This window comes from Micromonospora xinjiangensis (assembly GCF_056150165.1).
The window spans coordinates 114631-228579 of the sequence record NZ_JAXCFO010000006.1 but is presented as its reverse complement, the minus strand read 5'-3'; the positions used below and the strand labels follow the sequence as shown (position 1 = coordinate 228579).

105 protein-coding genes and 1 riboswitch (2 of these 106 cut by a window edge) are annotated in these 113949 nt (G+C 75.1%); of the genes, 52 read left to right on the top strand and 53 right to left on the bottom strand.

Annotation, left to right across the window (positions count from 1 at the left end; genetic code table 11):
* The 3 genes in view from SM573_RS22555 to SM573_RS22545 are tightly spaced (each overlapping or abutting the next) and all read left to right on the top strand, a layout consistent with a single transcriptional unit that may run on beyond the window.
* Nucleotides 1–45, top strand: partial view of a glycosyltransferase family 2 protein gene (locus SM573_RS22555; protein ID WP_474610553.1) — the final stretch only. The gene continues 645 nt to the left of window position 1, outside the view; only the last 45 of its 690 coding nucleotides appear in the window; the start codon falls outside the window, past its left edge; the stop codon is at nucleotides 43–45.
* Nucleotides 42–722, top strand: coding sequence for a TIGR04282 family arsenosugar biosynthesis glycosyltransferase (locus SM573_RS22550; protein WP_474616986.1), 681 nt, complete (start codon nucleotides 42–44; stop codon nucleotides 720–722). The genes SM573_RS22555 and SM573_RS22550 overlap by 4 nt, the downstream gene beginning before the upstream one ends.
* Complete coding sequence (locus SM573_RS22545; RefSeq protein WP_474610551.1) at nucleotides 719–1378, top strand: class I SAM-dependent methyltransferase; 660 nt, start codon at nucleotides 719–721, stop codon at nucleotides 1376–1378. Before SM573_RS22550 ends, SM573_RS22545 begins: the two co-directional genes overlap by 4 nt.
* A 13-nt stretch (nucleotides 1379–1391) precedes the next feature.
* Here SM573_RS22545 and SM573_RS22540 read toward each other — a convergent pair whose 3' ends face one another.
* Both SM573_RS22540 and SM573_RS22535 read right to left on the bottom strand, forming a co-directional pair.
* Nucleotides 1392–2411, bottom strand: coding sequence for a sensor histidine kinase (locus SM573_RS22540; RefSeq protein WP_474616985.1), 1020 nt, complete (start codon nucleotides 2409–2411; stop codon nucleotides 1392–1394).
* The gene (locus tag SM573_RS22535) at nucleotides 2404–3096 is read right to left on the bottom strand and encodes a response regulator transcription factor (RefSeq protein WP_474610549.1); all 693 of its coding nucleotides are present in this window, start codon (nucleotides 3094–3096) and stop codon (nucleotides 2404–2406) included. The genes SM573_RS22540 and SM573_RS22535 overlap by 8 nt, the downstream gene beginning before the upstream one ends.
* Before the next feature lie 162 nt (nucleotides 3097–3258).
* On the opposite strand from SM573_RS22535, the gene SM573_RS22530 reads away from it, so the two are divergent.
* Nucleotides 3259–6261, top strand: coding sequence for an Hsp70 family protein (locus SM573_RS22530; RefSeq protein ID WP_474616984.1), 3003 nt, complete (start codon nucleotides 3259–3261; stop codon nucleotides 6259–6261).
* 42 nt (nucleotides 6262–6303) lie between these two features.
* Here the strand turns inward: SM573_RS22530 and SM573_RS22525 are convergent, their stop codons facing one another.
* From SM573_RS22525 to SM573_RS22510, 4 genes are read right to left on the bottom strand one after another with little or no spacing between them, the layout of a single operon-like run.
* Nucleotides 6304–8394: an alpha-galactosidase gene (locus SM573_RS22525; RefSeq protein WP_474616983.1), complete on the bottom strand. Its 2091-nt coding sequence runs from the start codon at nucleotides 8392–8394 to the stop codon at nucleotides 6304–6306.
* Complete coding sequence (locus SM573_RS22520) at nucleotides 8391–9215, bottom strand: carbohydrate ABC transporter permease (RefSeq protein WP_474610546.1); 825 nt, start codon at nucleotides 9213–9215, stop codon at nucleotides 8391–8393. Before SM573_RS22520 ends, SM573_RS22525 begins: the two co-directional genes overlap by 4 nt.
* Entirely contained in the window at nucleotides 9212–10147 is a 936-nt protein-coding gene (locus tag SM573_RS22515) for a carbohydrate ABC transporter permease (RefSeq protein WP_474610545.1), read from the bottom strand. Before SM573_RS22515 ends, SM573_RS22520 begins: the two co-directional genes overlap by 4 nt.
* A gap of 10 nt (nucleotides 10148–10157) precedes the next feature.
* Entirely contained in the window at nucleotides 10158–11453 is a 1296-nt protein-coding gene (locus SM573_RS22510; RefSeq protein WP_474616982.1) for an ABC transporter substrate-binding protein, read from the bottom strand.
* Nucleotides 11454–11599: 146 nt separating this feature from the next.
* Between SM573_RS22510 and SM573_RS22505 the strand changes: the two genes are divergently transcribed.
* From SM573_RS22505 to SM573_RS22465, 9 genes are all read left to right on the top strand, one after another.
* A complete protein-coding gene (locus tag SM573_RS22505; RefSeq protein WP_474610543.1) occupies nucleotides 11600–12358 on the top strand; it encodes an SDR family NAD(P)-dependent oxidoreductase in 759 nt (252 codons plus the stop codon).
* A 38-nt stretch (nucleotides 12359–12396) separates the two neighbouring features.
* Nucleotides 12397–13107: a FadR/GntR family transcriptional regulator gene (locus SM573_RS22500; RefSeq protein ID WP_474610542.1), complete on the top strand. Its 711-nt coding sequence runs from the start codon at nucleotides 12397–12399 to the stop codon at nucleotides 13105–13107.
* A 61-nt stretch (nucleotides 13108–13168) separates the two neighbouring features.
* Nucleotides 13169–14314, top strand: a complete 1146-nt coding sequence (gene dgoD, locus SM573_RS22495; RefSeq protein ID WP_474610541.1) for a galactonate dehydratase — start codon at nucleotides 13169–13171, stop codon at nucleotides 14312–14314.
* On the top strand, nucleotides 14308–15204 hold the full coding sequence (locus SM573_RS22490) for a hypothetical protein (protein WP_474616981.1): 897 nt from the start codon (nucleotides 14308–14310) through the stop codon (nucleotides 15202–15204). Before dgoD ends, SM573_RS22490 begins: the two co-directional genes overlap by 7 nt.
* Nucleotides 15201–15878 carry a bifunctional 4-hydroxy-2-oxoglutarate aldolase/2-dehydro-3-deoxy-phosphogluconate aldolase gene (locus SM573_RS22485; protein ID WP_474616980.1) on the top strand — a complete coding sequence of 226 codons (678 nt, stop codon included), beginning with the start codon at nucleotides 15201–15203 and terminating at the stop codon, nucleotides 15876–15878. Before SM573_RS22490 ends, SM573_RS22485 begins: the two co-directional genes overlap by 4 nt.
* A complete protein-coding gene (locus SM573_RS22480) occupies nucleotides 15869–16744 on the top strand; it encodes an SMP-30/gluconolactonase/LRE family protein (protein ID WP_474616979.1) in 876 nt (291 codons plus the stop codon). Before SM573_RS22485 ends, SM573_RS22480 begins: the two co-directional genes overlap by 10 nt.
* A gap of 89 nt (nucleotides 16745–16833) precedes the next feature.
* Nucleotides 16834–17406, top strand: coding sequence for a nucleosidase (locus tag SM573_RS22475; RefSeq protein ID WP_474610537.1), 573 nt, complete (start codon nucleotides 16834–16836; stop codon nucleotides 17404–17406).
* A 142-nt stretch (nucleotides 17407–17548) separates the two neighbouring features.
* A complete protein-coding gene (locus tag SM573_RS22470) occupies nucleotides 17549–18412 on the top strand; it encodes a metallophosphoesterase family protein (RefSeq protein ID WP_474616978.1) in 864 nt (287 codons plus the stop codon).
* An 89-nt stretch (nucleotides 18413–18501) separates the two neighbouring features.
* Nucleotides 18502–19368: a S1 family peptidase gene (locus SM573_RS22465; protein ID WP_474610535.1), complete on the top strand. Its 867-nt coding sequence runs from the start codon at nucleotides 18502–18504 to the stop codon at nucleotides 19366–19368.
* Nucleotides 19369–19395: 27 nt separating this feature from the next.
* Here the strand turns inward: SM573_RS22465 and SM573_RS22460 are convergent, their stop codons facing one another.
* The 5 genes from SM573_RS22460 to SM573_RS22440 all read right to left on the bottom strand — a co-directional run bounded on the left by SM573_RS22460 (nucleotide 19396) and on the right by SM573_RS22440 (nucleotide 25153).
* Nucleotides 19396–20016 (bottom strand): GNAT family N-acetyltransferase, encoded by a 621-nt coding sequence (locus SM573_RS22460; RefSeq protein WP_474616977.1) that lies wholly within the window; start codon nucleotides 20014–20016, stop codon nucleotides 19396–19398.
* On the bottom strand, nucleotides 20006–22156 hold the full coding sequence (locus SM573_RS22455; RefSeq protein WP_474616976.1) for a penicillin acylase family protein: 2151 nt from the start codon (nucleotides 22154–22156) through the stop codon (nucleotides 20006–20008). Before SM573_RS22455 ends, SM573_RS22460 begins: the two co-directional genes overlap by 11 nt.
* Nucleotides 22153–22941 (bottom strand): ABC transporter ATP-binding protein, encoded by a 789-nt coding sequence (locus SM573_RS22450; protein WP_474610967.1) that lies wholly within the window; start codon nucleotides 22939–22941, stop codon nucleotides 22153–22155. Before SM573_RS22450 ends, SM573_RS22455 begins: the two co-directional genes overlap by 4 nt.
* A gap of 86 nt (nucleotides 22942–23027) precedes the next feature.
* Complete coding sequence (locus tag SM573_RS22445) at nucleotides 23028–24056, bottom strand: FecCD family ABC transporter permease (RefSeq protein ID WP_474616975.1); 1029 nt, start codon at nucleotides 24054–24056, stop codon at nucleotides 23028–23030.
* Complete coding sequence (locus SM573_RS22440) at nucleotides 24053–25153, bottom strand: FecCD family ABC transporter permease (protein ID WP_474617105.1); 1101 nt, start codon at nucleotides 25151–25153, stop codon at nucleotides 24053–24055. Before SM573_RS22440 ends, SM573_RS22445 begins: the two co-directional genes overlap by 4 nt.
* A gap of 66 nt (nucleotides 25154–25219) precedes the next feature.
* On the opposite strand from SM573_RS22440, the gene SM573_RS22435 reads away from it, so the two are divergent.
* From SM573_RS22435 to SM573_RS22405, 7 genes are all read left to right on the top strand, one after another.
* Nucleotides 25220–26251, top strand: a complete 1032-nt coding sequence (locus SM573_RS22435; protein WP_474610531.1) for an ABC transporter substrate-binding protein — start codon at nucleotides 25220–25222, stop codon at nucleotides 26249–26251.
* Nucleotides 26251–27078 carry a siderophore-interacting protein gene (locus SM573_RS22430; RefSeq protein ID WP_474610530.1) on the top strand — a complete coding sequence of 276 codons (828 nt, stop codon included), beginning with the start codon at nucleotides 26251–26253 and terminating at the stop codon, nucleotides 27076–27078. The genes SM573_RS22435 and SM573_RS22430 overlap by 1 nt, the downstream gene beginning before the upstream one ends.
* 155 nt (nucleotides 27079–27233) lie before the next feature.
* Nucleotides 27234–28772, top strand: coding sequence for a pyridoxal phosphate-dependent decarboxylase family protein (locus SM573_RS22425; RefSeq protein ID WP_474610529.1), 1539 nt, complete (start codon nucleotides 27234–27236; stop codon nucleotides 28770–28772).
* Nucleotides 28773–28810: 38 nt separating this feature from the next.
* Nucleotides 28811–30103: a lysine N(6)-hydroxylase/L-ornithine N(5)-oxygenase family protein gene (locus tag SM573_RS22420; protein WP_474616974.1), complete on the top strand. Its 1293-nt coding sequence runs from the start codon at nucleotides 28811–28813 to the stop codon at nucleotides 30101–30103.
* A complete protein-coding gene (locus SM573_RS22415; RefSeq protein ID WP_474616973.1) occupies nucleotides 30100–30738 on the top strand; it encodes a GNAT family N-acetyltransferase in 639 nt (212 codons plus the stop codon). The genes SM573_RS22420 and SM573_RS22415 overlap by 4 nt, the downstream gene beginning before the upstream one ends.
* Complete coding sequence (locus SM573_RS22410) at nucleotides 30735–32552, top strand: IucA/IucC family protein (protein WP_474616972.1); 1818 nt, start codon at nucleotides 30735–30737, stop codon at nucleotides 32550–32552. The genes SM573_RS22415 and SM573_RS22410 overlap by 4 nt, the downstream gene beginning before the upstream one ends.
* 69 nt (nucleotides 32553–32621) lie before the next feature.
* Nucleotides 32622–33119 carry an anthrone oxygenase family protein gene (locus SM573_RS22405; protein WP_474610525.1) on the top strand — a complete coding sequence of 166 codons (498 nt, stop codon included), beginning with the start codon at nucleotides 32622–32624 and terminating at the stop codon, nucleotides 33117–33119.
* Between the two features lie 34 nt (nucleotides 33120–33153).
* Here the strand turns inward: SM573_RS22405 and SM573_RS22400 are convergent, their stop codons facing one another.
* Nucleotides 33154–34170, bottom strand: coding sequence for a fructosamine kinase family protein (locus SM573_RS22400; protein ID WP_474610524.1), 1017 nt, complete (start codon nucleotides 34168–34170; stop codon nucleotides 33154–33156).
* Between the two features lie 166 nt (nucleotides 34171–34336).
* On the opposite strand from SM573_RS22400, the gene SM573_RS22395 reads away from it, so the two are divergent.
* On the top strand, nucleotides 34337–34750 hold the full coding sequence (locus SM573_RS22395; RefSeq protein WP_474616971.1) for a type II toxin-antitoxin system Phd/YefM family antitoxin: 414 nt from the start codon (nucleotides 34337–34339) through the stop codon (nucleotides 34748–34750).
* Between the two features lie 39 nt (nucleotides 34751–34789).
* On the opposite strand, the gene SM573_RS22390 is transcribed toward SM573_RS22395, so the two are convergent.
* Nucleotides 34790–35515: an SDR family oxidoreductase gene (locus SM573_RS22390; protein WP_474616970.1), complete on the bottom strand. Its 726-nt coding sequence runs from the start codon at nucleotides 35513–35515 to the stop codon at nucleotides 34790–34792.
* Between the two features lie 103 nt (nucleotides 35516–35618).
* Here SM573_RS22390 and SM573_RS22385 point away from each other — a divergent pair, with 103 nt between their 5' ends.
* Nucleotides 35619–36014, top strand: coding sequence for a MerR family transcriptional regulator (locus SM573_RS22385; protein ID WP_474616969.1), 396 nt, complete (start codon nucleotides 35619–35621; stop codon nucleotides 36012–36014).
* Between the two features lie 9 nt (nucleotides 36015–36023).
* Here the strand turns inward: SM573_RS22385 and SM573_RS22380 are convergent, their stop codons facing one another.
* From SM573_RS22380 to SM573_RS22355, 6 genes are all read right to left on the bottom strand, one after another.
* Nucleotides 36024–37091, bottom strand: a complete 1068-nt coding sequence (locus tag SM573_RS22380; RefSeq protein WP_474616968.1) for an ABC transporter ATP-binding protein — start codon at nucleotides 37089–37091, stop codon at nucleotides 36024–36026.
* Entirely contained in the window at nucleotides 37088–37927 is an 840-nt protein-coding gene (locus tag SM573_RS22375) for an ABC transporter permease (RefSeq protein WP_474616967.1), read from the bottom strand. The genes SM573_RS22380 and SM573_RS22375 overlap by 4 nt, the downstream gene beginning before the upstream one ends.
* Complete coding sequence (gene modA / locus SM573_RS22370; RefSeq protein ID WP_474616966.1) at nucleotides 37924–38700, bottom strand: molybdate ABC transporter substrate-binding protein; 777 nt, start codon at nucleotides 38698–38700, stop codon at nucleotides 37924–37926. Before modA ends, SM573_RS22375 begins: the two co-directional genes overlap by 4 nt.
* The gene (locus tag SM573_RS22365) at nucleotides 38697–39122 is read right to left on the bottom strand and encodes a TOBE domain-containing protein (RefSeq protein WP_474610517.1); all 426 of its coding nucleotides are present in this window, start codon (nucleotides 39120–39122) and stop codon (nucleotides 38697–38699) included. Before SM573_RS22365 ends, modA begins: the two co-directional genes overlap by 4 nt.
* A 116-nt stretch (nucleotides 39123–39238) precedes the next feature.
* Nucleotides 39239–39730, bottom strand: coding sequence for an SsrA-binding protein SmpB (gene smpB, locus SM573_RS22360; protein WP_474610516.1), 492 nt, complete (start codon nucleotides 39728–39730; stop codon nucleotides 39239–39241).
* A 122-nt stretch (nucleotides 39731–39852) separates the two neighbouring features.
* Nucleotides 39853–40746 (bottom strand): LysR family transcriptional regulator, encoded by an 894-nt coding sequence (locus SM573_RS22355; protein ID WP_474616965.1) that lies wholly within the window; start codon nucleotides 40744–40746, stop codon nucleotides 39853–39855.
* 94 nt (nucleotides 40747–40840) lie between these two features.
* Here SM573_RS22355 and SM573_RS22350 point away from each other — a divergent pair, with 94 nt between their 5' ends.
* Together SM573_RS22350 and SM573_RS22345 are read left to right on the top strand one after the other, a co-directional pair.
* On the top strand, nucleotides 40841–41662 hold the full coding sequence (locus tag SM573_RS22350; protein WP_474616964.1) for an NAD(P)-dependent oxidoreductase: 822 nt from the start codon (nucleotides 40841–40843) through the stop codon (nucleotides 41660–41662).
* Nucleotides 41659–42078: a RidA family protein gene (locus tag SM573_RS22345; RefSeq protein ID WP_474616963.1), complete on the top strand. Its 420-nt coding sequence runs from the start codon at nucleotides 41659–41661 to the stop codon at nucleotides 42076–42078. The genes SM573_RS22350 and SM573_RS22345 overlap by 4 nt, the downstream gene beginning before the upstream one ends.
* A gap of 40 nt (nucleotides 42079–42118) precedes the next feature.
* On the opposite strand, the gene SM573_RS22340 is transcribed toward SM573_RS22345, so the two are convergent.
* The gene (locus SM573_RS22340) at nucleotides 42119–44350 is read right to left on the bottom strand and encodes a hypothetical protein (protein WP_474616962.1); all 2232 of its coding nucleotides are present in this window, start codon (nucleotides 44348–44350) and stop codon (nucleotides 42119–42121) included.
* Between the two features lie 228 nt (nucleotides 44351–44578).
* Here SM573_RS22340 and SM573_RS22335 point away from each other — a divergent pair, with 228 nt between their 5' ends.
* From SM573_RS22335 to SM573_RS22315, 5 genes are all read left to right on the top strand, one after another.
* Nucleotides 44579–46246 (top strand): NAD(P)/FAD-dependent oxidoreductase, encoded by a 1668-nt coding sequence (locus SM573_RS22335; RefSeq protein WP_474610511.1) that lies wholly within the window; start codon nucleotides 44579–44581, stop codon nucleotides 46244–46246.
* Complete coding sequence (locus SM573_RS22330) at nucleotides 46243–47700, top strand: ATP-binding protein (RefSeq protein ID WP_474610510.1); 1458 nt, start codon at nucleotides 46243–46245, stop codon at nucleotides 47698–47700. Before SM573_RS22335 ends, SM573_RS22330 begins: the two co-directional genes overlap by 4 nt.
* A 119-nt stretch (nucleotides 47701–47819) precedes the next feature.
* Nucleotides 47820–48869: an aldo/keto reductase gene (locus SM573_RS22325; protein WP_474610509.1), complete on the top strand. Its 1050-nt coding sequence runs from the start codon at nucleotides 47820–47822 to the stop codon at nucleotides 48867–48869.
* A 560-nt stretch (nucleotides 48870–49429) separates the two neighbouring features.
* Nucleotides 49430–49585: a hypothetical protein gene (locus tag SM573_RS22320; protein ID WP_474610508.1), complete on the top strand. Its 156-nt coding sequence runs from the start codon at nucleotides 49430–49432 to the stop codon at nucleotides 49583–49585.
* Entirely contained in the window at nucleotides 49585–50838 is a 1254-nt protein-coding gene (locus SM573_RS22315; protein ID WP_474610507.1) for a YeiH family protein, read from the top strand. The genes SM573_RS22320 and SM573_RS22315 overlap by 1 nt, the downstream gene beginning before the upstream one ends.
* Before the next feature lie 131 nt (nucleotides 50839–50969).
* Here SM573_RS22315 and SM573_RS22310 read toward each other — a convergent pair whose 3' ends face one another.
* From SM573_RS22310 to SM573_RS22285, 6 genes are all read right to left on the bottom strand, one after another.
* A complete protein-coding gene (locus SM573_RS22310; RefSeq protein WP_474616961.1) occupies nucleotides 50970–51482 on the bottom strand; it encodes an NUDIX domain-containing protein in 513 nt (170 codons plus the stop codon).
* 217 nt (nucleotides 51483–51699) lie between these two features.
* On the bottom strand, nucleotides 51700–52338 hold the full coding sequence (locus tag SM573_RS22305; RefSeq protein ID WP_474616960.1) for an SRPBCC family protein: 639 nt from the start codon (nucleotides 52336–52338) through the stop codon (nucleotides 51700–51702).
* Nucleotides 52335–52700, bottom strand: coding sequence for an ArsR/SmtB family transcription factor (locus SM573_RS22300; protein WP_474616959.1), 366 nt, complete (start codon nucleotides 52698–52700; stop codon nucleotides 52335–52337). The genes SM573_RS22305 and SM573_RS22300 overlap by 4 nt, the downstream gene beginning before the upstream one ends.
* A 39-nt stretch (nucleotides 52701–52739) precedes the next feature.
* The gene (locus SM573_RS22295; RefSeq protein WP_474610503.1) at nucleotides 52740–54824 is read right to left on the bottom strand and encodes a xanthine dehydrogenase family protein molybdopterin-binding subunit; all 2085 of its coding nucleotides are present in this window, start codon (nucleotides 54822–54824) and stop codon (nucleotides 52740–52742) included.
* Nucleotides 54821–55810 (bottom strand): FAD binding domain-containing protein, encoded by a 990-nt coding sequence (locus SM573_RS22290; RefSeq protein WP_474616958.1) that lies wholly within the window; start codon nucleotides 55808–55810, stop codon nucleotides 54821–54823. The genes SM573_RS22295 and SM573_RS22290 overlap by 4 nt, the downstream gene beginning before the upstream one ends.
* Nucleotides 55807–56358 (bottom strand): 2Fe-2S iron-sulfur cluster-binding protein, encoded by a 552-nt coding sequence (locus SM573_RS22285; RefSeq protein WP_474610501.1) that lies wholly within the window; start codon nucleotides 56356–56358, stop codon nucleotides 55807–55809. The genes SM573_RS22290 and SM573_RS22285 overlap by 4 nt, the downstream gene beginning before the upstream one ends.
* A gap of 68 nt (nucleotides 56359–56426) precedes the next feature.
* Here SM573_RS22285 and SM573_RS22280 point away from each other — a divergent pair, with 68 nt between their 5' ends.
* Nucleotides 56427–57074, top strand: coding sequence for a nucleotidyltransferase family protein (locus SM573_RS22280; protein WP_474610500.1), 648 nt, complete (start codon nucleotides 56427–56429; stop codon nucleotides 57072–57074).
* 107 nt (nucleotides 57075–57181) lie between these two features.
* Here the strand turns inward: SM573_RS22280 and SM573_RS22275 are convergent, their stop codons facing one another.
* The 6 genes from SM573_RS22275 to SM573_RS22250 form a co-directional block, all read right to left on the bottom strand.
* Nucleotides 57182–58414, bottom strand: coding sequence for a ricin-type beta-trefoil lectin domain protein (locus tag SM573_RS22275; RefSeq protein WP_474610499.1), 1233 nt, complete (start codon nucleotides 58412–58414; stop codon nucleotides 57182–57184).
* A 156-nt stretch (nucleotides 58415–58570) separates the two neighbouring features.
* Nucleotides 58571–59254, bottom strand: coding sequence for a TMEM175 family protein (locus SM573_RS22270; RefSeq protein ID WP_474616957.1), 684 nt, complete (start codon nucleotides 59252–59254; stop codon nucleotides 58571–58573).
* A gap of 115 nt (nucleotides 59255–59369) precedes the next feature.
* Nucleotides 59370–60746 carry a GH1 family beta-glucosidase gene (locus SM573_RS22265; protein WP_474610497.1) on the bottom strand — a complete coding sequence of 459 codons (1377 nt, stop codon included), beginning with the start codon at nucleotides 60744–60746 and terminating at the stop codon, nucleotides 59370–59372.
* A gap of 29 nt (nucleotides 60747–60775) precedes the next feature.
* Entirely contained in the window at nucleotides 60776–61615 is an 840-nt protein-coding gene (locus SM573_RS22260; RefSeq protein WP_474610496.1) for a carbohydrate ABC transporter permease, read from the bottom strand.
* Nucleotides 61608–62606 (bottom strand): carbohydrate ABC transporter permease, encoded by a 999-nt coding sequence (locus SM573_RS22255; protein WP_474610495.1) that lies wholly within the window; start codon nucleotides 62604–62606, stop codon nucleotides 61608–61610. Before SM573_RS22255 ends, SM573_RS22260 begins: the two co-directional genes overlap by 8 nt.
* Nucleotides 62607–62681: 75 nt before the next feature.
* Nucleotides 62682–63983, bottom strand: a complete 1302-nt coding sequence (locus tag SM573_RS22250; protein ID WP_474610494.1) for an ABC transporter substrate-binding protein — start codon at nucleotides 63981–63983, stop codon at nucleotides 62682–62684.
* A 239-nt stretch (nucleotides 63984–64222) separates the two neighbouring features.
* Here SM573_RS22250 and SM573_RS22245 point away from each other — a divergent pair, with 239 nt between their 5' ends.
* Entirely contained in the window at nucleotides 64223–65422 is a 1200-nt protein-coding gene (locus tag SM573_RS22245) for an ROK family transcriptional regulator (protein WP_474610493.1), read from the top strand.
* Between the two features lie 292 nt (nucleotides 65423–65714).
* Nucleotides 65715–68351, top strand: a complete 2637-nt coding sequence (locus SM573_RS22240) for a galactose-binding domain-containing protein (RefSeq protein ID WP_474616956.1) — start codon at nucleotides 65715–65717, stop codon at nucleotides 68349–68351.
* Nucleotides 68352–68406: 55 nt separating this feature from the next.
* On the opposite strand, the gene SM573_RS22235 is transcribed toward SM573_RS22240, so the two are convergent.
* Nucleotides 68407–69072, bottom strand: coding sequence for a peptidoglycan recognition protein family protein (locus SM573_RS22235; RefSeq protein WP_474616955.1), 666 nt, complete (start codon nucleotides 69070–69072; stop codon nucleotides 68407–68409).
* Between the two features lie 49 nt (nucleotides 69073–69121).
* Complete coding sequence (locus SM573_RS22230) at nucleotides 69122–69868, bottom strand: GH25 family lysozyme (RefSeq protein WP_474610490.1); 747 nt, start codon at nucleotides 69866–69868, stop codon at nucleotides 69122–69124.
* 304 nt (nucleotides 69869–70172) lie between these two features.
* On the opposite strand from SM573_RS22230, the gene SM573_RS22225 reads away from it, so the two are divergent.
* Complete coding sequence (locus tag SM573_RS22225; RefSeq protein ID WP_474610489.1) at nucleotides 70173–71306, top strand: carboxylate-amine ligase; 1134 nt, start codon at nucleotides 70173–70175, stop codon at nucleotides 71304–71306.
* 88 nt (nucleotides 71307–71394) lie between these two features.
* Here the strand turns inward: SM573_RS22225 and SM573_RS22220 are convergent, their stop codons facing one another.
* Both SM573_RS22220 and SM573_RS22215 read right to left on the bottom strand, forming a co-directional pair.
* Nucleotides 71395–73179: an N-acetylglutaminylglutamine amidotransferase gene (locus tag SM573_RS22220; RefSeq protein ID WP_474610488.1), complete on the bottom strand. Its 1785-nt coding sequence runs from the start codon at nucleotides 73177–73179 to the stop codon at nucleotides 71395–71397.
* Between the two features lie 119 nt (nucleotides 73180–73298).
* Complete coding sequence (locus tag SM573_RS22215) at nucleotides 73299–73721, bottom strand: MarR family winged helix-turn-helix transcriptional regulator (protein WP_474610487.1); 423 nt, start codon at nucleotides 73719–73721, stop codon at nucleotides 73299–73301.
* An 82-nt stretch (nucleotides 73722–73803) separates the two neighbouring features.
* Between SM573_RS22215 and SM573_RS22210 the strand changes: the two genes are divergently transcribed.
* The gene (locus tag SM573_RS22210; protein ID WP_474610486.1) at nucleotides 73804–75597 is read left to right on the top strand and encodes an ABC transporter ATP-binding protein; all 1794 of its coding nucleotides are present in this window, start codon (nucleotides 73804–73806) and stop codon (nucleotides 75595–75597) included.
* A 61-nt stretch (nucleotides 75598–75658) separates the two neighbouring features.
* Here SM573_RS22210 and SM573_RS22205 read toward each other — a convergent pair whose 3' ends face one another.
* Nucleotides 75659–76219: an NADPH-dependent FMN reductase gene (locus SM573_RS22205; RefSeq protein ID WP_474616954.1), complete on the bottom strand. Its 561-nt coding sequence runs from the start codon at nucleotides 76217–76219 to the stop codon at nucleotides 75659–75661.
* Nucleotides 76220–76357: 138 nt separating this feature from the next.
* On the opposite strand from SM573_RS22205, the gene SM573_RS22200 reads away from it, so the two are divergent.
* Nucleotides 76358–76843, top strand: coding sequence for a MarR family winged helix-turn-helix transcriptional regulator (locus SM573_RS22200; protein WP_474610484.1), 486 nt, complete (start codon nucleotides 76358–76360; stop codon nucleotides 76841–76843).
* 18 nt (nucleotides 76844–76861) lie between these two features.
* Here SM573_RS22200 and SM573_RS22195 read toward each other — a convergent pair whose 3' ends face one another.
* Nucleotides 76862–77656 (bottom strand): TetR family transcriptional regulator, encoded by a 795-nt coding sequence (locus SM573_RS22195; RefSeq protein ID WP_474616953.1) that lies wholly within the window; start codon nucleotides 77654–77656, stop codon nucleotides 76862–76864.
* A gap of 109 nt (nucleotides 77657–77765) precedes the next feature.
* On the opposite strand from SM573_RS22195, the gene SM573_RS22190 reads away from it, so the two are divergent.
* Nucleotides 77766–78698: an ABC transporter ATP-binding protein gene (locus SM573_RS22190; protein WP_474610482.1), complete on the top strand. Its 933-nt coding sequence runs from the start codon at nucleotides 77766–77768 to the stop codon at nucleotides 78696–78698.
* Entirely contained in the window at nucleotides 78695–80320 is a 1626-nt protein-coding gene (locus tag SM573_RS22185) for an ABC transporter permease (RefSeq protein WP_474616952.1), read from the top strand. The genes SM573_RS22190 and SM573_RS22185 overlap by 4 nt, the downstream gene beginning before the upstream one ends.
* Nucleotides 80321–80456: 136 nt before the next feature.
* On the opposite strand, the gene SM573_RS22180 is transcribed toward SM573_RS22185, so the two are convergent.
* The gene (locus SM573_RS22180; RefSeq protein ID WP_474616951.1) at nucleotides 80457–81404 is read right to left on the bottom strand and encodes an ArsR/SmtB family transcription factor; all 948 of its coding nucleotides are present in this window, start codon (nucleotides 81402–81404) and stop codon (nucleotides 80457–80459) included.
* 119 nt (nucleotides 81405–81523) lie between these two features.
* Between SM573_RS22180 and SM573_RS22175 the strand changes: the two genes are divergently transcribed.
* A complete protein-coding gene (locus tag SM573_RS22175) occupies nucleotides 81524–82018 on the top strand; it encodes a tetratricopeptide repeat protein (RefSeq protein WP_474610479.1) in 495 nt (164 codons plus the stop codon).
* A 25-nt stretch (nucleotides 82019–82043) separates the two neighbouring features.
* On the opposite strand, the gene SM573_RS22170 is transcribed toward SM573_RS22175, so the two are convergent.
* From SM573_RS22170 to SM573_RS22155, 4 genes are all read right to left on the bottom strand, one after another.
* Nucleotides 82044–82832, bottom strand: coding sequence for a DeoR/GlpR family DNA-binding transcription regulator (locus tag SM573_RS22170; RefSeq protein ID WP_474610965.1), 789 nt, complete (start codon nucleotides 82830–82832; stop codon nucleotides 82044–82046).
* A 179-nt stretch (nucleotides 82833–83011) separates the two neighbouring features.
* On the bottom strand, nucleotides 83012–83926 hold the full coding sequence (locus tag SM573_RS22165; RefSeq protein ID WP_474616950.1) for a class II fructose-bisphosphate aldolase: 915 nt from the start codon (nucleotides 83924–83926) through the stop codon (nucleotides 83012–83014).
* Nucleotides 83926–84861, bottom strand: coding sequence for a 1-phosphofructokinase family hexose kinase (locus SM573_RS22160; RefSeq protein ID WP_474610477.1), 936 nt, complete (start codon nucleotides 84859–84861; stop codon nucleotides 83926–83928). The genes SM573_RS22165 and SM573_RS22160 overlap by 1 nt, the downstream gene beginning before the upstream one ends.
* 13 nt (nucleotides 84862–84874) lie before the next feature.
* Nucleotides 84875–85753, bottom strand: a complete 879-nt coding sequence (locus SM573_RS22155; protein WP_474616949.1) for an SIS domain-containing protein — start codon at nucleotides 85751–85753, stop codon at nucleotides 84875–84877.
* Between the two features lie 226 nt (nucleotides 85754–85979).
* On the opposite strand from SM573_RS22155, the gene SM573_RS22150 reads away from it, so the two are divergent.
* A complete protein-coding gene (locus SM573_RS22150) occupies nucleotides 85980–87437 on the top strand; it encodes a Gfo/Idh/MocA family oxidoreductase (protein ID WP_474616948.1) in 1458 nt (485 codons plus the stop codon).
* Between the two features lie 317 nt (nucleotides 87438–87754).
* On the opposite strand, the gene SM573_RS22145 is transcribed toward SM573_RS22150, so the two are convergent.
* Nucleotides 87755–88741 (bottom strand): hypothetical protein, encoded by a 987-nt coding sequence (locus SM573_RS22145; protein WP_474616947.1) that lies wholly within the window; start codon nucleotides 88739–88741, stop codon nucleotides 87755–87757.
* 288 nt (nucleotides 88742–89029) lie between these two features.
* Between SM573_RS22145 and mptB the strand changes: the two genes are divergently transcribed.
* From mptB to SM573_RS22125, 4 genes are all read left to right on the top strand, one after another.
* Complete coding sequence (gene mptB / locus SM573_RS22140) at nucleotides 89030–90454, top strand: polyprenol phosphomannose-dependent alpha 1,6 mannosyltransferase MptB (RefSeq protein ID WP_474616946.1); 1425 nt, start codon at nucleotides 89030–89032, stop codon at nucleotides 90452–90454.
* Between the two features lie 143 nt (nucleotides 90455–90597).
* Nucleotides 90598–91749, top strand: coding sequence for a glycosyltransferase 87 family protein (locus tag SM573_RS22135; RefSeq protein WP_474617104.1), 1152 nt, complete (start codon nucleotides 90598–90600; stop codon nucleotides 91747–91749).
* Nucleotides 91750–91900: 151 nt separating this feature from the next.
* Nucleotides 91901–92350 (top strand): ribonuclease domain-containing protein, encoded by a 450-nt coding sequence (locus SM573_RS22130; protein WP_474616945.1) that lies wholly within the window; start codon nucleotides 91901–91903, stop codon nucleotides 92348–92350.
* 310 nt (nucleotides 92351–92660) lie between these two features.
* Nucleotides 92661–92936 carry a barstar family protein gene (locus tag SM573_RS22125; RefSeq protein WP_474616944.1) on the top strand — a complete coding sequence of 92 codons (276 nt, stop codon included), beginning with the start codon at nucleotides 92661–92663 and terminating at the stop codon, nucleotides 92934–92936.
* A 107-nt stretch (nucleotides 92937–93043) separates the two neighbouring features.
* Here the strand turns inward: SM573_RS22125 and SM573_RS22120 are convergent, their stop codons facing one another.
* Both SM573_RS22120 and SM573_RS22115 read right to left on the bottom strand, forming a co-directional pair.
* A complete protein-coding gene (locus tag SM573_RS22120; protein ID WP_474616943.1) occupies nucleotides 93044–93772 on the bottom strand; it encodes an HD domain-containing protein in 729 nt (242 codons plus the stop codon).
* A 278-nt stretch (nucleotides 93773–94050) separates the two neighbouring features.
* Complete coding sequence (locus SM573_RS22115; RefSeq protein ID WP_474616942.1) at nucleotides 94051–95004, bottom strand: AraC family transcriptional regulator; 954 nt, start codon at nucleotides 95002–95004, stop codon at nucleotides 94051–94053.
* Between the two features lie 52 nt (nucleotides 95005–95056).
* Between SM573_RS22115 and SM573_RS22110 the strand changes: the two genes are divergently transcribed.
* Complete coding sequence (locus SM573_RS22110) at nucleotides 95057–96181, top strand: FUSC family protein (protein WP_474616941.1); 1125 nt, start codon at nucleotides 95057–95059, stop codon at nucleotides 96179–96181.
* Between the two features lie 110 nt (nucleotides 96182–96291).
* Here SM573_RS22110 and SM573_RS22105 read toward each other — a convergent pair whose 3' ends face one another.
* Entirely contained in the window at nucleotides 96292–96996 is a 705-nt protein-coding gene (locus tag SM573_RS22105; protein ID WP_474616940.1) for an alpha/beta hydrolase, read from the bottom strand.
* Between the two features lie 80 nt (nucleotides 96997–97076).
* A complete protein-coding gene (locus tag SM573_RS22100; RefSeq protein WP_474610466.1) occupies nucleotides 97077–98066 on the bottom strand; it encodes a LacI family DNA-binding transcriptional regulator in 990 nt (329 codons plus the stop codon).
* A gap of 144 nt (nucleotides 98067–98210) precedes the next feature.
* On the opposite strand from SM573_RS22100, the gene SM573_RS22095 reads away from it, so the two are divergent.
* Both SM573_RS22095 and SM573_RS22090 read left to right on the top strand, forming a co-directional pair.
* The gene (locus SM573_RS22095) at nucleotides 98211–99464 is read left to right on the top strand and encodes an MFS transporter (protein WP_474616939.1); all 1254 of its coding nucleotides are present in this window, start codon (nucleotides 98211–98213) and stop codon (nucleotides 99462–99464) included.
* Between the two features lie 322 nt (nucleotides 99465–99786).
* Nucleotides 99787–100683, top strand: coding sequence for an aldo/keto reductase (locus SM573_RS22090; protein ID WP_474610464.1), 897 nt, complete (start codon nucleotides 99787–99789; stop codon nucleotides 100681–100683).
* Between the two features lie 177 nt (nucleotides 100684–100860).
* On the opposite strand, the gene SM573_RS22085 is transcribed toward SM573_RS22090, so the two are convergent.
* Nucleotides 100861–101565 carry a hypothetical protein gene (locus SM573_RS22085; RefSeq protein WP_474616938.1) on the bottom strand — a complete coding sequence of 235 codons (705 nt, stop codon included), beginning with the start codon at nucleotides 101563–101565 and terminating at the stop codon, nucleotides 100861–100863.
* A gap of 98 nt (nucleotides 101566–101663) precedes the next feature.
* Between SM573_RS22085 and SM573_RS22080 the strand changes: the two genes are divergently transcribed.
* Nucleotides 101664–101999, top strand: a complete 336-nt coding sequence (locus SM573_RS22080; RefSeq protein WP_474616937.1) for a hypothetical protein — start codon at nucleotides 101664–101666, stop codon at nucleotides 101997–101999.
* A gap of 35 nt (nucleotides 102000–102034) precedes the next feature.
* Here SM573_RS22080 and SM573_RS22075 read toward each other — a convergent pair whose 3' ends face one another.
* The gene (locus tag SM573_RS22075; protein ID WP_474610461.1) at nucleotides 102035–102742 is read right to left on the bottom strand and encodes an MBL fold metallo-hydrolase; all 708 of its coding nucleotides are present in this window, start codon (nucleotides 102740–102742) and stop codon (nucleotides 102035–102037) included.
* Between the two features lie 141 nt (nucleotides 102743–102883).
* Nucleotides 102884–103060: riboswitch (cobalamin riboswitch) on the top strand.
* Between the two features lie 318 nt (nucleotides 103061–103378).
* Here SM573_RS22075 and cobN point away from each other — a divergent pair.
* From cobN to SM573_RS22050, 5 genes are read left to right on the top strand one after another with little or no spacing between them, the layout of a single operon-like run.
* Complete coding sequence (gene cobN, locus SM573_RS22070) at nucleotides 103379–107059, top strand: cobaltochelatase subunit CobN (protein WP_474617103.1); 3681 nt, start codon at nucleotides 103379–103381, stop codon at nucleotides 107057–107059.
* Between the two features lie 29 nt (nucleotides 107060–107088).
* Nucleotides 107089–109272, top strand: coding sequence for a magnesium chelatase subunit D family protein (locus tag SM573_RS22065; RefSeq protein ID WP_474617102.1), 2184 nt, complete (start codon nucleotides 107089–107091; stop codon nucleotides 109270–109272).
* The gene (cobO, locus tag SM573_RS22060; RefSeq protein WP_474610459.1) at nucleotides 109272–109883 is read left to right on the top strand and encodes a cob(I)yrinic acid a,c-diamide adenosyltransferase; all 612 of its coding nucleotides are present in this window, start codon (nucleotides 109272–109274) and stop codon (nucleotides 109881–109883) included. Before SM573_RS22065 ends, cobO begins: the two co-directional genes overlap by 1 nt.
* On the top strand, nucleotides 109880–111271 hold the full coding sequence (locus SM573_RS22055) for a cobyrinate a,c-diamide synthase (RefSeq protein ID WP_474616936.1): 1392 nt from the start codon (nucleotides 109880–109882) through the stop codon (nucleotides 111269–111271). The genes cobO and SM573_RS22055 overlap by 4 nt, the downstream gene beginning before the upstream one ends.
* Nucleotides 111272–111314: 43 nt before the next feature.
* Nucleotides 111315–112484 (top strand): HoxN/HupN/NixA family nickel/cobalt transporter, encoded by a 1170-nt coding sequence (locus tag SM573_RS22050; protein WP_474616935.1) that lies wholly within the window; start codon nucleotides 111315–111317, stop codon nucleotides 112482–112484.
* Here the strand turns inward: SM573_RS22050 and crcB are convergent.
* The 3 genes from crcB to SM573_RS22035 form a co-directional block, all read right to left on the bottom strand.
* Nucleotides 112417–112779 carry a fluoride efflux transporter CrcB gene (gene crcB, locus SM573_RS22045; protein ID WP_474610456.1) on the bottom strand — a complete coding sequence of 121 codons (363 nt, stop codon included), beginning with the start codon at nucleotides 112777–112779 and terminating at the stop codon, nucleotides 112417–112419. The genes SM573_RS22050 and crcB overlap by 68 nt on opposite strands.
* Nucleotides 112776–113249 (bottom strand): fluoride efflux transporter FluC, encoded by a 474-nt coding sequence (locus SM573_RS22040; RefSeq protein ID WP_474610455.1) that lies wholly within the window; start codon nucleotides 113247–113249, stop codon nucleotides 112776–112778. The genes crcB and SM573_RS22040 overlap by 4 nt, the downstream gene beginning before the upstream one ends.
* 123 nt (nucleotides 113250–113372) lie before the next feature.
* Nucleotides 113373–113949: the 3' portion of a class I SAM-dependent methyltransferase gene (locus tag SM573_RS22035; RefSeq protein WP_474610454.1), read on the bottom strand. Its footprint extends 182 nt past the window's final position; the window shows 577 of its 759 coding nt (coding positions 183–759); its start codon lies off the right edge, out of view — the gene reads right to left on this strand; its stop codon occupies nucleotides 113373–113375.

Sequence of the window (113949 nt, the reverse complement as noted above, 5' to 3'; positions counted from 1 at the left end):
CGCGACTTCGCCGGGGTGCTGCGCTCCGTGGGCGGTGACCGGTGACCGTCCTGCTGGTGGCCGCGAAGGCGCCCGTGCCCGGTGCGGTGAAGACCCGGCTCTGCCCACCGGCGAGCCCCGTGCAGGCGGCCCGCATCGCCGCCGCCGCGTTGCGGGACACCATGGACGCCGTCCGGGCCACCCCCGGGGTGACCCCGGTGCTCGCCTGCGCCGGGCGGCTCACCGAGGCGGAGGACGCCGCCGGCCTCGTCACCGCACTGCACGGCTGGACCGTGCTGGCGCAGCGGGGCAGCGGGCTCGGCGACCGGCTCGCCACCGCGTACGCCGAGGTGGCCCACGCGTTCCAGGGGCGACCCGTGCTCCAGATCGGCATGGATACGCCCCAGCTGACCGCGACCGGGCTGGCGGCGGCGCTGCGGCGGCTGGAGACCGCGGACGCGGTGCTCGGCGCCGCCCTCGACGGCGGCTGGTGGGCGCTGGGGCTGCGGGATCCGGGCCACGCTCCGCTGCTGCGTACGGTGCCCATGTCCACGGCGCGGACCGGGTGGCTCACCTGGTCGGCCCTGGTCGAGCGGGGTCTGCGGGCCGCGCCGTTGCCGTTGCTGCGCGACGTCGACGAGTGGCCGGACGCGCTCGCGGTGGCCGCCGAGGCGCCGGCCGGACGGTTCGCCCGGCAGGTCGCCGCGGTCCGCCGCGCCCTGGTCTCCGGGAGCCGGGGGTGAACGCCGACGGCTTCGCCACGGCGCTGCGCGGCCGGGCGACCGGCGGGCACTGGCTGGTGCACGGCGACGGGGAGCGCCGACGGCTGCCGGTGGATCGCTGGCACGGCCCCGCCGAACCGGCGACGGCCGAGGTGGTCCTGCGCTGTGCCGGCCCGACGCTCGACCTCGGCTGCGGTCCGGGGCGGCTCACCGTGGCACTGGCCCGCGCCGGGGTCACGGCGGTCGGGGTCGACATCTGCGCGTACGCGGTCGCCGCCGCCCGCTCCCGGGGCGCCGTGGCGCTGCACCGCGACCTGTTCGCGCCGCTGCCCGGCGAGGGACGCTGGGCGCACGCGGTGCTGCTCGACGGCAACATCGGCATCGGGGGTGACCCGGTCGCCCTGCTGGCCCGCTGCCGGGCGCTGCTCGACCGGGCCGGCACGGTGCTGGTGGAGCTGGAGCCGCCGGGGCCGGGGCTCTGGCAGGGGCGGGCCCGGGTGGCCTCGCCGAGGCGGTCCGGCCGGCAGGCGCTCGGGCCGGAGTTCCGCTGGGCGCGGCTGGACGTCCGCGCGGTGCACGAGGTCGCCGCCCGCGCCGGCCTCGCCGTGCGTGAGGTGTTCCGATGCGGTGGTCGCTGGTTCGGCGAACTGGCACCGCCGGGCCGCCGACGCGCCTGAGGGGCGGGCCCGGTCAGCCGGTGGCGGCGGCCGGCAGCCGGACCACGAACCGGCACCCGCCGGCCACGTTCCGCACGTCCACCCGGCCGCCGTGCGCCTCCACGAGCCCGCGCACGATGGCGAGGCCCAGCCCGCCGGAGCCCTCCCCGTTGTGCGGCGTACGCGCCGGCTCGCCCCGGAACGCCACGTCGAACAGGCGTGGAAGGTCCTCCTCCGGGATGCCGCCGCAGGTGTCCGCCACGGCGAACCAGACGTCGCCGGAGTCCCGCCCGCCGTCGACCCGCACCGTCCCGTCGTCGGGGGTGTACCGCACGGCGTTGAGCACCAGGTTGCCGACCACGCGGGCCAGCTCGGGCTCGCTGGCGCGCACCGTCGGCCATCCCGACTCGGCGGCCACCAGACGGATCCGCCGGGCGGCGGCGAGCGGCGCGGCGCCGGCGAGAGCGTCGGAGACCACCTCCCCGAGCGGCACCGCGGTGAGCGAGAGCCGCAGCGCGCCCGCGTTGATGCGGGAGAGCTCGAACAGGTCGTCCACGAGCCGGGTCATCCGGTCGGTCTGCACCCGCATGCGCCGGTGGTACTCGGCGACCGTCGCCGGGTCGGCCACCACCCGGTCCTCCAGCGCCTCGGCCATCGCGCGCAGCCCGGCCAGCGGCGTCCGCAGGTCGTGGGACACCCACGCGACCAGGTCGCGCCGGCCCTTCTCGACGCGGCGCTCGCGCTCGCGTGCCTGGTCGGCCCAGACGGCGGCGACGGCGAGGCGCCGGCCGAAGTACCAGCCGACACCGAGACTCACCGCCGCCGCGGCGGCCACGGTGAGCAGCACGACCTGGAGGTCGTGCGCGGACAGGAACATCGCCCGGGCGACCACCACCACACCCGCGACCACCGCCGTGACCGTGACGGTGAGCAGCACACAGACGTGCACGGTGATCGACCGGTGGCGCAGCAGTCGCAGCGCGACCGCGCCGGCCAGCCCGACGCAGAGCGCGGCCGCCAGCGCCGCGCCGAAGATCAGCGCGAGGTCACGCATCGGCCGGCTCGTAGCGGTAGCCGACGCCCCACACGGTGACGATGCGCCGCGGCGAGGCCGGATTCTCCTCGATCTTCTCCCGCAACCGCCGTACGTGCACGGTCACCGTGGACTCGTCGCCGAACGTCCAGCCCCACACCTGGTCCAGCAGCTCGGCCCGGCGGAACGCCCGGGCCGGGTGGCGCAGGAAGTGGGCCAACAGGTCGAACTCGCGCAGCGTCAGCGCCAGCTCCCGGCCGTGCAGGCGGGCCACCCGCGGCCCGGTCGCCACCTCGAGACCGGCGTCCACGAGGACCTCCGGAACCGGGGGCGGGGGCTCGCCGGCGCGGCGCAGCACGGAGCCGACGCGCAGCACCAGCTCCCGCGGTGAGAACGGCTTGCCGAGGTAGTCGTCCGCGCCCAGTTGCAGGCCGAGCACCCGGTCGGCCTCGTCGCCGCGCGCGGTGAGCATGACGACGGGTACGCCGTCCGGCCGTTCCCGCAGCCGCCGGCACACCTGCAACCCGTCCAGGCCGGGCAGCATCAGATCCAGCACCACCAGGTGCGGCCGGCGTTCCCGCACCGCGTCGAGGGCCGCGAGCCCGTCACCCACGTGGTCGACCTCGTAGCCGGCGTGCTCCAGGTAGCGGCAGACCACGTCGCTGACCGTCCGGTCGTCGTCGACCACCAGGATCCGCTGCCCCACGCGCACCTCCCGCCGGCCAGCCTAGCGACGGCGGCCCGCCCGGCCGCCCCGGCCGGATGTTGCGGGTTCCTTACGTCCGGCGCGCTGACCAGTCGCTCAGGTCGGCGGTGGCGGCTGCGTACGATGCGGGGTCGGGCATCGTCGTGGCGGAGGTATCGGTAGATGGCAGGCCAGCACGAGGGCTTCGCGCTCGGTGTCGACCTCGGTACGTCCAACACGGTGGCCGTGCTGCGCTGGCCGGACGGGCGCACCCGACCGTTGCTCGTGGACGGTCAGCCGATCATGCCGTCCGGCGTGTACGCCGACGCCGACGGCGCGCTGCACGCGGGCCTCGACGCCCGGCGCCTGGCGCAGGCCGACCCCGCCCGGTACGAGCCCCACCCGAAGCGCCGCGTCGACGAGCCGACCGTACGCCTCGGCGACCGTGACCTCCTCCCCGCGGAGCTGCTCGGCGCGGTGCTGCACGCGGTGGGGAGCGCCGCCGTCTCGGCGGTCGGTTTCCTGCCCCCGGCGGTACTCACCTGCCCGGCGGCGTGGGACGACGCCCGGCGGCACGTGCTCGGCGACGCGCTGATGCGCGCCGGCTGGCCGCAGGCGGCCGAGCACACCCTCTCGGGCCCGACCCCGCCCGGCACGCGGCTGCTGCGCGAACCGGTGGCCGCCGCGCGCTACTACACGGAGGTGCTCCGCCGTCCGGTGCCGGTCGGCGGCGCGATCGCGGTCTTCGACTTCGGCGGGGGCACGTTGGACGTCGCCGTCGTCCGCAACGACGGTGCCGACCCGTGGGGCGACTCCGGGTTCACCGTCATCTCCTGCGGGGGCCTGCCCGACCTCGGCGGCCTGGACGTCGACGCGGCGCTGGTCGCCCGGGTCGGTGAGCTGGTCGCGGGGCGGTACGCGGCGCAGTGGGGGCGCCTGACCGCCCCCGCCGACACCATCCAGCGCCGCGACGCCATCCAGCTCTGGGAGGCCGTACGCGGCGCGAAGGAGCTGCTCTCCCGCGGGACGGTCGCGCCGGTCGCGGTGCCCGGGGTGGCCGAGCCGGTGCGGTTGACCCGCGAGGACGTCGACCGGGCGGCCCGGCCGCTGCTCGAGCGCGCCGTGGCCGCGGCCCGCGCGGTGATCGGGGAGGCCCAGCTCACCCCGGAGCAGCTCGCCGGGCTCTTCCTGGTCGGCGGGTCGTCGCGGATCCCGCTGGTGGCCCGGATGCTCCACGCCGACCTGGGGATCGCGCCGACCGTCCTGGAGCAGCCGGAGCTGCCGGTGGCCGAGGGCGCGCTCACCGACCTGCCGCTGCGCCGTGGCGCGTCGCCGTCCGGCTACGCCAACCCCGCCGTGCCGGTCGCCCCGGCGCCCGCCGCCACGCGGCCGGAGGACGCGGCCTCGCCGGCGCCCGCCGCTGCGGGGCCGGGGCACGCGGCCTCGCCGGCGGCCGCCGCCGCGCTGCCGGCCCCGTCCACGGTCCCGCACCCGCGACCCGGTGCCACGGCGGTGGACCCGGATCCCGGGGCCACCCTGCCGGCCCCGGCTGCCCGTCCGGGCGCCGCGCTGCCCGCGCCGACCCTCGCGGCCACGCTGCCGGCGGGTGCCGCGCCGACCCTCGCGGAGGCGCCCGGCTCCCCGGCCGCGCCGCCGTTCGCCGGCCCGTCGTCGCCGCCGCCGTTCGCGGGCCCGGTGTCGGCGCCGCCGTTCGCCGGCCCGTCGTCGCCGCCGCCGTTCGCGGGCCCGGTGTCGGCGCCGCCGTCCGGGCCCGCCGCGCCGCCGTCGGCGGGCGGCCCGGCCCGCGTGCCCGGGGCGGTCGGGAGTCGCCGGCAGCGGGCCTGGTGGGTCCTCCTCGGCGCCGTCGTCGCCCTCGCCGGGGTGACCACGGCCGCCGTGCTCTACCTGACCCGCGACCGCTACCCGGGCCTGCCCTTCGACGACCTGGCCGTGGTGGCCCGCCCGAAGGCCGGTGACGAGCGGCCCCCCGGCGTGTGGACCGCCGTGCTGGGCGACCGGGCCTACCTCGCGTACCGGCGGGCCGACCGGCAGCTCGAGGTGATCGCCGTCGACACCCGCAGCGGCGCCGAGCTGTGGCGCAGACAGACCGGGACCGCCGCCGACGACTGGGAGCGCCTGCTCGCGGTGCCCGGCGCCGTGGTGGCGTACGCCGACGCGCCCGGCACCAGCACTCCGCGCGAGATGGTGGTCCTGGACGACTCCGGGGACCGGCGCTGGACCCGGTCGATCCGGGGCGACGACGACGTCTACTTCACCGACCGGACGGCGGTGGTGGTCGACCGGACGGAGCAGCGGCTCGTCGGTCTCGACCTCGGCCAGGGCCGGGAGAAGTGGGACCTGCCCAACCCCACCGACAAGTACGGCGGCGCGCGCACCACGGTGTTGCCCGTCGGCACCGACGAGGCCGCGGGCGGGCCGGCGTACCTCGACGGCGCGCCGCGCGACCCGTGGCACGGCGAGGGCCGCCGCCTCGTGCAGGTGGGCGCGGACCGCTCGGTGCGACTGGTCGAGATGGACAGCGGTGCGGTCGTCGGCGCCCCGCGGGGCAACGTCGCCGACCTCGACGACCTGCTCGCGGCCCACGGGGACCGGCTCTACGTGGCGGCCGACGAGGGCGGCTACCAACTGCTCGCGTACGACCTGACCGCGCTGTCGAAGGAGCCGGTGGTGCTCTACCGCGCCCCCGACGACCGGCGGCGCCCCAAGGCCCTGGTGGCCTGCGGCGAGCACCGGGCGTGCCTGCTGGAGGTGCCCGACGGGGAGGCCGACCGCACCGAGGTCGTGGCGGCCGCCGAGGGCGAGGAGCCGAGGCGCTGGGCCGCGCCGGACGCGAGCGCGCTCGTGCCGCTCGACGAGCGGCTGCTGGTGCGTACGGGCGACTCGCCGTCGACGACCACCCTCTTCGACGCCGACGGCAAGGCCCTGCTGCGGGACCGTCCCGGCGTCGGCGTCCGGCTCGACGCCGGCAACCTGCTGGTCTTCGCGGAGGCCCCGAGCACCATCGAGGACGACCGCGGCCTGACCGGGGTGTGGGCCGCCACCGGCGAGGCGGACGAGCTCGGCCAGCTCACCGACGTGCGCAGCGCCAGCTGCTCGTGGAACACCCGGGTGATCGCCTGCGGCGCGGAGAAGGACTTCGTGATCTACCGCTTCGTCGAGGAGTGACCAGCCGCGGGGCGTTCGTGCCCCGCGGCTGGTCGGTGCCCGTCAGTCCCGGTCGAGGACGACCAGGTCCGCGTCGTGGGTGGCGGTCCACTGCACCGGCAGCCCGACGGCCGTGAGGTGGCTGCCCGAGTAGCGGCGCTCGCCGTGCCGGTAGCCGGCCTCGGCGTCGAGGCCGCGCAGCGGGAGCCGCACCGGGCGCGACGGCAGCAGGCCGGCGCCGTCGGAACGGCCGGTGTGCCAGGCCAGGACGACCACCCGCCGCCGGTCGGGGGAGGTGTACTGTACCGCGCAGCGGGCCTGGTCGGGCCCGCCGATCAGGTGCACCTCGCCGTGGGTGATGACCTCCCGGACCTCCTTGTAGCGGGCGATCCACCCGGCCGCCTCGGCGCGCTCCTGCGCGCTCCACCGGCGGATGTCGGCGCCGACGCCGAGCACGCCGGCCATGGCCAGCACGAACCGGAACGCCAGCGACCGCGGGCGCGGGTCGAACAGCCCCGGCGCGTCGGTCACCCACGAACTCAACAGGTGCGGCGCGTTGGCGTGCAGGAAACCGTGCTGGATGGCGAGCCGGTCCAGCGGGCCGGTGTTGTCGCTGGGCCAGAAGATGTCCGCCCGGGCCGCCATCGCGAGGTCGGTGCGGGCGCCGCCCCCGGCGCAGGACTCGACGAGCACGTGCGGGTGGTCGCGGCGCAGCCGCTCGTAGATCCGGTGCAGGTTGGTGACGTGCGCGCCGTCCAGGTCCAGCGGCCCGTCGGCGCCGGCCCGGCCGGGCTCGGTGCGCGGTCGGTTGAAGTCCCACTTCAGGTACGCGATGTCGTACCGGCGCAGCAGGCCGTCGAGGGTGGAGTGGACGAACTCCGCCACCTCGGGGCGGCCCACGTCGAGCAGGTACTGGTTGCGGATCGGGGTGAGTGGCCGCCCGTCGACCTGGTAGACCCAGTCGGGGTGCGCGGCGTAGAGCCGCGACCGCGGGTTGACGCACTCCGGCTCCACCCAGAGCCCGAACCGCAGCCCCAGCGCGCGGACGTCGGCGATGAACGCCTCGAACCCGTCGGGGAAGCTCGCCGGGTCGGGCGTCCAGTCGCCGAGGCCCGCGGTGTCGTCGTCGCGGCCCACGAACCAGCCGTCGTCGACCACGAACGTCTCCACCCCGAGGTCGGCGGCGATCCGGGCCAGGTCGAGCTGGCTCTTCGCGTCGACCGCGAAGTACGTCGCCTCCCACGAGTTGTAGAGCACCGGTCGGGGCGTCAGCCGGTCCCCGGCGAGCAGCCGCTGGTAGCGGTGCCAGACCCGGGCCAGCCCGCCCAGCCCGTCGGCGCTGTACGCGCCCACCACCTCGGGCAGCGTCAGCTCGCCGCCGGCCGGCAGCGCCAGCGGGCCGTCCGGCAGCCGGCGCCCGGCCCGCACGCGGGTCAGCCCGCCGGTGTCCCGCTCGGCGGTGATCTCCCACGAGCCGGTCCAGGCGACCGCCACGGCCCAGGCCGGGCCGTCCGGCTCGGCCCGGTCGCGGACCGTGAGCCACGGCACGTGCAGGTGCCCGGGCACGCCCTGGCTGCTGCCGATGGTGAACGCCCCGTGCCCCAGGTCGACGTGCGAGAGCTGGAACTCCTGCGCCCACTGGCCCCACTGGTGGCTGAGCAGCGCGCCGTGCGGTGTGGGCACGGAGAACCCGGCCGAGCCGGCGCGGGCCAGCCGCAGCGGCTCGCTCCCGGTGTTGGTGAGGGTCACCCAGCGGCGTACGACGTCCGTGCCGGCGGGCACGGCGTAGTGCTGCACGGCGCGCAGCCCGGTGACCGGGTCGGCGAACGTGACGGCGAGCGTGCCGGCGGTCGGGTCGTGCGCCGCCCCGGCGAAGGCGAACCCGACCCGGCGGTGCCCGGTGGTCGTCTCCACCACCAGGTCGGCGCCGGTGAAGGGGCGGTCGGCGTCGGTGGCGTACTCGACCGGGGCGGCGTCGCCCGCGGTGAGGAAGGGCACCGGCCCGTCGTACGCGACGGGGGAGGGGCCGTCACCGACACCGTGCGGCCCCCACGCGACCAGCTCCAGCCAGCGCCCGTGCGCCGGCACCGTCACCGTGTACTCGGTGCGCGCGCCGCGCAGCGTCCACCGGCGCGCGTCCTGGATGTCGCTCACTTGACCGCTCCGATCGCGAGTCCGCCGATGAAGTGCCGCTGGAAACGCAGGAAGACCGCCACGGTGGGCACCGCGGCGATCACCGTGCCGGCGGCGATGACGCTCCACGACGAGACGAACTGGCCCTGGAGCGCGAGCAGCGCCGGGGTGACCGGCATCCGGTCGTCGGTGCGCAGCACGGTGATCGCCCAGAGCAGGTCGTTGAAGATCCAGGTGAACGAGAGCGCGCCGAGCGCGGCGAGCGCCGGCCGGGTCAGCGGCAGCATCACCCGGGCGAAGATCTGGCCCGGGCCGGCGCCGTCGATGGTCGCCGCCTCCTGGATCTCGCCGGGCAGGTCCCGCATGAAGCCGTGCAGCACGAAGGTGTAGAAGCCGAGCCCGAACCCCACCTGCACGGCGATCAACGCCCAGAGCGTGTCGTACAGGCCGGTCAGCTCGCTGAACTTCTGCACGGGGATGAGCAGGATCTGCGGTGGCAGCAGGTTGCCGGCGAGCATCAGCAGCAGGATGGTGCGCCGCCCGGGGATCCGGTAACGGCTCAGCGCGTAGGCGGCGACCGCCGCGAGCCCCAGGCTCAGCAGCACCGACGGGATCGTCACGAGCATGCTGTTGACCAGCGCCCGCAGCTCGCCGCCGTCCGTCCACGCCTGCCGGTAGGTGTCGAGGGTGAACGAGCGCGGCAGGCTGCCCACGCCGTTGGCGGCGATGTCGTCGAAGGTGCGCGTCGACATGACGACCACCCAGATCACCGGGGCGAGCCAGAGCAGCGAGAGCAGGACCATTCCGGTGTGGAAGGTCCCGGTGCGGAGCTTGCGGATCACGCTTCCTCCCGGAACGCGCGGACGAGGTAGCCGAGGATGACGGCGAGCGCGAGCACGAAGATCACCACGGCGATGGCCGAGGCGTACCCGAGGCGCAGGCTCTGGAAGGCGGCCGAGTACATGTAGGTGCTGAGCAGCTCCGACGAGTGGTACGGCCCGCCGCGGGTGAGCGACCAGACGATGTCGAACGAGCGCAGCGAGTCGATCACGATGACCGACAGCACGACGGCGTTGACTCCCTTGAGCTGCGGGACGGTCACGTACCACAGCCGCTGCCAGGCGTTGGCCCCGTCCATCCGGGCGGCCTCGTGCAGCGCCGGGTCGATGGCCTTGAGGCCGGCCAGGAAGAGCACCATGACGTAGCCGATCTGCCGCCACAGGGCCGGCAGGATCACCGCGTAGAGCGCCGTCCGCGGGTCGGCGAGCCAGGGCCGGATCAGGTGCTCCAGCCCGACGGCGCGCAGGATGGTGTCGGCGACCCCGTCGGGCTGGTAGAAGACCCGCCAGACCAGTGCCGTCACCACGAGGGAGAACACCACGGGGGTGAAGAGCGCCGCCCGGTAGAAGCCGACGCCGCGCCGGTCGCGTTGCAGCAGCAGCGCCATGCCGAAGCCGCCCACGACGGAGAGACCGCCGAAGAGGACGAGCCAGATGACCGTGTTGACCAGGGCGCCCCGGAAGGTGGCGTCGCCGGCCAGCTCGACGTAGTTCTCGACGCCGATGAACTCGGGCGGCGTCTGGCCGTCCCACCGGGTGAGCGAGAACCAGAAGCCTTGCAGGGCCGGCCAGAACACCCAGATGCTCTCGACCGCGAAGGGCACCAGCACGAACGCCACCAGCAGCGGCGACAGTCCGGCCGACCGTCGCCGCCGCCGGGGTGTGCCGGGCACCGTGGACGTGGCCGCCCCGGGTGTCTCGGCGATGGTGGACACGTCTGTCACGTCAGCCCTTGAAGACCTTCTCGGCGGACGCCTGCCACTCGCGCAGGATCGCGTCGATCTGGTCGGGCTTGTCCATGAACTTGGTGAGCGCCGTGTCCGCCGTGGGCTGGAGCGCGTCGCTGGAGTCGCGGTTGAAGAACTGGGTCAGCTCCGCGGCGCTCTCCAGCATGGCCTTGCCCTTGCTCACCAGGGGCGAGTCGGCGGCCTTGGCCCTGGGATGGACCGGCAGCACGATGCCCGAGCTGGACTTGACGTACTCCTCCTGCGCCTCGACGGAGGCGAAGTACCGCAGCAGGTCCTTGGTGCCGGCCGGGTTGGCGGTCTTGGCGCTGGCGAAGAAGCCGTCGGTCGGCGCCTCCTCGGCGACGGGAACGGCCTCGTCGATGATCGGGAACCGGAAGAAGTCCAGGTCGCCCAGGGCGTCCTTCGGCGCCGCGTCGGCGAAGAACGTGCCGATCAGGAACATGCCGGTCTTGCCCGCGAGCAGTGCGGTGGTGGCCTCCTGGAAGGGGTAGGCCTTGCCCTTCGGGTCGAAGTACGGCAGCACCTCGCGCCAGCGGGTGAAGACCGCCTTGACCTTCGGGTCGTCGAAGCGCTGCCGGCCGGCGAGCAGCTCGCGGTGGAACGGGGCGCCGTTGATGCGGATGTTGAGGTAGTCGAACCAGGCCGAGGCGACCCACGGGGTGTCACCGAGGCCGATGCCGATGGGCGGGACGCCCTTGCCCTTGAGGGTCTCGCAGAGGGCCAGGAAGTCGGCCCAGGTCTTCGGCTCCTGCACGCCCCACTTGGCGAAGTTGCTCTTGCGGTAGAAGAAGCCCCACCAGTAGTTCGTCATCGGCACGAAGACCTGCTTGCCGCCGGCGTCGGTGGAGAGCGTCTTGAGTGACTGCGGGTACTCCCCGAGGCCCTGCCACACGTCGGAGACGTCGAGCAGCAGCCCCTTGCTGGCGTAGTCGTTGGCCACCGAGCCGGCGTACCAGGTGTAGAGGTCGGGCGGGTTCGCCGACGTGAGGTAGGTGGGCAGCTGGGTCCGGAAGGTCTCGGAGGCGATCGTGTTGACCGTCGCGGTGCCCTTGCCCTGCTTGTTGAAGTTCTCGACGAGCTTCTCGATCGCCGTCTTGGCCTGGGGCGACGACAGGTTGGACTGGACGGTCACGCTGCCGGAGCCGCCGCTCTTCGCGGGCCCGCTGGCGGAGCTGGCGCAGGCGCTCAGCAACGAACCGGCGCCGAGCGCGCCCAGGCCGGCGAGCCCGAGGTGGCCGAGGAATCGGCGGCGACCGGGATCGAAGTCGGTCACGGGAGGTCCCTTCCTCATCGACACGCTGCGCGTCAGGTCGCTCGGTGTCGGTCTCGTTAACGGTGTGACCAGAAGGTTGCATCCAGCCCGCTCCGACTGTCAAGATGTATTCGTAATTAATGGTTAAACGACGCGTGGGGTGGTCGATGGATCCGGTGGCACGCCGGTTGGACGGCAGGACAGCGCTGGTCACCGGCGCCTTCGGCGGGATCGGCGCGGCCACCGCCCGCCGCCTCGCCGCCGAGGGCGCCCGCGTCGCCCTGGTCGACGTCCGCGATCCCGCGCCGGTCGTCGAGGAGCTGACCGCCGCCGGCGCGCGGGCGCTCGCCGTGACGGCCGACGTCTCCGACGAGGCGGCCTGGGCCACCGCGGTCGAGGCCGTGCGGGCCGCGTTCGGCCCGGTGGACATTCTGGTCAGCAACGCGTACGCCGTCGAGGTCGCCCCCGCGCACCTGACCAGCCGGGCCTCCTGGGACCACCAGCTCGGGGTCAGCCTCACCGGCGCCTTCCTCGGTGTCCGGGCGTGCCTGGACGACCTGGTCGAGCGCTCCGGCGCGGTGGTGCTGGTGTCGTCGGTGCACGCCCTGGTGGGCCTGCCCGGCCGGCCGGCGTACGCGGCCGCCAAGGGGGCCCTGGTCGCGCTCGGCCGTCAGCTGGCCGTCGAGTACGGGCCGCGCGTGCGGGTCAACAGCGTCCTGCCCGGCCCGATCCTCACCGGCGCCTGGGACGGCATCGCGGCAGAGGACCGCCGGCGCAGCGTCGCGGAGACGGTGGCCAAGCGGTTCGGCACGCCGGAGGAGGTCGCCGCCGCGGTGGCGTTCCTCGCCTCGCCGGACGCCGCCTACATCACCGGCACGAGCCTGGTGGTGGACGGTGGCTGGACCGCGGTGAAAGCCTCGGCCTGAGAGATCGAGACCGACGAGCGAAGAAGGCGCGAAGAGCATTGGCACAGTACGCAGGCCGTGGCGTCCACGGACAGACCGTCGAGGTGATCGCCCGGCGCATCCTCACCGGGGAGATCCCCGAGGGCGCCACCCTGAACATCGCCGCGCTCCAGGAGGAGCTGGACGTCAGCCTCACCGCGCTGCGCGAGGCCCTCAAGGTCCTCACCGCCAAGGGCATCGTGGACGCCCGCCAGAAGCGGGGCACCTTCGTCCGGCCCCGCGCCGACTGGAACCTGCTCGACGGTGACGTGATCCGGTGGCAGTTCGCCGACGGGGCCCACCCGCTGCTCCTCGACCAGTTGCAGGAGGTGCGGGCCATCATCGAGCCGGCCGCCGCCCGGCTGGCCGCGACCCGCGCCAGCGCGGAGGACGTGGTCGCGCTCGACGCGGCCCTCGACGAGATGACCGGGGCGCACGGCGACCCGGTCGCCGCGGTGGCCGCCGACCTGGCGTTCCACCGGGCGCTGCTCGCCGCCACCCACAACGAGCTGCTGGTCCGGATGGAGGTGGTGATGAAGACGGGGCTCGCCGAGCGCGACCGGCTGGTGCACGGCACGGACGCCGACGACGACCCGGTCCCGAGCCACCGCGCCGTGGTCGACGCGATCCGGGCCGGCGACGAGGTCGCGGCCGAGGCGGCGATGCGGGAGCTGCTGGCCAAGGCCGTACGGGACGTGGAGAAGGTGCGCGGGCGGAAGGGCGACCGGTGAACGCGGTCGCGGACGAGAGGAACGCTGGGGTGGGCGCGGTCGCGAACGAAGGGGCGTTCCGGTGAAGATCGAACGGATCGAGACCTTCCTGGTCTCGCCCCGGTGGCTGTTCTGCCGCGTCGAGACCGACACGGGTCTGGTCGGGTGGGGTGAGCCGGTGGTGGAGGGCCGCGCCGAGGTGGTCCGCACCGCGGTCGAGGTGCTCTCCGAGTACCTCATCGGCGAGGACCCGCTGCGCGTCGAGCAGCACTGGCAGGTGCTCACGAAGGGCGGCTTCTACCGCGGCGGCCCCGTCCTGTCCAGCGCGGTGGCCGGGCTGGACCAGGCACTGTGGGACATCACGGGGCAGGCGTACGGGGTTCCGGTGCACGCCCTGCTCGGCGGGCCGGTCCGCGACCGGGTGCGGGTCTACTCGTGGATCGGCGGGGACGAGCCGGGCGAGGTCGCCGACGCCGCCGCCGCGCAGGCCGCGGCGGGTCTGACCGGTGTGAAGATGAACGCCTGCGGGCAGCTCTCCCCGATCCCGACCGCGGCAGAGGTCGACGCCGTGGTGCGGCGGGTCGCCGCCGCACGGGAGGTGCTCGGCGACGAGCGTGACATCGCCCTGGACTTCCACGGCCGCGCCGGGCTCGCCGCGGTGCGCCGGATCCTGCCCGAGCTGGCGCCGCTGCGGCCGTTCTTCGTCGAGGAGCCGCTGCTGCCGGACCAGGCTCACCACCTGCACGACGTGGTGACCTGCTCGCCGGTGCCGGTCGCCACGGGGGAGCGGCTCTACGGGCGCTCGGAGTTCCTCGCCCCGCTCCAGGCGGGGGTGTCGGTGGTGCAGCCCGACCTGTCGCACGCCGGCGGCATCTCCGAGGTGCGGCGGATCGCCGCGCTCGCCGAGACGTACGGCGCCCTGCTCGCCCCGCACTGCCCGCTCGGGCCGATCGCGCTCGCGGCCAGTCTCCAGGTGGCGTTCGCGACGCCGAACTTCCTCATCCAGGAGCAGAGCATCGGCATCCACTACAACGGCGGTTCGGAGCTGCTGGACTACCTGGTGGATCCGGAGCCGTTCCGCTTCGCCGACGGGCACATCGTCCGCTTCGACCGGCCCGGCCTCGGCATCACCATCGACGAGTCGGCCGTGCGCCGGGCCGCGGAGAGCCCGCACGCCTGGCGCAACCCGGTCTGGCGGCACGCCGACGGCTCCTTCGCCGAATGGTGAACGCGCCCGCGCCGCGCCCGCCCGGGCCGGGTCCCGCCGCGCCGAACATCCCACAGTGGCCGGTGCCGCTGCGCGTCGAGACCGACCCCGCCCTGGGCGGGCGCTGGACCAGCCTGCGCGGCGGTGACCGGGAGTGGCTCTGGCGGGGCTCGGCCCCGGGCCGGGACACCGTGTCGCCGGGCGCCGCCTTCGTGGACGCCGGTGGGCTGGAGGAGTGCCTGCCGACCGTCCGGGGCGACCCGGACCACGGCGACGCCTGGTCCCGGCCCTGGCGGCTGACGGCGGGCGGCGCGACCGTCGTCGACTGCCCGGACTTCACGCTCACTCGCCGGCTCGGCGAGCGCTCCGGCGTGATCGTCGTCGACTACCGGCTCGCCGCGGCCCCCGGCTACCGCTTCCTGTGGGCCGCGCACGCGCTGCTCGACCTGTCACCGCGGGCGCGCCTGGAGGCGCCCGCCGGCACGGCCACCCGGCTGCACCCCGAGGCCGCCGCGCTGCTGCCACCCGGCGCCTGGCCGGCGGGGCGCCCGTGGCTGACCGGTGCCTGGCCCGCCCCGGCCGGGCTGGCGCTGGAGGCCCTGGGGCCGGACGACGGCAGCGCCGTCGGCGCGGTGCTGGTGGACTGTCCGCGGATCCGGGTCGTGGACGGGCCGGACGTGCTGGCGTTCGAGCTGGAGTGCGACGGCCAGCCCCGCGGCGTCGGCCTCTGGCGCAACCTGCGGGGCTGGCCCGAGGACGCCCCGTACCGCAGCGTCGGCGTGGAACCGATGCTCGGCGCCGCCTTCGACCTCGCCGACGCCGGGCCGGACGACGCGGCCGTCGTCCCGGCCAGCGGGGAGGTCGCCTGGCGGCTGACCGTTTCCGCCCACCGACAGGGAAGTGCCCCATGAACCTGACCGACGCCCTGCGTACGCACCGCCTGCTCGCCATCGTCCGCGGCCCGGACCCGGCCGCGGCGCTGACCTCGGTGCTCACCCTGGCCGACAGCGGCGTGGCGCTGATCGAGGTGTCGCTGACCGGCGCGGACGCCCTCGGCACACTGCGCCGGGCCCGGGCCGCCCTCGGCCCGGAGTTCGCCCTCGGCGCCGGCACGGTGCTGACCGCGGCCGACGCGCGCGCCGCCGCCGACGCCGGCGCGACCTTCCTGGTGACGCCGGCCCTCGCCGAGAGCCTCGACGAGGCGCCCCGGCTCGGGCTGCCGGTGCTCGCGGGCGCGCTCACCCCGACCGAGGTGGTGCGCGCCCGGGCCGCGGGCGCCGCCGCCGTCAAGCTCTTCCCCGCCTCGGTCGGCGGTCCGGGCTACCTCGGCGCGCTGCGCGACCCGTTTCCGGACGTCCCGTTCGTGCCGGTGGGTGGGGTGGACGCCGAGAGCGCCCGCCACTACCTGTCCCGCGGCGCGGTCGCCGTGGGCGTCGGCTCACCGCTGCTCGGCGACGCCGTCCACGGGGGCGACCCGGAACGGTTGCGGGCCCGGGCAGCGGCCTTCCGCGCCGCGGTGACCGAGCCCCGTCGCGGTCCGGATGCCGGGCCGCGTCCGTCCGACGAGGAGGAACGATGGAGCTGACCGAGCCGACCGCGTGGAGCGCCGACCGGCTGGAGCTGGGCGAGGGCGCCCGTTGGGTGGACGACCGGCTGGTCCTCGTCGACCTGCTCGCCGGGCGGCTGCTGACCACCGGCGGTGACCGCCCCGCGCCGCTGACCGAGGTGCGCCGGCTCGACGTGCCGCTGGGCGCGGTCGCCCCGGTGGCCGGCCGGCCCGGGGAGTGGTTGGCCGCCGCCGGCACCGGCGTAACCCGGCTCGACGCGGACGGGGCGCGCCGGCCGGTCGCCGACCTGGAGGGCGGCCGCGCCGAGCCGGCCCGGATGAACGACGCCGTGGCCGACCCGCACGGCCGTTTCTGGGCCGGCAGCATGACGTACGCGGGGGTGCCCGGCGGCGGCTCCCTCTACCGGATGGACCCGGGTGCCGCCCCGGTCGCCGTGGTGACGGGCCTGACCATCGCCAACGGCCCGGCGTTCGACGGCGCCGGCACCACCATGTACCTCGCCGACACGCCGCGCGGGCACGTCGACCGGTTCACCGTGGACGTCGCCACCGGCGCACTCGGCGCCCGGGAGCCGTTCCTGCGCCTCGACCCGGCCGAGGGCGCACCGGACGGGATGACCGTGGACGCGGCCGAGCACCTCTGGGTGGCGCTCTGGGGCGGCTCGGCGGTGCGCCGCTACCGGCCGGACGGCACGCTGGAGCGGGAGATCCGGCTGCCGGCCCGGCAACCGACAAGCGTCTGCTTCGGCGGGCCCGGCCTGAACCGGCTCTTCGTGACCACCGCACGGTACGGGCTGACCGACCCGGGCCCGTTCGACGGCGCGCTGCTCGCGCTGGACGTGCCGGTCACCGGCCGCGCCGCCGCACCGGTCCCGGCCGGCTGACCGGCTCGCCGGGTGGCCGGCGCGTGAGCGGGCCGACAGCGCCCCGGTCCACCGGCCGCGCCGCCCCGGCCGGCTCGTACGATGCGCCGGTGATTCTTCGGGGCAAGATCCAGTCCGGCGTGCCGCTGCTCGTGTTGGCCGTCGAGGAGGAAGCCGCGCACCTCGGCACGGACCTGCCGGTGCTGCTCACCGGCATGGGCAAGGTCAACGCGGCGGCCGCGACGGCCGCCGCACTGGCCACCGGTGCGAAGCCGAGCCTCGTGCTGAACCTCGGCACGGCGGGGGCGCTGCGCCCGGGCTGGGAGGGCATCCACGAGATCGGCACCGTGCTCCAGCACGACCTCGACGCCGAGCTGCTGCGCAGCCTCACCGGCCGGGTCTGCGGCGCGCCGCTGACCCTGGGCGCGCAGACGGCGGTACTCGCGACCGGCGACACCTTCGTGGCCGACGAGGTCACCCGGGCGCGACTCGCCCAGCGGGCCGACCTGGTCGACATGGAGGGCTACGCGGTGGCCTGGGCGGCGACGCAGGCCGGGGTGCCGTGCCGGCTCGTCAAGCGGGTCAGCGACGAGGCCGGCGACGGCGCGGTCCGCACCTGGCAGGAGGCGGTCGACGACTGCGCCCGCGACCTCGCCGGCTGGGTGCGGCGCGAACTCGCCTGACCCGCCGCCGCGCCGTGCCCCGGCCCGTCCGGGCGGCTGGTTACCCTACTGCGGACCGTCGTCAGGCGGCGGAGCGGAGGTGCGGCGTGCGGACGGGTCGGTCCGGGTGTCACCGCGTCGGCGCGGCGGCGGGTCGGATCCGGTGAGCGCCGGCCGGCTGCTCGCGGTCAGCGACCTGCACGTCCGGTACGCGGAGAACCGCGCGGTCGTGGACGGGCTGCGCCCGGAATCCGACGACGACTGGCTGATCGTGGCCGGTGACGTGGCCGAGCACGTCGCCGACGTCCGCGCCACGCTCGCCCTGCTGCGCGAGCGGTTCGCCACCGTGGTGTGGGCGCCCGGCAACCACGAGCTGTGGACGCTGCGCGACGACCCGGTGCAGCTGCGCGGCGAGGCGCGGTACCGGGAGCTGGTGGCGACGTGCCGGGAGCTGGGCGTGCTCACCCCGGAGGACGAGTACGCCGTCTGGTCCGGCTCCGGCGGCCCGGTGGTCGTGGCCCCGCTGTTCCTGCTCTACGACTACTCGTTCCACGCCCCCGGCACCGCCACGAAGGCGGAGTCGCTCCGCCGGGCGTACGACGCCGGGGTGGTGTGCACCGACGAGATGCTGCTGCACCCGGACCCGTACCCCAGTCGGGACGCCTGGTGCGCCGCCCGGGTCGCCCGGAGCCGGCGGCGCCTGGCCGCGGTCGATCCCGCCCTGCCGACGGTGCTGGTCAACCACTTCCCGCTGGTCCGCGAGCCCACCCGGGTGCTGCGTCACCCCGAGTTCGCCCAGTGGTGCGGCACGACCCGCACCGCCGACTGGCACCTGCGGTTCCGCGCGGCGGCCGTGGTCTACGGCCACCTGCACATCCCGCGCACCACCTGGCACGACGGCGTCCGCTTCGAGGAGGTGTCGCTGGGCTACCCGAGGGAGTGGCGAGGCCGGGGCGCCCCGGCGCTGCCCCGGGTGGTGCTGCCCGCCCCGACCGGCCGTCCTGGTTCGACGGCCCCGCCGCGCTGAGAAGCCCTGCCGCGCCGGGGGTTGAATGCCGCCCGGCCGGGGCGGATGCTGGGATGACATCGACCACCACCGATCTGTCGGAGGTTCGGATGCGTCGTCTCCCGCTCGTCGTCCTCGTCCTGACCGCTCTGCTGCTCGGCACCCCGGCCGTCGCCCAGGCCCGGCCGGGCTCCGCCGCCGAGCCCCGGCCCGATCCCGCCGCCGCGGCGCGGGTGCTCACGCAGGTGCGTACCGCCGGCACCGCCTGGGGCCTCGACCCGGCCACCGGCCGGATGACCCTCACCGTCGACGACACCGTGCGCGGACGCGACCTCGCGGCGCTGCGCGACGTCGCGGCGCGGGCCGGCGCCGCGCTCCGGCGGGAGCCCGGGCAGCTGCGCACCCTGATCGCCGGCGGCGAGGCCATCTACGGCTCCGGCGCGCGCTGCTCGCTCGGCGCCAACGTCCGCAGCGGCACCACCTGGTACTTCGTCACCGCCGGGCACTGCACGAACGTCGCCGCCACCTGGTACGCGAACGCCGCCGGCACCACCGTCCTCGGCTCCCGCACCGGCAGCAGCTTCCCCGGCAACGACTACGGCGTGGTGCGCTACACCGGCACGATCGCCCACCCCAGCGCGGTCTACACCTACCCGGGTCTACTCCCGGTGCCCGGCACCGCCACCGCCACCATCGGCCTGGCGGTCTGCCGCAGCGGCTCCACCACCGGCGTGCGCTGCGGCACCGTCACCGGCCTGAACCAGACGGTCAACTACGCGACCGGTTCGGTGTCCGGGCTCATCCGCACGAACATCTGCGCCGAGCCCGGTGACAGCGGCGGCCCGCTCTACGTCGCCGCGACCGGCCGGATCGTCGGGATCCTCTCCGGTGGCAGCGGCAACTGCACCAGCGGCGGCACCACCTACTACCAGCCGATCGGCGAGATCCTGGCCGCGTACGGGCTCACCATCCCGTGACCGGGCGCCCGGCCGGCGGCCGCCCCGTCAGCGGGCGCCGGCCGGGTCCGGGCGCGCCGTGCCGCCGGTCGCGGGCCGGTCGAGGAAGAGCAGCCTCGCCCGCTTCTCCGGCAGGTCGACGAGCGGCCCGAGCCGGAAGCCGGTACGCAGCAGCCGGGCGATCGCCTTCTCGTTGCGGGCGTCCGGCTCGGCCACGAGCCGCCGCCGGCTCGGGTCGGCCCACGCGAAGTCGAACACCGCCGAGATCAGCCCGCCGGTGAACCCCGGCTCGGCCGCGTCCGGCGGACCGATCAGCAGGTGCACCCCGAAGTCGCCGGGCCGCACCTCGTAGCACTCGCCGACCGGGTCGGCGTCGGGCTGGTACGTCTGGAACAGCGCCACCGGCCGCCCGTCGCGGTGCACGAGGTACGCGTGGTGGGTGGTGAGCGAGTCCAGGTACGCGTAGATCTCGCGGACCCGTTCCCGGCTCGCGTCGCGCATCCCCCAGAACCGGGCCCGTTCCTGCGTCACCCAGCCGTGCAGCAGGTCGGCGTCTCCGTCCGGGTCGACGGGGCGGATCGTGACCTCGCCGAAGCCGGGGACGTCCCGGTGGTAGCGGTGCGGGCCCCGGACGCCGGGTGGCACGGTGGTGCCCTGGTCAGTGCTCATCTCGCTCCTCGGTGAGCTGGTCCCAGTCGGTGGTGACGGGTAGCAGGTCGCCGGCCAGCCAGGCGGCCGTCTGGTCGTGGTGGTGCGGGTCGCCGGGCACACCGGAGGCGCCGAACGGCACGACCCAGCGGCTCCGCGACCGGTCGCCGAGGTCCCACACGTAGCGGGCCGCCGGCCCGCGCAGGCAGTCGTGGGTGACGCCGGGAACGCTGGAGGTGGCGAGCACGCAGTCGTGGTCGCCGGCCAGCCCCGGCACGGGGTCGACGGCCGCCTCCGGCAGCGCCCGCCACGCCGTGAGCCGGTGCAGGTCGCCCCAGCGCGGCAGCTCACGCCGGGCGCCGCCGGTCGGCGCGCCGGGCCCGCCGTCGCCGGCCGCTGACCCGCCGGCCGCGCCGGTCGTCGCACCGGCCGGTGCCACGCCGACGGCGTACCGCTCGGCCACCTCCTCGACGGCGGCGCGCAGCAGCTCCTCCGGGTCGCCGTCGGGCAGCAGGCCGCTGCGCAGCAGCGCCTCCACGGCGAGGCCCACCCGCGGCGTCAACGCCAGCCACGGCTGGAACAGCGCCGGGTACGACGGCGGGTCGGCGAGCGCGGCCAGCGCCGGGTGGGCGGCGAGCCGCCGCACGAGCGCCGCCCGGACCAGGGCGAACGCGGCCGCGTCGCGGCTGTCCGCGGCCATCCCGCGGTCCCAGCCGCGCAGCCGCTCGCGCAGCGCGGCGGCGGCCGGGGACAGTGCCGTCACCGCGGCGAGCCGGGCCAGCAGCGGACCGGCCGCGGCGAGGTACGTGTCGGTGTGCACGACCGCCATCTCCTCGGCCGTCCAGTCGCTGCGGGCGTCGAGCAGCTCGCGGATCCGGTCGGCCCGGTGCGGCGGCGCGAACTCCACGCCCAGCGGGGCGGCCAGCCCCCGGGCGTTGGCCATCACCGCGAGGTCGCGTACGTCGGCGCGGGGCATCGGCGCGTACCAGCCCTGCCAGGCGTGCGCCGCGTCCCAGGCCGGCACGACCCGCAGCCGGTTCGCCGGGTGGCGCACCGGCACCGCGCCCGCGACCCGGTGCAGCAGCCCGCCACCGGTGTCGGCGGCCTGGAGCACGTTGACCGGCTCGACCCAGCGGTCGACCGCCCGGTCCACGTCGGCCACCGTCCGGGCGCGCAGCAGCGCCGGCAGCGCGGCGAAGCCCAACTCGGCCAGCACCCGGGGCGGGTGGCGCAGGCTGATCCCCGTCCCGTGCTCCGGGCCGCCGACGACCACCGGTCCCCGTGCGGTCTCGACGACCTCCACCTCGACCGGGTCGTCGCCGGCCACGTCGACGGTCTCCCGGTGCGCCGGCACCGGGGCCCACCCGTCCGGGCCGTACGCCTCGACGACGCCGTCGCGGCGGCGCAGCCGCTCGGCGTACAGGTCCTGGTAGTCGGCCAAAGCGTTGGTGATCGCCCAGGCCACCGCGCCGGTGTGCCCGAAGTGGGCGACGCCGGGCACGCCCGGCACGGCGAGGCCGACCACGTCGTACTCCGGGCAGGCCAGCCGGATCTGCTGGTAGACGCCCGGGTCCTCGATGTACCGGTGCGGGTCGCCGGCCAGCAGGGCCCCGCCACCCGCGGTGCGCTCGCCGGCCAGCAGCCAGCCGTTGCTGCCGGCGGTGGCCGGCGCGTCGGCCGCGAAGAGGGTCATCGCCGACTCGCCGAGGTGCCGGGCCACATGCTCGCGCCACAGCTTCGTCGGCAGGTTGGCGAAGAGGATGTGGTGGGACAGCCACACTGCCAGCGGCGTCCACGGCTCCCACCGGCCGGGCTCCAGCCCGACGGCGGCGAACTCGGGCGCCCGGGCGGCCCCGGCGGCCAGGCCGTCGTTCACCCCGTCGACGTAGCCGCGCACCCAGGCCGCGGTGGCCGGGTCGAGGGCGTCGTAGCAGCGGCGGGCCGTGTCCTCCAGCCGGGCCTGCCGGGCGAACCGGTCCCAGCCCACCGCGTCGGCGCCGAGGAAGGACGCGCTGCTGCCGCGGGCCCGGTGCCGCTCCACCTCCAGCTGCCAGGCCCGGTCGTACGCGGTCACCCGGCCCTGGGCGGCGACGAGGGCCGCCTCGTCGGCCGCCCGCAGGTGCGGGACACCCCACGGGTCGCGGTAGACGCGGGCGGTCACGCCGGTTCCGGGGCGAGCGGGGCGGCCCGCCGGCGGGCGGCCGGGACGACCAGCGGTGTGCCGGTCTCCGGGTCGTCCACCACGCGGCAGGGCAGCCCGAACACCTCCTCCACCCGCTCGGCGGTGACCACCTCGGCGGGCTTCCCGGCGGCGACCACCCGCCCGTCGCGCATCGCGACGAGATGGGTGGCGTACCGGGCCGCGTGGTTCAGGTCGTGCAGCACCGCCACCAGCGTCCGGCCCTGGTCCTCGTGCAGCCGGGCGCAGAGGTCGAGGATCTCGATCTGGTGGGCGATGTCCAGGTAGGTGGTCGGCTCGTCCAGCAGCAGCAACGGCGTCTGCTGCGCGAGCGCCATGGCGATCCACACCCGCTGCCGCTGACCGCCGGAGAGCTCGTCCACCGTCCGGTCGGCGAGGTCGGCGACCCCGGTGGCGGCCATCGACTCGTCGACCACCCGTTCGTCCTCACGGGACCACTGCCGCAGCAGGCCCTGGTGCGGGTACCGGCCGCGGGCCACCAGTTCGGCCACCGTGATGCCGTCCGGTGCGATGGAGGACTGGGGCAGCAGTCCGAGCGTCCGGGCGACCTGGCGGGCGGGCCGTCGGTGGATGTCCGCACCGTCGAGCAGCACCGATCCGGCGGTCGGCTTGAGCATCCGGGACAGCGCCCGCAGCAGCGTCGACTTGCCGCAGGCATTGGGACCGATGACCACCGTGAACGACTGGTCGGGGACCTCGACCGTGAGGTCCTCGGCGATGGTGCGCCGGTCGTACGCGAGGGTCATGCCGGTGCCGCTGAGCCGAGAGGTGCCGGCCTGCATCACGTGGTGCTCCGTTCTCGTCGGGGTGGTGCCGTGGTCGATTCCCGCGCTCACAGCCGGCCCGCCCGGCGTTCCATCGCCAGCAGCCACACGAGGTAGGCCCCGCCGATCGCGCCGGTGATCGCGCCGGCCGGGAGCTGGTGGTCGGCGAACGCCCGCTGCCCGAGCAGGTCGGCGCCCACCAGCAGGGCCGCCCCCACGCACATCGCGGGGAGCAGGTTCGGCCCGGGGGAGCGGGTGAGGCGGCGGGCCAGGTGCGGGGCGGTGAGCGCGACGAAGGACACCGGCCCGGCGGCCGCGGCCGCGAACGAGACGAGCAGCACCGCCGCGGCGAGCAGCGCCATCCGCAGCCGCCGCACCGGGACGCCGAGGGCGGCGGCGCTGTCGTCGCCCATCTCCAGCATCCGCAGCGCCGGCCCGCAGCCGAGCAGCACCAGGGGCGCGAGCACCGCGAGCACGATCAGCAGGGGCAGCGCCTCGGACCAGCCCCGCCCGTCGAGGCTGCCGGTGAGCCAGAGCACCGCCCGCGCCGCGTCCATGAGGGGCGCGCGGGTGAGCAGGTAGCCGTTCACCCCGGTGAGGATCGCGGTGATGCCGATCCCGACCAGGATCAGCCGGTAGCCGTGCACGTTGTTGCGCCAGGTGAGGGCGTAGACGAGGGCGCCGGTGGCGATGCCGCTGAGCACCGCCGCACCGGACAGGGCGAGGCTGCTGCCGCCGAGCACGACCACCACCAGGGCCCCGGTCGACGCGCCCTGGGTGAATCCGAGCATGTCGGGGCTGCCCAGCGGGTTGCGCACCAGCGACTGGAACACCGCCCCGGCCAGGGCCAGGGCCGCGCCCACCAGCAGCGCGGTGACCAGCCGGGGCAGCCGTAGCTCCTGGATGATGAACTCCTCGGCCGGGGTGCCGGTGCCCAGGAGCGTCCGCAGCACGGCGCCCGGGCTCATCGGGTAGTCGCCCCCGGCGATGGCCAGCACGCCCAGGCCGGCGGCGAGCAGGGCGGCGCCGGCGCCGACGGCGAGGGCACGGGGGCGGAACCGCAGCGAGAGCCCGCCCGGCGTACGCAGCACGGTCACGGACGGGCCACCTTCCGCCGCAGGACCAGCCACAGGAACAGCGGCCCGCCGAGCACCGCCGTCACCATGCCGACCTGGAGCTCGCCGGGGCGGCCGAGCACCCGGCCGAGCACGTCGGCGCCGAGCAGCAGCACGGGCGAGAGCACCGCGCAGTACGGCAGCAGCCAGCGCAGGTCCGGCCCGGTGAGGGCGCGGACCAGGTGCGGCACGAGCAGGCCCACGAAGACGATCGGACCGCACGCCGCGGTGGCCGCGCCGCAGAGCAGGGTGACCGCCAGGATGACGGCCGCCCGGATCAGCGTGGGCCGCGCGCCGAGTGCCCGGGCCGCGTCGTCGCCGAGGGCGAGCGCGTTGAGCGGGCGCGCGGTGGCCAGCGCCACGAGCAGGCCGGCCCCGATGAACGGCGCCACCCGACCGACCGTGGCCGAGTCGGCGGTCGCCAGCGAGCCGACGGTCCAGAACCGCAGCCGGTCCAGCGAGGCGGCGTCGAGGAGCATCGCCGCGCTGACGAACGAGAAGAGGGTCGCGTTCAGCGCCGCGCCGGCCAGCGCCAGCCGCGCCGGCGTGGCCCCGCGTCCACCGCCGACGGCGTAGACCAGCGCGGTGATCGTGGCCGCGCCGAGCATCGCGAACCAGACGTAGCCGTTCAGGGCGGTCACCCCGAGCAGGGCGGCGGTCGCCACGGCCGCGGAGGCGCCGGCGTTGATGCCGAGCAGGCCGGGGTCGGCCAGCGGGTTGCGGGTCAGGGCCTGCATCACCGCCCCGGCCACGCCGAGCGCCGCGCCGGCCAGCAGGCCGAGCAGCGTGCGCGGCAGCCGCATCTCGTGCACGACCGCGTACTCGGCGGAGTCGGCGCGCAGCAGGCCCGCCCAGACGTCCGACAGGGGGAGCTGCTTCGCGCCCACGGCGATGCTGAGCACGACGACGGCCGTGAGCAGCAGCACGGCGGCGGCCAGACCGGCGGCCCGCGCCCCGGTGCGACCGTGCCGACTCGGAGACGGCGGCGCCGCCGCGCCGACACGCGGCGCTGATGACTGAAGGACGGACAGTGTGGGCTCCGGTGGACGAGAAACGCCGAACGAGACTTGACAGCGAATTAGGTTAGGTTAACCTAACCGCGCTGTCCACGGTCACCCCCCGACCCTTGATGGAAAGACCACACCATGCTCGATTCTGTCTCCGCCCGTCGCGTCTCCCGGCGCGGTCTCCTCGCCGGTGGCGCCGCCACCCTCGCCCTCCTGATGGCCGGCTGCGGCGACGGTGACGACTCCGCCGCGCCGACCGCGACCGGCAGCGCAGGGCCGTGGGAGTTCACCGACGACCGCAACGAGAAGCTCAGCTCCCACAGCCGGCCGACGCGCGTCGTGGCCTTCACCGGCACCGCCGCAGCCCTGGTCGACTTCGGTCTCGACAAGCAGATCGTGGGCGTCTTCGGCGAGACGAAGCGGGCGGACGGCAGCGTCGACCCCCAGGCCGGTGACCTGAACGTGGAGAGCGTGGAGATCCTCGGCAACGTGTGGGGCGAGTTCAGCGTCGAGAAGTACGCGGCCCTGCGTCCCGAGCTGCTCGTGACCCACATGTACGACCCGGGTGCGCTCTGGTACGTGCCGGACGAGAGCAAGAGCAAGATCCTCCCGCTGGCGCCGAGTGTGGCGATCACCACGGCGCGGGTCCCCATGACCAAGCCGATCGAGCGCTACGCCCAGCTCGCCGAGTCCCTCGGCGCCGACCTGTCCGCGAAGAAGGTCACCGACGCCAAGGCCCGCTTCGAGGCGGCGGCCGAGTCGGTGCGCCAGGCCGTGAAGGCCAACCCGGGCATCAAGGTGATGGCGGCCTCCGGCAGCCCGGACATCTTCTACGTCTCCAACCCGAAGATCAGCACCGACCTCATGTACTTCGCCGAGCTCGGCGTGGACATCGTGGTGCCCACCAAGCTCGAGGCGGGCGACTACTTCGAGGCGCTCAGCTGGGAGAACGCCGGCAAGTTCCCGGCCGACCTGATCCTGCTCGACAACCGCAGCACCGCCCTGCAGCCCAAGGACCTCGCGGCCAAGCCCACCTGGGGTCAGCTGCCGGCCGTCAAGGCGAACCAGGTCGCCGCCTGGGACGCGGTGCCGCGCTTCTCGTACGCCGGCGCGGCGCCGCTGCTGGAGAACCTCGCCACCGCGATCCGTTCGGCGAAGAAGGTCAGCTGATGGGCACGGCCCTCGCCGTCCAGTACCGGTTCTACGCGGCGCGGGTCGTCGCCGCCCGGCGGCTGAGCGCCAGCCTCATCCGGGTCACGCTCGGTGGCGAGGAGCTGCGCGACTTCGCCGGCGGGGGCCGGGACCAGAGCGTCTCCCTCTTCCTGCCGCACCCCGGCCAACCGGCCCCGGTGCTGCCGGGCGCGGAGGTGGCGGACTGGTTCGGCGCGTACCGGGCGCTGGATCCCGCCGCCCGGGCGGTGATGCGCTCCTACACCATCCGGGCGCAGCGCCCGGAGTCCGCCGAGGTGGACATCGACTTCGTGAGCCACGGCGACACCGGGCCGGCCTCCCGCTGGGCGGGTCACGCCCGCCCCGGCGACCGGGTGGTGCTCCTCGGCCCCGCGATCCCCGACAACCGCAGCGTCTGCTTCCGGCCGCCGGACGACACCCGGCTGGTCCTCCTCGTCGCCGACGAGACCGCCCTGCCGGCCGTCGGCGGGATCCTCGACTGGCTGCCCGCCGGCACCCGGGTGCGGGCCTGGATCGAGGTGCCCGACTCCGGCGACATCCAGCCCCTGCCCACCGAGGCGCGGGCCGAGGTGAGCTGGATCGTCCGGGGCGCCACCCCACCGGGCAGCAGCCTGCTCGTCGACGCCGTCCGCGCCGCCCGGCTGCCGTCCGACACCCCGTACGCCTGGGTCGCCGGTGAGTCCTCGATGGTCCGCGGCGTGCGCCGGCACCTCGTCGGCGACCGCGGCCTCGACAAACGCCGCGTCACCTTCTCCGGCTACTGGCGCCGTGGCGTCTCCGAGGACACCTTCCGCGCCGAGCAGTGAGGAGGGCCCCAGCGCCGAGGCCACCTCACCCCGCGGCGACGCCGCCCCGGTGCGCCGTCCCACACCACCCCGCCGTCCCGCCGCCTGCCCCGGCGGTGGGTTTCGGCTGCCCCGACATCCGCTCCGTCCGTACCCCGAGTGTGGAGGATCTGCCCATGATCTCGCCGGCACACACCGCCGAGGCCGTCGCCGCCCCGCCCGGCGGGCCCGCCGCCCGGGCCCACCTGCTGAACGACCGGACGGTCGGGCGCTACCGCGCCGCGATCGCCGACGGCGTCGACCGGGTCGCCCGGCGCGTGTCCGGCGTGGACCGTCCCTTCACCGGGGTCACCCCGGCGGAGCTGGCCCCCCGGATCACCGGGGTCGACCTCGACCGGCCGCTCGGCGACGCCGGGTCCGCCCTCGACGAGCTGGAGGAGGTCTACCTGCGTGACGCCGTCTGGTTCCACCACCCCCGTTACCTGGCGCACCTGAACTGCCCAGTGGTGATCCCGGCGCTGCTCGGTGAGGCCGTGCTGACCGCCGTGAACTCCTCCCTGGACACCTGGGACCAGAGTGCCGGCGCGACCCTGATCGAACGCCGCCTGATCGAGTGGACGGCGCAGCGGATCGGCCTGGGCCCGGCCGCCGACGGGGTCTTCACCAGCGGCGGCAGCCAGTCCAACCTCCAGGCCCTGTTGCTGGCCCGGGAGGAGGCGTGCCAGGCCGCGGCGGGGCGGGAGAGCCGCGCCGAGCTGCTGCCCCGGCTGCGGGTGCTCACCTCGGCGGCCGGGCACTTCAGCGTGCAGAAGTCGGCGAAGCTGCTCGGCCTGGCCCCCGACGCGGTGGTGACGATCCCGACCGACGCCCAGCGGCGGATGATCCCGGCCGCCCTGCGGAGGGAGATCGACCGCTGCCGGCGCGACGGGCAGGTGGTGATGGCGGTGGTGGCCACGGCCGGCACCACGGACTTCGGCTCGATCGACCCGCTCGACGACATCGCCACGATCTGCGCGGTGGCCGGGGTGTGGCTGCACGTCGACGCCGCGTACGGCTGCGGCCTGCTGGTCTCCCGGACCCGCCGGCACCTGCTGGACGGCATCGAGCGCGCCGACTCGGTGACCGTCGACTACCACAAGTCGTTCTTCCAGCCGGTCAGCTCCAGCGCCGTCCTCGTGCGCGACCGGCGGGCGCTGCGGCACGCCACCTACCACGCCGACTACCTCAACCCGGCCCGCATGGTGGAGCAGCGCATCCCCAACCAGGTCGACAAGAGCCTCCAGACCACCCGCCGCTTCGACGCCCTCAAGCTCTGGCTCACCCTGCGGGTGATGGGGCCGGACGCGCTGGGCGCGCTCTTCGACGAGGTCGTGGAGCGGGCCGCCGGCGCCTGGGAGCTGATCAGCGAGGACCCGCGGTTCGAGGTGGTGACCCGCTCGCCGCTGAGCACCGTGGTGTTCCGCTACCTGCCCACCGGGCCGGGGCGGGGCTTCGCCGACGCGGCCAACCTGTACGCGCGCGAGGCGCTGGCCGCCTCCGGGGCCGCCCTGGTCGCCAGCACGACCGTCGACGGCCGCCACTTCCTCAAGTTCACCCTGCTCAACCCCGAGACCACGCTCGACGACGTCGGGCACGTGCTGCAGCTCATCGCCCGGTACGCGGGCCGGTACGTGCACGAGCGGACCACCGCCGACCTGGCCTGCCGGGTCGGCTGACCACCGACGGCTTGTCGAACCCGCCCGAGGAGGGCCGCATGTCCACGCACGACTTCATCGCCATCGGCCTCGGCCCGTACAACCTGGGCCTGGCCTGTCTCACCGCGCCGATCCAGGAGCTGGACGGGGTGTTCCTAGAGGCCCGACCGGGCGTCGACTGGCACCCCGGCATGCTCCTGTCCTCCGCCCGGCTGCAGACGCCGTTCATGGCGGACCTGGTCACCCTCGCCGACCCCACCTCGCCGTTCTCGTTCCTCAACTACCTGAAGGAGACCGGCCGGCTCTACCCGTTCTACATCCGGGAGAGCTTCTACCCGCTGCGCAGCGAGTTCAGCGCCTACTGCCGGTGGGCCGCGGCCAAGCTGCCGAACCTGCGCTTCAACCAGGAGGTGAGCCGGGTCGAGTACGACGCCGCCGACGAGCGGTACGTCGTGCGCGCCCGGGTGGGCGACGACGAGGTCACGTACCGGGCGCGGCACCTGGTGCTCGGCACCGGCACCCCGCCGTACGTGCCGGAGGCCTGCGCGGGGCTGGGCGACGACGTGGTGCACACCTCGCGCTACCTCGCACACCGGGACACGCTGCGCACCAGGCGCAGCATCACCGTGGTCGGCAGTGGGCAGAGCGCCGCGGAGATCTACCACGACCTGCTCGGTGACATCGGCACGTACGGCTACCAGCTGAACTGGGTCACCCGGTCGCCCCGGTTCTTCCCGCTGGAGTACACGAAGCTCACCCTGGAGATGACCTCACCGGACTACGTGGACTACTTCCACGCCCTGCCCGAGCAGACCCGCTACCGGCTGGAGGCCGAGCAGAAGGGCCTGTTCAAGGGCATCAGCGCCGACCTCGTCAACGACATCTTCGACCTGCTCTACGAGCGCAGCGCGTCCGGCCCCGTGAACACCCGGTTGCTCACCAACACCGAGCTGACCAGCGCCGCGCGCGACGACGCCAGCGGCACGTACACGCTCGGGCTGCGGCACGTGGAGCAGGAGCGCGACTTCACCCTGCGCACCGAGGCGCTGGTGTTGGCCACCGGCTACCGCTACCGCACCCCGGAGTTCCTGGAGCCGGTGCGCGACCGGATCCGCTGGGACGGGCGCGGCCGCTACGACGTGGCCCGCAACTACAGCATCGACCACACCGGGCGGGGGATCTTCCTCCAGAACGGCGGCACCCACACGCACAGCATCACCTCGCCCGACCTCGGCATGGGCGCGTACCGGAACTCCTGGATCATCCGCGAGCTGCTCGGCCGGGAGCACTACCCGATCGAGAAGAGCATCACGTTCCAGGAGTTCGGCGCCCCCGCCGGGGTGGCGTCGTGACCGGCCCCGGCCCGCGCCCGCCCGCGGCCGGCGGCCCGGCGTTCGGCCGGGTCGACCCGCGCCTGGGCGAGTTCACGCTGCGCCCGGTCGACCCCGAGACCGACGCGGCCCTGCTGCACGGCTGGGTGACCCACCCCAAGGCCGTGTTCTGGCTCATGCAGGACGCCGACGTGGCCCGGGTCGCGCGGGAGTACCGGGACATCGCCGAGCACCCGCACCACGACGCCTACCTCGGCTCCTGGCGTGGCCGCCCCGCCTTCCTGGCCGAACGCTACGACCCGGCGCACGTCGAACTGGTCGGCCTGTACGACGCCCGACCGGGCGACGTCGGCATGCACTTCCTCTGCGCGCCCACCGACACCCCCGTGCACGGCTTCACGCACGCCGTGATCACCACGGTGATGGCCTGGCTCTTCGCCGATCCCGCGACCCGGCGGGTGGTGGTCGAGCCGGACATCCGCAACACCGCCGTCCACGCGCTGAACGCGGCCGTCGGCTTCGAGGTCGTCGGCACCATCACCAAACCCGAGAAGGACGCCCTGTTGAGCATCTGCACCCGCGACCGCTTCCACGCCGCCACCGGCCTCGGCTCCGCCGCGCCGGCCGCCGCCACCCGGGACGGAGCCCCGGCGTGAGCACGTTCGACCCCGTCGCCCACCTCACCCCGGCGCACTGGGCGCGCGCCAACCGGCTGCTGGTGCGCAAGGCCCTCGCGGAGTTCGCCCACGAACGGCTCCTCACCCCGGAGCCCGCGGACGCCCCCGCCGACGCCGCGACCGGCGCGGGCCGGCGGTGGTACGCGGTGGGCAGCGACGACGGCACCGTGACGTACCGGTTCGCCGCCCGGGTGTACGCCCTCGAGCACTGGCAGATCGACGCCGAGAGCATCGGCCGGCAGCGCGACGGCGAGGAGTTGCCGCTGGACGCCGTCGACCTCGTCGTCGAGCTGCGCGGCGCGCTCGGCCTCTCCGACCAGGTCCTCCCCGTCTACCTGGAGGAGATCACCTCCACCCTGGCCGGTATCGCGTACAAGCTGGACCGGCCGCCGATGAGCGCCAAGGACCTCGCGGGCGCCGACTTCCAGACCATCGAGACCTCGATGACCGAGGGCCACCCCTGCTTCGTGGCGAACAACGGGCGGCTCGGCTTCGGCATCGACGAGTACCACCGGTACGCGCCGGAGGCGGCCCGACCCGTCCGGCTGGTCTGGCTCGCCGCGCACCGCGACCACGCGTCGTTCAGCCACGCCGCCGACCTCGACTACGACACCCTGGTCGCCGGCGAACTGGGCCCGGAGACGCTGGCCCGGTTCGCCGCCGTCATGGACGGGCTCGGCCTGGACCTGGCCGACTACCTGCTGATCCCGGTCCACCCGTGGCAGTGGCGGCACAAGCTGGCCGTCACGTTCGCGGGCGAGGTGGCCCAGCGCCGGCTCGTCTGCCTCGGCCCGGGCCCCGACGAGCACCTCGCCCAGCAGTCCATCCGCACCTTCTTCAACCTCACCGAGCCCGGCCGGCACTACGTCAAGACCGCGCTGTCGGTGCTCAACATGGGCTTCATGCGGGGCCTGTCCGCCGCGTACATGGCCGCCACGCCGGCCATCAACGACTGGCTCGCCGACCTGATGGCCGCCGACGAGGTGTTCACGGCCACCGGGATCACCGTCATCCGGGAGCGGGCCGCCGTCGGCTACCGGCACCGGCAGTACGAGGCGGCGACCGACCGCTACTCCCCGTACCGCAAGATGCTCGCCGCGCTCTGGCGCGAGAGCCCGGTGCCGGGCCTGGAGCCGGGCCAGCGGCTCTCCACGATGGCCGCGCTGCTGCACGTCGACCGCGACGGCGGCTCCCTCGCCGCCGCGCTGGTCGACCGCTCCGGCCTGGCCCCCGAGGCGTGGCTGCGCCGCTACCTGGACGCGTACCTCACCCCGCTGCTGCACGCCTTCTACGCCTACGACCTGGCCTTCATGCCGCACGGCGAGAACGTCATCCTCGTGCTCGACGAGCGGGACACCGTCCAGCGGGTGATCTTCAAGGACATCGCCGAGGAGATCGCCGTGATGAGCGCCGACCGGCCGCTGCCGCCGGAGGTCGAGCGGATCCGGGTCGACGTGCCCGAGGAGGAGAAGCTGCTGTCCATCTTCACCGACGTGGTGGACTGCTTCCTGCGGCACCTGGCGGCGATCCTGGTGGAGGCGGGCACGATCACCGAGGAGGCGTTCTGGCGTACGGTGGCCGCCTGCGCCGCCGACTACCTGGCCGGCGTACCGCACCTGGCCGAGCGGATCCGCCGCCACGACCTCTTCGCCCCGGAGTTCGCGCTCTCCTGCCTCAACCGCCTCCAGCTGCGCAACAACCAGCAGATGGTCGACCTGGCCGACCCGTCGGCGGCGTTGCAACTGGTGGGCACGCTCGCCAACCCGCTCGCCCCGTACGCCCCCGGACGGTGAGACGCGCGCGTATGTGAACGGGCCCCTGGCGCATGGCCACGGGGCCCGCTCGCGCGTTGACTGGCAGGCATGAACACCCTGCGCACCCTGAGCCTGCTCGCCGCGACAGTGACCACGGGGCTGATGGCCGGTCTCTTCGCCACGTTCGCCTACGCCGTCCTGCCGGGCCTCACCCGGGCCGACGACCGGACCCTGATCCTGGCCATGCAGCGGATCAACGAGTCCATCCTGAACGGCTGGTTCTTCCTCGGCTTCTTCGGCGCGCTGGTCTTCACCGGCGCGACGGCGGGGCTGCACCTGGCCGCCGGGTGGCGCGCGGCGCTGCCGTGGATCGGGGCGGCGCTGGTGCTGTACCTGCTCGTCCTGGTGGTCACCATGGCCGCCAACGTGCCGCTCAACGAGGCGCTGGCCCGGGCCGGCGACCCGGACCGGCTCGCCGACCCGGCCGCGGTGCGGGAGGCGTTCGCCCCGGCGTGGATCCGGTGGAACCTGCTGCGGGCGGTCGCCTCGACGGCCGCGTTCGGGCTGCTCACCTGGGCCCTCGTGGCGCACGGGACGGCGTCCTGAGCGCCGCCCGCGCCGGCCTCGCCGGAGACCGTCGTCAGTCCCGGGCGAGGTCGGTGAGTTCCCGCCGCAGCAGATCGACCAGGCCGGCGTGCCGTTGCGGATGGCTCTCGGGGGTCATGCCGCGGCTCGGCATCTCGACGACCATGAGCAGGTAGAGGTGCATCCGGTAGAGGCTGAGCCGGCGTCGCGCGGCGGCGTCGAGGTCGAACGGCTCCGCGGCGGCGCGGTAGCCGCGCAGCACCGGGTCGTCGGGCTCGTCCTCCACCCGCCGCAGCAGCAGCGGTGAGGTCAGGTCCATCAACGGGTCGCCGTAGAGGAAACGCTCCCCGTCGACCAAGCCGGTCAGTCGAAGCCGGCCGTCCGGGGCGGGCGCGGCGAGCACGTTGCCGTCCCATCCGTCGAAGTGCAGCAGCGCCGGCCGGCGTACCGCGGCCAGCGCCGTGACGTGCCGCCCCACCAGCGCGCGGATCCGCTCCGGCGGGGCCGGCAGGCGGACATCCCAGTCCGCCGCGTCGGCGAGCAACCCGTCCACCATCGCAGCGAACGCCTCAGGCCACGTCGCCCCGGACGGTCGGCGCCCGTCGTCGTATCCGAACCGGTCACCGGTCACCGCGTGCAGGGCGGCGAGCGCCACGCCGGTGTCGAAGCGCGCCGCAGAGTCGTCGACACCGCCGTCGGCCGCCAACTCCGCGAGCGACCGGCCGGGCAGCAGGTCGGTGACCAACCATTCGCCGTACGCCGGGTCGACGCCGTGGTGCAGCACCGACGGCACCGGCACCTGCGGAGCCCGGGCGGCCACCAGCCGGAGGTAGCGGGCCTCCGCCGCGCAGAGGCCCCACTCGTAGCGGAGCAGCCGCACCCCCTGCGGCGGGGCGAGCTTCAGCACCACCCGGCGGTCGTCGTCGAGGCGGATCCACCACACCGTGGCGAAGCCCCCGCCGCTCATCCGCCCGCTGTCGGCGACCGTCGCCGCCGGGCCGAACGAGGCGCGGGCCAGCGCGGCCACGTCGCCGGGGGAGAGTGGGCGTTGCGTCGGGCCGAGCGTGCTCACCGGGAGCCGCCCGGCCGGTGCTCCGTCGGGAAGCGCGGCACAGCGGTCACAGTAGACGCTCCCGGTCGCCCGCGCGGCCCCGCGACGGCGTGCCCGTCCCGCGTCCCGGGTGCCCGCCCCGGCCCGTGGTGACGGTTCTGTCGTACCCCGGCGTCACCATGCATCCATGGCTGTCTCCGCCCTGCCCCCGCACCCCGACCAGCCACGCACCCTGCCGCTGCGCGAGGTGCGCACCCGGCTCACCCAGCTCGTGTCGCTCGCCGAGCTGACCGACACCGTCACCGTCGTGACCCGCGACGGTGACCCGCGCCCGGTGGCGGCCATCGTGCCGGCCGGCGCCGCGCGCACCCTCGCCCAGGCCCGGGCCGACGCCGACCGGCTCGCCACGGTCACCGCGGGTTGGGCCCGCCGCCTCGACGAGCAGCGTCAGCAGAGCGGCCGCCGCCACGCGGCCGAGCTGCGCGCGGTCCGCGCCGCGCTGGCGCAGGCGTGGGCCGAGCTCGACCGCCGTGCCAGGCCGGGCGGCGACCCGGCACTGGCCCGGCTGCGGGCCGCCCACGCCGACCTGCTCACCGACTGATCGCCGGGCCGCCGGACGTCCAGCCGGGGGCGGCCGAGGTCAGGCCGCGTCGCCTCGGCCCCCGACCACCCGCGTGTAGAACGCGCTCGGGTCGTCGGCCAGCGAGGCCTTGATGTGCCGGGACCAGTCGTCGACGAGCACTTCGAGCTGGTTCGCCTCGATGCCGTCAAGGGCCCGCCGGACGACCTCGGCGGGGTCTTCCTTGGGGTAACCCTCGATGCCGGTGGACATGTCGGTGTCGGCGAGGCCCAGGTGCACACCGGTGACCAGCGTGCCCTGCTCCGCCAGCTCCAGTCGGGCCGAGTTGGTGAGGTTCCACGCCGCCGCCTTGGCCGCGCCGTAGGCCCAGCCCCCCTCGGTGGTGAACCACGAGAGCGCGGAGAGCACGTTGAGGATCGCGCCGCCGCCCCCGGCCCGCAGCGCCGGGGCGAACGCGCGGATCATGTGCAGGGTGCCGTAGAAGTGCGTGTCCAGCTCCAGCCGGATCTTGTCCAGGTCGCCGGTCACCAGCTTGGTGCCCGTCGACACGCCGGCGTTGTTGACCAGGAGGGTGACGTCGGAGGCGGCCCGCGCGGCGGCCGCGATCGACGCGGGGTCGGTGATGTCCAGGCGCAGCGTCTCCACGCCGGGGACGGTGACGAGTTCGGGCCGGCGCGCGGTCGCGTAGACCTTCTTCGCGCCACGGTCCAGCAGCTGTTGCGCGAAGTGACGCCCGAGGCCCCGGTTGGCTCCGGTGACGAGGGCGACGGAATCGGCGATCTTCATGGTTGCCTCCGTTGATCGGGTGGAACGTCCGACGCGAGCTACGCTAAAACCTGACGTTGACGTCAAGGGCAAGTGTGGTGAGCCACGTCATGGAGGAGCAGCCGTGCGCATCGGTGAACTCGCCGCCCGGACCGGCGTGAGCACGCGGGCGCTGCGGTACTACGAGCAGCAGAACCTGCTGACCTCGGAGCGCAGCGCGGGCGGCCAGCGGCACTATCCAGAGAGCGCGGTCGCCCGGGTCGAGTGGATCCAGCGGCTCTACGCGGCCGGTCTGCCGAGCCGGACGGTCGCCAGCCTGCTGCCGTGCGTCTTCACGCCCGAGTCGGTGACGCAGCCGGAGATCGTGGGGAGGATGGTGGCCGAGCGGGAGCGCATCGACGCGAAGATCGCCGATCTCGTGGCCACCCGCGACAAGCTCGACACCCTGATCGGCGCGGCCCGCGACTTCTTCACCGCGCGGACGGCGACCGAGGGGTCACCGGCCGCCGCGGCAGGGTGACCGCCAGGGTCAGGGGCTGACCGGGTAGGCGGCCGTCTCGGCCGCCTTCACCGCCGCCCAGACGGGCTGGCCGGGGGTGAGCCGCAGGTGGGCGGCGGCCGCCGGGGTGACGTCGGCGGCCACCGCGATCGGCCCGTCGAGACGTACCCGCAGGTAGTCGCCGTGTCGCTGGATGCCGCCCACGGTGGCCGGCCAGGTGTTGCGCGGGCTGCCGTCGGGGCGGCTGGGGTGCACCGCCACCGCGGCGGGCCGGAACGCCACGAACACCTCGCCGTCGACCCGGTCGGCGACGGTCAGGGTCAACCCGTCGGCGACCCGGACCCCGTCCCGGTCGGTGCGGCCCCGGTAGAGGTTCAGGCCGACGAGGCGGGCCACGTAGTCGGTGCGGGGCCGGGCGGTGACGCTGGCCCCGTCGCCCTCCTGCACGACCCGGCCACCCTCCACGATGACCAGCCGGTCGGCCAGCGCGAGCGCGTCCAGCGGGTCGTGGGTGACCAGCACGGTCGCGCCGGGGTGCTCGGCCAGGTGACGGTGCAGCTCGGCGCGGGTCTCCAGCCTCGTGCGGGCGTCCAGCGCGGCGAGCGGCTCGTCCAGCAGCAGCAGCGACGGCGCCACGGCGAGCGCGCGGGCCAGCGCCACGCGTTGCGCCTGCCCGCCCGAGAGCTGCCGGGGCCGGCGGTGCTCGTGCCCGGCCAGCCCGACCCGGTCCAGCCAGTGCCGGGCGGTGTCCCGCGCCGCCCGCCGGTCGAGCCCGTGCCGGCGCGGCCCGAAGGCCACGTTCTCCAGGGCGCTCAGGTGCGGGAAGAGGAGGTAGTCCTGGAAGACCACCCCGACGGGGCGCCGCTCCGTCGGCACCCAGGCACGCCGCGCCGGGCGGTCGACGTCCGTGCCGGCCAGGGTGACGTGCCCGGCGCTGAGCGGTTGCAGGCCGGCGAGGGCCCGCAGCGCCGTCGTCTTGCCGGCGCCGTTCGGCCCGAGCAGCGCGACCACCTCCCCGGCCGCGACCCGCAGTGGCACGTCGAGCCGGAACGTGCCCCGGTCGACGACGAGCCGGGCGTCGAGCAGCGGAGCGGTCACGGCGCCGTGATCCAGCGGTCGCGCAGGGCGGCGAGGATGGTGACCGAGACGGTGAGCAGCACGAGGCTGAGCACGATGGCGGCCTCCAGGTCGGTCTCCAGCGCGAGGTAGACGGCGAGCGGCATCGTCTGGGTACGCCCCGGATAGTTGCCGGCGAAGGTGATGGTCGCGCCGAACTCCCCGAGGGCCCGGGCCCAGCACAGCACCGCACCGGCGGCCAGCCCGGGCCCGACCATCGGGAGCGTGACGTGGGTGAAGGTCGTCCACCGGCCGGCGCCGAGGGTGGCGGCGGCCTCCTCGTAGCGGTGGTCGGCGGCCCGCAGCGCCCCCTCGACGGCGATCACCAGGAAGGGCATCGCCACGAACGCCTCGGCGAGCACCACGCCGGTGGTGGTGAACGGCAGGGTGATCCCGAACGTCGTGTCGAGCCACCCGCCGAGCAGGCCGCGCCGACCGAAGACCAGCAGCAGCGCCACGCCGCCGACGACCGGCGGAAGCACCAGCGGCACGGTGACCAGGGCCCGGACGACGCGCCGGCCGGGGAACTCGACCCGGGCGAGCAGCCAGGCGAGGGGCACCCCGAGCAGCAGGCAGAGCAGCGTCGCGAGGGTGGCCGTGAGCAGCGACAGCCGCAGCGCGGTGAGCACGCCCGGCTCGGTGAGCCGCTGCGGCAGCGTGGACCAGGGTGCGCGGGCCAGGAGCCCGCCGAGCGGCAGGACGAGGAAGAGCAGGCCCAGCCCGGCGGGGACCAGCAGCGGCAGCGGCACCCGGGCCCGCCGCGCGGGCGTACGCGCGGTGCTCGGGGCGGCGGGCGGTGCCTCGGTGGTCGCCGTCACGGTGTCTGGAAGCCGGCGTCGGCGAGCACGGCCCGACCCGCGTCGGAGCGGACGTACGTCACGAACGCCGCCGCCCGGTGGGGCGCGTCCTTGAGCACCGCGATCGGGTAGTCGTTCACGGCGCGCGCCGACTCGGGGAACTCGACGCCGGCCACCTCGTCGGCGGCGGCCCGCACGTCGGTGCGGTAGACCAGAGCGGCGTCGACCTCGCCGAGCCGCACCTTCGACAGCGCCCCCTTGACGTCCTGTTCGAGGGTGACCGGGGTCAGCGTCACCCCGGCCGCCGACAGCGCGTCGCGGGCGGCCGCGCCGCACGGCACCTGCTCGGCGCAGAGGGCGACCTTGGTGCCGGGCCGGGCGAGGTCGGCCAGGCCCCGGATGCCCGTCGGGTTGTCCCGGGTCACGGCGATGACCAGCTGGTTGCGGGCGAAGACGGTCGGCTCGCCGTCGACGTTGCCGGCCTCGACGACCGCCGTCATGTTCCGCGGCGCGGCCGAGGCGAACACGTCGGCGGGCGCGCCCTGGTTGATCTGGGTGGCCAGCGCCGAGCTGCCGCCGAAGTTGAACACGACCGTCGTGCCCGGGTGGGCGGCCTCGAAGTCCGCCCCGATCCGGGTGAACGACTCGGTCAGTGAGGCGGCGGCGAACACGGTCACCGTGCCGCCCGCCGCGCTCCCGCCGGAGTCGCCCCGGCCGCCCGCGCCGCAGCCGCTCAGCGCGACCGCCACGGCGAGCGCGGTCGCCGCCGTCGCGCGGATCCGTCCACCGCTCACGCGCCCGCCCTCCCGCGCGGCCCGGCCGCCGGCGCGGCCCGCTCCACCACGACGGTGGTCGACTTGATCACGGCCACCGCGACCGATCCGACCTGGAGATCCAGCTCGTCGGCGGCCTCCCGGCTCATCAGCGACACGATCCGGAACGGGCCGGCCTGGATGTCGACCTGCGCCATCACGGTGTCCCTCACGACGTTGACCACGATGCCGCGCAGCCGGTTGCGCGCCGAGGAGGTCTCGGCTCCCTCGGCCGGGTCCGTGCCCTGACCGCGGGCGAACGCCGCGAGGGCCACCCCGTCGACGATCCGGTGCCCGTGCTCGTCCCGGTCGGCCGGCAGCCGCCCCGCGTCGATCCACCGGCGGACGGTGTCGGCGCTGACGCCGAGCAGCTCGGCGGCCTCCCCGATCCGGAACGATCCCACCGGCCCACCCTACCGGCAGCATGTGCAAGGTCGGAAGCCCCGTTCGGCCCGCGAGTGCGGCGCGCTTTGCCGACTCGTCCTGGCAACTGCGGTTGCGGCGGTCGGCGCGGCGGCGGTCAGGGCCGGCGGGTGCGGCCCTTGAGGTGGCGACCCATCTCCCGGGCGATCTCCCGGTTGGCGTCCCGCTCGGCGAGCGCCTGACGCTTGTCGTACGACCGGCGGCCCCGCGCCAGCGCCAGCTCCACCTTGGCCCAGCCGTTCTCGAAGTACATCGACAACGGCACGAGGGTGATCCCGCCCTCCCGGGTCCGGGCCAGGATCCGTTCGATCTCCACCCGGTGCAGCAGCAGCTTGCGGGTGCGCCGGGGCTGGTGGTTCGTCCAGGTGCCGAAGCCGTACTCGGCGATGTGCAGCCCGTAGAGCATGATCTCGCCGTCGCGTTCCTGGGCGAACGCGTCGACGAGCGACACCCGCCCCTCCCGCAGCGACTTGACCTCGGTGCCGACCAGCACGATCCCCGCCTCGTACGTCTTGAGGACCGTGTAGTCGTGCCGCGCCTTCTTGTTCGAGGCGATCAGCCGGCGCTCGGGCTGCCTGGAGGCGTTCACCCGGCCGAGGATAACCGGCGCCCGGCCGCCCGCCCGCGCACGTGCCGCCGCCGGGCCCCGTCGCCGACCGCCGCCCGGCGGGGCCCGCACGAGCCGCCGGCCGGGGCCGGGTCGAGGCGCGGTCAGAGCTCGCCCGCCACCGCGTCGAGGACGGGGAGCAGCGCGGCCGTCGCCGGGGAGTGGTGCCGGTGGGCGACCGTGGCCGCGTAGACCCGCCGGGCCGGCGCGTCGTCGGGATGGACCCGGAGCAGGGTGAGATCGGCCGGTGCGGCCCGCACGGCCAGCGCGGGCACCAGCGCGACGCCGAGCCCGGCGGCCACGCACCCGAGCTTGCCGGTCCAGTCGGCGGCGACGATGTCGATGCGCGGCCGGAAACCCGCGGGCATGGTGGCCCGCATGAACGGGTCGCCCCCGTCGGCGGAGCCGGCGATGAAACAGTCCCCGGCAAGCTCGGCGAGGCGCACCGTGTCCCGGCCCGCCAGCGGGTGCCGCCGGGGCACCGCCACCAGCAGGCGTTCGTCGAGCAGGTGGTGCAGGGTGAACCGCTCGGCGTCCAGCGGCTGGTCGGGCGGGGCGCTCACCACGGCCAGGTCCGCGTCGCCGGCGAGCAGCCGCTCCAGCAGGGCCGGCGTGCGGCCCTCGACCAGCGAGAGCCCGACCTCCGGGTGCGCGGCGCGGAACGCGGCCAGCGCGCGGGGCACCAGCGCGGCCATCGCGGTGGGGAAGGCCCCGACCCGGAGCCGGCCGCCGCCGAGCCCCCGCAGCGCGTCCAGCTCCCGGCGCGCGGTGGTGAGCCGGTCGAGCACGGCCTCCACGTGCGGGAGCAGTCGCCGCCCCTCCTCGGTCAGCGTCACGCCCCGGGGGAGCCGGTCGAAGAGCACCACCCCGAACTCCGACTCCAGGGCGGCGACCTGCCGTGACACGGCCGACTGCGTGTAGCGCAGCTCCCGGGCCGCGGCGGTGATCGATCCGTGCCGGACCACCGTCCGCAACACGTCGAGCGCCTCGATCTGCACCCGGCGACCCTACCCGGTGCCATGCGTCGCACGCATGGCGTCCATGAGCAGGACTCGCTGGTGGCATGACCGGCGTCCGCCTACGGTTTCCGGCATGGTGAAGATCGCCGTACTCGGTACCGGACGGATGGGCACCCCCGTCACGCGCCGCCTGCTCGCCGCCGGCCATCCCGTGACGGTGTGGAACCGCACCCCCGCCCGCGCCCGACCACTGCGCGCGGCCGGAGCCGCGGTGGCGGACTCACCCGCCGACGCCGTCGCCGGGGCCGACGTGGCCGTCACCATGCTCGCCGACCCGGCCGCCGTCGACGCCGTGCTGTTCGGACCGGGCGGCGCCGGGGCGGCCCTCGCACCGGGCACCTGCCTCGTCGAGATGTCCACCATCGGGCCCTCCGCGATCCGGTCCGTCGCCGCCCGCCTGACACCGGAGGTGGGCCTCGTCGACGCCCCCGTCGCCGGGAGCGTCGCGGCCGCGGCCGCCGGCCGACTCCGGGTGTACGCCGGCGGCACGGCGGACGCCGTCGCCCGCGCCCGCCCCGTGCTGGAGGTGCTCGGCACGGTCCACCACGTGGGCGGCACCGGCAGCGGCGCGGCGGCCAAGCTGGTGCTCAACACGGCGTTGCTGATCGGCGTGGCCGGTGTCGCCGACGCGCTCGCCGTGGCCCGCGCCGTCGGGATCGACCGCGACACCGCCCTGGACCTGCTCGGTGGCGGCCCGCTCGCCGCCGCCGTCGCCCGGGCCACCACCGCCGACGCCGAGTTCCCGGTCGCGCTCGCGCAGAAGGACCTGGGACTCGTCCTCGCCGAACTCACCGGCGCGGACGCGTCACTGGTACGCGCCGCCCGGGCGGCGCTCGCCGCCGCCCCCGATCCGACCGCCGACATCGCCAGCCTCACCACCGGGGAGCGCCCGTGAAACTCACCCTCGACAACCCGCACACCGTCGCCGCGCCCTTCGGCGACCGGTTCGCCCATGTCGCCCGGATCGACCTGGCCGGCGGGGCGCTGCTGCTCCTCGCCGGCCAGGTCGGCGTCGACGACGACGGCCACGTGGTCGCGCCGGGCGACGTGGTCGCGCAGTCCGAACGGATCTTCGAGATCGTCGAGGGCGTCCTCGCGGCGCACGGCGCCGGTCTCGCGGACGTGCTGCACGTCCGCAGCTTCCTCACCGACCTGGACGACCTGCCCGGGTACGCGGCCGTGCGGCGCCGGCTCTTCACCGGCGCCCCGCCACCGGCCAGCACCACGGTCGAGGTGAGCCGGCTCTTCCTGCCCGGTGCGGTGATCGAGGTCGAGGTCACCGCTGTCGCGCCGGCCGCACCGGCGCACTGACCCCGCGGTCTGCCCGACCTCCGCCGACCGCGGGCGGAGGTCAGGCGCGTCCGGCGCGGAGCCGGCCGACGAGGTCCCGGATCGTGCTGGCGAAGCGCTCGTCGGTCTCACCGGGCCAGTGGCCGAGGATCGGCGGGGGCACGCTGTCGCTGGGCGGCGGCACCACGTCCTGCGGGTCGACCTGCCGCCGGTCCACCGCGGCGGCCGGGTCTCCCGGCGGCATCCGGTCGGTCGGCCGGTGGGGTGAGAAGATCCAGCCACCGATCTGGTCGGTGTCCCGCCAGATGTTGATCCACCGCCAGCCGACCCGCCGCCCGACCTTCCGCAGCGACTCCTCGTTGACGTACGCCGGGAAGAGCGACCCGTAGAGCCGGCGCAACGGCGATCCGTAGGTGAGCAGGGCGACCCGCTCGGTCACCGCGGGCGGCAGTTGCAGGACGGTCGCCGCGAGCAGCACGGACCCGTGGCTGTGCCCGGAGAGCAGCACCCCGTTGCCGCGCTCGACCAGGTAGGTGATCCGACGGGTCAGCTCCGGCACCGCCCGTTCGGAGTAGCACGGCGGGGCGAACGGATGGGCCGAGCGGGGCCAGAACGTGCCGAGGTCCCAGATCACGCCGACGTACCGGCGGAACTCGGTGGTCCGGTAGGCGAAGATCCCACCCACGAACAGGCCGAGGAGGATCGCCGCGATCACGTAGCTGCCCACGCCGAGCATGAAGTTCACGAGATCGCCGGGCACCCCGGTGTAGCCCTCGACGAGGGCCGCCGGATACCGACCCATGAGCCCCAGGACGCTCGTGGCCAGGGCGACCCCGATGAGGCAGGCGTAGACGACGGTGAGCGGCTCCAGCCGCTCGGTGAACCGGGCCCGGGCGATGGCCCGCTCCACCTCCCGCAGCCTCGACCTCGCCTCGGGTGGCGCGTTCGGGAAGTCGCGGGCCACGATCCCGGCGGCGACGCGGTAGCGCGTGCGGCCGGAGACGACGACGACGAACCCGCCGACGACCAGCGTGCCGACCACCGCCAGCACGAACCCGAAGATCGCCCACTTGTACGCCAGCGGCGGGCTCATCAGCAGCTGCGAGGCCGTCGGCTCGTTCCCGTTCAGCAGGTCCGCCGCCCGGTAGACGAGCTCGGAGGAGAACGCCACCGCCAGCCCGGTGGCGACGGCCGCGACCGCGGGTGCGCCGTACCCGCCCCGTGGCGTGTCGCGCGGCGCGCGCTGCCGGAGCACGATGAGCCCGATGGCGGCCAGCAGCAGCGTCTGGGCGAGGAACACCCAGGCGATCGTGGCGCCGTACCGGGGCAGGCCGATCCCCGCCGGCCACGGCGCCGGGTCGACCAGGACGACCGCCACGACGAGCGCGGTCAGCCCGACGGCCACGGTGCGCAGCCCCCGGACGAGCCGGTCCACCGGCGCGCCGGCCTCGGGCAGGTCGATGTGGGCGTGGGAGCAGACCAGCGCCACGCAGCTCAGCACGATCAGCCCGACGAGCACCGCCAGCACCAGCGCGGCGGGCGAGGCGCCGGATCCCGCCCGGGCGGCGAGCAGGCTCGCGCTCAACGTGGCGAACGCCACCGCCACGTGGATCGACCGCATCCTGCCGACCAGGGGCGCCGAGTCCCACTGCCCCACGGCGCTCAGGTCCTGCATGCCGGCGTCCCCCGGCGGCCGGGGGCGGGAGCTGGTGAACGGTCGGCCGGGGCGCGCGCCGAGCCACCAGAGCAGGCCGATGGCCGCCGCCGGGACCAGGCTGAGCACGGCGAGGCGCAGCCCGATCCGCTGCCCGCCCAGCCAGGAGAGCCAGTCCCGGCCACGGAAGCAGTGCGGGGCGGCCATGCACTGCCAGGCGACCAGGTCCAGCGCGACCCCGACGATGGAGAGCACGTAGAGCGCGGTGAGGGTGAGCCCGAGGACCCGGCACAGCGCCTTCATCACGGCGTGCGAGCCGGCCGTCCGCGGGCGCATCCAGACCGCCACGTTGCAGAGCATGAACGGCAGCAGGAAGACCAGCGACAGGGTGCGGACGGCCGTCCCGGAGGGCAGGTCGCTCCAGCGGTACGCCTCCACCGTCACCCCGCCCGGGCCGGCGCTGTCCGGGTAGCCGGGTCGGGGCCGGAAGAAGCCGCCGTTGTTGTCGCCGGCCACCTGGTACGCGTGCGGCCGGCCCAGCACCTGCTCGGGGCCCGCCCCGGAGACCCCGTGCACCCGTAGCTCCACGACCTCGCCGGAGCGCCCCGGCCCGGTCGACGACGCTGGCGTCTGCGACATCGGCCCCCCGGAGTGTCTGCGGCAGCCCGGCCGGGCACCGGCCCGGGGGCCGGCACCCGGCCCCGGTTACCCGTCCGGACGCGTACCAACCGTGGTGCCGCCGCCGCGGGCCGGGCCGGCGACGAGTGACCGCCCGGCGCCCCGAGGTGCGGGCCGGGTCGAGACCCGCGCGGCGACCTGCCGAGGTGTTCGGGACGGATGTGACCGGCGGCCCGGCGAGGTGGTTTCATGGGCGCCATGGCGAACCCGGTGATCCTGACCATCGACGACGACCCGGTGGTCTCCCGCGCGGTGGCCCGTGACCTTCGCCGCCGGTACGGCGAGCGGTACCGGGTGATCCGGGCCGGCTCCGGCCCGGAGGCGCTGGAGGCGCTGCGCGAGATCAAGTTGCGCGGTGAACAGGTGGCGCTGCTCCTGGCCGACCACCGGATGCCCGAGATGACCGGGATCGAGTTCCTCGAAGCCGCGATGGACCTCTTTCCCGCGGCCCGCCGGGTGCTGCTCACCGCGTACGCCGACACGGACGCGGCGATCGAGGCGATCAACGTGGTCGACCTCGACCACTACCTGCTCAAGCCCTGGCACCCGCCGGAGGAGAAGCTCTACCCGGTGATCGACGGGCTGCTGGAGGCGTGGGCGGCCACGCCCGAGGCCGCGCTCACCGAGATCCGCGTGGTCGGCCACCGGTGGTCCGCCCCCTCGTTCAAGGTCCGCGACTTCCTGGCCCGGAACCTGATCCCGTACCGCTGGCTGCTGACCGAGGACGCGGAGGGCGCCCGGCTGCTCGCCGCCGCGGGCGCCACCGAGGCGGACCTGCCGCTGGTCGTGACGGCCGAGGGCAAGACGCTCATCGCCCCGACGACCGCCGAGCTGGCCAGCGTCGTCGGGCTCACCGTGGAGCCCACCACCGACTTCTACGACGTGGTGGTGGTCGGCGGCGGCCCCGCGGGCCTCGGCTCGGCCGTGTACGCGGCCTCGGAGGGGTTGCGCACGGTGCTGGTGGAGCGCCGGGCCACGGGCGGCCAGGCCGGGCAGAGCAGCCGGATCGAGAACTACCTGGGCTTCCCCGACGGCGTCTCCGGCGCCCAGCTCACCGACCGGGCGCGGCGGCAGGCGCTGAAGTTCGGCGCCGAGCTGCTCAGCGCCCGCGAGGTGGTCGGCCTCGCCGAGGCGGGCGGGGCGCGGCTGCTGCGCTTCGGCGACGGCAGCGAGATCGCGGCGCACACGGTGGTGCTCGCCACCGGCGTCTCCTACCGGATGCTCGACGCGCCCGGCCTGCCCGACTTCACCGGTCGCGGGGTGTTCTACGGCTCGGTCGCCACCGAGGCGCCGAGCTGCGTCGACCAGGACGTCTACATCGTGGGCGGGGCGAACTCGGCCGGCCAGGCGGCGGTGTACTTCGCCGGGTACGCGTCGCGGGTGCACCTGCTGGTCCGCGGCCCCGACCTCACCGCCTCGATGTCGCGCTACCTCATCGACCAAATCGAGCGCAGCGACCGGATCACCGTGCATCCGCACACCGAGGTGGTCGGCGCGGCGGGTGGCGAGCACCTGGAACGGATCGACCTGTGTGACACGCGCACCGGGGAGCGGCGCACGGCGGAGACCTCCTGGCTGTTCGTGTTCATCGGCGCGGAGCCGCGTACGGACTGGCTCGACGGGGTGCTGGTGCGCGACCCACGGGGCTTCGTGGTGACCGGGCCCGACCTGGTGACCGGCGGGAGGCGGCCGCCCGGTTGGGCGCTGTCGCGGGATCCGTACCACCTGGAGACGAGCCTGCCGGGCGTCTTCGCCGCCGGTGACGTGCGCTCCCAGTCGGTGAAGCGGGTCGCCTCCGCCGTCGGCGAGGGGGCGATGGCCGTCTCACTCGTGCACCGCTACCTGGAGGCGCAGTGACCGGCCCGGAGGAGCGGCTGAGCCCGGAGCAGCTGCGCACCCTGTTCCTGTTCGAGGCGCTCGACGCCGACCAGCTCGCCTGGCTGGCCGAGAACGGCCGGGTCGAACAGCGGGCCGGCGGCACGGTCGTCTTCGGCGAGGGGGAGCCGGCGACGTGCTTCTTCGTCCTGCTCTCCGGCAGCGTGACGCTCAGCCGCCGGGTGCAGGGCGCCGAGCTGGAGATCAGCAGCACCTCGCAGCGCGGCGTGTACGGCGGGGCCACCCAGGCGTACCTGGAGAGCGAGACCGAGCAGGTGTACCGCAACACGATGCGGGCGGTCACCGACTCGGAGTTCTTCGTGCTGCCGGCGGAGTGCTTCGCGCAGGCCGTCCGCTCCTGGTTCCCGATGGCGATGCACCTGCTGGAGGGGCTGTTCATCGGCATGCGGGCCACCCAGACCGTGGTGGGCGAGCGGGAGCGGCTGCTGGCCCTCGGCTCGCTGTCCGCGGGGCTGACCCACGAGTTGAACAATCCGGCCGCGGCGGCGGTCCGGGCGACCTCGGTGCTGCGCGACCGGGTGGGCGGCATGCGCAGCAAGCTCGCCATGATCGCCGACGGCCGCCTCGACGGCAGCGCCCTGCACCGTCTGGTCGAGCTGCAGGAGGACGCCGTGGCCCGGGTGGCCACGGCGCCGAGGCTCAGCCCGATGGCCACCTCGGACGCCGAGGACGCGCTGACCGACTGGCTGGACGAGCGCGGCGTCAGGGGCGCCTGGGACCTGGCGCCGATCCTGGTCAGCGGCGGGGCCGACACCGAGTGGCTGGCCCGCGTGCAGGCGTCCGTGGGCCCGGCCGACCTGGAGACGGCCATCCGCTGGCTCACCTACACCATCGAGACCGAGCTGCTCATGCGCGAGATCGGCGAGGCGGTCACCCGCATCTCCGGCCTCGTCGGCGCGGCCAAACAGTACTCACAGCTGGACCGCGCGCCGTTCCAGGTGGTCGACGTGCACGACCTGCTCGACGCCACGCTGGTGATGTTCAAGGCGAAGATCCCCGCCGGGGTCAAGCTGGTCAGGGAGTACGACCGGAGCCTGCCGCAGGTGCCGGCGTACGCGGCGGAGCTGAACCAGGTCTGGACCAACCTCATCGACAACGCGCTCGGCGCCATGGGGGAGAAGGGGACGCTGACGGTCCGCACCGAACGAGCGGGCGACCTGCTCGCCGTGGAGGTCACCGACACCGGCCCCGGCATCCCGGCGGACGTGCGACCGCGCATCTTCGAGCCGTTCTTCACCACGAAACCGGTCGGCAGCGGCACCGGTCTCGGGCTCGACATCTCGTACCGGATCGTGGTCCACAAGCACCACGGCGACATCCGGGTGCAGAGCGAACCGGGCAACACCACGTTCCGGGTGCTGTTGCCGTTGACCGCCGAGCGTCCGCCCGCACCGGATCCGCTGCCCGCGCCCTGAGGCGCGCGGGGTCGCCGGCTTCCGGTCCACGACCGTTGACCTCCAGGGCACTCGAACTCCTAGCGTGGCGTACGCCCGGCGGGCCCTCCGCCGGGCGTACGACAGCAGGGAGCAGCCCCATGCGTTACCGCGTTCTCGGTGGCACCGGCATCGAGGTCAGCGTCCACGCCCTCGGCACCATGATGTTCGGCGCGGTCGGCAACCCCGACCACGACGACTGTGTCCGGATCATCCACTCCGCGCTCGACCGGGGAATCAATGTCGTGGACACGGCGGACATGTACTCCGCCGGCGAGTCCGAGGTCATCGTCGGCAAGGCGCTGCGCGGCCGCCGGGACGACGTGGTGCTCGCCACCAAGGTCCACTTCCCGATGGGGGAGGGGCGCAACCGTGGGGGCAACTCGCGGCGCTGGATCATGCGCGCGGTCCAGGACAGTCTCCGGCGGCTCGGCACCGACTGGATCGACCTGTACCAGGTCCACCGGCCGGACCACACCACGGACGTCGAGGAGACGCTCGGCGCCCTCACCGACCTGGTCCGGGCCGGCACCATCCGCGCGTTCGGCTGCTCGACGTTCCCGGCCGAGGAGATCGTGGAGGCACAGCACGTCTCGGAGCGGCGGGCGCTCGGCCGGTTCCGCACGGAGCAGCCGCCGTACTCGTTGCTCGCGCGGGGGATCGAGGCGGACGTCCTGCCGGTGTGCCAGCGGTACGGCATGGGCGTGCTCACCTGGAGCCCGCTCGCGTCGGGTTTCCTCTCCGGCCGCTACCGGCAGGGGCGCCCCGCCGACCTGGGCAGCGGCCGGGCCGCCCTCACCCCGGCCCGCTTCGACCCGGCGATTCCCGGCAACGCGGCCAAGTACCGGGCCGTCGAGGACCTGACCGCCGTGGCCGACCAGCTCGGCCGTACGCTGCCCGAGCTGGCCGTGGCCTTCCCCGCCGCGCACCCGGCGGTCACCTCCGTGATCATCGGACCGCGCACGATGGCGCAGCTCGACGGTCTGCTGGCCGGCGCCGAGCTGACCCTCGACGACGCCGTCCTGGACCGGATCGACGAGATCGTGCCGCCCGGCGGCAATCTGTACGCCCCGGACGGCGCCTGGCGTCGACCGGTGCTGACGGACGCGGCACGCCGTCGCCGCCCCGTCCCCGACCGGGCCGCGGCCTGACCACACTTTCCACCCCATCCCCGGCCCCCTCGGTCGAGTGATCAAGAGGTGCCCGTCAGGAGCCGGGGCCTGCCCGACGCACAGCTCTTGATCAGCTTTGCCGGGGGGTGGGGTGCGTAGCGCCGACGGTCGGGGCGGCTGTCCGGATGATGGACACAGTCTTGTTTTCCTACCGGCTAAATAGGAATATCGACGTGTGCGTACCAGTCTCCGGCTCGTCTCCCGCCGGGTCGTCGACCTGATGCGGGTCGCCTCGGGCCTCTGTACCGGCCCGCGCCGCCGACCGGCCTGACCTCCGCGGACGCCCACCACCGTCCACACGAGGCGGCCGGGCGCCTGGTATCCGCCCGTTTCACCCGCGCGACCACCACGCGGCACCGCGCCCCGACGCACCGTCGGGCCGCGGTGCCGCCGGAGCGGCCCGTCGCGCGGGGCCGCGTCACCCGGACGCGGTCCCGCCCGGCGTGACCGCCCTTCCTGGCGCGGGGGCGCACGCCGACGTCCGCCCTATCCCTCCGCGCCTTCCTGCTGCCCGTCACCGCCGCATCGAAGGATTCCCCGTGAGCATCGACGAACCATCCCCCGCGGCTCCGCCCGCACCGACGGCCCGCGAGAGCCGTTTCGCGCTCAACGAGGACTGGGCCGCCACCCTGCTCGGTCTCGCCCTGCTCGGCCTGGTCCTGCTGGGCGCTGTCCCCGCCGGGTTGGTGCCCTGATGACCACCGACGCCACCCGAGCCACGGACAGCACCGAGGTCGCCGCCCCCGCGGGCGCCGGCATCGCCCCTCGTACCGCCGACGACGTCGACGCGAACGCCGACGCCACCGCGGCCGTCGACGTCGCCACCGCGGCGGAGCCGGCGGGTCCGCCGCTCGTGCCGGCCGGGCCGCGGTCCGGGGCGTTCTGGGCCTGGACCGGCCTGGGCCTGCTCGTCGTCCTCGGCCTCGCCGCGCTGACCCGCTACCTGGAACAGAACGTGCCCGCGTTCGCCGAGGACACCGCGCTGGAGGACGTCGCCGCCGCCATCGAGTACCCCGTCTACGCCATCGTGCTCGGCCTGCTCGGCAATCTGGCGGTCACGCTGCTCGGGCTGCGCGACCGGATCGCCGCCGCGTTCCGCACCGAGTTCTTCATCAAGACGGGCCTCGTGCTGCTCGGGGCCTCGATCAACCTGGCGGTCATCGCCAGCGCCGCCGGCCCCGCGATCGCTCAGGCGATCCTGCTGATCAGCGGGGTGTTCCTCTTCACCTGGTGGCTGGCCGGCCGGTTCGGGCTCGACGACAAGCTCCGTGCGCTGCTCGCCTCCGCGGTCTCCATCTGCGGGGTCAGCGCGGCCATCGCGGCCGCCGGCGCCGTGCGCGCCCGCCGCGAACAACTGGCGTACGCGGCCAGCCTCGTCATCGTCTTCGCGCTGCCGTCCATCTTCGTCCTGCCCTGGCTGGCCGACCTGCTCGGGCTGTCACCGGCGGTCGCCGGCGCCTGGATCGGCGGCAACATCGACACCACGGCGGCGGTGACCGCGGCCGGGGCGCTCGCCGGCGAGGAGGCGCTCCAGATCGCCAGCGTCGTCAAGGTCACCCAGAACGCGCTGATGGGGGTGGTGGCGGTGGCCCTCACCGCGTACTTCGCCCTGCGGGTCGAGCGTCGGCCGGGGGCGAGCCGGCCGAGGCTCGGCGAGCTGTGGCAGCGGTTCCCGAAGTTCGTGCTCGGCTTCGTGGCCGCCTCGGTGATCGCCACCTGGTACCTCGACGCGGCCGGCGCGGACGGCAGGGCCACCATCGCGATCGTCAACGACCTGCGGGTGTGGTTCCTCATCCTGGCGTTCGTGAGCATCGGCCTGGAGGTCCGGGTGACCGCGCTGCGGGAGGCCGGCTGGCGACCCGTGGTCGTCTTCGCCAGCGCCACCGTGTTCAACCTGCTGCTCGCGCTGGGCCTGGCCGTGGTCCTCTTCCGCCAGGTGACCCCCTGAGCCTCCCCCTCCCCGCGCCCCCGCTCGACCCGGTGGTCAAGAGATGCGCGTCAGGAACGGCGGCCCGCCCGACGCGAAGCCCTTGGTCACCGGGGAGAGGCGGGGGCGGGGCGCGGGGAGGGGTGGGCGGGTCAGCGGGTGGTGGTGGCGAGGAAGTCGGCCAGCACCCGGGTGTGCGTGTCGAAGGCCAGCTCGACCGGCTCGGTCAGCACCAGCCACTCGGTCGCCTCCTCGGTCGGCGCCGACGGCGGCAGGTCCTCGGCGTGCACCTCGGGCAGCACGCCGAAGACCATCATGGTGCCGCCGGCCGGGGCGCTGTGCACCGCGAAGAGCCTGGCGTCCCGCGCCGTCGCGAGCAGCCCGGTCTCCTCGCGAAGCTCACGGACCAGGGCCTCGTCCCACTCCTCGCCGTATTCGATGAAACCGCCGGGAAGCGCGAGCAGCCCACGGGCCGGTTCGATGTCCCGCCGGACCACCACCACACCGAGCCCGGTGCCGGTGCGCACGGGCAGCACCGCGACCGCGACCGGCAGCGGGTTGCGCCAGACGGTCTGACCGCAGACCGGGCAGACCCGCGGCCAGCCGGCCGCCGGCGGGTAGGCGGTCCCGCAGAACGAACAGTGGGAGTACGGCGCACCGGTCATGGCGCAGAACGTTACCCGCGCGCCGCCCGGTGCGGCCGTCCGTGCCCGCCCGGGCGGCCGGTGCGGCGCTCGGGCCGGGCGCCCACCCGCCAAGGGCGTCCGGCCGCGCCGGCGGGCCGGGGGTCTGCCTGCCGGGGGAGTCTGGCCGGGCCGGGTCCTGCCTGCCCGGGGCGCACCGGCGCAGCCGGTGGTCCGGGTTGCCGCCGGGGGCGTCGGGTCAGGCCGGGGCGCCGGTGTAGAAGGACGTCACCCGCTCGGCGGCGGCGCGCGCGGCCTCGGGGTCCGTGCCCCCGGCCACGCTCGCCTCGTACCACCGCTCGCTGGCCAGCGCCATGAACCGCCGCCCCTCGTCCGAGGCCGACCAGGCGGCGGCGTCCTCCGGCCGCACCCCGCCCGGGCCGCCGCCGAGGTACGTGGCGAGACCGAGCAGGCCGAGGTCCCAGCCGATGCCGACGGCGCCCGGGCCGAACTGCGCCCACATGTCGTCGTCGACGTGCGCGACGTGCTCCAGCTCGAAGCGGGTGCGATCGCCGCCGACCGGGCTGAGCCGGACCTCGATCCAGCTCACCATGCCGTTCATCTCCCAGGTGGCGGCGAAGCTGTGCGGCGGGTCGCAGCGCTCGACGGTGCCGCCCGCGTTCCCCTCCAACTGGTAGCGGCCGCCGAGCCGCAGGTCGCCGGAGACGGGCAGGAACCAGCGCGGGATGCGCTCCGCGTTCGTGCAGGCGTCCCAGACGTCCTCGACCGTGGCGTCGTACGTCTGGCTGATCGTCATCACGCGGGCTTCGCCGGCCTCCAGCGTCCGGGTGCCCAACTCGCGCCGGACGGCGCTGATCTGCTCGGTCGCGTCGATCATCGTTCTCTCCTGTCGTCGTCGGCGGCCTGCTCGCGCAGCCGCCGTTCGCGCTTGCCGCGCGCCAACTCGGTGGCGAGCGCGTGCAGCGGTGGGGTCCAGAACCGGCGGAAGGTGTCGAGCCACCGGTCCACGTCGCGCAGCGGCTCGGGGGCGACGGCGTAGAGCCGCCGCGTGCCGGCCGGCCGGACGGTGGCGAAGCCGCTGTCCCGCAGCACCTTCAGGTGTTGCGAGACGGCCGGCTGGGAGATGCCGAACTCACGCCGGATGACCTCGCCGATCGCACCGGCGGTCGTCTCGCCCTCGGCGAGCAGTTCGAGGATCCGGCGCCGCACCGGGTCGCCCAACACATCGAAGGCGTGCACCCGGCATTTATATCAGCGATACCTTAAATAAGTAAAGGCTTACATTCCGGCGAGCTTGTCCAGGCGGATCGGCAGGTCCCGCACCCGTACGCCGGTGGCGTGCCGGACGGCGTTGGCGATCGCGGCCGCGGTGCCCACGATCCCGATCTCGCCGAGCCCCTTCACCCCGGCCGGGTTGAGGTCGGGATCCTCCTCGGGGAGCCAGTACGCCTCGATCCGCTCGACATCCGCGCAGGCCGCGATGTGGTACGTGGCCAGGTCGTGGTTGACCCAGTCGCCGTACCGCTCGTCGAGCAGGCCCTCCTCGTGCAGCGCCATCGACAGGCCCATGGTCATGCCCCCGATGAACTGGCTGCGCGCGGTCGTCGGGTTGACCACCCGGCCGACCGCGAACACGCCGAGCAGGCGGCTCACCCGCACCTCGCCGGTGTCCACGTCCACACGTACCTCGGCGAACTGCGCGCCGTAGGCGTAACGGGCCATCGGGCGCTGCGCGCGGACCTCGTCCGCGGTGTCCGCCTCGACGGTCAGCCCCTCGGCGGGCAGTTCGCCCGAGTGGTGCGCGAGCCGGTCGCGCAAGCCCTGGCAGGCGCGGATCACCCCCCAACTCCACGAGGAGGTGCCCATCGAGCCGCCCGCGCCGTAGGCCCGGGGCAGGTCGCTGTCGCCGATCTCGATGCGGACCCGCTCCGGTGGCACGTCGAGCGCGTCCGCCGCGATCTGCCAGAGCGCCGTGCGCGCGCCCGTGCCGATGTCGACGGCGTTGATCCGCACCAGGAACTCGCCGTCGGGGCGGGCGGTGGCCGTGGCGCGGGTGGCCCGCGCCCGGGCCGGGTAGCTGGAGCCGGCGACACCCGTGCCGATCAGCCACCGCCCCTCGCGCCGGCTACGCGGGCGCGGGTCGCGGTCGGACCACCCGAAGCGGCGGGCCCCCTCGGTGAGGCAGCCGACGAGGTTGCGGCTGCTGAACGGGTGCCCCTGCTCGGGGTCGACCGCCGGCTCGTTGCGCAGCCGCAGCTCGACCGGGTCGATCCCGCACGCCGCCGCCAGCTCGTCCATCGCCGACTCCAGGGCGTACGCCCCGGGGCACTCACCCGGTGCCCGCATCCAGAACGGGGTCGGCACGTCGAGCCGGACCAGCCGGTGTGTGGTGCGCCGGTGCGGCGCGGCGTACATGCTGCGGGTGTAGACGCCGACCTGCTCGGCGAACTCGGCGACCGTCGACGTCTGGGTGATCGAGTCGTGGCAGACGGCGGCGATCCGGCCGTCCGCGTCGGCGCCCAGCCGGATCCGCTGGATCGTCGGCGTCCGGTAGCCGATCGGGCCGAAGAGCTGCTGGCGGGTCAGGGCCAGCCGCACAGGCCGGCCGACGTGCCGGGCGGCCAGCGCGGCGAGCACCACGGCGGCCTTCGCGTACCCTTTGCTGCCGAACCCGCCGCCCACGTGCCGGCTGATCACGCGGACCGATTCGCGGGGTATCCCGAACAGCTCGGACAGGGCGGCCTGCACCGGCGTCGACCCCTGGTTCGAGTCGTGCACGAGCAGCCGCCCGTCCTGCCACTGTGCGGTCGTGGCGTGCGGCTCCATCGGGTTGTTGTGGTATGCCGGCGTCCGGTAGGTGGCGTCCACCCGCACCTCGGCGGCCTCGTACGCGGCGTCGAAGTTCCCCTCGGCGGTGTCCGTCGGGTAGTTGGGGTTGATCTTCTCGGGCCGGTACAGGCCGGGATGGTCGGCGGTGAGCACGGTGCTGTGCGGCTCGGTGTCGTAGTCGATCCGGACCAGCCGCGCCCCCTCCCGTGCCGCCTCGATCGACTCCGCCACCACCACGGCGACGAGTTCGCCCCGGTAGTGCACGGTCGGTTCCTGGAGCAGGTAGAGCGGTGCCTCCACGTCCGGCGCGAGCCGGGGAGCGTTGCCGTGGTGGACCACCGCGAGCACCCCCGGCACCGCGAGCGCCGGCTCCGGGTCGATCCGGGTGATCCGGCCGCGCACCGCCGCCGCGGGCACCGCCCAGCCGTACGTCACGTCGTCCAGCGGGTACTCGACCGCGTACCGGGCGGTGCCGGTCACCTTCTCCCGGCCCTCCAGCCGGGGATGGGCCCGGCCCACCGCACCCGCGCTCACGCCTGCACCCCCGCGAGCTCGCCGAGCGTGCGGACGGTGATGGCGCGGATCAGCGGCACCTTGAAGCCGTTGTGGCGCAACGGGCGCGCGGCCGCCAACTCGACATCGGCCGCCCGCGCGACCGTCTCCGCGGTGAACGGGCGCCCGCGCAGCTCCGCCTCCGCGCGGCGGGCCCGCCAGGGCCGGTGCGCCACCGCGCCGTAGGCCAGCCGCACGTCACGGACCACACCGCCGTCCAGGTCCAGCACGGCCGCCACCGAGCCGACCGCGAACGCGAACGAGGCCCGGTCCCGCACCTTGAGGTACGCCGAGCGCCGCGCCGCGGGCAGCGGCGGGATCCGTACGGCGGTGATCAGCGCGCCGCGGGGAAGTGTGGTCTCCCGCTCCGGGTGCTCGCCCGGCGACCGGTACAGCTCGTCCAGGGGTACGTCCCGCGTCCCACCCGGCTCGGCCACCTCGACGACGGCGTCGAGCGCGGCGAGCGCCACCGCCAGGTCCGACGGGTGGGTGGCCACGCACTGCTCGGACCAGTCCAGGACGGCCAGGTCGCGGTTCTGCCCGTGACGGGCCGCGCAGCCGGTGCCGGGCTCCCGTTTGTTGCACGCCTTGCCCGTGTCCTGGAAGTAGACGCACCGGGTGCGTTGCAGCAGGTTGCCGGCGGTGGTGGCCATGTTGCGCACCTGGCCGGAGGCGGCGGCGAGCAGCGCGCGGGCGAGCACCGGATAGTCCCGCCGCACGGCCGGGTGGGCGGCGAGCTCGCTGTTGCGCACCGTGGCGCCGATCCGCAGGCCCCCGTCGGCCGGGGTCTCGATCCCGCCCAGGGGCAGCCGGGTGACGTCGACCAGCAGGTCGGGCCGCTGCACGCCGAGCTTCATGAGGTCGACGAGGTTGGTCCCGCCGGCCAGGTAGGCGGACTCCGGGTCGGCGCTCAGCAGCGCCACGGCCTCGCCGACGTCGCTCGGGCGGCGGTAGCGGAACTGTCTCATCGCCCGGCCGCCGTCTCGCGGATCGCGTCGACGATGTGCGGGTACGCCGCACACCGGCACAGGTTGCCGCTCATCCGTTCGCGGATCTCCGCGTCGGTCAGCCGTACCGGCGCGGTGAGGTCGTCGGTGACCGCGCTCGGCCACCCCTCGGCCACCTCGCCGAGCACGCCCTGCGCCGAGCAGATCTGCCCGGGTGTGCAGTAGCCGCACTGGAAGGCGTCGTGCGCGATGAAGGCCTCCTGCAAGGGGGACAGCCCGTCCGGCCCGGCCAGCCCCTCGACGGTGACGACCGAGCAGTCGTCCAGGGTGACCGCGAAGATCAGGCAGCTCTTCACCCGCCGGCCCTCGAGCAGCACCGTGCAGGAGCCGCACTGGCCGTGGTCGCAGCCCTTCTTCGCGCCGATGAGGCCCAGGTGTTCGCGCAACGCGTCGAGCAGCGTCGTGCGGTTGTCGAGGGTGAGTTCGCGGCGGTCGCCGTTGACGGTGACGGCGACCCGGGACGACCACTCGTCGCCGGCCGCCCTCGCGCTCCCGGGCCCGTTCTGCACGGCCTCATAGTAGCTTTAGTCGGGCGATCAGGAGTAAATCCGACAATACGTTCACGATGGAGGGTGGCGTGGGGGAGGGGAGCGTGGCGGGGCTCCTGCTCGCCGCCGGCGCCGGCCGGCGCTTCGGCCGCCCGAAGGCGCTCGTCGAGTACGACGGCGAACCGCTGGTACGCCGCGCGGTGCGGCTGCTGCGCGCCGGCGGCTGCGCCCCGGTGCACGTCGTGGTCGGCGCGGGCGCCGACGAGTTGCCGCCGCTGCCGGGGGCCGTCCTGGTGCCGAACCCCGACTGGGCCCGCGGGATGGGGCTCTCGCTGCGCCTCGGGCTGGCGTCACTGCCCGCGTACGTGACCGCCGCCGTGGTCGTCCTCGTGGACCAGCCGCTGCTCACCCCGGCGGCGGTACGCCGCGTCCGGGCCGCCCACGCCCGTGGTGCGACCGTCGCCACGGCCACGTACGCCGGGCACCCCGGCCACCCCGTCCTCCTGGGACGGGCCACGTGGCCGCTGCTGGAGCGGTACGCCACCGGCGACCGGGGCGCCCGGGACCTGCTGCGTGACCGGCCCGACCTGGTCGTCCGGGTGCCCTGCGACACCGTCGGCGAGCCCCTGGACGTGGACACCCCGACCGACCTCTCCCGCGCCGCCCCTTCCCGCCGACCCCCCACCCCCGTCGATCACGCAGTTGTGGCAGGTGACGAAAGCCCCGAACCACCCTGAGATTTGGCACCACAACTGCATGATCGACCGCGACGGCGCGAGCGCGCGAGCGCGGGGGTGGTGGGGCCGCCGCTGCGGCGGGGCGGCGGCCCCGGCTCTGGTGCGGGTCAGCGGCGCCACTTCTGGTTGGGGCCGCCCGTGCACTCCCAGATCTGCAACCGGGTGCCGTCGGCGGAGCTGACCCCGGTCGCGTCGAGGCACTTGTTCGCCTGCGGGTTCACGATGTCCCCGGCCGCGCTGAGGACCCAGCGTTGGGCCCCGGTGCCGTTGCAGTCCCAGATCTGCACCGGCGTGCCGTTCGCCGTGCCGGCCCCCGCGACGTCCAGGCACTTGCCCAGCGCCCGCACGGAGCCGTCGGCGGCCCAGGTCCACCGCTGCGCGGCGGTGCCGTTGCACGTCCAGAGCTGCACCGGCGTGCCGTTGGCGCTGTTGGCGCCGGCCACGTCCACGCACTTGTTGCCGTAGCCGACGATCGGCGCGCCGCCACCACCACCGCCGCCGGTGTCCCACGCCTGCACCCGGACGTAGTCGACGACCATCTGCTGCGGGAAGACGGTGCTCCCGTCGGGCGAGCCCGGCCAGTTCCCGCCGACCGCCACGTTCATGATCATGAAGAAGGGGTGGTCGAAGACCCACCGGTTGCCGCGCAGGTCGGCCGGGGTCTTGCGGGAGTACTGGACCCCGTCGAGGTACCAGGTGACCGAGTCTGGCGCCCAGTCGACGGTGTACGTGTGGAAGGCGTCGGCGAGCGCCTGCCCACCCGGCAGCGACGTCTGCCCGGTGACGGCGTTGCCGCCGGAGTAGCCGGGACCGTGCAGGGTGCCGTGCACGGTGGACGGCTCGCGACCGACGTTCTCCATGATGTCGATCTCGCCGCGGTCGGGCCAGTTGTTGCTGCTCGTGCCGAGCATCCAGAAGGCGGGCCAGAGGCCCTGGCCCCGGGGGATCTTCATGCGGGCCTCGAAGCGGCCGTACGCCTGCGTGAACTTCCCGGCGGTCAGCAGTCGGGCCGAGGTGTACTGGCAGCTGCCGTACCAGCAGTTGTAGTTGGCCGGGTTCTCCCGGCGGGCGGTGATCACGAGGTTGCCGTTGCCGTCGAGCGCGGCGTTGCGGGTGCTGTTCGTGTAGTACTGCAGCTCGTTGTTGCCCCAGCCGCCCCCACCGATGTCGTAGGTCCACTTGTTCTGGTCCGGCGGGGTGCCGGCGGGGCCGTTGAAGTCGTCGGACCAGGTCACCGCGCCGGGCGCGGCCGTGGCGGGTGCGGTGGGGGTGACGGTGAGCGCGGCGCTGAGCCCTACGGCGGCGAGCGCGAGTGCCGTGGCGGCACGGAGTCTGCGCACGGGAAGCCTCCCTGCGGTCTCGGAGGTCCGGCCCCGCGTCCCGCCCGAGCGTCGATGCGGACGGAACTGTAAGGAAACCGGGGAAATAGATTGTTAACAATCTATTGCGGGCCCTCCGCGCTGTCAAGAAAGCGCTCTCTCAGGCGGCGGCGGTGGTCAGCGCCGGGGGAGCAGCCGCCCGAGAGGCCCGGCCCGCAGCCCCTCGCTGGTGACCGCGTGATAGACGATCATGACGATGATGCCGACCAGCCCCACCACCGGATGGACGAACCAGCCGAGCACCCCGCTCAACCCGTAGAGCACCAGACCGGTCACCGGCCGGAGCCGCTGGGCCCGGGCGTGCGCCGGATCGACCCCGCGGGCGAGCAGCGCGGGGTGGTGGTGCAGGTACGCGAAGAACGCCAGCCACGGCGCGGACATCAGGGCAGCCGCCAGCGCGTACAGCGCGACCGCCACCCGTTGGTCCGCGACGTCGCCCTGGGTGAACGCAGAGGCGAGCACCGCGGTCGGGAACGGGATGATCACGGCGCCGAAGAGGATGGCGAGGTTGATCCAGCTCAGCGGGAGCGTCGTCCCGCGAACGAGCCGCAGCAGCGCGTGGTGGTTGAGCCAGATCACCCCGATGTAGCCGAAGGACACCGCGAACGCGAGGTACGAGGCGCCCTCGTGACGCAGGCCCGCCAGCAGGTCGCCCGCGTGGTACTCCGGGACGCGCAGCTCCAGCACGAGCAGCGTGATGACGATGGCGAAGACCCCGTCGCTGAAGGCCTTCATCCGGTCGGTCTCCGACATCCGGACCCGGCCCTCGGTCGGCACGGACTCCTCCTCCGCTGCGGCCATTGCCGCAGGCTATCCGCCCAGGGGGAGGGGCGGTGGCGGTTCGCCCGGACGTGACCGGGCGGGTGCGGTGGCGGGCCCTGCCGCCGCCGTCGCGGCGCCGGCAGGGCCCGCCGGCTCAGGCCACCGCGGTGGTGGCCCCGGCCGAGCCGGCCAGTCGCTGGTGGGCGCGGATCAGCTCCGCGTAGCGGTGCCCGCTGGCCTTCATCGTCCGTCGCTGGGTGGCGTAGTCCACGTGGACCAGGCCGAAACGCTTGTCGTAGCCGTACGCCCACTCGAAGTTGTCCAGCAGGGACCAGACGAAGTAGCCCGCGAGCGGGACGCCCCGGCTCACCGCCGAGGCGCACGCCGCCAGGTGCTGCTCCAGGTGGTCGGTGCGCTCCTTGTCCTCCACCGTGCCCTCGGCGGTCACCTCGTCCGGCCACGCCGAGCCGCTCTCGGTGACGATGATCCGGCCCGGCCGGTACTCCTCGCTCACCGCGACCAGCAGCTGCTCCAGGCCGGTGGGGTACATCTCCCAGCCCATCGCCGTCTCGACGGCACCGGGCACCGGGACCTGCCGGGCGTACGGCGGCGGCCCGTCCGGGTCGTCCACCACGAGCTGCCGGAAGTAGTAGTTCACCCCGAGGAAGTCGGTGGGAGTGGCGATCACCGCCAGGTCGTCGCCGCGTACCGGCGGCTCGACCCCGTAGGTGGCGACCATGTCGGCGGGGTAGCCGCGCCCGTGCACCGGGTCGAGCCACCAGCGGTTGACGTGCCCGTCCATCCGCCGGGCCGCCGCGACGTCCTCCGGCCGGTCGCTCGCCGCCTCGATCGGGCTGAGGTTGAGCACCAGCCCGACCGACGCCGGCCGCGCGGCGTTGGCCCGGACGGCCTGGGTGGCGAGCCCGTGCCCGAGCAGCGTGTGGTGCGACGTGCGCACGGCCCGGGTGAGGTCCCGCTCACCGGGGGCCATCCGCCCCTCCAGGTGCCCGATCCAGGAGACGCAGAGCGGCTCGTTGACCGTGTTCCAGTCGGCCACGCGGTCGCCGAGGCGGGCGGCGACGACGGCCGCGTAGTCGGCGAACGCCTCGGCGGTGGCGCGCTCCGGCCAGCCGCCCCGGTCCTGGAGGGCCTGCGGCAGGTCCCAGTGGTAGAGCGTGACGAACGGCCGGATCCCCTCGGCGAGCAGCCGGTCGACGAGCCGGTCGTAGAAGTCCAGCCCCGCGGCGTTGACCCGTCCGACACCGTCGGGCAGCACCCGCGGCCAGGCCACCGAGAAGCGGTACGCGTCGACGCCCAGCCGGCGCAGCAGGGCCACGTCCTCCGGCCAGCGGTGGTAGTGGTCGCACGCCACCGCCCCGGTGTCGCCGTTGTCGACGTTCCCGGGCACCGCCGAGAAGGTGTCCCAGATGGACGGGGAGCGGCCGTCGACGTCGACGGCCCCCTCGATCTGGTAGGCGGCGGTGGCGACACCCCAGAGGAAGTCGGGTGGCAGGTTGGACAGGTCCGGCACGGGTCGGTTCTCCTCCGCGGTGTGGTGACTCACTTGACCGCGCCGGCGGTGAGGCCGGCGACGAAGTAGCGCTGCAGCGCCAGGAACCCGGCGACGACGGGCACGCTCACCACGAGGGAGGCGGCCATCACCTGGTTCCAGTAGACGTTGAACTGGGTGGAGTAGCCCTGGAGCCCGACGGCCAGGGTGCGGCTGCCCTCGTCGGTCATCACCGAGGCGAAGAGCACCTCGCCCCAGGCGGTCATGAAGGCGTACACGGTGACCGCCACCACGCCCGGGATCGCCGCCGGCAGGATCACCCGGAACAGGGTGCGCAGCGGGCCGGCGCCGTCGACCTGGGCCGCCTCGTCCAGCCCCCGCGGGATCGAGTCGAAGTAGCCGACCAGCATCCAGATCGAGAACGGCAGCGAGAAGGTCAGGTAGGTGATCACCAGTCCGGTGCGGCTGGCGTACAGCTCGATCCCGGTGGCGTTGCCCAGGTTGACGTAGATGAGGAAGAGCGGCAGCAGGAACAGGATGCCGGGGAACATCTGGGTGGACAGCACGGTCACCGAGAAGAGGCCCCGGCCCCGGAAGCGGTACCGGCTCACCGCGAACGCGGCGAAGATGGCCACGGTCACCGAGCAGACGGCGGCGATGCTCGACACCACGAGGCTGTTCACCAGGTACCGGGCCAGCGGCACGGTGCTCCACATGTCGACGAACGGTTGCAGCGTCGGCCGGCTGGGCCACCAGGTGAAGCCGTTCTGCACGTCCTGCAACGGCTTGGCCGCCGAGGTGACCATCACGTAGAGCGGGATGACGACGAAGAGGGTGAGCAGGGTCAGGACGATCCACCGGCCCCAGCGCTCACCGGCGGTCTCACGCATGGTCCCTCCGGCGGTTGGTGATCAGCAGGTAGCCGGCCGAGACGACCAGCAGGAAGAGCAGCAACGCCACCGACATCGCCGAACCGGACCCGAAGTCCCAGGTCTTGAACGAGCTGCGGTAGATGTGGATGGAGATCAGGTCGGCCTGCTCCGGGGCCGAGCCGCCGAAGAGCACGTACGGCGTGTTGAAGTCGTTGAACGTCCACAGGAACAGGACCAGCAGCAGCACCAGGTTCACGGGCCGCAGCAGCGGCAGGGTGACCGAGCGCAGCCGCCGCCAGAACCCGGCGCCGTCGATCGCCGAGGCCTCGTACAGCTCGTCGGGGACGTTCTGCAGGCCGGCCATCAGGCAGAGGAACGCGAACGGCCAGTTCCGCCAGACGGAGACGACCAGCAGCGACCAGAAGCTGTTGTCGCCGATCAGCCAGAACGGCCGGTCGTCGAGCAGCCCGAGCTGGTCGACCAGGACGTGGTTGACCAGGCCGGTGTCCCGCTGGAGCAGGAAGCTCCAGGTGATGACGGCGGTGTAGACGGGCAGCGCGTACGGGGTGAGGAAGAGCGCCCGCAGGATCGCCCGCCCGCGGAACGGCCGTTGCAGCACGACCGCGCCGGCCATCCCGAGCAGCCAGGCCAGCCCCACCGAGAGCAGCGTGTAGGCGAGCGTGACCCAGAACGAGTGCAGCAGCTCCCGGCCGGCGGCGCTGTCGAAGTCCAGCGTGGCCTTGTAGTTCTCCAGCCCGACGAAGGGCGCGGTGGACCAGTCCCGGATGTGGAACTGGGTCAGTTCGAGCAGGCTCATCCAGACCCCGACGACCATCGGGATCACGTGGATGCCCAGCTCCAGCACGATGGCCGGGCCGAGCAGCAGGTAGGGCAGGAGGGAACGCCGGGGGCGGCGTGCCCGTCGCGCGGGGTCCGGCGCCGGTGTCCCGGCCCGGGGTGCGCGCCGGTGGGGGCGGGCCGGGCCCGGCGCGGTGGTGCTGGTTGCCATCAGGGTCCTCTCGCCAGAGGGCGGTCGGGGCAGGGTCGGTGGGGCGCCCTGCCACGACCGCCGTCGACGCCGGGGTCAGCGCATCTTCTGCTGCGCGTCGCTCAGCTTCTTCTTCACCGACTCCTCGGTGACCGGGCGGCCGCTGGCCGCGTCGGCGAACAGTTCCTTGATGGCGGTGCCGACCAGGGTCTCGAAGGTGCTCTCGTCGGGCACCTGCGGCAGCGGGGCCGCGGTGGTGGCGAGGGTGTCCTGGATGACCTTCTGCTCCGGGGCGCTGAACGCCGGGTCGGTGCCGACGGTCTTCACCGCGGGCAGCGAGCCGTACGTCTTGTTGAGGATGGTCTGCTCCTCGTCGCTGGTCATGAACTTGACGAAGCTCAGCGCGCCGTCCCGGTTCTTGGTGTGCTTGAAGATCGCCATGTTGATGCCGGCGACCATGCTGTTGACCTTCTTGCCGCCGGCGGGCGGGCTGGCCAGGAACGGCACGGGGGCGATCCCGTACGCGTCGGCCGCCATGTTCTGGGTCTTCAGGTTCGAGCCGGCGGCCTGCCAGAGCAGCATCGCGGCCTTGCCGTTGGCGAAGTCGGAGACCGACTGGTTCTGCGCGTACTCGGCGTTGCTCGGGTTGGTGATCTTGTCGGTCGCCATGAAGTCGACGTAGCGCTTGACGGCCGAGACGTTCTGCGGGGTGTCGAAGGTGGGCTTGCCGGACGAGTCGAACCACTCGCCGCCGTACTGCTGGCTGAACGTGAAGGCGTGGTGGGCGTTCTCGGAGGGGTTGGCCCCCTCGATGGCGAGCCCCCACTTCCCCCCGGTGCTGAGCTTCTTGCCGTACTCGGCGAGCTGCTCCCAGGTGGTCGGCGGGGCGGTGATGCCGGCGTCGGCGAACGCCTTCTTGTTGTAGTACAGCGCGTACGCCAGGCTGTAGAGCGGCACGGCGGCCGGCGGCTTGCCGGGTGCGCCGGCCGCGGCCAGCGCGGCCGGGACGAAGCGGTCCTTGCCGCCGACGGCCTGCAGCGTGGCGTCGTCGAACTCGACGAGGGCGCCCGTCGCCTGCAGGGACGCCGACCAGGTGTTGCCGATGTTGACCACGTCCGGGCCCTGCCCCGAGGTGGCGGCGGCGAGGAGCCGGTTGAGCAGGTCCGACCAGGGCACAACCTCGACGTTGACCTTGATGCCGGTCTGCTTCTCGAACTTGTCCAGCTCGGGCTGGAGGATCGTCTTGTCGGCCTCCAGGCTGGCGCCCTGGTTGCTGGCCCAGTAGGTGAGGGTCTTGCCGGAACCGCCGGCGTCGTCGCCGGAGCCGCCGCAGGCGGTCAGCGACGTTGCCGCCAGGACGGCGGCGGCGAGTATCCCGAGGTGTCGTCTCGTCGACACGATCAGCCCTTCCGGTGCAGTGGTGGGGGGCCCGCCGGTTGCCGTCTTCGACAGGTTCGGGGGCGACGGGCGGCCGGGCGGTGCGGACAGGGTTCCGGGCACGTCGACGGGTGCGACGACGTGTCCCGGGGGTTACATCACGGCTTAAATTATGTCGTCATTAAAGTGGTTGGTCAGTGGGCCGTCAAGCACGGGGGCCGTACAGTGCGTCCGGACGACCGACGGGATCGAGGTGACGAGTGGAGCTCGCGAGAGCCACCAACCGGAGCGTGCGGCTGCGCAACCGGGGGGCCCTGCTGACGAAGCTCTTCCTCGACGGGCCGCTGACCCGGCAGGACCTGGTGCGCAGCACCGGGCTGAGCCAACCGGCCGTGAGCAACGTGGTCAGCGACCTCATCGAGGAGGGCCTGGTCGCCGAGGCCGGCGCCGCCGAGTCCGACGGTGGCCGGCCCAGCATGATGCTGCGCATCGCGCCCCGCTACGCCTTCCTCGTCGGGGTGGACGTCGGCGAGACCCGGGTCCGGGTCGAGCTCTTCGATTTCGCGATGACCCTGCTGGCCAGCGCCGAGTACCCGCTCGACCCGTCCCGCACCGAACCCGGCGAGGTGGCCGGTCACGTCCTGGCGGGCATCGACGCGGTCACCGGCGCGGCCCGTGTCTCCCCCGCCGACGTGCTCGGCGTCGGGATCGGGGTCTCCGGCGTGGTCACCCAGGGCGAGCACGCCGTGGTGCACGCGCAGGCCCTCGGCTGGGACCGCGTGCCGCTGGAGCGGCTGATCGCCGCCGGCACCGACCTGCCGCTGCACATCGACAACGGCGCGAAGACCCTCGGCCAGGCCGAGATGTGGTTCGGTGCCGGCCGCGGCGCCCGGCACGCCGTCTTCGCCCTGGTCGGGTCCGGTGTCGGCGCGGCCGTGGTGACCGGCGGGGTCACCTACCGCGGCGCGTCCAGCAGCGCGGGGGAGTGGGGGCACACGACCCTGGTGTACGGCGGGCGGCAGTGCCGCTGCGGTGCCCGCGGCTGCCTCGAGGCGTACGTGGGCGCGGAGGCGGTCATCGACCGCTACCGGGAGGCGCGACGTGGCCGTGCGGTACCGGGCGAGGACGAGGAGTCCCAGCTCAACGCGCTGATCGAGGCGGCCGCCAGCTCCGCCACGGCCCGCCGGGTGCTCGACGAGACGGCCGCCTACCTCGGCGCCGGAGTGGCCAACCTGATCAACCTGTTCAACCCCGAGCGGGTCGTGCTCGGCGGCTGGGCGGCCATGGCCCTCGGCGACCTGTTGCCCGCCGTACGCGAGGCCGCCGGTCGGCAGGCGCTGCGTCAGCCGTACGAGCAGGCCTCGATCGAGCTGTGCCGGCTCGGGGTGGACGCCGTCGCCCTCGGCGCCGCCACCCTGCCCATCGCCCGCTTCCTCGGCGACGGCGGCGTCCGCCCCTGACCCGCCCGTCCCGCCCCACCGGTCTCCGGCCCCGTGCTCCCGGCGCGATCCTCCTGATCACCGGGAGAGGCCGGAGGCGGACGGAGGCGAGATCGTCCTTATCGGACCTTCGGGATAAATAACAGTGTTATAGATCGATGTCTTGACGCCTTCGCAACGCCGCCGTAACACTCCATTGAGAGCGCTCTCCGTTCCACGGCGTCGCCCCGGCCGCACATCCCCGGCAACCGTGGACGAGCCCGAACCCCCCGTCGCCCCGGCCCTTCGCGGCCTCCTACTGACAGGCGAAGTCATGACATCTCAGGCATTATCCGTACCCCTGCCACCGCCGCGCCGCCGCGCCGCGCGCCTGCTCGTCGGGCTCGCCGTGGCCCTGGTCGCGGCGCTCACCCCGGCCGTCGGACCCCCGCCGGCGCAGGCGGCGCCGACCCTGCTGTCCCAGGGCCGGCCGGCCACCGCCTCGTCCAGCGAGAGCGCCGCCACGTCGGCCGCGGCCGCGGTGGACGGCAACGGCGGCACCCGCTGGTCCAGCGCGTTCAGCGACCCGCAGTGGATCCAGGTCGACCTGGGTGCCCGCGCCACCCTCAGCCAGGTGACCCTCAACTGGGAGGCGGCCTACGCCCGCGCGTTCCAGATCCAGACCTCCGACGACGGGTCGAGCTGGACCACCGTCCACAGCACCACCACGGGGACCGGCGGCACCCAGACGATCACCGTCACCGGCGCCGGCCGCTACGTGCGGATGTACGGCACCGCGCGGGGCACCGCGTACGGCTACTCGCTGTGGGAGTTCCAGGTCTACGGCGAGATCGGCGGCGGCACGCCGGGCTGCGGCAGCGCCAACGCCGCCCAGGGCCGCCCGGCCACCGCCTCGTCGACCGAGAACGCGGGCCTGCCCGCGTCGGCCGCCGTGGACGGCGACACCGGCACCCGCTGGGCGAGCGCGGCGGGTGACCCGCAGTGGCTGCGCGTCGACCTCGGGAGCACCCAGTCGATCTGCCGGGTGGTACTGAACTGGGAGGCCGCGTACGCCCGGGCCTTCCAGATCCAGACCTCCACCGACGGGTCGAACTGGACCACCGTCCACAGCACCACGACGGGCACCGGCGGCACCCAGACGATCGACGTCACCGGCAGCGGCCGCTACGTGCGGATGTACGGCACCGCGCGGGGCACCGCGTACGGCTACTCGCTCTGGGAGTTCCAGGTGAACACCACCGGCGGGACCACCGACCCGGGCGTGCCGCCCACCGACCCGCGCAACCCGAACTTCGGTCCCAACACGTTCGTCTTCGACCCGAGCACGCCGACGGCCACCATCCAGAACCGGCTGAACACGCTCTTCGCGCAGCAGGAGGAGAACCAGTTCGGCCCGCAGCGGTACGCCGTGCTGTTCAAGCCCGGCACGTACACCGCCGACGTGAACCTCGGGTTCTTCACCCAGGTCGCCGGCCTCGGGATGAGCCCCGACGACGTGAACCTCAATGGCCACGTCCGGGTCGAGGCGTTCTGGATGGGCGGCAACGCCACCCAGAACTTCTGGCGCTCGGCGGAGAACCTGTCGGTGACCCTGCCGGCCGGGGTGACCGTGGAGCGGTGGGCCGTCTCGCAGGCGGCGCCGTACCGGCGGATGCACCTGCGCGGCGCGCAGAACCAGATCCAGCTCTGGAACGGCGGTGACGGCTGGTCCAGCGGCGGTCTGATGGCCGACACCAGGATCGACGGCCTCGTCGTCTCCGGTTCGCAGCAGCAGTGGTACTCGCGCAACAGCGAGTTCGGCAACGGCTGGGCCGGCTCGGTGTGGAACATGGTCTTCCAGGGCGTGGTGGGAGCGCCGCCGCCGCACTTCCCGAACCCGTCGCACACCGTCATCGCACAGACCCCGCTGGTTCGCGAGAAGCCGTTCCTCTACGTCGACGGCACCGGCGAGTACCGGGTGTTCGTGCCGGCGCTGCGCACCAACTCGACCGGCACGAGCTGGTACGGCAAGACCCCGGCCGGCTCGTCCATCTCCCTGTCGCAGTTCTTCGTCGTGCAGCCCGGCACCAGCGCGGCCACCATCAACGCGGCGCTCGCCCAGGGCCGGCACCTGCTCTTCACCCCGGGCGTGCACCACGTGACCGAGCCCATCCAGGTCAACCGGGCCGACACCGTGATCCTCGGCCTCGGCCTGGCCACCATCCAGGCGGACAACGGCACCGTGGCCATGCGGGTGGCCGACGTGGACGGGGTGAAGGTGGCCGGCGTCATGTTCGAGGCCGGCACGACGAACTCGCCGGTGCTCATGGAGGTCGGTCCGCCCGGATCGTCGGCCAGCCACGCCGCGAACCCGACCTCGCTGCACGACGTGTTCTTCCGCATCGGCGGGCCGCACGTCGGCAGGGCCACCAACACGCTCACCGTCAACAGCGACAACGTGATCGGTGACCACATGTGGCTGTGGCGCGCCGACCACGCGGCCGCGGGCGTGCCCACCGGGTGGACGCTGAACACCGCCGACACCGGCCTGACCGTCAACGGCGACGACGTCACCATGTACGGGCTCTTCGTCGAGCACTACCAGAGGTACCAGACCGTCTGGAACGGAAACGGGGGGCGGACGTACTTCTACCAGAACGAGATGCCGTACGACCCGCCGAACCAGGCCGCCTGGATGAACGGCGCGACCCGGGGGTACGCCGCGTACAAGGTGGCCGACGGGGTGACCAGCCACCAGGGCTGGGGCATGGGGAGCTACTGCTACTTCAACGTCAACCCGGCGGTGGTCGCCGAACGGGCCTTCGAGGTGCCGACCAACCCGAACGTGCGGTTCACCAACCTGGTGACCGTGTCCCTCGGCGGTGTCGGCACCATCAACCGGGTGATCAACAACACCGGTGGCACCGCGAACACGGCCAACCAGCAGGTGTACCTCACCGCGTACCCGTAGACCGGAGCCGCGGCGGGCCGGTCGGCGTGCTGCCGGCCGGCCCGTCCGGGTGCGCTCAGCCGAGCCGGGCGGCGACGGCGCTGCGCAGCTCGGGCAGCCGGCCGTGCATCAGGCCGGGGCACTGCGTGTTGTTGAAGTCCTTGTGCCCGTAGATCTCGGTCGGCGGGATGCCGTACTGCTGGCAGGTGAACGCGCAGAACACGATGAGGCTCTCCCAGAGCGCCGCGGGCGGCTGCACGTCCACGTAGATGCCCTCGTTCTCGATGCCGATGGCCTGGTTGTTCTGCCCCACGCAGTGCGCCCCCTGCACCATGGTGCGCCCGTGCAGCAGCGCGCGCAGGCTGCCGTGCCGCCCCTCGGTGAGGTGGCCGCCGCGACTGTTGGTGAAGTGCTGCCCCGAGTCGAGCCAGCCGTTGGTGTCCATGTGCAGGTCCTGGATGTCGCGGGAGTTGGCGTACGCGTGGGCGAGGCTGTAGTCGGTGGAGTTGGGGAACGCCGTGTGGTGCACGATGATCTTGTTGGGGCGGTTGTTCAGCACGGTCACGGGGCTCGACGGCGGGCGGGCGCCCCACGTCGCGCAGTTGGCGATGACCGGCTGGTTGACGGTCGTCGCGGCGCCGGCCTTGCGGCGGGCGGCGAGCTGACCGGCGGCCGTCACACCGGCGGCGGCGCCGAGCAGCACCGCGCCGCGCAGCACGGCACGGCGGGGGAGCGGGGACATGCGGACCTCCGGATCTCTCGTGGGCGGGGATGGTGCCGGGACGCGCGGGTCAGCAGGTGCCGTCGCAGGCGAGCACCCGTAGCCGGTCCAGCGACCCGTTCCAGACGTTCTGCTCCCCGGGCAGGGGCCCGCGCGCGGACCACTGCCAGAAGGACCACGTCGACCAGCCGGCCGGCAGGGTGCCGACCGTGGTCGCGTAGCGGGACAGCCAGAGCGGGTTGGTGCTCGCGAACCCGGCGTGGTTGCCGGTGCAGGTGATCCACCAGTCGGCGGTGGTGTGGATGGTCGCCCACCGGCCCGTGCGGGCCCGGTAGCGGTCGACGAACGCGCTGATCCAGGCGCGCATGGCGGTAGGGGTCAGCCCGTAGCAGGTGGCGCCGGACGGGTGGTACTCGATGGAGAGCGCGCCGGGCAGGGTGCGGCCGTCGCGGGACCAGCCGCCGCCGTGGTCGACGAACCAGTCGGCCTGGGCCGCGCCGCCGCCGAGGTCGGGCCGGGCGACGTGGTAGGCGCCGCGGATCATCCCGACCGAGTAGGCGCCATTGTAGTGCTGGGCGAAGGAGGCGTTGCTGACCGTGGTGCCCGCGGTCGCCTGGATGTAGGCGAAGCGGGCGCCGCCGGACCAGGCCGCCGACCAGTTGACGGTGCCGTCGGCACCGGAGACCTGCACACCGGGCAGGCCGGCGGGGGCGGCGTCGGCGGGCCCGGGCCGCAGCGCCGCGACGGCGGCCAGGGCGGCGCCGGCCGCCACGGCGGCGGCGAGGACGAACAGGGCGGTACGCGGGGGACGGCGCACGGGTTCCTCCCGGGGTTGCGGTGCAGCCGGCGGAGCGGTGAAGGGATCTGTCAGTGATTAGGGCACAAGAAGTAGATACTTTTCAATACCCCGGGGTTGACCGGTCGTGAAGAAGGAGACGCCGGCCCGTCGATTCCGGCCGGCGCCGTTGTGTGGCCGACACCGAGCGGGCCTTGCGGGCGGCGCGCGTGGGCCGACTACGGCACGGGCGGGCGGCGTTTGCCGCTCGGGCCGCCGGGAAAGCGGGTGCCGCCGGCAGTGTGCGGCGCCCGGCGCGCCGCCCGACGAAACGGACGACGAGCGCATGACGTACCGTCCGACGGTCGCCACCGCGGTGCCCGACCTCACCACCCTGACCCTCGGGGTGGAGGAGGAGTTCCTGCTGCTGGACCCCGCGACGGGCGAGAACCTGCCGGTCGCCCAGCGGGTGCTGACGGCGCTGCGCGGGCCGGCGCGGGACCAGAGTCGGCAGGAGTTCCGGCACAGCATGGTCGAGATGGTCACCCCGGTGACCGCCGACCTGGCCGAGTTGCGGTCGCACCTGGTGGCGCTGCGGCGCTCCGCCGCCGACGCGGCGCGGGCGGCCGGCGCCCGGCTCGTCGCGGTCGGGGCCACTCCGATGCACGAGCCGCACCGGACGGTGCCGGACAAGCCGCGCTACCACGCCATGTCCCGACGGTACGGGCCGGTGGCCCACGACCCGGCCGTCTGCGGCTGCCACGTGCACGTCGGCGTGCCGGACCGGGAGCTGGCCGTGCAGGTGTGCAACCACCTGCGGACGTGGCTGCCGGTGGTGCACGCGATCGCCACCAACTCGCCGCTGCACGACTGCCACGACACCGGGCACGCGAGTTGGCGGTCCATGCAGCTCGAACGCTGGCCGAGCCTCGGGCCCACCCCGTACTTCGCCTCCGCCGCGGACTACGACCGTACGGTGGGGGAGCTGATCGACGCGGGCGTCATGCTCGACGCCGCGATGGTCTACTGGTACGCCCGGCCGTCCGCCGCGTATCCGACGGTGGAGATCCGGGTCGGTGACGTGTGCCCCACGGTGGACGACACGGTGCTGGTCGCGGCGCTGCTGCGCGCCCTGGTCGCCACCGTCGTCGACGACGTCCGGGCCGGGGTGCCCGCCTCGCCCATCCGGGACTGCCTGGTCTCCGCCGCGCACTGGCGGGCCGCCCACGACGGCCTGGACGGGGACCTCATCGACCTGCGCCGGGGTGGTGCGCGGCCGGCCTGGGAGCTGGTCGACGACCTCTTCGCCTGCGTGTCGCCGGCGCTGGTCCGCCACGGCGACCTGGGGTACGTGCTGGACCAGCTGACCCGGCTGCGGCGGGAGGGCACCGGCGCCACCCGGCAGCGCCGGATTCTCGACGAGACCGGCGACCTGCGGACGGTCCTCGCCGAGCTGACCGCCTGGACCGTCGCCGGCTGACCGCCGTCGGGCGCGACTGCGTGGAACCCGGCCCGTGGTGCCCCGCTACGCGCCACCGGTCGGCCGCGCCGCGGCGGCCCCGTCGGCGTCAGGTGACCCCGTGCGACTGGAGCCAGAGTTCGAGCAGCCCGAGCTGCCAGAGCTTGTTGCTGCCGGCCGCCGCCTCGGCGCGGTCCGGCTCGGCGAGCAGGTGCGCCACGTACTCGGGGCGGAACAGGGCGCGCTCGCGGGCGACGGGCGCCTGCAGCGCCTCGACCACCAGTTCGCGCACGGGCCCGTCCACGTTGCGCAGCGCCGGCACCGGGAAGTAGCCCTTCGGCCGGTCGATCACGTCGGCCGGCAGCACCTCGCGGGCGACCTCCTTGAGCACACCCTTGCCGCCCTGGGCCAGCTTGTGCTCCGGCGGGCAGTGCGCCGCGAGGGTCACCAGGTCCTGGTCGAGGAAGGGCGTGCGCACCTCCAGCCCCCAGGCCATGCTCATGCTGTCCACCCGCTTGACCGGGTCGTCGGGGAGCATGAGGTGGGTGTCCAGCCGCAGCACCGCGTCCAGCGCCGTCTGCGCCCCGGGCGCGGCCAGGTGCGCCTCGACGAGGTCGCGGCTGGCGTCCTGGTCGAGCGCGTACTCCGGCCCGATGAGCTGGTTCAGCTCGGCGTGGCCGCGGTCGAAGAACGCGGCCGCGAACTCGGCCGCCGCGCCCTCCCGCGGGACGTCGCCGAGCGGCTGGTGGTAGCCGTAGCCGGCGAACACCTCGTCGGCGCCCTGCCCGGACTGCGCCACCTTGACGTGCCGGGCCACCTGCTCGGAGAGCAGGTGGAAGGCGACCACGTCGTGGCTGCCCATCGGCTCGGTCATGGCGAGCACGGTCCGGCGTACGGCCGGCACGAGGTCGTCGTCGGCGAGCCGGATCCGCTGGTGGTCGGTGTCGAAGGCCCGCGCGACCAGGTCGGAGTAGTGGAACTCGTCGCCGGACTCGTCGCCCCGGCTGTCGAAGCCGATGCTGAACGTGCGCAGGTGCTGCTGCCCGGCCTCGGCCAGCAGCGCCACGATGAGGCTGGAGTCGAGCCCGCCGGAGAGCAGCACGCCGACCGGGACGTCGGCGACCAGCCGGCGCCGTACGGCGGTGCGCAGGGCGTCCCCGACGGCGGCCTGCCAGTCCCGGGCGCCCATCCCGGCGTCGGCGGGTTCCCGCACGTAGTCCGGGCGCCAGTACACCTCGTCGCGGCTGCGCCCGTCGGCCTCGACGACGCGCACCGTGGCCGGCGGCAGCTTCCGGACCCCGCGCAGGATCGTCCGGGGTGCGGGCACGATCGAGTGCCAGGAGAGGTAGTGGTGCAGCGCCACCGGGTCGATCCCGGTGTCCACCTCGCCGGCCTTCAGCAGCGCCGGCAGGTTGGAGGCGAACCGTAGCCGCCCCGGCGTCTCGGCGAGGTAGAGCGGCTTGATGCCGAGCCGGTCGCGGACCAGCACGAGCCGCCGCCGGGCCCGGTCGACGAGCCCGATCGCGAACATGCCGACCAGGTGGTCGACGAAGCGCTCACCCCAGTGGGCGTACGCGACCAGGATCACCTCGGTGTCGCTCGTGGAGTGGAACGCGTACCCCGCGTTGCGCAGCTCCTCGCGCAGCTCCGGGTAGTTGTAGATGCAGCCGTTGAAGACCAGCGCGAGGCCCAGGTCCTCGCGGACCATCGGCTGCGCCCCGGCGTCGGAGAGGTCGATGATGGTGAGCCGGCGGTGCCCGAGGGTGACCCACCCGTCGGTCCACAGCCCCTCGCCGTCGGGGCCCCGGGAGCGGAGCGCCTCGGTCATCCGGGTCACGGCGGCGTCGTCGGGTCTCGTCCCGTCGAAGCGGGCCTCCCCGCTGATGCCGCACATCAGCGGCGGCCGCCGGTCGCAGGGCTGAGCAGGCGTACCACGTGGCCCTCCCGTCACCCACCGGTCCCGTGCATCGGACGCGCTGGGCTACCCCGTCCGGGCAGGGGCAAACGGGGTGGTCAGCCGCGCAGCGTACGCAGGATGCGGGCCAGCTCGTCCCGGTCGGCGGGGGCGAGGTCGGCGAAGAACCGGTCGGCCTCGGCGTGGCGGGCGGCCCGGATGGCGGCGCCGGTGCGTACCCCCTCGGTGGTCAGCGCGACAAGCGTGGCCCGCCGGTCGTTCGGGTCGGGGCGCCGCTCCACGAGCCCGCGCCGTTCGAGGTCGTCGACGACCTCGGTGGCCGACCGGGCGGCGATGCGCAGGTGCTCGGCGAGCGCGCCGGGCCGCAGCACGCCGTGCCGCGCCAGGACGCCGAGCGCCCGTGCCTGGCTGGGGGTGACGTCCCAGGGGGCGAGGGCCTCCCGGGTGCGGTGCCGCAGCCGCCGGGCGACCGCCCAGAACGCCTCGGCCAGGGTCTCGTCGTCGCCGTCCGCCTCGGTCACGCGGAATACCGTAGCAGCAGGTACGGTTGTTACCTCATGATGAGGCAACCTCAGTAAACCTCCCGGACGGAAGGACCCGCTCTTGGAGCCCACCCCACTCGGCCGCGACCGCGGCCCCCGCACCGTCAGCGCCGCGGAGAAGGCGCAGGCCCGGGAGGTGTCGCTGCGGCGCATCGCCGGGCTCTTCGGCCCGCACCGGGCCGCTCTCGCCGTGGTCACCGCGACCATCGTGGCGTCCTCGATCATCGCGATGGCCTCGCCCTTCCTGCTCCGGCACGTGATCGACCAGGCCCTGCCGGACCGCGACCTGCCCCTGCTGGTCTGGCTGGTGGTCGGCATGGTGGCGGTGGCCGCCGTCACCGCCGTGCTCGGCGTGGTGCAAACCTGGATCTCCACCCGCGTCGGTCAGGAGGTCATGCACCGCCTGCGCACCGACGTCTTCCGCCACCTCCAGCGCCAGTCGCTGGGGTTCTTCACCCGCACCCGCACCGGTGAGGTGCAGTCGCGGATCACCAACGACATCGGTGGGATGCAGGCGGTGGTCACCTCCACCGCCACGGCGGTCGCCTCGAACCTCACGACCGTGGTCGCCACCGCCGTGGCCATGGTCGCCCTCTCCTGGCGGCTGAGCCTGGTGTCGCTCGTCATCCTCCCGCCGGCCGTCTGGCTCACCCGCCGGGTCGCCCGGCTGCGCCGCGAGATCACCGCCGAGCGGCAGCGGGAGCTGGCCGACCTCAACGTCACGGTCGAGGAGGGCCTGTCCGTCAGCGGCGTGCAGCTCGCCAAGACGCTCGGCACCGCGCCCGCGCTGATCGCGCGCTTCACCGCGTCCTCGGCCCGACTGGTCGACCTGGAGCTGCGCAGCGAGCTCGCCGGCCGCTGGCGGATGGCCTCGATGAGCATCGTCTTCGCCGCCGTCCCGGCGCTCATCTACCTCGGCGCCGGCCTCCCCGGCACCGCCGGGACGCTGAGCATCGGCACGCTCGTCGCCTTCACCGCGCTGCAGAACGGGCTGTTCCGCCCGCTCATGGGCCTGCTCAACGTGGGTGTCTCACTGACCTCGTCACTGGCGCTGTTCGCCCGGATCTTCGAGTACCTGGATCTGCCGGTCGAGGTGGCCGACCCGGTCCACCCCGTCCGCGTCGACCCGCGCCGGGTCCGCGGCCACCTGCGCCTGGAGGAGGTCACCTACAGCTACCCGGGCAGCGACACGGCCGCCGTCGCCGGGGTCACCCTCGACGTGCCCGCCGGCAGCGGCCTGGCCCTGGTGGGCGAGACGGGCTCCGGCAAGAGCACCCTCGCGGCGCTGGTCAGCCGGCTGCACGACCCGACCAGCGGCCGCATCACCGTCGACGGCGTCGACCTGCGCGACCTGCGCCTGGCCGACCTCGCCGCGATCGTCGGCGTGGTGAGCCAGGAGACCTACCTGCTGCACACCACCGTCCGGGAGAACCTGCGCTACGCCCGGCCGGACGCCACCGACGCCGAGATCGAGGCCGCCGCCCGCGCCGCCCGGATCCACGACGTGATCGCGTGCCTGCCGGACGGGTACGACACGGTCGTCGGCTCGCGGGGGCACCGCTTCTCCGGCGGGGAGAAGCAGCGGCTCGCCATCGCCCGCACCCTGCTGCGCGACCCCCGGGTGCTGATCCTCGACGAGGCGACCAGCGCGCTGGACACCGAGACGGAGCGGGCCGTGCAGCGGGCCTTCGCGGAGCTGGCCGAGGGGCGTACCACGATCACCATCGCCCACCGCCTCTCCACCGTCCGCGACGCCGACCAGATCGCGGTCCTCGACCACGGCCGGATCGTCGAGTGCGGCACCCACGACGGCCTGATGGACCGCAACGGCCGGTACGCGGCCCTGGCCGCCTGACCGGCGCCGCAGACGCGAACGGTGGCCGCGGGATCGCCGCGGCCACCGTTCCCGTCGGTGCTCAGTTCTGGCGCAGGTGGGCCAGCGCGGTGCTCCAGGCCACGACCTGGTCGAGCATCGTGCCCAGCGGCGCCTCGTGGGCCGGGTTCGGCTTGAAGACGCTGAAGTTCTCGAAGTCGGTGAAGAGCGACAGCGCCACCTGGGCCCGCACGTCGGCCATCTGGAGCTCGGCGGCGATCAGGCGCAGGTGCTCGACGGCCCGGGTGCCGCCCGCGGAGCCGTAGCTGACGAAGCCCACGGCCTTGTTGTTCCACTCGCCGTAGAGGTAGTCGATGGCGTTCTTGAGCGCGCCGGAGGTGGAGTGGTTGTACTCGGGCGTGACCATCACGAACCCGTCGTACCCGGCGATCGTCTCCGCCCAGCGCTTGGTGTGCGGCTGGGTGTACTGCCCGTACGACGGCGGGATGGCCTCGTCGAGGTGCGGCAGCGGGTAGTCGAGCAGGTCGATGAGCTCGAACTCGGCGTCGGAGCGCTGCTTGGCGAGTTCGAGGACCCAGCGGGCGACGGCCTCGCCGTTGCGTCCGGGGCGGGTGCTGCCGAGGATGATGCCGATCCTGGTCATGCGTGTGGTGCCCTTCGAGAGGTGGTGCCTGACTCGGACACGCTAGACAACGATTGCTTGACTAAGCAATTACCCGGCCTATGGGCACCGTCACATCACCCCGTTGGCCCCGGTCGGTGGGCAACTAGCATGGATCGCATGCCCGGCCCGTCCCCGCAGCCCCCGAGGCCCCTCGACGTCGACGAGGAGGCGGTGGTCCGCAGCCTGTTCCGGGTGATGTACCTCCTGCCGCGGGCGATCGACGCCGACATGGTGCACGACCGGCAACTGCCCCTGACCGAGTACACCGCCCTGATGCACCTCTCCGAGGCGCCCGACCGGCGGATGCGGATGAACGAGCTGGCGAGCGCGTGCCACCTCTCGCTCAGCGGCATGACCCGCACCATCGCCCGGCTGGAGACCCAGGGCTTCGTGCGCCGGGTCCGCTGCGAGGAGGACGCCCGGGGCTGGAACGCCGTCCTCACCGACGCGGGCTTCGCCCGCCTCGAGGAGTCCTGGCCGAGCCACCTCGCGAGCGTGCGGCGGCGCTTCCTCGACCACTTCGCCGGCATCGACCTGGCCGCCCTGGCGCGGGCCTTCGAGCGGGTCGGCACGGCGCGGGAGCCCGCGCCCGACGGCTCATAACCAGTCGCAAAACAGTCGCTAAACCGTCTCGTTATCTCGGTCGTCCTGGTCCAGGTAGCGGTACACGGTCGCCCGGGAGACACCCAGGGTCGCGGCGATGGCGTCCACCGAGTGGGTGCCCGCCTCGTGCATCCGCCGGGCCGCCGCCACCTGCGCCCGGTCCAGGGCCCGCGGCCGGCCCGGCCGCCGCCGGGTCGCCGCCGTGCCGGCGCGACCGCCGACCCCGGCGGCGCCCGCCGCGGTGTCCGACGGCGCGCCGGCGTCCCCGCTCGGCGCGGCGAGCAGCCGGCGTACGCCGTCGAGCATGTCGGCGCGGAGCACCTCGTCGGGCACGTCGGCGAAGAAGACGACGGGGTCGCTGCACATGGCGACCGCCTGCACCGCGCGGATCCGTTCCCGGCGCCCCGCCCCCGGCCCGGCGATGAGGTCGTTGGCGCGCATCGCGATCCGCATCAGACGGTGGTAGGTGTCCCCGCGCGTGACGAGGGCGATGTCGTGGAAGAGCATGCCGAGAGGCCGCCGGTGGGCGAGCATCGTGTCCACCCAGCCTTCCAGGACCGTCGCGCGGGCCTGCTCCACCGGGCGGCCCTCGGCGTCGTCGAGCAGCCGCTCGAGGTCGGCGATGAGCGGCTCGACCAGCGCCGCCAGCAGGTGCTCCTTGGCCGGGAAGTGGTAGAGGACGGCGGCCTTGGTCAGCCGCAGCCGCTCACCGATCTGACGCAGCGAGGTGCGCTGGTAGCCGTGCTCGGAGAACAGGTCGAGCGCGGCGCGCAGGATCCGGGAGCGGGTGTCGTCCGCGGGCTCGGCCGTCATGCCGGTCAGCCTAGCCCGGCACCCTGACCGGTGGCAGGGCTCGCCGTTGAGCCCGCTGACCGCCGGTCAGTACACTGGCGTCGTCGATGTCACTCGCCGGGGAGGCGCCATGGCCGTCATCGCGATCGACAACCTGGTCAAGACGTTCGGGGCCGTCCGCGCGCTCGACCGTCTCGACCTGCGGGTGGAGGCGGGGGAGGTGCACGGCTTCCTCGGCCCGAACGGGGCCGGCAAGTCCACCACCATCCGCATCCTGCTCGGGCTCCTGCGCGGCGACTCCGGCGAGGCACGCGTGCTCGACGCCGACCCGTGGCGCGACGCCGTCCGCCTGCACCGCCGGCTGGCGTACGTGCCGGGCGACGTGAGCCTCTGGCCCAACCTCTCCGGCGGGGAGGCCATCGACCTGCTCGGCCGGCTGCGCGGCGGCCTCGACCGGCGCCGCCGCGACGAGCTGCTGGAGCGGTTCGACCTCGACCCGACCCGCACCTGCCGCACGTACTCCAAGGGCAACCGGCAGAAGGTCGCCATCGTCGCCGCCTTCTCCTCCGACGTGGAGCTCTACGTCCTCGACGAGCCGACCTCCGGCCTCGACCCGCTCATGGAGGCGGTGTTCCAGGACGAGGTCCGGCGGATCCGCCGCGACGGGGGCACCGTGCTGCTCTCCAGCCACGTGCTCGCCGAGGTGGAGGCGCTCTGCGACCGGGTCAGCATCATCCGGGAGGGCCGCACCGTGGAGTCCGGCACCCTGGCGGACCTGCGCCACCTCACGCGCACGGCGGTGACCGTCGAGACCGCCCGCCCGCTCACCGGCGTCACGGAGCTGCCCGGCGTGCACGGCGTACGGCAGGTCGACGGGCGCACCCACCTGGAGGTCGAGCCCGCCCACCTCGACGCGCTGCTCGGGCACCTCGTCCAGTTCGGCGTGCGGGCGCTGAGCAGCGCCCCGCCCACCCTCGAGGAGCTGTTCCTGCGCCACTACGGCGCCGCGGAGACGGCCACCGACGGCCACCGGCCGACCGAGGCGCCGGCGGGCGCGCGATGAACGGCTTCGCCGGCACCGGGCACCTCGTCCGGCTCGTGCTGCGCCGCGACCGCGTCCGGCTCGGCATCTGGGTGCTCGGCACGCCCCTGCTCGGCTACGCGCTCGCCGCCAGCGTCGCCGGCGTCTACCCCGACGAGGCCGCCCGGCACGGCTACGCCACGACCTCCGCGTCCAGCCTCGTGGCCCGGGCGTTCAACGGCCCGATCGCCGGCACCGACCTCGGCGCCGTGGTGGTGGCCGAGACGTACGCGACCCTGGTGGTCCTCGTCGCGCTGCTCAGCACCTTCGCCGTGGTGCGGCACACCCGGCAGAACGAGGAGACCGGCCGCGCCGAGCTGCTCGGCGCCTCCGTGGTGGGCCGGTACGCCCTGCTCACCGCCGCCCTCCTGGTCGTCGTCGCGGCGAACGTGCTGGCCGCCGCCCTGCTCGCGGTCGCCCTCGTCGGCTCCGGGCTGCCCGTCGCCGGGTCCGTCGCCGCGGCCGCCGCGATCTGCGGGGTCGGGGTCGCGTTCACCGGCGTCGCCGCCGTCACCGCCCAGCTCACCGTCACCTCCCGCGGCGCCAACGCGCTCGCCGCCGCGGCCGTCGGGCTCGCCTTCCTGCTGCGCGCCGCCGGGGACGTGTTCGGCGAGCAGAGCGCCGACGGCACCCGCGTGGAGAGCGCCTGGCCGTCCTGGCTCAGCCCGATCGGCTGGGGCAACCAGGTCCGCGCCTACACCGGCGAACGCTGGTGGACGCTCGCCCTGCCCGTGGCGCTGCTCGTCGTCGCGGTGGCGCTGGCGTACGCCCTGGCCCGGCGACGCGACCTCGGCGCCGGCCTGTTCGCCGCCCGCCGGGGCCCGGCGCACGCCGCGGCGCGGCTGCTCAGCCCCGCCGGGCTGGCGTGGCGGTTGCAGCGCGGCACGCTGCTCGGCTGGGCCGTCGGGGTGGCGGTGCTCGGCTTCTCGATGGGCATCGCGGCCGACGAGTTCAACGCGATGATCGCCGAGAACCCGACCGCCGCCGAGGCCATCGCGGCGATGGGCGGCGGCGCCGACCTGGTCGACGCGTACCTCGCCGCGATGCTCGGCCTGTACGCGCTGGCGATCGGCGCGTACGTCGTCCAGGCGCTGCTGCGCGTGCGCGCCGACGAGGCCGACGGGGTGCTCGAAGCCGTCCTCGCCACCGCCGTGAGCCGCGGCCGCTGGCTCGGCACCCAGGTGGCCGCGGCGGTGCTCGGCGCGCTCGCCCTGATGCTGCTCGGCGGGATCACCACCGGGCTCGGCCACGGCGTGGTCGCCGGCGACCCGGTGGGCAGGATGCTCGCGCTCGGCGGCGCCGCCGCGCTCCGCCTGCCCGCCCTGCTCGTCGTCGCCGGGGTCGTGACGGCGCTGTTCGGGCTGCTGCCCCGCTGGTCGGTGGTGCTCTCCTGGACGGCGCTCATGGTGTTCCTGCTGCTCGGGCAGCTCGGTGCGGTGCTGGAGCTGCCGCAGGCCGCGCTCGACCTCTCGCCCTACACCCACGTGCCGTCCGTGCCCGCGGTCGACCCGACGGTGCCGCCGCTCGCGGTGCTCACGGCGGTGGCGGCGGCGCTGCTCGCCGCCGGCGCGGTGGCCTTCCGCGCCCGGGACGTCCCCCGCTGACGCCTGCCGCCCCACGCGGAGCGCGGGTGTGCTCCACGCGCGACGGTCGACGATTTGCGCAACGTCAGGGAGGTGGTCCCCTCCGCCATCCCCGGAGGCCGCCGTTTCCCTGACGGTGGGCGATCACGGGCGGGCGTCACGCGCTCCCGTCCAGCAGGGCGGTGCCCAGCGGTGTGCGGCGGTAGCGGATCTCGTGGCGGTGGCGTTGCCCGATCACCAGGCCCGCCGCGCGCAGCACCGTCAGGTGCTCCGACACCGTGCCGGCGGCGAGCGCGTGCCGGTGCGCCAGCACGGTGGTCGTCGCCGGTTCGGTGAGGCCGGCCAGCAGCGTGGCCCGGGTCCGGCCGACGAGCCGGGCCAGCGCGGCCAGCCGCTCGGTGCCCGCCGGCTGCCACAGGGTGGCGAGCCCGCGGGCCGGATAGATCACGGCCGGCTGCCAGGGCGGGTCGAGGACCACCAGCACCTGGTCCCACTTGAACGCGCTGGGCATGAGCAGCAGGCCCTCCCCGGCGAGGTCGCGGTGCTCGTCGTCGCCGCGGTCGCGGGTGAGGACGCCGTCGTGCCAGCGCAGCTGCGGGTGCAGCTCGGCGAAGAGCCGGTCCAGCCCGCCCTCGGCCATGCGGCGGCTCTGGTACGCCACGTCCGCGTCGAGCAGGGCACGCACCGTCGGCCACACGGGCTCGATCACCTCGCGCCAGACGTCGCGGATCACCCCGGTCAGCAGGCGCAGCGCGTCGGCCGGGTCGGCGAGCATCCGCCGGCCCAGGCCGGTGCGGGCCGCGCCCCGGGTGTCCCGCAGCGACCGGGCGACCTCCGCGCGCACCCGGTCGAGAGGCGTCGCCTCGATGCGCGCCAGCTCGTCCTCGAAGCGGGGGCTCGGAACGGTCGGCGGCGGGGACAGGAAGTCGGGGCTGTAGCCGCGGCGCGGTTGCAGCAGCGTGACGGGCCGCAGGTCCAGCGCGGCCAGTTGATGGCGTACGGAGTCGAGGAAGCCCTGATGGTGCCCGGGTAGGTCCTCGGGCGTGGTGAGCCGGATCGCGTGGATCGTCTCCAGCGCCGGGGAGAGCGCGAATCGGCAGCGCATCAGGTCGGCGGGGCCGAACCGCAGGGTGATCGCGATCGCCGCCTCCTTCGCCGCCGGGATGATTCGGCGGTGCCCGAATCACTGGCGGACCAGTCTATCCGGCCGTCAAGATCCCGGCCATGACGATCACACCCGAGTGGGAACGCCGCAGCGCCGACCTGTGGGCCGCCATCGACGACCACGACCCCGACGAGTTCCGGGCACGCGTCGACGAACTCGCCGCCGAACTGCCCGAGGGGCACCCCGTCGCGGCCTTCGAGCGCGCCTGCGCCTTCGACTCGACCGGCCACTCCGACCGGGCGGTTCCCCTCTACCGGGAGGCGCTCGCCGGCGGCATCTCCGGCATCCGCCGCCGGCGCTCGGTGATCCAACTGTCCAGCTCGCTGCGGAACATCGGGCGGGCGCAGGAGGCCGTCGAGCTGCTGACGGCCGAGCGACAACAGCCCTCCGACGAGCTCGACGACGCGGTGGCCGCCACCCTCGCCCTCGCCCTGACCAGCGTGGGCCGCGAGCGGGAGGCCGTCTCCGTCGCGCTCGCCGCCCTCGCCCCCCACCTGCCCCGCTACCAGCGCTCGATGGCCAACTACGCCCGCCTCCTGGTCGAGCCGGAGTAGCGCCCTCTCGGCGGTGGCGGGAGGGTCAGGCCAGCAGGACGGTCACCCCGGCCGCGCGCAGATCCGCCACGATCCGCTCGTCGGCGGCGTCGTCGGTGACGAGGGTGTCCACGGCGGACGCGTCGCAGATCTTGGCGAAGGAGTGGCGGCCGAGCTTCTCGGAGCCGGCCACCACGACCACCTGGCGGGCCCGGCCGACCATGAGCGCGTCGATCCCCGCCTCGCTCTCGTCGTGGCAGGACGTGCCGTCGGCGGAGAAGCCGTCGACGCCGAGGATGAGCACGTCCAGCCAGAGCGAGTTCATCACCATCGTGGTGAGCGGCCCGGTCAGCTCGTACGACTGGGGAAGGGCGACCCCGCCGAGGATGACGGTGCGCACGGACGGCCGCAGCACCATCTCGTTGGCGATGTTCAGCGCGTTGGTCACCACGGTCAGGGCCGGCCGGGGGGTCGTCTGCGCCAGGTCGGGCCGGGCCGCGAGGTGCCGGGCGGTGGCCGACGTCGTGGTGCCCCCGTTGAGTCCGACGACGCTGCCCGGCTCGACGAGCCCGGCGGCGGTGGCGGCGATGCGCTCCTTGGTGCTGCGGTCCCCACGGTGGCGGTAGCGGACCGGCAGGTCGTACGCGACGGAGCTGGCCACGATGCCGCCGTGGGTGCGGGTGACCAGCTGCTGCGAGGCCAGGGCGGTGAAGTCGCGGCGGACCGTCGCCTCGGAGACCTGGAGGGCGGCGGCGGCCTCGACGACGGAGAGCCGCCCGCCCCGCGCGGCGAGGAGTTCCAGCAGCGCCTGGAGCCGGCGGGACCGGTCGGCCATCCCACCGGGCGGGCCCGTCGTGGTCTCGGTGGACGTCACCGCACGGCTCCGGCCGCCGGCGTCACCGGCGCCCGCGACCACCGTGCGGCGGGCGGCGCCGCGTCGGTGACGAGGCGCTTCCCGACCGGCGCGAGGATGACCACGGGCACGATGCTAACGACCGGGACGGCGCGCACCGCTCACCCCCCGGTCACGGTCGGCGCCCGACGGCCGTCGGCTCCGGCGGCCCCGTCACCGTCGGGGCGGCGCGGCACCGGCACGGCGGCGGCCACGAGGCGGCAGTAGTGCGCCACCGTCTCGGCCATGGCGTCGCGGGCCGGCGTGAGGTAGCGACGGGGGTCGACCAGCTCGGGGCGCGCGGCCAGGGTCTGGCGCACGCCGCCGGTGAAGGCCACGTTGAGGGCGGTACCGATGTTCACCTTGGCGATGCCGCCCGCGACGGCGCGGCGGAGCTCGGCGTCGGGGACTCCGGACGAGCCGTGCAGCACCAGCGGCACCGCGACCGCCGCCCGCAGGTCGCCGATCAGGCGATGGTCGAGGGCCGCCTCGCGGACGGTCATGGCGTGCGTCGAGCCGACCGCGACGGCGAGGGCGTCCACACCGGTGCGTGCCACGTACGCCGCCGCCTCGGCCGGCTCGGTGCGGGCGCCGGGGGCGTGCGGGTCGACCGGCGGCTCGCCGTCCTTGCCGCCCACGGTGCCCAGCTCGGCCTCGACCCAGAGCCCCCGGTCGTGCGCGAACTCGGCCGCCGCCCGGGTGGCCGCCACGTTCTGCTCGTAGGGCAGCCGGGACGCGTCGACCATCACCGAGCCGAAGCCGTGCTCCGGCGCCTCGCGCCACAGGTCGGGGGAGACGACGTGGTCGAGGTGCAGCGCCACGTCGACCGTGGCGGCGGCCGCGATCGCGCGGGTGCCGGCGGCGACCGGCGCGAGCCGGCCGTGGAACCGGACGGCGTTCTCGCTGATCTGGAGGATGACGGCTCGCCCCGCGGCCTCCGCGCCGGTGACGATCGCCTCGGCGTGCTCGAGGGTGATCACGTTGAACGCGCAGACCGGGCCGGCGGCGACGATCTGCCCGGTCGGTACGAGCGGCATCACAGCTCCTTGACGATCGCGTCCCGGCGCAGCCGCCGGTAGTCGGACAGGTCGACGCTGCCCGCCACCGACGCGCGTACCGAGGCGGCCGACAGCGCCACCGCGTCGGCGAGCCGGTCGGGCCACGGCTGCCGGCGGAGCATGCCGGTGACCAGCGCGGCCACGCAGGCGTCTCCCGCACCGGTCGGGTTGCCGGCGACGGGGTGCGGCAGGTGGGCGTGCCAGGCCCCCGCGTCGGTCACGGCGAGCAGCCCGGCCGGCCCGAAGGAGGCGACGACGGTACGCGCGTCGAGCGCGCGCACCGCCTCGACGGCGGCGGCCGGTGGCGGCGCCGGGCGCCCGAGGAGGCCGGCCAGCTCCTCGGCGTTCGGCTTCACCAGGTCGGGGCGCGCGCCCAGCCCGTGGCGCAGCGCCGCGCCGCTGCTGTCGAGCACCGTCCGGGCGCCGGCGCGGCGGGCCGTCTCGACCAGCAGCCGGTACGCGTCGGCGGGTACGCCCTCCGGCAGGGAGCCGCAGAGCGCGACGACCTCGGCGTCGCGCGCCAGGTCGGTGAAGCGGTCGAGGAAGGCGTGCCACTCGTCCGGGGCGATCGTGGGCCCGGGCTCCCACAGGCCGGTCGCCGCCCGCGGCTCGGCCACGACCACGGTGCGCCGGGATTCGGCCGCGATCGGCACGAACGCCTCCGGCACGCCCTCGCCGGCCAGCAGCGACCGGACCCGTGCGCCCGTGGTGCCGCCGGCGAGCCCGGTGGCGAGGACCCGTTCGCCGAGGGCGTGCAGCAGGCGGGCCACGTTGACGCCCTTCCCGCCGGCCCGCTCGTCCACCCGGGCCACGCGGTGCGTGCCGCCGGGGGTGAGGGTGGGGACGTGGTAGGTCACGTCCAGCGCCGCGTTGAGCGTGACGGTGAGGACCCGATGCGTCCGCCGGTCGCTCATCGCGCGCCCGCGGTCATGTCAGGACCACCGAGCGGGTCAGGTGGCGGGGCGCGTCGGGGTCCAGCCCCCGGTGGACGGCCAGCGCCACGGCCAGCCGCTGCGCGAGGACCAGGTCGGCCATCGGGTCGCGTGCGGAGTGGACGAACGTGGCTCCGGTGCGGGTGATCTCGTCGGGCAGCCCGGCGGGCACGGCCCCGAACGCCCACACGGCCCGGTCGGGGCCGGCGACGGCGATCGGCCCGTGCCGGTAGTCCATGGCCGGGTACGCCTCCGCCCAGAAGGTGGCCGCCTCCCGGCACTTGAGGGCCGCCTCGTGGGCGAGGCCGACGGTCCAGCCCCGGCCGAGGAACGTGACCTGGCGCAGGGTCGCCGGGTCCAGCGGCAGCGGGGCGGTCAGCGCGTCGGTCGCCTCGCGGACGGCGCGGTCGAGGTCCTCGCCGAGGTGCGCGCGCAGCACGGCCAGCGTGGTGGTGGCGAACCGGGTCTGCACCACCGACTCCTCGTCGGCGAAGGGGAGACAGACCGGCTCGTCCACCAGGGTCACGGCGGGGGAGCGGGGGTCGCCGAGGATGCCGGTGCTGGCGGTGCGGCCACGAAGCCGGCGCAGCACGTCCAGCACCTCGGTGGTGGTGCCGGAGCGGCTGATCGCCAGCACCCGGTCGTAGCGGCGCCGGTCGGGGAACTCCGACGCCGCGAAGGCGTCCGTCTCGCCGTGGCCGGCGCCTTCGCGCAGTGCCGCGTACGCCGTCGCGACGAACCACGACGTGCCGCACCCGACGACGGCGACCCGTTCGCCGGGGCGCGGCAGCCCGGGGGCGAGCGACCCGGTCAGCGCGATGCCACGTTCCCAGCAGCGCGGTTGGCTGGCGATTTCCTGTTCGACGTGTGTCATGGCGCTCCGACCGCTGCCACGGCGTTTCCTGCCGGCGCGAAACCGCGCGATTTGACGGGCACCCGAGCGTAAACGGTCAACCGCACTGTCGGCAATCCGTGCGACGGGATCTCGCGTGTCCCTGGTGAACGCCCAGGACTGCCCCTTGCCATCGATGGGCGTTTGATTGACACTGCTCACTGATCCGAGCAAGCAGGCAAGTTCGATCAGGCTCCACCACGAGGGAGTGATCACTGTGGCCCCGCCCGCCGAGTTCCACCCGACCCGTCGTGACCTGCTCCGGTCCGGTGCCGTGCTCGGCGCCGCGGCCGGCCTCACCGGTGCCGTCGCCACCCCGGCGGCGGCCGATCCCACCGGCGTCGAGCCGAAGCGCGGCCGCGGCGAGAAGAGCATGACCAACGTCCCGTTCGAGGGCTACGACCAGGTCCGCGTGGGGCTGATCGGCGTCGGCAACCGCGGCGGCGACCAGGACCGGCGATTCGGCGCGGTCGCCACGGTCACCGCCGTCTGCGACATCCGGCCCGAGCGGGTCACCCGGACCATCGGCCGGATCATGGAGCAGGGCTTCCAGGACACCCCGCCGGTCGGCTACTCGCGCGGCGAGGAGGACTACCTCAACCTGCTGCGGCGCGACGACATCGACCTCGTCTACATCGCCACCCCGTGGGAGTGGCACCATCCGATGGCCAAGGCGGCCATGGAGCACGGCAAGCACGTCGCCGTCGAGCTGCCCATCGCGCCGTACCTCGACCAGATCTGGGACCTCGTCCGCACCTCGGAGCGCACCCGGCGGCACTGCGTGCTCCTGGAGAACGTCAACTACTTCCGGCCCGAGATGGCGATGTTCACCATGGCCCGGGAGGGGCTCTTCGGCGACCTCCAGCACGCCTCCGGCGGGTACGTGCACGACCTGCGCTGGCCGTACCTCTTCGGTGGCGCCTACCACCCGGAGCACTGGCGCCGCCGCTGGCAGACCCGGATGAACGCCTCGCACTACCCGACCCACGGCCTCGGGCCGGTGGCGGCCACCCTGGGCATCAACCGCGGCGACCGGTTCGACGAGTTGATCTCCGTGGCGTCGCTGCCCAAGGCGCTCGCCCTCTTCCGGGCCGAGGACCCCCGCGTCGGCCCCGACCACTCGTCATGGGACGACCGGCCCTACATCTCCGGCGACCGGCACACCTGCTTCGTCACCACCACCAGCGGCCGGTTCATCCGGGTCGAGCACGACGTGAACTCGCCGCACCCGTACACCCGGGAGACCACGCTGACCGGCACGCGTGGCTCGATCGAGCTGGACAACGGCCGGGTCTACCTGGAGTCGCTGGGCCACCAGAACCACACCTGGCGCACCGGCGCCGAATACGACACGCTGCTGCGGCAGCACGACCACTGGCTGTGGCCCACACTGGAGGGTCTCGCCGGCCAGTACGGTGGCCACGGCGGCGGCGACTTCATCTCCATCTGGCGCCTGATCCAGACGATGCGGCTGGGCATGACCCCCGACATCGACGTGTACGACTCGGCGGCGTGGTGCGCGGTCATCCCGCTCAGCCACGAGTCGTTGAAGACCGGCCGCATGCGCCCGGTGAAGGTGCCGGACTTCACCCGCGGGCACTGGCGCGAGGCGCGGCCCACGTTCGACCGGCCGAAGCCCGAGGACCCCTGGCTGGAGACCGACTGACCGGAGCCACGTGGCGCTGCGGGACGTCGACCCCGCCCCAGTGAACTCAACTCTCCGTGGTCGGATGCAGTCGGTTCCTCGACGGCGGAAGCACCTTCGACAGTCGCCACGACCCCGACCAGCGCCTCGTTCCGGCATCCCTCGGGTCGGACGGACCCTCCTCGGGCCCTTTGCTCTGCACCCCGATGTGCGCCAGGCACGGTCGGTGACCGGTGCGCATGAGGGTGCAGAGCAAAGGTGGTGGAGCGGTGGGATGGCTCCTTGCTGGACGGTAGCGCCGAGTAACCGTGAAAGGGCGGGGTCGCCGGGAGCCGGGGTCAGCCCTGCGTGGCCGGGCCCGCGTCCGGCGCGGAACCGCGCGGGGTGGACACGTCGGACGGTCCAGGCTGCTTGGGCACCTCGCGGGGCGGCTCCGGCGGCGTCGGCGGCGCGGCCGGGTGGGCCGGAGCGCGCAGCCGCTCCTCCAGGAGGTCCTCGATCCACTGTGCCGCGGCCCTCTCCAGGGCGGTCATCCGCCGTACGGCCTCGACCAGCGCCTCCGGCGTCGCCGGCCCCGTCCCGGCCGTCGGCAGGCCCTCGGCGAACTCGCGCAGGATCGCCGCCCAGCGGCGGGCGAGGTGCTGAGCGCTCTGCGCCTGGGCGAGGTGCAGCTCGTACTCGGACTCCCACGTCACCTTGCGTCGCGAGTGGGGCAGCAGCGCCTGCCGGACCCGCTCGTCGAGGCGCACCCAGACGTCGGGCTTGCCGGACACGGTCACCTTCTCGCGGCGGAACGTCCAGTCGGCCGCCTCGATCGCCTGCTGGAGGCGTACCTCCAGGTCGCCGGCGCGGTGCGCGGGGACGGTCCGGGCGAGGTCGGCGGCGAGCCGCGCGAGCTGGCGGACCGCGTGCGGCTGGAAGTACTGCGCGTGCCAGCTGAGCAGGTCGGCACGCAGCCCCTCGGACGACCAGGTGAAGCTGGCCCGCAGGTGGAAGACGTAGACGTAGTCCTGCGCCGGGACGGCGAACTCGGCGTCCCGGCGCTCGGTCAGGCGCCCGGGCGGGGGTGGGGGAGGGCCGTACGCCGTGGTCGGCTCCACGCCCTGGAGCAGGGCGACGGTCTGCCCCCACCGCAACGCGAGCCACCTGCCGGCCCGGTCACCCGCCGTGCGGCCCGCCGCCAACGCACGCCTGCGCCGCTGCCGCCACCGGTCGACGGAATCCGGCCGCGTGGCCGGGGCGTCCGCGTCGGGGGCCGTCCGCTCCGGGGTCTTCCGCTCCGGGGTCTCCGGCTCCGGAGTCTCCGGGTCCGGGGTGTCCGCCAACCCGCCCTCCCTCTCCGGTGGCCGCCCGCCGACCGGGAAGCCCGTCGCGTCGCACCCGCCGCGGCACCGCCGCGCGGTGAGGGCTCCGCCCCCACGGTGCACAACGGCGCAGCGACCCCACGAAGTGACGGGCGCGCGACAACATCGACGCTCGGGTGAGCGCGCCGGCGCGGTACCGCGCCGGCGCGGTACCGCGGGCGGACCCGGACGCCGACGCGACACCGCCACGTCGCCTGATGATCGTTGTTCGGCCGCGTGCCGGTCAGGTGTGGACGACATCCTGCCCGGGTGCGGAGACTGCCCACCGTCCACGCGTACCGGCTGCTCGGCGGCGTGGGCGCCACCCTCGTCGCCGGTGCCGGCATGGCCGCCGGCGCGCTGCCGGTGGGCGGCGAGGTCGCCTGGTGGAGCACCCTGCGGCACCTCGCGGGCCCGGCCCTGCTCTGCGGGTACGCCGGGCTGACCCTGCTGGCCGTCGCCTGGTGGTGGGCGGGGCGGGAGCCGCGCGGCAGCGGGTCGCCGCCGCGCGGCCGGCCGGACCGGCGGTCGGCGGCCGTCACCCTGGCCTGCTGGGCCGGGCCGCTGCTGCTCTGCCCGCCGCTGTTCAGCCGCGACGCCTACAGCTACCTCGCCCAGGGTGCGATGGTCCTCGCCGACATCGACGTCTACCGGCACGGCGTGGCGGCGCTCGGGGGCGGGCCGGCCGGCGAGGTGCCCGCGATGTGGCAGCAGACGCCGGCGCCGTACGGCCCGGTCTTCCTCGCCCTCGCCGCCGGTGTCGCCGCGCTGACCGGCGGAAAGGTGCTGCTCGGTGTGCTGGCGCTGCGGGTGGTGGCGCTGGCCGGGGTGGCGCTGCTCGTCGGCTACCTGCCCCGGCTGGCACGGCACTGCGGTGTGGACCCCGCCGCCGCGCTCTGGCTCGGCGTCCTCAACCCCCTGGTGCCGCTGCACCTGGTGGCCGGCGCGCACAACGAGGCCGTGATGCTCGGGCTGCTCGTGGCCGGCGTCTGCCTGGCCTTCGAACGCCGGTTCGCCGTGGCCGCGGTGCTCGTCACCCTCGCCGCGCTGGTGAAGGCGCCCGCCATCGTGGGCCTGCTGGTGGTCGCGACCCTGGCCGCGCGGCACGCCGGCCGCCGGGCCGCGCTGGCCCGCACCGCGGGTGCCGCGCTCGGCACCGCGGCCGCCGTCACCTGGGCCACCGGCATCGGGTACGGCTGGGTCGGCGCGCTCGGCACGCCGGTGTACCGGCACAGCTGGTCCATCTCCAGCGCCCTGGGCCGGGCCGCCACGCGGCTCGCCGGGTCGCTCGGCGCGGACCTCGGGGACACCCCGATGCGGCTCTGCCTCGCCCTCGGCCTGCTCGGTGCGCTGGCCGCCGCGGGCGTCGCCTGGTGGCAGCGGCGCCGGCTCGGTCTCGCGTACGCCCTGGGGCTGGCCCTCGCGGCGGTGGCGCTGCTGGGCCCCGCGACCCGGCCCTGGTACGCCCTGTGGGGGCTGGTGCTCATCGCGGCCGCCGCGCCGGACGGGCGGGCCCGCCCGGCGGCCGCGCTCGGCGCGACGGTGCTGGCGTTCGTGGCGCTACCCAGCGGGTTCGGGCCGGACCGGGCGCAGGCCGTGCTCGCCGCGGCGGGCGTCCTCGTCGGGCTCGTCGCGGTCGCCTCGCTGCGCGTGCTCCGCGTTCCCGCGCGGCTCACTTCGGTGGTGAACCAGTGACCGGGCTCTCCGCGCCGGGGCGCCCGGCGGCGGACGGGGTGGCTCCGGCCACCACCTCCGCCCGTCGGCAGGCCGGACCGGGCGGGCGCGACGTCGCGACGGAGGCGGCCGGGCGACCCGCGGGACGCGGGTGGCGCCGGGCGCTGTCCGTGGCCGGTCTGGTCGCGGCGATCGGCGTGCTCATCGCCGTGCTGCCGGGGCACCGGGGCTGGTTCGACGTCGGCGTCTACCACGGCGCGGTCGGGCACTGGGTGCGCGGTGGGGACCTCTACGAGTGGGTCACCTGGAACGGGTACGGCTTCACGTACCCGCCGTTCGCCGCGGTCAGCATGCTGCCGATGGCCGCGCTGGGCTGGTATCCGACGATCGTGGTGCACCTGCTGCTCACCGCGGCGGCGACCACGTTCCTGCTCCTGCTGCTGGTCGATCCGCTGGCCCGCCGGGAGGGCTGGAGCCGGTGGTACACGTTCGCGCTGGCCGGGTGCCTGCTCGCCGGGCTGAACCCGGTGCGGGACACGGTGAGCTTCGGGCAGGTCAACCTGCTGCTGGTGGCCCTCGTCTACGCCGACCTGTGGCTGCTCGAACGCGGCCACCGGGCGGCCGGCGTCGGGATCGGCCTGGCCGCCGCGATCAAGCTCACGCCGGCCGTCTTCATCGGGTACCTGCTGGTCACCCGGCGCTGGCGGGCGGCGGCCACGGCGACCGGCGCGGCGCTCGCCGCCACGCTGCTCGCCGCCGCGGTGGCGCCGGACGCCTCGCGGACCTTCTTCACCGTGGCGCTCTGGGACACCGATCGGGTCGGCCGGCTGGCGTACGTGTCGAACCAGTCCCTGCTCGGGCTCGTCGCCCGCCTCGACCCGGAGCACCCGGACCGGCGACTGTGGCTGGTGCTGGTCGCCGTCGTGCTCGTCGTGTGGGCGGTACGCTCCCGGCGGGCCGCCCGGGCCGGCGACGAGCGGGCCGGGTTCGCGCTGACCGGGATCGTGGCGTGTCTGGTCAGCCCGGTCACCTGGGTGCACCACCTGGTGTGGCTGGTGCCGGGGCTGGTGGTGGTGGCCGCCGCCATGCTGCCGTGGCGGGCGGCCGGCCGGGCCGCCCGCCGGCGGCGGTGGGCCGGCGTCGCCGGGTACGCGCTGCTCGCCAGCGGTGTCGTCTGGGTCTTCGCCAACGACTCCACCGGGCCGCTCGGCCTCCTCGGGGGCAACGCGTACCTCTGGGTGGCCGTCGGGATGCTGGTCGCGCTGCCGATCGGCGCCGCGGCCACGCCGGGTGAGCGTGGGGCCGGCGCGCCCTGACAGCCGGTGCCCGCCTGCGGCGCTATCCGGCGTTCACCGTGCATTGTGGAGCAATTACCGCGGAAGCTCTGTCCCCTCCGGCCCGCCGGCGGACAGAATGATCGCGATCCGACAGTGAAGCGGATCGATGGTCTGACGGTCTGGAGGCAGCATGTCCACCCTTGCGTCCCCGCTACCGGGGCCCGGCGCGACCCGCCGGCTCCCCACCACGTTCGCCCTGCTCATCGCGATGGTCGCCGCCGTGCTGGTGGGGCCGTCCGTGGTGGCGCCGAAGCTCACCGACTCGGCGTCCGCGGCGGTCTACAGCTCGTGCACGATGAGCCGCTGCGCCGATGCCCGGACCGCCCGGTCCGGCTGGGCGGCGAAGGGCTTCCCCACGAGCCGGGGCTGGTACTCCTGGAGCGGCGGCCTGTCGAACTTCGCGGGCGGTCGGTTCTACAACTACGAGGGGCAGCTGCCGGCCAACGCGACCTACTACGAGTACGACGTGTACCCGCGCACCCAGGGCGCCGCCCGCGACGCCTACCGGATCGTGGTGAACAAGAGCACGGGCGTCACCTGGTTCTCGCCGAACCACTACGGCGACTTCTACCGGCTCTGACCCCGACGATCCTCGGGGGCCGGCCGGGCCGCGTCCGGCCGGCCCCCGCCCGGTCCTCGCCGCGGGCGGCGGGGCACCGGAGGGCAGCGGCCGGCGTGCCCAGCGCCGGCCAGGACAGGAGGCGACGATGACCGATCCGGGCGGCGCGGGAGCGCCGGGGTGGCTGAGCATCCGGCGCGCGTCCGAGCCCGATCGGAGTGGGCCGTCCGCGCGCGAGCGTGCCGGCGCGCCGGCTCCGGCCGAGCCCGGTCCGGGTGGCTCCGTCGGCGCCGGCCCGGAACCCGCGCGGTCCGCACCCGGAGCGGTGTGGTTGGCCGGGGCGGCGGTCCGCACCCGGAACGGGCTCTTCGCGGCGCTCGCCGAGGTGCTGGCGCTGCCCCCGCACTTCGGCCGCAACTGGGACGCGCTCGCCGACGTGCTGCGCGACCGGCTGGCGGCCGGGCCGCTCACCGTGCACGTCGACGACGCCGGGCAGCTGCTCGCGGACGAACCCGCCGGCCAGTACGCCCGCTTCCTCGCCGTGTTCGGTGATACCGCCGCCGAGGCGCCCCACCCGCTGCGTGTGGTCCTGCACGGGACGCGCTGAGGAGTTCGCGCGGCGGCGACGCCGGGCCGCGGTGCGGCGGTGACGCCGGGCCGCGGTGCGGCGGTGAGGCGATCGGGCCGCCGCCGCGGCGCCACGCGGGCGGGCGGTCAGTGCCGGTGGACGGGCTGGTCGAGGATCGCGCTGAACCGCTCCTCGGCCAGGTCGAGCTGCGCCAGGATGTGCCGCTTCACCTCCGCCGACAGCGGAGTGTCCGAGCGCGCGACCAGGTCCCGGTAGACCGGGACCAGGGGGCGGTACTTGCGGGCCGACGACTCCACCTTCGGCCCGACGGTGTGGATCACACCGACGCCGTTGTCGGTGAAGTCCGATACCTTGATCACCCGGGCCCAGGGTTCCCGGTCGAGGCTCGCGGCGACGTGCTCGCGGTACTGCTCGTTGCGGTCGCGCGTCGGGTCGTACCGCGGATTGGTGACCGCCGCGACGAGGCGCGCGACCCGCGGCCCGAAGCGGGCGGCGAGCGCGGCCAACGCCGCCGGGGTCGGGTCCCCGCCGCCGGCGCGGCCGGCCAGCTCGGCCGGGTGGTCCTCCACGGCGTCGTGCAGCAGCCCGGCGACGATCACGTCCACGTCCCGCACCTGGTAGTGGTGCATCATCCGGATCGCGACGCGGAGCAGGTGGTTCAGGTAGGGCTCGCGGACCCGCCGGTCGTCACGGTGCAGCTCGGCGGCGAGGTCGAGCGCGGCCGTCAACCGTTCCCGGGCGGCCTCGTCGAACGACAGGACCTCCAGCCGGAACCGCTCCCGCAGGCCCGCCTCCCCGTGGATCTCCGTGATCGCGTGCATCGGCATGCTGGCCAGGTACGGCGGGAACTCCATGCGTCACTTATAGCGGATCTTCACCGCACGGTCCGTCCCGCAGCGCCGGGGCGTCCGGTCCCGACGCCGCCGGGACCGGCACCACGGCCGTCGCCGCGAACGCCCGCCACGCCGACGAGCGGCTCCCGGTCGACGGCGTCGAGGTGGCACGGTACGTCGTCGAGCCCGACCTGGACGCCCGGCACGGGCGGCCGGCCCGCCCACCGCTGGCAGGTCCGCTCGCCGCCGGTAGGGTCCGCTCGCCGCCGGCAGGTCCGGCGGGCGCACTCCGGCGCCGATCAGGCGTCGACGCGTGGTGGGGTGGTGGCGGCGGCCCGGTGCCGGCTCGGGCTGACCCCGTGGACGCGGCGGAACGCCGCGCTCAGCGCGAACGGGTTGGCGTAGCCGACCCGCCGCGCCACCGCGGCGAGCGTCGCCTCCGGCTCCCGCAGCAGGTCGGCGGCGAGCGCCAGCCGCCACGCGGTGAGGTAGGCCATCGGGGGTTCGCCGACCAGCGCGGTGAAGCGGCGGGCCAGCGCCGCCCGCGAGACACCCACCTCGGCGGCGAGCGCGGCCACGGTCCACGGCCGGGCCGGGTCGTTCTCCAGGAGGCGCAGCGCCGGGCCGACCACCGGGTCGGCGGCCGCCCGGTACCAGCCCGGCGCCGCGCCCGGTCGGGAGAACCACACCCGCAGCGCGCCGATGAGCAGGAGGTCGAGCAGCCGGTCGAGGACGGCCGCCTGGCCGGGCGCGTCCCGGGCCACCTCCTCGGCGAGCAGCGGCAGCAGCGGGCTGCCCCACTCCTCGCGGGTCACCAGCAGCCGCGGTGGCAGGGCCGCCAGCAGCCGGGCGCTGACCTCACCCGGCACCTGGTACGTCCCGGTCAGCAGCACCGTGGACCCGTGCGGCCCGGTGCCCCAGGTGCGTACGCCCAGGGCCATCGACTCGGCCAGCGGCTCGCCGCGCAGCGTGGTGCAGACCTGCCCGGGGCCGATGCGCACCTGCGGCGCCGTCGCCGGGTCGTCGGCCACCGTGTACGCGTCCGGGCCGCGCAGCACCGCCACGTCGCCGGGGCGCAGCGTGACCGGCTCGCCGTCGTCCGGCACCACCCAGGCGACGCCCCGCACCAGCGCCGCCACGGTCAGCGGGGCGCGGTCCTCGATCCGCAGCGCGTACGGCGGGTCGAGCATCGAGCGCAGGAGGAACGCGCCGCGGGCCCGGGGCCCGTCGAGCAGCCCGGTGAGCGGATCCACCGGCCGATGCTAGACGATCGTGACGGGCGCGAGGGACGGTGAGGAGGTGGCGATGATCCGGTGGAGCGGGTTGCGGGTGGCGGCCGGCCGGCTGCGTCACGGCTGGCAGCCGGTGCTGGAGGCGACCCTCGCCGCCACGGTGGCGTGGATCCTCGCGACCCGGCTGCTGGGGCATCCCCAACCGTTCTTCGCCCCCGCCGCCGCGCTGATCGTCCTCGGTCAGGCCCGCGGCCAGCGACTGCGCCGGGCGGTCGAGGTGGTGCTCGGCGTCGCCGGCGGCGTGCTCGTGGCCGACCTGGTGATCCAGGCGCTCGGCCCCGGCACCACCGGGACCGTCTTCACCGTCATCCTGCTCACGGTCGTCCTCGCCGCGGCGGTCGGGGCGACCGGTGTCACCCTCGTGCAGGCGGCCGTCTCCGCCCTCTACCTCGTGGTGGTCGCACCGCCCACCGAGTCGCTGGTGCCGTTCCGGTTCGTCGACGCGCTCGTCGGCGGCGCGGTCGCGCTCGCCGCCAGCCAGCTCGTCGACGCCCGGCGGCCCCTCGCGCCACTGGTAGCCCAGTTCCGGGCCACGTTCGACGAGATGGCCGGGCTGCTCACCGACATCGCCGACGCCCTCGACCGCCACGACGAGCCGGCCGCGCTCGCCGCGCTGCGGCACGCCCGCGAGATGGACGGCCGGGTGGACCGGCTGCGTGACGGGGTGCTCGCCGCCGGGGAGGCGCTCTGGCTGCACCTGCGCCGACGCCGGCACATGGGCCGGTTGCGGTCGGTGGACAGCTCCATCGGGCAGATCGACTACGCCGTGCGCAACGTCCGCGTCCTCGCCCGCGCCGGGGTGACGCTCAGCCGCCTGCCCACGCCGGTGCCGGCCGACCTGGGGGTCGCGCTGCGCTCGCTCGCCGAGGCGGTCCGGGCCGCCGGGGAGGCGCTCGCCGCCGACCTGGAGGGGCGCGAGGAGATCTCCGACGGGTACGCGGTGAAGGCCGACGAGGCGGCGCTGGCCGCCGTACGCACGGCGGGCGGACTCTTCACCCCCGGCCAGACCCTCCCACTCGTCATGATCATCGGACAGGTCCGCGCCACGGCCATCGACCTGCTGCGCGGCGTGGGCGCCACCGACGACGCCACCGTCCTCGGCCGTGTCGACGACGCCCTCGGCCTCCCCCCACTCTGACCCCACCCCCACCACCCCGCGCGCCACGCCCGCCCCGCCCGACCCGCCGCGCCCGCCTGCCCCGCCAGGCGGGCGCGGCGGGTCGGGCGGGGCGTGTGGTGGGGTGGGTTTCAGGGGAGGGTGGTTAGCCAGGCGGCGGCGGTGTCGCGGACCTCGGTGGGAATCTCGTGGCCGCCCGGGAACTCGCGGTAGGTCACGTCGTACCCGAGGCCGTGCAGTCGGGGGACCAGCCGGCGGCTGCACACGTCGATCGGCAGCACCCGGTCGTCGACGCCGTGGGAGACGAACACCCTCGGCCGGCCGTGGGTGACCTGCGGCGCGGCGAAGCCGGGGGAGAAGGCGACCACGCCGGAGACCAGGTCGCCGTTGGTCAGGCCCAGCGAGAGGGCGTACGACGCGCCGTCGGAGAAGCCGCCGAGCACCACGTCCCCGACCGGGTAGCCGGCGAAGACCGACTCGAGCAGGCCGTCGATCCGGCGTACGTCGACCCCGAACCCCTCGGCGATCAGATCCCAGCTGCTCGCCGACGACTGGGGCGCGACCAGCAGCAGGTGATGCTCGTCGGCGACCGGGAGCAGCAGGTCGAGCCCCTGGCGTGCGGACCCGCCGGCACCGTGCAAGAGCAGCACCAGGCGGTACGGCTGGTCGCCGGCCGGCTCCGGGGCGTAGACGAGGGCGAGCGGCCCGCCGAAGGAGTCGGTCAGCGGCACGAGGCCGGCGGCGGACGGCCCGACGGCCGCGGCGGGTCGGGCCGTGAGCCGCCCGTGCCGGAAGCTCTCCTCCGGTCGCGGATGCGGCGGGGCGGGTTCGGACACGGGTCACCGCTCCTCGCTGTCGGCGGAGTGTGCGCCGCGCTTACCCGGCGGACCGCCGCTTAAGCGCCGCCCGCCGGGGGTCAGGCGCTGTCGCGGGGCACGAGTGCGGACGGGAAGAAGGTCGCCGGTGGGGCCGGCCGCCGGTCGAGCACCGCCCGGGCGGCCGCCGCCGCGATGCGCCCGACGGGGTGGCTCGCCGTGGTGAGCGCCGGCGTGCTCAGCTCGGCCAGCGGGATGTCGTCGAACCCGGCCACGGCGACGTCGCCCGGCACCCGGACGCCCCGCTGACGCAGGCCCGCGATCACCCCGAGCGCCGTCGGGTCGCTCGCCGCGAAGATGGCGTCCGTGTCGGGCCAGCGTTCCAGCACGTCGTGGGCCGCCGCCCGGCCGCGGCCGGCGGTGAAGTCACCCCGGACCAGGCGTACCGGCAGGCCGGCCTCGCGGACCAGGTGCCGGTAGGCCCGGACCGAACGGCCGGCGCACGCGAGCCACCGTGGGCCGGTGACCATGGCGATCCGGCGCCGGCCGGTGGCGTAGAGGTGGCGCAGCACCGCCGTCGAGCCGCCGCCGTTGTCGACGTCGAAGGAGGGGACCGTGGGCGAGCCGATGCCGATGGAGACCACCCGGCCGCGCATCGACCGGGGCACGGCGTCGAGCACGGGCCCGGTGGTGTTGACAAGCACGACGCCGCACACGCCCCGGTCCTGCGCCAGCTCGCGCAGCGCCTGGGGGGCGTGTCGGGGAAGCCAGTGCAGGGCCACCCCGAGCCCCTGCGGCGTGCAGACCCGCGCGGCGGCGGCCACGACCCGGCCGACGTAGGGGTCGTCGAGGACGGCGGACGTCGTGCCGGTCACCGCCACGGCGAGCCGGACCCCGGCGCCACGCACCAGCGCCCGCGCGGCCTGGTTCGGTACGTAACCGAGCCGGTCGACCGCGGCGGCCACCCGGTCGCGTGCCTCGGCCGAGGCGGAGCCGGTGCCGGCGATGACGCGGGACGCGGTCGACCGGGACACCCCGGCGACGCGGGCGACGTCCTCCAGGGTGGCGGGGCGGGTTGCCGCTGTGGTCATGGCGGTCCTCCGGGTGGCGCGACGTGCTTGCGTCGGCATCATCTCTCGTGGGTGTGACGAGCGGTACCTCTGGAACCGGCTTGTGGTGAGAACGCTCTCAGGTGTCGGATCGACCAGAGACGACGTCCCGAGGGGAGAGGGCCCGTGCGCGCCGCCACCGCAGCATCCGCCGATCCGGCGAACCCGCCGTCCGCGCCGCCCGTGGTGCGGGCCGCCCGCAACGGGGTGGCGATCGTGTTCACCCTCAACGGGCTCGCCGTGGCGACCTGGTTCTCCCGCGTCCCGGCGGCCCGCGAGGCGCTGGGGCTCAGCGCCGGGCGCCTCGGGCTGCTACTGCTCGCCGTGTCGGCGGGTGCGCTGCTCGCGATGCCCACGGCCGGCCTCGTCAGCCAACGGCTCGGCGCGGCCCGCACCGTGCGCTACTCGACCGCCGTCGTGGCGCTCGGCCTCACCGGCGCCGGGCTCGCGACCGGCCTGACCGGTTCCGCGCTCGCCGTCGCGGTGGGCCTGTTCGCGTTCGGCTACGGGTCGGGCACCTGCGACGTCGCCATGAACGTCGAGGGGGCGGCGGTCGAGCGGCGGCTGGGGCGCACGATCCTGCCCCGCTTCCACGCCGCCTGGAGCCTCGGCTCGGTGGCGGGCGCGGGGCTGGGCGCGGCGGCCGCGCGGCTCGACGTGCCGGTCGGCGCGCACCTCACCGTCGTCGCCGCGGTGGTGCTGGCCGGCACGCTGTTCGGCGCCCGGCTCTTCCTGCCGCCGGCCGAGAACAGTGCCGGCGTGTCCGGGCAGACCAGCCCGGCCGACCGGCTGCGGGCCCTGTTCGCCGCCTGGCGGGAGCCCCGCACCCTGCTGATCGGCCTGGTGGTGCTGGTCATGGCGTTCACCGAGGGCAGCGCCAACGACTGGCTCGCGGTGGCGTTCGTCGACGGGCACGACCTCAGCGAGGCGGCGGGCGCCGCGGTCTTCGGCGTCTTCGTGGCGGGCATGACCCTCGGCCGGACGGCCGGCACCGTCGCCCTGGACCGCTGGGGTCGCGTGCCGGTGCTGCTCGCGACGATCCTCCTCGCGGGGGTCGGTGCCGCCACGGCGGTCCTGGCCGGGTCGGGGCCGCTGGCCGTCGCCGGAGTCGCGGTCTGGGGCATCGGCGCGTCGCTGGGCTTCCCGGTCGGCATGAGCGCCGCCGCGGACGAGGAGGACAAGGCAGCCGTACGCGTCAGTGTGGTCGCCGTGATCGGTTACACCGCGTTCCTCGCCGGCCCGCCGCTGCTCGGCCTGCTCGGCGACCGGGTGGGCATCCTGCGGGCGCTGCTCGTGGTGCCGCTGCTGCTGGTGCCGACGCTGCTGCTGGTGCCGGCGCTGCGCCCGCCCAGGCCGGGCGGGCAGCCCGCCCCTCGGTGAGCCCGACCGGACCTCGCCGGGGCCGGATCGTCAGCCGGGCTGCCCGGCGGATCGGCCCGGCTCCCCGACGCCCGCGTGCGGGCGCTCGCGCCGGTCACGCCGCCGGCGGGACGGTGCGGCCCCTCGCGCCGGTCACGCCGCCGGCGGGACGGTGCGGCCCCTCGCGCCGGTCACGCCGCCGGCGGGATGGTGCGCCCCGGGGCGGGCCGGTCAGCCTCGGCGCCGGTGTGCTCAGGATGTCAACACTAGCCGGGGCCGACGGTCCGCGGTATCGGGTGCGCGGTCGACTGCGCCGCGTCCCGCCGCTGGCTAGGGTCGCCGGATGCCGACCGACGAGATCACCGCCGCCGCCGCGGGCACCTGGACGCTGGGTGACCACACCGTCAACCGGATGGGCTTCGGCTCGATGCGGATCACCGCCGACCCGGACCCGGACCGGGCGGTGCGCGTCCTGCGCCGGGCCGTGGAGCTGGGCGTGAACCACATCGACACCGCCGCCTTCTACGTCTCACCCGGTGGCACCCTCCGCGTCGGGACCGGGCCGGCCCGCTACGCCACCGAGCTGATCCGCGCGGCGCTCGCCCCGTACCCGGACGAGCTGCTGATCGCCACCAAGGTCGGCCCCGGGTACGACCCGGCCACCGGCTTCACCGAGGCGCTCACCCCGGCGCAGCTGCGGACGCAGGTCGAGGAGAACCTGCGCCGGCTGGGCCGGGACCACCTGGACCTGGTGAACCTGCGGCTGTACCGCCGCCCGTCCGCGGTGCCGCTCGCCGAGCGGTTCGGCGCCCTCGCCGAGCTGCGCGCCGCCGGGCTGATCCGGCACCTCGGGCTGTCCAACGCCCGCCCCGAGCACCTCGACGAGGTGCGCGACATCGCGCCGGTCGTGTGCGTGCAGAACGCGTACGGTGTGGACGCCTACCGGGAGGACGACGGGTTCGTCCGGCTGTGTGGTGAACGCGGTATCGCGTACGTGCCGTTCTTCGCGCTGGCCGGCACGCGTCGGGAGGCGGGCGCGGCGGCCGAGGAGAACCCGGCGGTGCTCGCCGTGGCGAAGGCCCGCGGCGTCACCCCGCACCAGGTGCGACTCGCCTGGACGCTGCACCGGGGCCCGCACGTGCTCGCCATCCCGGGCACGGGCGACCCGGCGCACCTGGAGGCGAACGTCGCCGCCGGCGCGCTGCGGCTCACGCCCGAGGAGCTGGCCCGCCTCGGCTGAGCCCCTCCGGCGCGGCTCGTCTCGGCGTCGTCCGCCGGACCGCCGGGGAGCAATCGGCCGGGCGCGCCGCCGCGTCGGGCGCCGCCCGGCGGTCGCGGGGGCGTGGTGGGCGGTCGGCCGGGCGCGCCGCCGCGTCGGGCGCCACCCGGCGATCGCGGGGGCGGCGGGCCGAGGTGGTCAGTCGCGCACCCAGACGCGCAGCGGTCCGACCGTGGTGAAGCCCGCCGCGAGCGCGGGGGCGAGGTCGTCGCCGGACTCGTAGCCGACCAGGGGTGCGCCGGGCCGGGCGGCGCGGACGCCGGCCCAGACGCCTGCGACGTCGAGGGTGGCGGCGAAGACGTTGGAGACGCCGGTCACCGGACCGCCGCGGTGGAGGATCGCCCCGCCGGCCACCGTCCCGTCCGCGGCGTACCGGGCGAGCACGGTGACCCTGGCGTCGTCCAGCAGCGCCGGCCGGAAGAGCCCCGCCCCGCCGTGCGCGGCGGCCCAGGCGGCCAGCCGGACCGGCTCGGTCACCGGGCTCAGCGGTGCGGCCGGTTCGGTCGCCGGGCCGGGCGGCGCGGCCGGTTGGTCCCGCGGCGCGGCGGCCGCCGGGTGGTGGATCCACTGCGCGGTGAAGAGGACCCGGAAGCCGTACGGGCGCAGGTCCAGGTCGGCGAAGCTGTCCTTGACCGACGCGCCCGCACCGGCGTCGATGCGGACCAGCAGCGCCTCGGGGGCGACGCCGGGACGCAGCGTGACCGCGTCCGGATACCAGGGCGGGGACCGGCGCGGCACCGACCAGGCGTCCGCGTCGAAGCGGCCGCGCAGGCCGTGGCTCGCGCAGACGAGGTCGCACCACTCGGCGTTGTCGCGGGCCGCCGCCACCGCCTCCCCGGCCATCCGCCGAGCATACGGTCAGGTCACTCCCACCGGGCTCGCAGCCTGTTGCCAGGAACCGGTGCTGCACTGGTGGGTGACGCCACGGAGAGGAGCCGGTCATGGGATGGTTCAGCCGCCGGTCCCGTACCGCCGAAGGGACCCCGACGAAGCTCGACCGGGAGGCGACCCGGGACGACCTCGCGGCGCTGGAGACGTTCATCACCAGCCGGCGGGGCGTCGAGTTCTACCTGGAGCCGGAGACCACCGCCACCGACACCACCGTGGTGGCGATCGCCCACGACGGGGAGTGGATCCGCCGCCGCACCGGCTCACCCCGGACGGCCGCCGCCCTCGCGCGCCGGCACGCCGTCCCGCTGTACGAGGCGGCCCGCACGGGCTACCCGGAGCGGATGCGCGCCTGGAACCGGGCGCACCCGGAGCGCCGCGCCCGCTGACCCTCGCCACCCGGCCCGGCCCCCGCGCCCGACCGTCAGCCCGCTTCCACCGCCGCCCGCGCCTGCGCCCGGGTCATCGGCTCGCCGTGGCTGGAGACGTACCAGTCGTAGCCGTCGTCGAGCAGCCGGCGGACCAGCGCGAGGTCGGGGCCGTCGTCGGGTCGGCGCAGGTGGAGCGGGGGCGGGTAGAAGCAGTCGCCGAGCAGCATGACGCCGGAGTCCGGCACCAGCACCACGGTCGAGTCGGGAGCGTGGCCGCCGCCGACGTGCCGCAGCGCCACCCCGACCGGTAGCTCGAGCGCGTCGGTGAACGTCCGGGTGGGTGGCAGCACCGCGAAGTCGTCCCACGAGTCGACGGCGAACGCCCGGGCGCGGAAGCTCGGAGCGAGCCGCGGGTTGGCGTGGACCTGCTCGCGCAGGTAGCGGTGGCTCCACGGCCGGGCCGCCTCGGCCCGCAGCAGCTCCCGGCCGGAGGCGTGCCCCACGATCTCGACGTCCGGCCAGGCGCAGGCGCCCCAGACGTGGTCCCAGTGGTGGTGCGTGTAGACCAGCCAACGCGGGTCGGGCAGCCCGGCGGCGTGCAGCGCCGCCCGGATCTCGCGGGCGTGCGCGGGGCTCTGCCCCGCGTCGACCAGCACACTGCCGCGCTCGTCGACGACCACCGCGACACCGGCCTGGACGGCCGCCGGGTCGGGATCACCGGGGCAGAGCCAGACGCGGCCGGCGAGATGGTGGAACCGCATGGGAATGATGGCCGGCCCCTTCCGGATCGCTCGTGGACGCTCGATCGTCCGGCGGTCGATCCTAGTGGTCGCCACCGACGATCCCGCGTGACCAGCGTCGTCGCGGCCGGGGCCGCGTTGACCCGCGGTCGACGGGTGTGGCAGCATTCGCGGCCTGACGGCAGTGAAGGAAGCCGGTGCGATTCCGGCGCGGTCCCGCCACTGTCACCGGGGAGCGATCCCCCCTCGCGAGTCACGGCCGCGCGTGCGTGGTTGGAAGGCCGGGGGTGAGCGTCGATCCGGGAGCCAGGATACTTCGGCCGTCGGGATGTGACCCCAGGGCGTGGACACCCGAGGAGGACCCGATGACGCACCGCGTCCACCCTGCCGCCGGCGATCGCCGCGACCGGCCCGCGCTCACCAGCGCCCCCCGCCGCGCTTCCCGCACCAGCACCCCGACCGGCCACTTCGGACCTCCGACCGGCGTCGGGCCCGGCCGCACCCGCTGACCCCGCGCCGACCGGCCGGCGCCGGGGTCGCGGCCGACGCGTCGGCTCCGCCCCGGTGACGGTCGCCTCTGCCGAGGCCCGCGCCACCCGCCCCCTTCCGCCCGGCCGCCCGTGCGGCGACCCGGGCGTCACCTCCCGGAGCCACCCCGTGCGTACCCTGCTGCTCTCCACCTCCGACACCGACCTGCTGGCCGCCCGGGCCAGCGGTGCCGACTACCGGCTGGCGAACCCGGTCCGCCTCGACGCCGACGCCGTGCCCGCGCTGCTCGACGGCGTGGACGTCGCCGTCGTACGCCTGCTGGGCGGCCGGCCGGCGTGGCCGGACGGGCTCGCCACCGTGCTCGCCTCCGGCGTGCCGACGGTCGTGCTGAGCGGCGAGCCCACGCCGGACGCGGAGCTGATGGCGGCGTCCACCGTGCCCGTCGGGGTGGCCACGCAGGCGCTGGCGTACCTCGTCGAGGGTGGCCCGGAGAACCTCGCCCAGCTGGCCCGGTTCCTCTCCGACACGGTGCTGCTCACCGGCGAGGGCTTCGCCCCGCCCGCCCCCACCCCGGCGTACGGCGTGCACGGTGAGCGGCCGGCGGCCGCGACGGCGGACCCGCGGCGGCCCACGGTCGGCATCGTCTTCTACCGGGCGCACGCGCTCGCCGGGAACACGGCCTTCGTCGACACCCTCGCCGACGCGGTGACGGCGGCCGGCGGCGACCCGCTGCCCGTCTACTGTGGATCGTTGCGTGGCCTGGCCGCCGACGCCGGCCCCATGGAGCTGCTCTCCCGCTGCGACGCGTTGCTGGTCACGGTGCTCGCGGCCGGCGGCGCGGTGGCTGCCGACGCGTCCGCGGGCGGCGACGAGGACGCCTGGGACGTCGGCGCGCTGGCCTCGCTCGACGTGCCCGTGATCCAGGCGCTCCTGCTGACCAGCACCCGCGAGCAGTGGGCCGGCTCGGACGCGGGCCTCACCCCGCTGGACGCCGCCATGCAGGTGGCCGTCCCCGAGTTCGACGGCCGGATCATCACGGTGCCGTTCTCGTTCAAGCAGATCGACAGCGACGGCCTCTCCGTCTACGCGGCCGACCCGGAGCGCGCCGCCCGCGTCGCCGGCATCGCGGTGCGCCAGGCCCGGCTGCGGCGCCTGCCGAACGCCGAGAAGCGGCTCGCGATCGTGCTCAGCTCGTACCCGACGAAGCACTCCCGGGTCGGCAACGCCGTCGGCCTGGACACCCCCGCCTCGGCGGTGCGGCTGCTCGCCGCGCTCGCGGACGCCGGCTACGACCTGGGCGACGCGCCGCCGCCGGACGACGGGGACGCGCTGATCCACGCGCTGATCGCCGCCGGTGGCCACGACGTCGAGTGGCTCACCCCGGAGCAGCTCGCCGCCGCCGAGGCGCGGGTGCCCGGCCAGGTCTACCGGCGCTGGTTCGCGCAGGTGCCCGCACCGCTGCGCGAGCGGATGCGCGCCCACTGGGGCGAGCCGCCCGGCGAGCTCTACACCGACGGCGGCGACATCGTGCTGGCCGGCCTGCGGTTCGGCAACGTGGTGCTGCTCATCCAGCCGCCGCGCGGCTTCGGCGAGAACCCCATCGCCATCTACCACGACCCCGACCTGCCACCCAGCCACCACTACCTGGCCGCGTACCGGTGGCTCGCCGCCCCGCCCGCCGACGGTGGGTTCGGCGCCGACGCGGTGGTGCACCTCGGCAAGCACGGGACGCTGGAGTGGTTGCCCGGCAAGGGCCTCGGCCTCGCCGCCGACTGCGCCCCGGACGCCGTCCTCGGTGACCTGCCGCTGGTCTACCCGTTCATCGTCAACGACCCCGGTGAGGGCACGCAGGCCAAGCGCCGGGCGCACGCCGTGGTCGTCGACCACCTGGTGCCGCCGATGGCCCGGGCCGAGACGTACGGCGACCTGGCCAAGCTGGAGCAGCTGCTCGACGAGTACGCGACCGTGCAGGCCCTCGACCCGGCCAAGGTGCCGACCGTGCGGGCGCAGATCTGGGACCTCGTGCGCGCCGCCGAGCTGCACCACGACCTGCACACCGAGCAGATGCCGACCGCCGAGGACTTCGACGACTTCGTGCTGCACCTCGACGGCTACCTGTGCGAGGTCAAGGACGTGCAGATCCGCGACGGCCTGCACGTGCTCGCCGCCGCGCCCGCCGATGACGCCCGCGTCAACCTCGTGCTCGCCGTGCTGCGCGCCCCGCAGGTCTGGGGCGGCGCCCGCGCACTGCCGGGGCTGCGGCAGGCCCTCGCCGCCGGCTACGGGCTGGACGAGGCGACGCTGCTCGCCGCGCCCGGTGAGCGGCTGGCCCTCCCCGCCGCGCTGACCGACGCCGTGGACGGGCCGGCCACCACCGCCGCCGACGCCGTCGACCTGATCGAGGCCCTGGCCCGGCGGCTGGTCGTCGGGATGGAGACCCTCGGCTGGGACGCCGGCAAGGCCGACGCGGTGGTCGCCGAGGTGATCGGCCGGGAGGTGCCGGACGTGGGCGCGCTGCTGCGTTTCGCCGCGAGCGAGCTGGTGCCGCGGCTGGACCGCACGACCGACGAGCTGGCGCACACGCTGGCCGCGCTGGACGGCCGGTTCGTGCCGCCCGGCCCGTCCGGCTCGCCGACCCGGGGCCTGGTCAACGTCCTCCCGACCGGCCGCAACTTCTACTCCGTCGACCCGAAGGCGATCCCCAGCCGCAACGCGTGGGACGTGGGCGCGGCGCTGGCCGACTCGCTGGTGGCCCGGCACCTCGCCGACACCGGTGAGTACCCGCGCTCGGTCGGGCTCACCGTCTGGGGCACCAGCGCGATGCGTACCCAGGGCGACGACATCGCCGAGGTGCTCGCGCTGATCGGCTGCCGGCCCACCTGGGACGACCGCTCCCGCCGGGTCACCGGCGTCGAGGTGGTGCCCCTCGCCGAGCTGGGCCGCCCCCGCATCGACGTCACCGTGCGGATCTCGGGCTTCTTCCGGGACGCCTTCCCGCACGTGGTGGCCCTGCTCGACGACGCGGTCCGGCAGGTGGCCGCCCTCGACGAGCCGCACGAGCGGAACTTCGTCCGCGCCCACGTCGCCGCCGACCTGGCCGAACACGGCGACGAGCGGCGGGCCACCGCCCGGATCTTCGGTTCGAAGCCGGGGGCGTACGGGGCCGGTCTGCTCCCGCTGATCGACGCCCGGAACTGGCGCAGCGACGCCGACCTGGCCGAGGTGTACGCGGTGTGGGGCGGCTACGCGTACGGCCGCGGCCTGGACGGTCGGGAGGCGCGGGCCGACATGGAACGCTCCTTCGCCCGCATCGCCGTGGCCGTGAAGAACCAGGACACCCGCGAGCACGACATCGTGGACTCCGACGACTACTTCCAGTACCACGGCGGGATGGTGGCGATGGTCCGCCACCTCACCGGCGCCGCGCCGGCCGCGTACGTGGGCGACTCGGCGATGCCGCACGACGTCCGCACCCGCACCCTCGGCGAGGAGACCCGCCGGGTGTTCCGGGCGCGGGTGGTCAACCCGAAGTGGATCGCCGCGATGCGCCGGCACGGTTACAAGGGCGCGTTCGAGCTGGCCGCCACCGTGGACTACCTGTTCGGCTACGACGCCACCGCCGGGGTCGTGGACGACTGGATGTACGAGCAGCTCGCCGCCGCGTACGTCTTCGACCCGACCACCCGCGAGTTCCTGGCCGAGTCCAACCCGTGGGCGCTGCGCGGCATCACGGAGCGGCTGCTGGAGGCCGCCGACCGGGGCCTGTGGGCCGAGCCGGACCCGGCGACGCTGGAGCGGCTCCGCGACACGTACCTGGCCAGCGAGGGCGATCTGGAGGACCGGTCGTGACGACGTTCCCGTTCGGCGCGGTGCTGGGCATGGACGACATGCGCCTCGCCCTGCTGCTCAACGCGGTCAGCCCGGCGATCGGCGGGGTGCTCGTGCGGGGCGAGAAGGGCACCGCCAAGTCCACCGCCGTGCGGGCGCTGGCCGCCCTGCTGCCCCCGGTCGACCACGTGGCCGGCTGCCGCTTCGCCTGCGACCCCGCCGCCCCCGACCCGGGCTGCCCGGACGGCCCCCACCCCGTCGACGCCGCCGCCGAGCGGCGTCCGGCGCGGCTGGTGGAGCTGCCGGTGGGCGCCGCCGAGGACCGGGTGGTCGGCTCGCTGGACCTGGAGAGGGCCCTCGCCGAGGGCGTACGCGCCTTCGAGCCGGGCCTGCTGGCCGCCGCGCACCGCGGGGTGCTCTACGTCGACGAGGTCAACCTGCTGCACGACCACCTCGTCGACGTGCTGCTCGACGCCGCCGCGATGGGCCGCAGCCACGTCGAGCGCGAGGGCGTCTCGGTCAGCCACGCGTCCCGGTTCCTGCTGGTGGGCACCATGAACCCGGAGGAGGGGGAGCTGCGACCGCAGCTGCTCGACCGGTTCGGGCTCACCGTCGAGGTGGCCGCGAGCCGCGACCCGGCGATCCGGGCCGAGGTCGTCCGCCGCCGGCTCGCCGCCGACGCCGACCCGGTCGGCTTCGCCGCCCGCTGGGCCGACGCCGACGCGGAGATCGCCCGGCGCGTGGCGGCGGCGCGGGACCGGCTCACCAGGGTGCTGCTGCCGGACGCCGCGCTGCGGCAGATCGCCGAGGTCTGCGCGGCGTTCGACGTGGACGGCATGCGGGCCGACATCGTGACGGCGCGCACCGCGATGGCGCACGCCGCCTGGCACGGCCGGGACCGGGTGGACGTCGAGGACGTGCGGGTGGCCGCCCGGCTGGCCCTGCCGCACCGGCGCCGCCGGGACCCGTTCGACACGCCCGGGCTGGACGAGAAGCGGCTGGACGAGGCCCTCGACCGCGCCGGCGACGACGATCCCGACGACGACCCGCCGGCCGGCCCGTCCGACGGACCCGACGGCGGTGGTCCCGGCGGCCCGTCCGGCGGATCGGACAGCGGCGGCCCGCGCGGCGGAAGCCCCGGCGGCGCGGAGCGCGGCGGCTCCGACGGCAGGGAGGACCGCGCCGGTGACGCGAGCGGCCCGGACGGCGCGGCGCGCCCCGACGGCGCCGCGGAGGAGCCCGGCCCGGACCGGGGCCGGGACCCGGCGGCGTCCGACCGGCCGGGCCGCCCCGACCGGGCGGACGGCGCCGCTGAGGCGTCCGCCGAGCCGGGAGGGCACGGCGCGCAAACGGTGGCCGCACCCCGGCCGGGCATGCGGGCGCGGCTGCTCACCGCCCCCGGCGTGGGCGACGGGGTGCCGGGCCGCCGCTCGCGGGCCCGCACGGGGCGGGGCCGCACCACCGGCGCCCGGGTCCCGCCGGGCCGCCCGGGCGCACTGCACCTGCCGGCGACCCTGCGCGCCGCCGCGCCCCACCAGGTCGGCCGGGGCCGGCGCGGCGGGCCGCTGCGGCTGCGGCCGGCCGACCTGCGCGAGGCGGTCCGCGAGGGGCGGGAGGGCAACCTCGTGCTCTTCGTGGTGGACGCGAGCGGGTCGATGGGCGCCCGGCAGCGGATGTCCACGGTCAAGGGGGCGGTGCTCGCCCTGCTCACCGACGCCTACCAGCGGCGGGACAAGGTGGCCGTGATCGCCTTCCGGGGCACCGGCGCGCGGACCCTGCTGCCGGCCACCTCGTCGGTGCTCGCCGCCTCCGCCCGGTTGGCCGAGCTGCCCACCGGGGGGCGTACGCCGCTCGCCGAGGGTCTGCTCGCCGCCGCCGAGCTGCTGCGGGTGGAGCGGCTGCGCGACCCGCGGCGGCGCCCCCTGGTCCTGGTGCTCACCGACGGGCGGGCCACCGCCGGGGAACGCCCGCTGGAGCGGGCCGGCCGGGCGGCCGCCGTGCTGGCGGCGACCGGCGCCGCCTGCGTCGTCGTGGACTGCGAGTCCGGCCCGGTGCGCCTCGACCTGGCCGCCCGCCTCGCCACGCAGCTGAACGCACCCCTGAACCCCCTCACCTCACTCACCTCACTGACCCACCTCCCGCGATCTCGCGCCCCCCGCCCCGGCGAAGGTGCGAGGGGCGCGCACCGCGAGATCGCGGGGGTGGGCGTCCCGCCGCGAAGGAGCGTCGCCTGATGCCACAGGGGAAGCCGTCCCACGTGCCCGCCGACGGGCTCACCACCCGGCAACGCCGCAACCGCCCGCTGCTGCTGGTCCACACGGGACAGATGAAGGGCAAGTCCACGGCCGCGTTCGGCCTCGCGCTGCGGGCGTGGACCGCCGGGCTGCCGATCGGGGTGTTCCAGTTCGTCAAGAGCGCCAAGTGGCGGGTGGGGGAGGAGAACGCCTTCCGCGCGCTCGGCGAGGTGCACGAGCGCACCGGCCAGGGCGCCCCGGTGGCCTGGCACAAGATGGGTGAGGGCTGGTCGTGGATCCAGCGCGGCGACGCCGGCGACCACGCCGCCGACGCACTGGAGGGGTGGCGCCAGATCCAGCGGGACCTGGCCGCGCAGCGGTACGGGCTCTACGTGCTCGACGAGTTCACGTACCCGATGAAATGGGGCTGGGTGGACGTCGACGAGGTGGTCGAGACCCTGGCGAACCGCCCCGGCTTCCAGCACGTCGTCATCACCGGCCGGGACGCCGACCCCCGGCTGGTCGAGGCCGCCGACCTGGTCGCCGAGCTGACCAAGGTCAAGCACCCCATGGACGCCGGCCAGAAGGGCCAGAAGGGCATCGAGTGGTGAACCCGGGCGGGCGCCCGGCGACACCCGACCCGGCCACGCCGTGGGCGCTGCCCCGGGTGGTGGTGGCCGCGCCGGCCAGCGGGCACGGCAAGACCACCGTGGCCACCGGGCTGCTCGCCGCGCTGCGGCGCCGCGGCCTCGTGGTGAGCCCGCACAAGGTCGGCCCCGACTACATCGACCCCGGCTACCACGCGCTCGCAGCCGGCCGGCCGGGCCGCAACCTCGACCCCTGGCTGGTCGGCGAGGAGCGCATCGCGCCGCTGCTGCGGCACGGCGCGAGCACGCCCACGCCGGCCGACATCGCCGTCGTCGAGGGCGTCATGGGCCTGCACGACGGCGCGGTCGGGCATCGGGACCACGCCTCGACCGCGCACGTCGCCCGGCTGATCGAGGCACCGGTGCTGCTGGTGCTGGACACCACCGCCCAGGGCCGCTCGGCCGCCGCCCTGGTGCTGGGCATGGCCGCCTTCGACCCTCGGGTCCGCATCGGTGGCGTGATCCTCAACCGGGTCGGCTCGCCCCGGCACGAGCGGCTGCTGCGCGAGGCGCTCGCCGAGGTGGACGTGCCGGTGCTCGGCGCGGTGGCCCGGGCCACCGAGGTCGCCGCGCCGTCGCGGCACCTCGGGCTGGTGCCGGTGGCCGAGCGCGCGCCGGAGTCCGTCGCCGTGGTCGCGGCGTTGGCCGACCTCGTGGAGGCCACCGTGGACCTCGACGCGGTGCGGGCCCTCGCGGCCACCGCGCCGCCGCTGACCGCGCCCGTCTGGGACCCGGTCGCCGCCGTCGGCGGGGCCGTCGGCACCGGCCGCCCGACGGTCGCGGTCGCCGGTGGAGCGGCCTTCACCTTCTCGTACGCCGAGACCGCCGAACTGCTCACCGCCGCCGGCGCGCGCGTCGTCACCGTGGATCCGCTGCACGACCCCGCCCTGCCCGCCGGCACCCGCGCGGTGGTGATCGGCGGCGGCTTCCCCGAGGCGTACGCGGACCGGCTCGCCGCCAACACCGCGCTCCGCGCCGACCTGGCCGACTTTCCCGGTCCGGTGGTCGCCGAGTGCGCCGGTCTGCTCTACCTCGGCCGGGCGCTCGACGGGGTGCCGATGTGCGGCCGGCTCGACCTGACCGCCCGGATGACGCGGACGCTCACCCTCGGCTACCGCCGCGCGGTCGCGGCCGGGGACTCCCCGGTGAGCCGTGCCGGCGAGCCGGTACGCGGCCACGAGTTCCACCGCACCGTCACCGACCCGGGGCACGGCGAGCGGCCGGCGTGGCACTGGGACGGCCGCGCGCACGGCTTCGTCGACGGGCAGGTGCACGCCTCCTACCTGCACACCCACTGGGCGGGCCACCCGGACGCCGCCCGCCGGCTGGTCGAGGAGGCGGCGGCCCGGTGACCGCGACGCGCCCGGGCCGTCCGGAGATCGCCGAAGGAGTCCGATGAGTTCGCCCCCGTTCACCGCCGCGCCGCCCGTCGGCCGGTTCAGCCGTGCCGAACGGATCCGTCTCGGCGGCATCGTGCTCGCCGTCGCCGTGCTGCACGTCGCCGGCTGGAGCCTCTACCTCTACTGGAACAACCAGCCGGTGGCGGCGGGCGGCCTCGCCGGGGCCGGCACGCTCGCGTACGTGCTGGGGGTGCGGCACGCCTTCGACGCCGACCACATCGCGGCGATCGACGACACCACCCGGCTGATGCTGCTGCGCGGTCGGCGTCCCGTGGGCGTGGGCTTCTTCTTCGCCCTCGGGCACAGCGCGGTGGTCCTGCTGCTCGCGCTGGTGGTCGGCCTCGCCTCGGCCAACCTCACCGGCCCCCGGCTCGCCGGGGTACGCGAGGTCGGCGCCACCGTCGCGATCGTCACCGCCACCGCCTTCCTGGCGCTGGTGGCGCTGTTGAACGCGGCGGTGCTGGCCGGGCTGGCCCGGCTCTGGCGGCGGCTGCGCCACGGGCGGCTGGACGAGCGGGAACTCGACCTGCACCTGGTCAACCGCGGTCTGGTGCAGCGGGTCCTCGGGTCGCGGGCCCGGTCGCTGGTCCGCTCCTCGTGGCACATGGCGCCGGTCGGGTTCCTCTTCGGCCTGGGCCTGGAGACGGCGAGCGAGGTCACCCTGCTCTCCCTGTCGGCGAGCACCGCCGCGGCCGGCGGCCTGCCGGTGCTCGCCCTGCTCACCCTTCCGCTGCTCTTCGCCGCCGGGATGTCCGCCATGGACACCGCGGACAGCCTGCTGATGAGCCGGGCGTACTCGTGGGCGTACCGGCATCCGGCCCGGCGCCTCTACTACAACCTGGCCACCACGGGCATGACCGTGCTGGTCGGCGGGGTCGTGGCCAGCGTGTACGGCGCGGGGCTGCTCGTCGACCATCTCGGGGTGCGGGCGCTGGCCGGGTACGCGGGCGTCGCCGACCACTTCGAGCAGCTCGGCTACGTGGTCGTGGGGCTCTTCCTGGCGTCCTGGGTGGGCGCGGTGGCGCTGTGGAAGCTGCGCGGCTACGACCGCCGCTACGGCGGGACGCCCCCGGACGGCCCGGCCCGCGTGGGGACGGTCAACCGGCGATCGCCCGGGCCAGCGCGTAGCCGGCGCTGGCCGCGGCGAGCCCGGCGGCGACGCTGACCAGCACATTGGCCAGGGCCGGCAGGCGGTCGCCGGCGCGGGCCAGCCGTAGGGTCTCGTAGCTCAGCGTCGACCAGGTGGTCAGCGCGCCGCAGAAGCCGGTGCCGAGCAGCGCGCTGGCCGCCGGCCCGACCGGCAGCCCGACGAGCAGGCCCAGCACCAGCGAGCCCAGCACGTTCACGGTGAGCGTGCCCCACGGGAAGGCGGAGCCGAACCGCGCCTGCACGGCCCGGTCGGTGAGGTAGCGCAGCGGGGCACCGACGGCCGCGCCGATCGCGACGAGGAGCACGCTCACCGGCCGCTCCGGTCCAGCAGTCGACCGGCGAGCGTGTCGCCGGCCCAGACGGCGAGCAGCGCCCCCACGACGGTCGCCGCCAGGTACGCCAGCGCGGTCCCCGGCGCCCCGGCGACGAGCGCCTGATGGACGTCGACGACGTACGTGGAGAAGGTGGTGAAGCCGCCCAGGACGCCGACGCCGAGGAACGGCCGGGCGAGCGGCGGCCCTCCGTCGAGTGCCCGCAGCACCGCCATGAGGACGCCGATCAGCAGGCACCCGCCGAGGTTGATCGCGAAGGTCGCCCACGCGAAGCCCGCCGGGGGGTGCGGAAACGCCGCCTGGAGGCCGGCGCGGGCCAGTGCTCCGAGCACACCGCCGGCGGCGATGACCCCGAGCACGGCCGCGGGGTGCGCGTCCAGCTCGCGCCGGTCGCGGCGTACCCGCAGGTCGACGTCGGGATCGACGCGCCGCCGCGGTCCTCCCGCCACCGTCCTCGCCTCCCCGTTTCGCAGGTCCCGGCCGGTGCTTCGCGGTCGGGTGCCCCGCGCCGCGCGGGCGGCTCCTGACAAGATCGCGGGAAGCTCAGGATACGTCGGCGGGAGCCACCCGGATCAGCGGACGGCGACGACAGCGGCGTCGGAGCCCCCGCGCCAGAGGGTGCCCACCTCGGCGTAGCCGGCGTCGCCCAGGGCCGCCAGGTGCCAGGAGACCGGCGGGTTCCACTCGGGACTGTGCCCGGTCGGGTAGATGGCGTGCCGGCGCTCGACCAGCGGGGCCAGCGCCGGGTCGGCGGCGGCCCGCTCCCACCAGTCCGACCAGGAGGGCACCGCGCCGGAGGCGTACCGGGCGTGGCGGCGCGTCCGTGCGCGGGCGTCGAGCCGCTTGGTGAGCTCCGGCAGCGCGTCGTCGGGCATGTGGTCGGCGTTGACGAGGATCCCACCCGGCCGCAGCACCTCGCGGATCTCGGCGTAGAGCCGGGTGAGCCGCTCGGCCGGCAGCCAGTGCAGGGCGGTCGCGGTGAGCACGGCGTCGTACTCGCGCTGGGGGAGGTCGGCCACCCAGCCGGCGCGCCCGAGGTCGGCGGTGACCACGGTCGCCCGGTCGGCCAGCGACGCCTCGGCGATGGCGAGCAGCGCCGGGTCCTGGTCGAGCAGGGTCACCTCGGCCCGGGGGAAGCGGGACAGGGTG

What these genes read in the sequence shown, in the direction of transcription:
- SM573_RS22540 (WP_474616985.1), bottom strand. Translation starts at nt 2,411, where the DNA reads ATGCGTGACCTCGCGCTGATCTTCGGCGCGGCGCTGGCGGCCGCGCTC.
- SM573_RS22530 (WP_474616984.1), top strand. Translation starts at nt 3,259, where the DNA reads ATGGCAGGCCAGCACGAGGGCTTCGCGCTCGGTGTCGACCTCGGTACG.
- SM573_RS22505 (WP_474610543.1), top strand. Translation starts at nt 11,600, where the DNA reads ATGGATCCGGTGGCACGCCGGTTGGACGGCAGGACAGCGCTGGTCACC.
- SM573_RS22490 (WP_474616981.1), top strand. Translation starts at nt 14,308, where the DNA reads ATGGTGAACGCGCCCGCGCCGCGCCCGCCCGGGCCGGGTCCCGCCGCG.
- SM573_RS22485 (WP_474616980.1), top strand. Translation starts at nt 15,201, where the DNA reads ATGAACCTGACCGACGCCCTGCGTACGCACCGCCTGCTCGCCATCGTC.
- SM573_RS22480 (WP_474616979.1), top strand. Translation starts at nt 15,869, where the DNA reads ATGGAGCTGACCGAGCCGACCGCGTGGAGCGCCGACCGGCTGGAGCTG.
- SM573_RS22465 (WP_474610535.1), top strand. Translation starts at nt 18,502, where the DNA reads ATGCGTCGTCTCCCGCTCGTCGTCCTCGTCCTGACCGCTCTGCTGCTC.
- SM573_RS22460 (WP_474616977.1), bottom strand. Translation starts at nt 20,016, where the DNA reads ATGAGCACTGACCAGGGCACCACCGTGCCACCCGGCGTCCGGGGCCCG.
- SM573_RS22450 (WP_474610967.1), bottom strand. Translation starts at nt 22,941, where the DNA reads ATGACCCTCGCGTACGACCGGCGCACCATCGCCGAGGACCTCACGGTC.
- SM573_RS22435 (WP_474610531.1), top strand. Translation starts at nt 25,220, where the DNA reads ATGCTCGATTCTGTCTCCGCCCGTCGCGTCTCCCGGCGCGGTCTCCTC.
- SM573_RS22430 (WP_474610530.1), top strand. Translation starts at nt 26,251, where the DNA reads ATGGGCACGGCCCTCGCCGTCCAGTACCGGTTCTACGCGGCGCGGGTC.
- SM573_RS22425 (WP_474610529.1), top strand. Translation starts at nt 27,234, where the DNA reads ATGATCTCGCCGGCACACACCGCCGAGGCCGTCGCCGCCCCGCCCGGC.
- SM573_RS22420 (WP_474616974.1), top strand. Translation starts at nt 28,811, where the DNA reads ATGTCCACGCACGACTTCATCGCCATCGGCCTCGGCCCGTACAACCTG.
- SM573_RS22405 (WP_474610525.1), top strand. Translation starts at nt 32,622, where the DNA reads ATGAACACCCTGCGCACCCTGAGCCTGCTCGCCGCGACAGTGACCACG.
- SM573_RS22395 (WP_474616971.1), top strand. Translation starts at nt 34,337, where the DNA reads ATGGCTGTCTCCGCCCTGCCCCCGCACCCCGACCAGCCACGCACCCTG.
- SM573_RS22390 (WP_474616970.1), bottom strand. Translation starts at nt 35,515, where the DNA reads ATGAAGATCGCCGATTCCGTCGCCCTCGTCACCGGAGCCAACCGGGGC.
- SM573_RS22350 (WP_474616964.1), top strand. Translation starts at nt 40,841, where the DNA reads ATGGTGAAGATCGCCGTACTCGGTACCGGACGGATGGGCACCCCCGTC.
- SM573_RS22340 (WP_474616962.1), bottom strand. Translation starts at nt 44,350, where the DNA reads ATGTCGCAGACGCCAGCGTCGTCGACCGGGCCGGGGCGCTCCGGCGAG.
- SM573_RS22335 (WP_474610511.1), top strand. Translation starts at nt 44,579, where the DNA reads ATGGGCGCCATGGCGAACCCGGTGATCCTGACCATCGACGACGACCCG.
- SM573_RS22325 (WP_474610509.1), top strand. Translation starts at nt 47,820, where the DNA reads ATGCGTTACCGCGTTCTCGGTGGCACCGGCATCGAGGTCAGCGTCCAC.
- SM573_RS22315 (WP_474610507.1), top strand. Translation starts at nt 49,585, where the DNA reads ATGACCACCGACGCCACCCGAGCCACGGACAGCACCGAGGTCGCCGCC.
- SM573_RS22310 (WP_474616961.1), bottom strand. Translation starts at nt 51,482, where the DNA reads ATGACCGGTGCGCCGTACTCCCACTGTTCGTTCTGCGGGACCGCCTAC.
- SM573_RS22305 (WP_474616960.1), bottom strand. Translation starts at nt 52,338, where the DNA reads ATGATCGACGCGACCGAGCAGATCAGCGCCGTCCGGCGCGAGTTGGGC.
- SM573_RS22290 (WP_474616958.1), bottom strand. Translation starts at nt 55,810, where the DNA reads ATGAGACAGTTCCGCTACCGCCGCCCGAGCGACGTCGGCGAGGCCGTG.
- SM573_RS22270 (WP_474616957.1), bottom strand. Translation starts at nt 59,254, where the DNA reads ATGGCCGCAGCGGAGGAGGAGTCCGTGCCGACCGAGGGCCGGGTCCGG.
- SM573_RS22260 (WP_474610496.1), bottom strand. Translation starts at nt 61,615, where the DNA reads ATGCGTGAGACCGCCGGTGAGCGCTGGGGCCGGTGGATCGTCCTGACC.
- SM573_RS22255 (WP_474610495.1), bottom strand. Translation starts at nt 62,606, where the DNA reads ATGGCAACCAGCACCACCGCGCCGGGCCCGGCCCGCCCCCACCGGCGC.
- SM573_RS22240 (WP_474616956.1), top strand. Translation starts at nt 65,715, where the DNA reads ATGACATCTCAGGCATTATCCGTACCCCTGCCACCGCCGCGCCGCCGC.
- SM573_RS22235 (WP_474616955.1), bottom strand. Translation starts at nt 69,072, where the DNA reads ATGTCCCCGCTCCCCCGCCGTGCCGTGCTGCGCGGCGCGGTGCTGCTC.
- SM573_RS22225 (WP_474610489.1), top strand. Translation starts at nt 70,173, where the DNA reads ATGACGTACCGTCCGACGGTCGCCACCGCGGTGCCCGACCTCACCACC.
- SM573_RS22220 (WP_474610488.1), bottom strand. Translation starts at nt 73,179, where the DNA reads ATGTGCGGCATCAGCGGGGAGGCCCGCTTCGACGGGACGAGACCCGAC.
- SM573_RS22205 (WP_474616954.1), bottom strand. Translation starts at nt 76,219, where the DNA reads ATGACCAGGATCGGCATCATCCTCGGCAGCACCCGCCCCGGACGCAAC.
- SM573_RS22200 (WP_474610484.1), top strand. Translation starts at nt 76,358, where the DNA reads ATGCCCGGCCCGTCCCCGCAGCCCCCGAGGCCCCTCGACGTCGACGAG.
- SM573_RS22195 (WP_474616953.1), bottom strand. Translation starts at nt 77,656, where the DNA reads ATGACGGCCGAGCCCGCGGACGACACCCGCTCCCGGATCCTGCGCGCC.
- SM573_RS22190 (WP_474610482.1), top strand. Translation starts at nt 77,766, where the DNA reads ATGGCCGTCATCGCGATCGACAACCTGGTCAAGACGTTCGGGGCCGTC.
- SM573_RS22185 (WP_474616952.1), top strand. Translation starts at nt 78,695, where the DNA reads ATGAACGGCTTCGCCGGCACCGGGCACCTCGTCCGGCTCGTGCTGCGC.
- SM573_RS22180 (WP_474616951.1), bottom strand. Translation starts at nt 81,404, where the DNA reads ATGCGCTGCCGATTCGCGCTCTCCCCGGCGCTGGAGACGATCCACGCG.
- SM573_RS22175 (WP_474610479.1), top strand. Translation starts at nt 81,524, where the DNA reads ATGACGATCACACCCGAGTGGGAACGCCGCAGCGCCGACCTGTGGGCC.
- SM573_RS22170 (WP_474610965.1), bottom strand. Translation starts at nt 82,832, where the DNA reads ATGGCCGACCGGTCCCGCCGGCTCCAGGCGCTGCTGGAACTCCTCGCC.
- SM573_RS22165 (WP_474616950.1), bottom strand. Translation starts at nt 83,926, where the DNA reads ATGCCGCTCGTACCGACCGGGCAGATCGTCGCCGCCGGCCCGGTCTGC.
- SM573_RS22160 (WP_474610477.1), bottom strand. Translation starts at nt 84,861, where the DNA reads ATGAGCGACCGGCGGACGCATCGGGTCCTCACCGTCACGCTCAACGCG.
- SM573_RS22155 (WP_474616949.1), bottom strand. Translation starts at nt 85,753, where the DNA reads ATGACACACGTCGAACAGGAAATCGCCAGCCAACCGCGCTGCTGGGAA.
- SM573_RS22130 (WP_474616945.1), top strand. Translation starts at nt 91,901, where the DNA reads ATGTCCACCCTTGCGTCCCCGCTACCGGGGCCCGGCGCGACCCGCCGG.
- SM573_RS22120 (WP_474616943.1), bottom strand. Translation starts at nt 93,772, where the DNA reads ATGGAGTTCCCGCCGTACCTGGCCAGCATGCCGATGCACGCGATCACG.
- SM573_RS22110 (WP_474616941.1), top strand. Translation starts at nt 95,057, where the DNA reads ATGATCCGGTGGAGCGGGTTGCGGGTGGCGGCCGGCCGGCTGCGTCAC.
- SM573_RS22100 (WP_474610466.1), bottom strand. Translation starts at nt 98,066, where the DNA reads ATGACCACAGCGGCAACCCGCCCCGCCACCCTGGAGGACGTCGCCCGC.
- SM573_RS22090 (WP_474610464.1), top strand. Translation starts at nt 99,787, where the DNA reads ATGCCGACCGACGAGATCACCGCCGCCGCCGCGGGCACCTGGACGCTG.
- SM573_RS22085 (WP_474616938.1), bottom strand. Translation starts at nt 101,565, where the DNA reads ATGGCCGGGGAGGCGGTGGCGGCGGCCCGCGACAACGCCGAGTGGTGC.
- SM573_RS22080 (WP_474616937.1), top strand. Translation starts at nt 101,664, where the DNA reads ATGGGATGGTTCAGCCGCCGGTCCCGTACCGCCGAAGGGACCCCGACG.
- SM573_RS22075 (WP_474610461.1), bottom strand. Translation starts at nt 102,742, where the DNA reads ATGCGGTTCCACCATCTCGCCGGCCGCGTCTGGCTCTGCCCCGGTGAT.
- SM573_RS22065 (WP_474617102.1), top strand. Translation starts at nt 107,089, where the DNA reads ATGGACGACATGCGCCTCGCCCTGCTGCTCAACGCGGTCAGCCCGGCG.
- cobO (WP_474610459.1), top strand. Translation starts at nt 109,272, where the DNA reads ATGCCACAGGGGAAGCCGTCCCACGTGCCCGCCGACGGGCTCACCACC.
- SM573_RS22050 (WP_474616935.1), top strand. Translation starts at nt 111,315, where the DNA reads ATGAGTTCGCCCCCGTTCACCGCCGCGCCGCCCGTCGGCCGGTTCAGC.